At 73.4% G+C, this 115,343-nt stretch carries 89 protein-coding genes (1 of these 89 running past the window's edge); 49 read left to right on the forward strand and 40 right to left on the reverse strand.

All coding sequences use genetic code 11. From position 1 onward, the window contains the following. Positions 1 to 15: 15 nt before the first annotated feature. Both C229_RS0124895 and C229_RS31770 read left to right on the forward strand, forming a co-directional pair. Positions 16 to 1,056: a threonine aldolase family protein gene (locus tag C229_RS0124895; protein WP_018657834.1), complete on the forward strand. Its 1,041-nt coding sequence runs from the start codon at positions 16 to 18 to the stop codon at positions 1,054 to 1,056. Positions 1,057 to 1,606: 550 nt separating this feature from the next. Beyond that, entirely contained in the window at positions 1,607 to 2,473 is an 867-nt protein-coding gene (locus C229_RS31770) for an oxygenase MpaB family protein (RefSeq protein ID WP_018657835.1), read from the forward strand. Between the two features lie 714 nt (positions 2,474 to 3,187). Here C229_RS31770 and C229_RS34515 read toward each other — a convergent pair. Then, positions 3,188 to 3,991 (reverse strand): hypothetical protein, encoded by an 804-nt coding sequence (locus C229_RS34515; RefSeq protein ID WP_155885036.1) that lies wholly within the window; start codon positions 3,989 to 3,991, stop codon positions 3,188 to 3,190. A gap of 494 nt (positions 3,992 to 4,485) precedes the next feature. After that, entirely contained in the window at positions 4,486 to 5,247 is a 762-nt protein-coding gene (locus tag C229_RS0124910) for an alpha/beta hydrolase (RefSeq protein ID WP_155885045.1), read from the reverse strand. A gap of 313 nt (positions 5,248 to 5,560) precedes the next feature. Between C229_RS0124910 and C229_RS0124915 the strand changes: the two genes are divergently transcribed. From C229_RS0124915 to C229_RS0124930, 4 genes are read left to right on the forward strand one after another with little or no spacing between them, the layout of a single operon-like run. Further along, entirely contained in the window at positions 5,561 to 6,469 is a 909-nt protein-coding gene (locus tag C229_RS0124915) for an ABC transporter substrate-binding protein (protein WP_018657838.1), read from the forward strand. 2 nt (positions 6,470 to 6,471) lie between these two features. After that, entirely contained in the window at positions 6,472 to 7,530 is a 1,059-nt protein-coding gene (locus tag C229_RS0124920; protein WP_018657839.1) for a FecCD family ABC transporter permease, read from the forward strand. Next, a complete protein-coding gene (locus C229_RS0124925) occupies positions 7,527 to 8,300 on the forward strand; it encodes an ABC transporter ATP-binding protein (RefSeq protein WP_018657840.1) in 774 nt (257 codons plus the stop codon). Before C229_RS0124920 ends, C229_RS0124925 begins: the two co-directional genes overlap by 4 nt. After that, on the forward strand, positions 8,294 to 8,965 hold the full coding sequence (locus C229_RS0124930; RefSeq protein WP_018657841.1) for an adenosylcobinamide amidohydrolase: 672 nt from the start codon (positions 8,294 to 8,296) through the stop codon (positions 8,963 to 8,965). Before C229_RS0124925 ends, C229_RS0124930 begins: the two co-directional genes overlap by 7 nt. Before the next feature lie 149 nt (positions 8,966 to 9,114). Here the strand turns inward: C229_RS0124930 and C229_RS31780 are convergent, their stop codons facing one another. Together C229_RS31780 and C229_RS0124940 are read right to left on the reverse strand one after the other, a co-directional pair. Then, complete coding sequence (locus C229_RS31780; RefSeq protein ID WP_051109107.1) at positions 9,115 to 10,041, reverse strand: hypothetical protein; 927 nt, start codon at positions 10,039 to 10,041, stop codon at positions 9,115 to 9,117. 48 nt (positions 10,042 to 10,089) lie between these two features. Then, positions 10,090 to 10,674, reverse strand: coding sequence for an SACE_7040 family transcriptional regulator (locus C229_RS0124940; protein WP_026314143.1), 585 nt, complete (start codon positions 10,672 to 10,674; stop codon positions 10,090 to 10,092). 86 nt (positions 10,675 to 10,760) lie between these two features. Between C229_RS0124940 and C229_RS0124945 the strand changes: the two genes are divergently transcribed. Genes C229_RS0124945 through C229_RS36115 form a run of 6 tightly spaced genes read left to right on the forward strand, consistent with a single transcriptional unit; the run spans position 10,761 to position 16,881 of the window. After that, positions 10,761 to 12,359: a carboxyl transferase domain-containing protein gene (locus tag C229_RS0124945; protein WP_018657843.1), complete on the forward strand. Its 1,599-nt coding sequence runs from the start codon at positions 10,761 to 10,763 to the stop codon at positions 12,357 to 12,359. Positions 12,360 to 12,367: 8 nt separating this feature from the next. After that, positions 12,368 to 14,320: an acetyl/propionyl/methylcrotonyl-CoA carboxylase subunit alpha gene (locus tag C229_RS0124950; protein ID WP_018657844.1), complete on the forward strand. Its 1,953-nt coding sequence runs from the start codon at positions 12,368 to 12,370 to the stop codon at positions 14,318 to 14,320. Continuing rightward, positions 14,320 to 15,240 (forward strand): hydroxymethylglutaryl-CoA lyase, encoded by a 921-nt coding sequence (locus tag C229_RS0124955; RefSeq protein ID WP_018657845.1) that lies wholly within the window; start codon positions 14,320 to 14,322, stop codon positions 15,238 to 15,240. The genes C229_RS0124950 and C229_RS0124955 overlap by 1 nt, the downstream gene beginning before the upstream one ends. Further along, positions 15,237 to 16,388 (forward strand): acyl-CoA dehydrogenase family protein, encoded by a 1,152-nt coding sequence (locus C229_RS0124960; protein WP_018657846.1) that lies wholly within the window; start codon positions 15,237 to 15,239, stop codon positions 16,386 to 16,388. The genes C229_RS0124955 and C229_RS0124960 overlap by 4 nt, the downstream gene beginning before the upstream one ends. A 60-nt stretch (positions 16,389 to 16,448) precedes the next feature. Next, positions 16,449 to 16,580 carry a hypothetical protein gene (locus tag C229_RS35905; RefSeq protein ID WP_018657847.1) on the forward strand — a complete coding sequence of 44 codons (132 nt, stop codon included), beginning with the start codon at positions 16,449 to 16,451 and terminating at the stop codon, positions 16,578 to 16,580. Positions 16,581 to 16,596: 16 nt separating this feature from the next. Beyond that, positions 16,597 to 16,881 carry an NACHT N-terminal Helical domain 1-containing protein gene (locus tag C229_RS36115; protein ID WP_420804683.1) on the forward strand — a complete coding sequence of 95 codons (285 nt, stop codon included), beginning with the start codon at positions 16,597 to 16,599 and terminating at the stop codon, positions 16,879 to 16,881. Here C229_RS36115 and C229_RS34520 read toward each other — a convergent pair whose 3' ends face one another. After that, positions 16,882 to 17,034: a hypothetical protein gene (locus C229_RS34520; RefSeq protein ID WP_155885037.1), complete on the reverse strand. Its 153-nt coding sequence runs from the start codon at positions 17,032 to 17,034 to the stop codon at positions 16,882 to 16,884. A gap of 64 nt (positions 17,035 to 17,098) precedes the next feature. After that, the gene (locus tag C229_RS0124970) at positions 17,099 to 18,292 is read right to left on the reverse strand and encodes a phospholipase D-like domain-containing protein (protein ID WP_018657848.1); all 1,194 of its coding nucleotides are present in this window, start codon (positions 18,290 to 18,292) and stop codon (positions 17,099 to 17,101) included. A gap of 303 nt (positions 18,293 to 18,595) precedes the next feature. Here C229_RS0124970 and C229_RS31785 point away from each other — a divergent pair, with 303 nt between their 5' ends. After that, positions 18,596 to 20,170 (forward strand): DHA2 family efflux MFS transporter permease subunit, encoded by a 1,575-nt coding sequence (locus C229_RS31785; protein ID WP_018657849.1) that lies wholly within the window; start codon positions 18,596 to 18,598, stop codon positions 20,168 to 20,170. A 63-nt stretch (positions 20,171 to 20,233) separates the two neighbouring features. On the opposite strand, the gene C229_RS0124980 is transcribed toward C229_RS31785, so the two are convergent. Both C229_RS0124980 and C229_RS0124985 read right to left on the reverse strand, forming a co-directional pair. Further along, the gene (locus C229_RS0124980; protein ID WP_018657850.1) at positions 20,234 to 21,772 is read right to left on the reverse strand and encodes an AMP-binding protein; all 1,539 of its coding nucleotides are present in this window, start codon (positions 21,770 to 21,772) and stop codon (positions 20,234 to 20,236) included. A gap of 48 nt (positions 21,773 to 21,820) precedes the next feature. Then, positions 21,821 to 22,066 (reverse strand): DUF397 domain-containing protein, encoded by a 246-nt coding sequence (locus C229_RS0124985; RefSeq protein ID WP_018657851.1) that lies wholly within the window; start codon positions 22,064 to 22,066, stop codon positions 21,821 to 21,823. Positions 22,067 to 22,244: 178 nt separating this feature from the next. On the opposite strand from C229_RS0124985, the gene C229_RS0124990 reads away from it, so the two are divergent. After that, positions 22,245 to 22,844, forward strand: coding sequence for an ATP-binding protein (locus C229_RS0124990; RefSeq protein ID WP_018657853.1), 600 nt, complete (start codon positions 22,245 to 22,247; stop codon positions 22,842 to 22,844). 34 nt (positions 22,845 to 22,878) lie between these two features. Here C229_RS0124990 and C229_RS0124995 read toward each other — a convergent pair whose 3' ends face one another. The 6 genes from C229_RS0124995 to C229_RS33200 all read right to left on the reverse strand — a co-directional run bounded on the left by C229_RS0124995 (position 22,879) and on the right by C229_RS33200 (position 28,503). Continuing rightward, positions 22,879 to 24,276 carry an alpha,alpha-trehalose-phosphate synthase (UDP-forming) gene (locus C229_RS0124995; protein ID WP_018657855.1) on the reverse strand — a complete coding sequence of 466 codons (1,398 nt, stop codon included), beginning with the start codon at positions 24,274 to 24,276 and terminating at the stop codon, positions 22,879 to 22,881. A 472-nt stretch (positions 24,277 to 24,748) separates the two neighbouring features. Next, positions 24,749 to 25,279: a YbaK/EbsC family protein gene (locus C229_RS0125000; protein WP_018657857.1), complete on the reverse strand. Its 531-nt coding sequence runs from the start codon at positions 25,277 to 25,279 to the stop codon at positions 24,749 to 24,751. A gap of 29 nt (positions 25,280 to 25,308) precedes the next feature. Further along, a complete protein-coding gene (locus C229_RS0125005) occupies positions 25,309 to 25,953 on the reverse strand; it encodes a response regulator (protein ID WP_018657859.1) in 645 nt (214 codons plus the stop codon). Beyond that, positions 25,944 to 27,113, reverse strand: a complete 1,170-nt coding sequence (locus tag C229_RS0125010; RefSeq protein WP_018657860.1) for a sensor histidine kinase — start codon at positions 27,111 to 27,113, stop codon at positions 25,944 to 25,946. Before C229_RS0125010 ends, C229_RS0125005 begins: the two co-directional genes overlap by 10 nt. Next, positions 27,097 to 27,777 (reverse strand): DedA family protein, encoded by a 681-nt coding sequence (locus C229_RS31790; protein WP_051109110.1) that lies wholly within the window; start codon positions 27,775 to 27,777, stop codon positions 27,097 to 27,099. Before C229_RS31790 ends, C229_RS0125010 begins: the two co-directional genes overlap by 17 nt. A gap of 105 nt (positions 27,778 to 27,882) precedes the next feature. After that, positions 27,883 to 28,503: a hypothetical protein gene (locus tag C229_RS33200; RefSeq protein WP_018657862.1), complete on the reverse strand. Its 621-nt coding sequence runs from the start codon at positions 28,501 to 28,503 to the stop codon at positions 27,883 to 27,885. A 1,013-nt stretch (positions 28,504 to 29,516) separates the two neighbouring features. Between C229_RS33200 and C229_RS35095 the strand changes: the two genes are divergently transcribed. Continuing rightward, complete coding sequence (locus C229_RS35095; protein ID WP_018657864.1) at positions 29,517 to 29,996, forward strand: hypothetical protein; 480 nt, start codon at positions 29,517 to 29,519, stop codon at positions 29,994 to 29,996. Positions 29,997 to 30,061: 65 nt separating this feature from the next. On the opposite strand, the gene C229_RS33205 is transcribed toward C229_RS35095, so the two are convergent. The 5 genes from C229_RS33205 to lanKC form a co-directional block, all read right to left on the reverse strand. Next, on the reverse strand, positions 30,062 to 32,296 hold the full coding sequence (locus C229_RS33205; RefSeq protein WP_018657865.1) for an ATP-binding cassette domain-containing protein: 2,235 nt from the start codon (positions 32,294 to 32,296) through the stop codon (positions 30,062 to 30,064). Positions 32,297 to 32,310: 14 nt separating this feature from the next. Beyond that, positions 32,311 to 33,939, reverse strand: a complete 1,629-nt coding sequence (locus C229_RS31810; RefSeq protein ID WP_205624550.1) for an ABC transporter ATP-binding protein — start codon at positions 33,937 to 33,939, stop codon at positions 32,311 to 32,313. Positions 33,940 to 34,186: 247 nt separating this feature from the next. Further along, positions 34,187 to 34,306, reverse strand: coding sequence for a SapB/AmfS family lanthipeptide (locus C229_RS34530; protein WP_018657867.1), 120 nt, complete (start codon positions 34,304 to 34,306; stop codon positions 34,187 to 34,189). A 62-nt stretch (positions 34,307 to 34,368) separates the two neighbouring features. Beyond that, positions 34,369 to 34,494, reverse strand: coding sequence for a SapB/AmfS family lanthipeptide (locus C229_RS34535; protein WP_018657868.1), 126 nt, complete (start codon positions 34,492 to 34,494; stop codon positions 34,369 to 34,371). Between the two features lie 9 nt (positions 34,495 to 34,503). Further along, positions 34,504 to 37,056, reverse strand: coding sequence for a class III lanthionine synthetase LanKC (lanKC, locus tag C229_RS0125055; RefSeq protein ID WP_026314144.1), 2,553 nt, complete (start codon positions 37,054 to 37,056; stop codon positions 34,504 to 34,506). 274 nt (positions 37,057 to 37,330) lie between these two features. Between lanKC and C229_RS31815 the strand changes: the two genes are divergently transcribed. Both C229_RS31815 and C229_RS0125065 read left to right on the forward strand, forming a co-directional pair. Beyond that, on the forward strand, positions 37,331 to 37,864 hold the full coding sequence (locus C229_RS31815) for a MauE/DoxX family redox-associated membrane protein (RefSeq protein WP_018657870.1): 534 nt from the start codon (positions 37,331 to 37,333) through the stop codon (positions 37,862 to 37,864). A gap of 43 nt (positions 37,865 to 37,907) precedes the next feature. Next, positions 37,908 to 38,402: a hypothetical protein gene (locus C229_RS0125065; protein ID WP_018657871.1), complete on the forward strand. Its 495-nt coding sequence runs from the start codon at positions 37,908 to 37,910 to the stop codon at positions 38,400 to 38,402. On the opposite strand, the gene C229_RS0125070 is transcribed toward C229_RS0125065, so the two are convergent. Next, the gene (locus C229_RS0125070) at positions 38,377 to 39,306 is read right to left on the reverse strand and encodes an ArsR/SmtB family transcription factor (RefSeq protein ID WP_240487394.1); all 930 of its coding nucleotides are present in this window, start codon (positions 39,304 to 39,306) and stop codon (positions 38,377 to 38,379) included. The two genes, C229_RS0125065 and C229_RS0125070, sit on opposite strands and share 26 nt — an antisense overlap. Before the next feature lie 770 nt (positions 39,307 to 40,076). Here C229_RS0125070 and C229_RS35595 point away from each other — a divergent pair. Further along, entirely contained in the window at positions 40,077 to 40,220 is a 144-nt protein-coding gene (locus tag C229_RS35595; RefSeq protein WP_240487388.1) for a hypothetical protein, read from the forward strand. Between the two features lie 81 nt (positions 40,221 to 40,301). Here the strand turns inward: C229_RS35595 and C229_RS0125080 are convergent, their stop codons facing one another. Then, positions 40,302 to 41,108: an SGNH/GDSL hydrolase family protein gene (locus C229_RS0125080; RefSeq protein ID WP_018657874.1), complete on the reverse strand. Its 807-nt coding sequence runs from the start codon at positions 41,106 to 41,108 to the stop codon at positions 40,302 to 40,304. Between the two features lie 174 nt (positions 41,109 to 41,282). Between C229_RS0125080 and C229_RS0125085 the strand changes: the two genes are divergently transcribed. The 7 genes from C229_RS0125085 to C229_RS0125115 all read left to right on the forward strand — a co-directional run bounded on the left by C229_RS0125085 (position 41,283) and on the right by C229_RS0125115 (position 47,599). Continuing rightward, complete coding sequence (locus C229_RS0125085; protein ID WP_018657875.1) at positions 41,283 to 41,648, forward strand: nucleotide pyrophosphohydrolase; 366 nt, start codon at positions 41,283 to 41,285, stop codon at positions 41,646 to 41,648. Between the two features lie 366 nt (positions 41,649 to 42,014). Further along, a complete protein-coding gene (locus tag C229_RS0125090) occupies positions 42,015 to 42,929 on the forward strand; it encodes an SPFH domain-containing protein (protein ID WP_018657876.1) in 915 nt (304 codons plus the stop codon). 3 nt (positions 42,930 to 42,932) lie between these two features. Beyond that, positions 42,933 to 43,184, forward strand: a complete 252-nt coding sequence (locus C229_RS0125095) for a type II toxin-antitoxin system antitoxin (RefSeq protein ID WP_018657877.1) — start codon at positions 42,933 to 42,935, stop codon at positions 43,182 to 43,184. A 1-nt stretch (position 43,185) separates the two neighbouring features. Further along, entirely contained in the window at positions 43,186 to 43,806 is a 621-nt protein-coding gene (locus C229_RS0125100; protein WP_018657878.1) for a GOLPH3/VPS74 family protein, read from the forward strand. A 372-nt stretch (positions 43,807 to 44,178) separates the two neighbouring features. Beyond that, a complete protein-coding gene (locus C229_RS0125105) occupies positions 44,179 to 45,639 on the forward strand; it encodes a hypothetical protein (RefSeq protein ID WP_155885038.1) in 1,461 nt (486 codons plus the stop codon). Between the two features lie 657 nt (positions 45,640 to 46,296). Further along, positions 46,297 to 46,965 carry a lysophospholipid acyltransferase family protein gene (locus tag C229_RS0125110; RefSeq protein ID WP_081640030.1) on the forward strand — a complete coding sequence of 223 codons (669 nt, stop codon included), beginning with the start codon at positions 46,297 to 46,299 and terminating at the stop codon, positions 46,963 to 46,965. A gap of 52 nt (positions 46,966 to 47,017) precedes the next feature. Continuing rightward, on the forward strand, positions 47,018 to 47,599 hold the full coding sequence (locus C229_RS0125115) for a 3'-5' exonuclease (RefSeq protein WP_018657881.1): 582 nt from the start codon (positions 47,018 to 47,020) through the stop codon (positions 47,597 to 47,599). A gap of 4 nt (positions 47,600 to 47,603) precedes the next feature. Here the strand turns inward: C229_RS0125115 and C229_RS0125120 are convergent, their stop codons facing one another. Further along, positions 47,604 to 48,674 (reverse strand): mechanosensitive ion channel family protein, encoded by a 1,071-nt coding sequence (locus C229_RS0125120; RefSeq protein ID WP_018657882.1) that lies wholly within the window; start codon positions 48,672 to 48,674, stop codon positions 47,604 to 47,606. Between the two features lie 135 nt (positions 48,675 to 48,809). Between C229_RS0125120 and C229_RS0125125 the strand changes: the two genes are divergently transcribed. Then, positions 48,810 to 50,462 (forward strand): CocE/NonD family hydrolase, encoded by a 1,653-nt coding sequence (locus C229_RS0125125; protein WP_026314146.1) that lies wholly within the window; start codon positions 48,810 to 48,812, stop codon positions 50,460 to 50,462. On the opposite strand, the gene C229_RS0125130 is transcribed toward C229_RS0125125, so the two are convergent. Genes C229_RS0125130 through C229_RS0125140 form a run of 3 tightly spaced genes read right to left on the reverse strand, consistent with a single transcriptional unit; the run spans position 50,449 to position 52,786 of the window. After that, positions 50,449 to 50,898 (reverse strand): peroxiredoxin, encoded by a 450-nt coding sequence (locus C229_RS0125130; RefSeq protein WP_018657884.1) that lies wholly within the window; start codon positions 50,896 to 50,898, stop codon positions 50,449 to 50,451. The two genes, C229_RS0125125 and C229_RS0125130, sit on opposite strands and share 14 nt — an antisense overlap. A 29-nt stretch (positions 50,899 to 50,927) precedes the next feature. Next, complete coding sequence (locus C229_RS0125135; RefSeq protein ID WP_018657885.1) at positions 50,928 to 51,554, reverse strand: hypothetical protein; 627 nt, start codon at positions 51,552 to 51,554, stop codon at positions 50,928 to 50,930. Continuing rightward, positions 51,551 to 52,786 (reverse strand): serpin family protein, encoded by a 1,236-nt coding sequence (locus C229_RS0125140; RefSeq protein WP_018657886.1) that lies wholly within the window; start codon positions 52,784 to 52,786, stop codon positions 51,551 to 51,553. Before C229_RS0125140 ends, C229_RS0125135 begins: the two co-directional genes overlap by 4 nt. A 239-nt stretch (positions 52,787 to 53,025) precedes the next feature. On the opposite strand from C229_RS0125140, the gene C229_RS0125145 reads away from it, so the two are divergent. The 3 genes from C229_RS0125145 to C229_RS31820 all read left to right on the forward strand — a co-directional run bounded on the left by C229_RS0125145 (position 53,026) and on the right by C229_RS31820 (position 57,774). Further along, positions 53,026 to 54,264, forward strand: coding sequence for a glycosyltransferase (locus C229_RS0125145; protein ID WP_018657887.1), 1,239 nt, complete (start codon positions 53,026 to 53,028; stop codon positions 54,262 to 54,264). Positions 54,265 to 54,361: 97 nt separating this feature from the next. Next, complete coding sequence (locus tag C229_RS35910) at positions 54,362 to 57,256, forward strand: helix-turn-helix transcriptional regulator (protein WP_018657888.1); 2,895 nt, start codon at positions 54,362 to 54,364, stop codon at positions 57,254 to 57,256. After that, positions 57,256 to 57,774: a flavoprotein gene (locus C229_RS31820; protein WP_018657889.1), complete on the forward strand. Its 519-nt coding sequence runs from the start codon at positions 57,256 to 57,258 to the stop codon at positions 57,772 to 57,774. Before C229_RS35910 ends, C229_RS31820 begins: the two co-directional genes overlap by 1 nt. A gap of 5 nt (positions 57,775 to 57,779) precedes the next feature. On the opposite strand, the gene C229_RS0125160 is transcribed toward C229_RS31820, so the two are convergent. From C229_RS0125160 to C229_RS0125170, 3 genes are read right to left on the reverse strand one after another with little or no spacing between them, the layout of a single operon-like run. Next, positions 57,780 to 58,613 (reverse strand): aldo/keto reductase, encoded by an 834-nt coding sequence (locus C229_RS0125160; protein WP_018657890.1) that lies wholly within the window; start codon positions 58,611 to 58,613, stop codon positions 57,780 to 57,782. Next, complete coding sequence (locus C229_RS32390; RefSeq protein WP_240487389.1) at positions 58,586 to 59,476, reverse strand: ornithine cyclodeaminase family protein; 891 nt, start codon at positions 59,474 to 59,476, stop codon at positions 58,586 to 58,588. Before C229_RS32390 ends, C229_RS0125160 begins: the two co-directional genes overlap by 28 nt. A 14-nt stretch (positions 59,477 to 59,490) precedes the next feature. Beyond that, positions 59,491 to 60,486 carry an ABC transporter ATP-binding protein gene (locus tag C229_RS0125170; protein ID WP_018657891.1) on the reverse strand — a complete coding sequence of 332 codons (996 nt, stop codon included), beginning with the start codon at positions 60,484 to 60,486 and terminating at the stop codon, positions 59,491 to 59,493. A gap of 287 nt (positions 60,487 to 60,773) precedes the next feature. Between C229_RS0125170 and C229_RS0125175 the strand changes: the two genes are divergently transcribed. Next, positions 60,774 to 61,835 carry a S1 family peptidase gene (locus C229_RS0125175; protein ID WP_018657892.1) on the forward strand — a complete coding sequence of 354 codons (1,062 nt, stop codon included), beginning with the start codon at positions 60,774 to 60,776 and terminating at the stop codon, positions 61,833 to 61,835. Between the two features lie 107 nt (positions 61,836 to 61,942). Here the strand turns inward: C229_RS0125175 and C229_RS0125180 are convergent, their stop codons facing one another. Beyond that, on the reverse strand, positions 61,943 to 62,728 hold the full coding sequence (locus tag C229_RS0125180) for an MOSC domain-containing protein (RefSeq protein WP_018657893.1): 786 nt from the start codon (positions 62,726 to 62,728) through the stop codon (positions 61,943 to 61,945). Positions 62,729 to 62,957: 229 nt separating this feature from the next. Between C229_RS0125180 and C229_RS0125185 the strand changes: the two genes are divergently transcribed. Then, positions 62,958 to 63,662: a FadR/GntR family transcriptional regulator gene (locus C229_RS0125185; RefSeq protein ID WP_026314147.1), complete on the forward strand. Its 705-nt coding sequence runs from the start codon at positions 62,958 to 62,960 to the stop codon at positions 63,660 to 63,662. Beyond that, a complete protein-coding gene (locus C229_RS0125190; RefSeq protein WP_018657895.1) occupies positions 63,659 to 64,516 on the forward strand; it encodes a sterol desaturase family protein in 858 nt (285 codons plus the stop codon). Before C229_RS0125185 ends, C229_RS0125190 begins: the two co-directional genes overlap by 4 nt. A gap of 15 nt (positions 64,517 to 64,531) precedes the next feature. Here C229_RS0125190 and C229_RS0125195 read toward each other — a convergent pair whose 3' ends face one another. The 7 genes from C229_RS0125195 to C229_RS0125225 form a co-directional block, all read right to left on the reverse strand. After that, on the reverse strand, positions 64,532 to 65,272 hold the full coding sequence (locus tag C229_RS0125195) for a thioesterase II family protein (protein ID WP_018657896.1): 741 nt from the start codon (positions 65,270 to 65,272) through the stop codon (positions 64,532 to 64,534). Next, the gene (locus C229_RS0125200) at positions 65,269 to 65,907 is read right to left on the reverse strand and encodes a GNAT family N-acetyltransferase (RefSeq protein WP_018657897.1); all 639 of its coding nucleotides are present in this window, start codon (positions 65,905 to 65,907) and stop codon (positions 65,269 to 65,271) included. The genes C229_RS0125195 and C229_RS0125200 overlap by 4 nt, the downstream gene beginning before the upstream one ends. A gap of 7 nt (positions 65,908 to 65,914) precedes the next feature. Beyond that, positions 65,915 to 66,124 (reverse strand): MbtH family protein, encoded by a 210-nt coding sequence (locus C229_RS0125205; protein WP_018657898.1) that lies wholly within the window; start codon positions 66,122 to 66,124, stop codon positions 65,915 to 65,917. Between the two features lie 23 nt (positions 66,125 to 66,147). After that, positions 66,148 to 70,167, reverse strand: a complete 4,020-nt coding sequence (locus C229_RS0125210; protein ID WP_018657899.1) for a non-ribosomal peptide synthetase — start codon at positions 70,165 to 70,167, stop codon at positions 66,148 to 66,150. Next, on the reverse strand, positions 70,167 to 77,912 hold the full coding sequence (locus C229_RS0125215) for a non-ribosomal peptide synthetase (protein ID WP_026314149.1): 7,746 nt from the start codon (positions 77,910 to 77,912) through the stop codon (positions 70,167 to 70,169). The genes C229_RS0125210 and C229_RS0125215 overlap by 1 nt, the downstream gene beginning before the upstream one ends. Further along, positions 77,909 to 88,888, reverse strand: coding sequence for a non-ribosomal peptide synthetase (locus C229_RS0125220; protein ID WP_026314150.1), 10,980 nt, complete (start codon positions 88,886 to 88,888; stop codon positions 77,909 to 77,911). Before C229_RS0125220 ends, C229_RS0125215 begins: the two co-directional genes overlap by 4 nt. Before the next feature lie 467 nt (positions 88,889 to 89,355). Beyond that, positions 89,356 to 90,876: an amino acid adenylation domain-containing protein gene (locus C229_RS0125225; RefSeq protein WP_018657900.1), complete on the reverse strand. Its 1,521-nt coding sequence runs from the start codon at positions 90,874 to 90,876 to the stop codon at positions 89,356 to 89,358. Between the two features lie 295 nt (positions 90,877 to 91,171). Here C229_RS0125225 and sbnA point away from each other — a divergent pair, with 295 nt between their 5' ends. The 3 genes from sbnA to C229_RS0125240 are packed head-to-tail and all read left to right on the forward strand — an operon-like array spanning position 91,172 to position 93,489. Beyond that, positions 91,172 to 92,161, forward strand: coding sequence for a 2,3-diaminopropionate biosynthesis protein SbnA (gene sbnA, locus C229_RS31830; RefSeq protein ID WP_033424769.1), 990 nt, complete (start codon positions 91,172 to 91,174; stop codon positions 92,159 to 92,161). Between the two features lie 32 nt (positions 92,162 to 92,193). Continuing rightward, a complete protein-coding gene (sbnB, locus tag C229_RS0125235) occupies positions 92,194 to 93,219 on the forward strand; it encodes a 2,3-diaminopropionate biosynthesis protein SbnB (RefSeq protein WP_018657902.1) in 1,026 nt (341 codons plus the stop codon). A 36-nt stretch (positions 93,220 to 93,255) separates the two neighbouring features. Then, entirely contained in the window at positions 93,256 to 93,489 is a 234-nt protein-coding gene (locus C229_RS0125240) for a hypothetical protein (RefSeq protein WP_018657903.1), read from the forward strand. Between the two features lie 4 nt (positions 93,490 to 93,493). Here C229_RS0125240 and C229_RS0125245 read toward each other — a convergent pair whose 3' ends face one another. Continuing rightward, on the reverse strand, positions 93,494 to 94,078 hold the full coding sequence (locus tag C229_RS0125245) for a Uma2 family endonuclease (protein ID WP_018657904.1): 585 nt from the start codon (positions 94,076 to 94,078) through the stop codon (positions 93,494 to 93,496). 153 nt (positions 94,079 to 94,231) lie between these two features. Here C229_RS0125245 and C229_RS0125250 point away from each other — a divergent pair, with 153 nt between their 5' ends. Next, positions 94,232 to 95,221 carry an ADP-ribosylglycohydrolase family protein gene (locus C229_RS0125250; RefSeq protein WP_026314152.1) on the forward strand — a complete coding sequence of 330 codons (990 nt, stop codon included), beginning with the start codon at positions 94,232 to 94,234 and terminating at the stop codon, positions 95,219 to 95,221. Between the two features lie 27 nt (positions 95,222 to 95,248). On the opposite strand, the gene C229_RS0125255 is transcribed toward C229_RS0125250, so the two are convergent. Continuing rightward, entirely contained in the window at positions 95,249 to 95,710 is a 462-nt protein-coding gene (locus C229_RS0125255) for a TIGR03668 family PPOX class F420-dependent oxidoreductase (protein WP_018657906.1), read from the reverse strand. A 156-nt stretch (positions 95,711 to 95,866) separates the two neighbouring features. Between C229_RS0125255 and C229_RS0125260 the strand changes: the two genes are divergently transcribed. Together C229_RS0125260 and C229_RS0125265 are read left to right on the forward strand one after the other, a co-directional pair. Beyond that, complete coding sequence (locus C229_RS0125260; RefSeq protein WP_018657907.1) at positions 95,867 to 96,511, forward strand: hypothetical protein; 645 nt, start codon at positions 95,867 to 95,869, stop codon at positions 96,509 to 96,511. 146 nt (positions 96,512 to 96,657) lie between these two features. Continuing rightward, positions 96,658 to 97,575, forward strand: coding sequence for a carbohydrate kinase family protein (locus tag C229_RS0125265; RefSeq protein WP_018657908.1), 918 nt, complete (start codon positions 96,658 to 96,660; stop codon positions 97,573 to 97,575). 118 nt (positions 97,576 to 97,693) lie between these two features. On the opposite strand, the gene C229_RS0125270 is transcribed toward C229_RS0125265, so the two are convergent. Continuing rightward, the gene (locus C229_RS0125270; RefSeq protein WP_240487391.1) at positions 97,694 to 98,326 is read right to left on the reverse strand and encodes an ACT domain-containing protein; all 633 of its coding nucleotides are present in this window, start codon (positions 98,324 to 98,326) and stop codon (positions 97,694 to 97,696) included. Between the two features lie 191 nt (positions 98,327 to 98,517). Between C229_RS0125270 and grpE the strand changes: the two genes are divergently transcribed. The 8 genes from grpE (at position 98,518) to C229_RS31835 (ending at position 110,852) form a co-directional block, all read left to right on the forward strand. Then, positions 98,518 to 99,093 carry a nucleotide exchange factor GrpE gene (gene grpE, locus C229_RS0125275; RefSeq protein WP_018657910.1) on the forward strand — a complete coding sequence of 192 codons (576 nt, stop codon included), beginning with the start codon at positions 98,518 to 98,520 and terminating at the stop codon, positions 99,091 to 99,093. A gap of 8 nt (positions 99,094 to 99,101) precedes the next feature. Then, complete coding sequence (locus tag C229_RS0125280; RefSeq protein WP_018657911.1) at positions 99,102 to 100,685, forward strand: Hsp70 family protein; 1,584 nt, start codon at positions 99,102 to 99,104, stop codon at positions 100,683 to 100,685. A 149-nt stretch (positions 100,686 to 100,834) separates the two neighbouring features. Next, entirely contained in the window at positions 100,835 to 103,411 is a 2,577-nt protein-coding gene (locus tag C229_RS0125285; RefSeq protein WP_026314153.1) for a SaeA-related protein, read from the forward strand. Positions 103,412 to 103,433: 22 nt separating this feature from the next. Beyond that, positions 103,434 to 104,636 carry a TRAFAC clade GTPase domain-containing protein gene (locus tag C229_RS0125290; RefSeq protein WP_018657912.1) on the forward strand — a complete coding sequence of 401 codons (1,203 nt, stop codon included), beginning with the start codon at positions 103,434 to 103,436 and terminating at the stop codon, positions 104,634 to 104,636. Next, positions 104,636 to 107,092 (forward strand): GAP1-N2 domain-containing protein, encoded by a 2,457-nt coding sequence (locus C229_RS0125295; protein WP_018657913.1) that lies wholly within the window; start codon positions 104,636 to 104,638, stop codon positions 107,090 to 107,092. Before C229_RS0125290 ends, C229_RS0125295 begins: the two co-directional genes overlap by 1 nt. Position 107,093: 1 nt before the next feature. Next, on the forward strand, positions 107,094 to 108,803 hold the full coding sequence (locus C229_RS0125300) for a TRAFAC clade GTPase domain-containing protein (protein ID WP_018657914.1): 1,710 nt from the start codon (positions 107,094 to 107,096) through the stop codon (positions 108,801 to 108,803). A 126-nt stretch (positions 108,804 to 108,929) separates the two neighbouring features. Next, positions 108,930 to 109,538 (forward strand): malonic semialdehyde reductase, encoded by a 609-nt coding sequence (locus C229_RS0125305; RefSeq protein ID WP_018657915.1) that lies wholly within the window; start codon positions 108,930 to 108,932, stop codon positions 109,536 to 109,538. 33 nt (positions 109,539 to 109,571) lie between these two features. Further along, positions 109,572 to 110,852 carry a multidrug effflux MFS transporter gene (locus tag C229_RS31835; RefSeq protein ID WP_018657916.1) on the forward strand — a complete coding sequence of 427 codons (1,281 nt, stop codon included), beginning with the start codon at positions 109,572 to 109,574 and terminating at the stop codon, positions 110,850 to 110,852. On the opposite strand, the gene C229_RS33860 is transcribed toward C229_RS31835, so the two are convergent. Next, positions 110,749 to 111,342: a TetR/AcrR family transcriptional regulator gene (locus tag C229_RS33860; protein ID WP_240487392.1), complete on the reverse strand. Its 594-nt coding sequence runs from the start codon at positions 111,340 to 111,342 to the stop codon at positions 110,749 to 110,751. The genes C229_RS31835 and C229_RS33860 overlap by 104 nt on opposite strands. Positions 111,343 to 111,440: 98 nt before the next feature. Here C229_RS33860 and C229_RS0125325 point away from each other — a divergent pair, with 98 nt between their 5' ends. The 3 genes from C229_RS0125325 to C229_RS31845 form a co-directional block, all read left to right on the forward strand. Continuing rightward, a complete protein-coding gene (locus C229_RS0125325; protein ID WP_026314154.1) occupies positions 111,441 to 112,424 on the forward strand; it encodes a phosphotriesterase family protein in 984 nt (327 codons plus the stop codon). A 121-nt stretch (positions 112,425 to 112,545) separates the two neighbouring features. Continuing rightward, complete coding sequence (locus C229_RS31840; protein ID WP_018657920.1) at positions 112,546 to 113,679, forward strand: S1C family serine protease; 1,134 nt, start codon at positions 112,546 to 112,548, stop codon at positions 113,677 to 113,679. A 53-nt stretch (positions 113,680 to 113,732) separates the two neighbouring features. Then, positions 113,733 to 115,343, forward strand: partial view of an FdhF/YdeP family oxidoreductase gene (locus C229_RS31845; protein WP_018657921.1) — the 5' portion only. Its footprint extends 666 nt past the window's final position; only the first 1,611 of its 2,277 coding nucleotides appear in the window; the start codon lies at positions 113,733 to 113,735; its stop codon lies off the right edge, out of view.

Here is a 115,343-nt window from a genome sequence, read left to right on the forward strand (position 1 = left end):
GGACGGAGGAGTCGCGTGGGGTCGTTCTCGCCGGGGTTGAACCAGAGTTTCGCCAGCGACAATCACGCCGGGGTCCATCCGGAGGTCTTCGCGGCGCTCGCGGCGGCGAACGAAGGGGACGTCGCGGCGTACGGCGGCGACCCGTACACGGCGCGGCTGGACGAGGTCTTCGGCCGGCACTTCGGGGAGCGGGCGCGCGTGTTCCCGGTCTTCAACGGCACCGGGGCCAACGTCGTCGGCCTCCAGGCGATGGCTGACCGGTGGAGCTCGGTGGTCTGCACCGCGACGTCGCACGTCCAGGTGGACGAGTGCGGCGCCGTCGAGCGCGTCGCCGGGCTCAAGCTGGTGCCGGTGGAGACGCCGGACGGCAAGCTCACGCCCGCCCTCGCCGAACCGCACGTACTCGGCTGGGGCGACGACGTTCACCACGCGCCGCCCGGTGTCCTCACGATCACGCAGTCGACCGAACTCGGCACCGTGTACACCCCGGACGAGGTGCGCGCCCTGGCCGATTTCGCCCACGGCCACGGCATGTCCCTGCACATGGACGGCTCCCGCGTCGCGAACGCGGCGGCCTCCCTCGACCTGCCGCTGCGCGCCTTCACCACGGACGCGGGCGTCGACGTCCTGTCCTTCGGCGGCACGAAGAACGGACTGATGATGGGCGAGGCGATCGTCGTCCTGAACCCGGACGCGGTGCGCGGCCTGGACTACCTCCGCATGATGAACATGCAGCTCGCGTCCAAGATGCGCTTCGTCTCCGCTCAGCTCATCGCCCTCCTCGACGGCGACCTCTGGCTCCGCAACGCTCGCCACGCCAACTCCATGGCCCACGACCTCGCGACCGCCGTCCGCGACCTCCCGCACGTCCGCCTGACGCAACCCGTCCAGTCCAACGCCGTCTTCGCGACCCTCCCCCCGTCCCACACGACTCGCCTGTCCGAGTTCTACGCCTTCCACCCTTGGAACCCGGCCACCGGCGAAGTCCGCTGGATGTGCTCCTTCACCACCACCCCCACCGACGTCGCCCTCTTCACCAAAACCATCTCCGGCTAACCCACCCAACGCGCACGCTGCGCCCCACTGGCACGCCCACACTCAGACCCGCCGACAGCACACGGCCACCACCCCCTGACCAGCCGCAGAACCAGGCACAGAACCGACCGAGTCGCAGAACCGAGCGGCACGGAACCTGGCGGGGCAGAACCGAGCAGGCGGAACCGATCGTGCGCGAGTTCGGCGCGGACGGTGGAGCCGCCTTCGGGGCGGGGCCAGGTGCAGAGGCGGCCGCCGAGGGCGGCGACACGACCTGGGAACCGATCGTGCGCGGAGCCTGGCGGAACGGAACCGGGCGCCACGGAACCGAGCAGCGCTGAACCGGGCGGGCTGCACGGGGCGAGCGCGGCACCGTGCGACGCGGGACCGAACCGCGCGGAACCGAACCGCGCGGAACCGAACCGCGCGGAACCGAACCGCGCGGAACCGAGCGGGGTTGGGTCGGGTGGGCGCGGGTTGAGGTGGCGCGGGTGTGGTTTAGACGTGAGACGGATATTGACTCGCGTCTCAGCGCGGTTAGCCTGGTGGGTGAGGAGCATTCGGAGGTCTGATGTCCGTTCCGCTCTCTCGGCCGGTCGGGCCGGGGTCGCTGCTGTGGAAGTACGCGGGTGACGTGCGGTCGTTGCTGCCCGGGGCGGCCGCCGGGTTGATGCAGCTCATGCATCCAGGGATCGGTGCCGGAGTGTTCGAGCATTCGGATTTCTTCGAGGCCCCGTTCGATCGCATCCACCGTTCGGTGCCGCAGATCTGGGCCACGATCCTGGCCCCGGACGGTGACGCGCGGGCGCGGGAGATCCGGGACCTGCACCGGGGCATCACCGGCGCCGACGAGCGTGGACGCCGCTACCACGCCCTGAATCCAGAGACGTTCTGGTGGGCGCACGCGACGTTCACCTGGGAGATCTTCAAGGCGGCCGAGCTGTTCCACCCGGCGGTGCTCAACGCCGAGGACCGCGAGATCCTCTACGCCGAGACCGTCACGTGGTACTCGCGCTACGGCGTGAGCATGCGGCCCGTCCCGCCCGACTACGCGACGTTCCAGTCGGAGTTCTGGCGCGTCTGCGCCCACGACCTCGAACTCACGCCCGCCGCCGCTCGCGCCCTGGACATCGCCCGCTACGGCTCGGACACGGTCACCCTCCTGCCCGTCGGCGGCCGGCGCGCCGACCGCGCGAGCCGCCTCATCGCGGAACGCCCCCTGCGCCTGATCACCTTCGGCTGCCTCCCCCCGATCCTGCGCACGCGCTTCGACATCCCCTGGAGCCCCTTCGACCAGGCCCGCTTCGCCGCCCTGACCGCCGCCAACCGGCAGGGCTACCGCATGATCCCCACCGCCCTCAACCACTGGGCCCTCCGCAACACCCTCCGCTACATAGGCGCCCAAACCCGCCCCACTCGCTACACCCCCGCCGCCTAACGCTCGTCTCTGACGCAATAACGCGCACCACCACCGCCCCTGCCCTGCCTGGCCCTGCCCTGCCTGGCCCTGCCCTGCCTGGCCCTGCCCTGCCTGGCCCTGCCCGGCGCGGCCCGGCGCGGCACAGCGCGGCACAGCGCGGCACAGCGCGGCCCGGCACAGCACAGCACAGCACGGCGCGGCACGGCACGGCACGGCGCGGCGCGGCACAGCACAGCGCGGCGCGGCACAGCACAGCGCGGCGCGGCACGGCGCGGCACGGCGCGGCGCGGCACGGCACGGCGCGGCACGGCCTGGCGCGGCCCGCACGTCGATGCCACCGTCGCCATGGGCGAACGCGGCGCCGCACCCATGGCCCGCATGAGCGAGCGATCCGGCTGACGAATCCGCCCAACCGCTCTCACCTCCCACGAACCACGTTCCTGTTGGACGACCTGCGGCCACAGCCCAGCCGTGCCTGGACATCCCTGCCCTGTCCAGACACCCCGGTCCCGCCGGGCACCCCAGCCGAGCCCAGGCATCCCGGCCAGGCCCAGGCACCCGGCCGCGCCCAGGCACCGCCGCCCGCGCCCGGGCACCCCCGCCGTGTCCAGGCACCCCGGCCTTGCTCAGGCACCCCAGCCTTGCTCAGGCACCCCGGCCTTGCCTGGGCACCTCGGGCGTGTGCCTGGGTATCTCGGGCGTGTGCCCGGATCTGGCTGAGGGTGGGCCGTGTCAGTGGAAGGGGCGGCGGCGCAAGCGGTGGAGGTGAAGGGTGATGCGGGCGAGGGTGGGTTCGTCGGGTTTCCAGTCGCGGTCGAGAAGGGCGGTGAGCAGGGCCTCCAGGTAGGGCGCTGGGCGGTGGAGGACGTCCTTGGTGACGGTGATGACGGTCCATCCCTGTTCCTTTCGCAGCCAGCGGAGGCGTGCGTCGTCGTGGGCTCGGGCGGTGCGGCCGGTGTGGTGTCTCTCGCCGTCGTACTCCAGGCCGACGCGGTGGTGGTCGTAGCCGAGGTCGATCAGGTACGGGGAGCCGCGAGGGCCGGGGACGAGGCACTGGGTCGCCGGAGGCGGGAAGCCCGCGTCGATGATCTGGGTGCGCGTCCAGCTCTCGCCCGGTGACTGGGCTCCCTCGTCACCGGCGCGTAGGACGGCGCTCAGCCGCTTGTTCCGGTGGTAGCCGTCCAGTTCGCGGGCCAGCACGCGAAGATCTCCTCGGTCAACGCCCAGGCGGAGGAACTGGTCCAGGGCGGCGACCGCGTGGAGTCTGGGGAGCCAGCGGGCGCAGTCCAGTGCCGTTCTGGAGCGTGACGTGACGCGGAGTCCCGCCAGCGTCTCGACATGGCCGTCCGGCACGGGGACGGGACGGCCCTCCGTGTTCTGCCCGCAGGCGGGGTCGTCGGCGGGACATCGCATCTCACCGACGCCCGCCGGTAGCACGTCGAGCCCCCAGACCCACGCCGCCGCGCGGCCCGCGACGACGAAATCCCCCGCACACGCACCACTGAGCAGCCGAGCCCGGCCCTCGGGCGTCTCCATGCTCGAAGCCGGTGACGGAGCCCTCGGCGGAGTCGGCAGAGCGGACGCACGCACGAGGTCGGCGGAAGCCAAGCCCTCCAGGCCCGGAACCCGCGGTGGCGGCCACGATCGGATCGGGCGATCCGATGCATGCGCGACATCCGCGAGAACCTCGCCCTCCAGCGTCTCTCCGACCACACCGCAAGGTGGAGCCTGCTGCTGAGCTGAGCGAGCCGACGCACGCGTGACGTGCGCAGAAACTTCGCCGTCCGGTGTCTCTCCGACGCACCCCTGCGGCGGAGCCCCCGGCAAGGCTGGGCGCGCCGACACACGCGTGACGTTGTTCGGTGTCCCGTTCGGGCTCTTTGGTACGAGGGGACGGACGGTGCCGTCTGACGTGCGGTGCCAGGTGATCTCGTGTTCGCTCATGCCTTCGATGGTGCCGGGTGGGCGAGCGCGGCGCGAGCGGCTTCGAGGGGCTGTGGATAACTTTCTCGCCGACCCATCGACGCAGGTCAGCCGCGTGTGTGAGCGGCATCGACGGACCAACGGGCGATCCGGTCGATGAGGCCCGGGGTGGCGGCGACCTCGGCGTGGCCGAAGCCGTGCTCGACCCAGAGTTCGCGGGGTTCGGCGGCGGCGTCGTAGAGCTGGTGGGCGTGGTCGAGGGGGAAGAAGGCGTCGGCGTCGCCGTGCACGACGAGCAACGGCACCGGGGCGATGAGCCCGGCCACGGCGTGCGGTGCCTCCGGGAGCGGGTCCCAGCCGCCGGAGGCGATCCGCGTCCGGCGTGCCAGCCGGACGGCGAGACGCCCCGCCGAGCGTTCGATCGCCCAGTGCACCCGCCGCATCGGCACCGTGTCGCGGTAGTACCAGCGGGCCGGGGCGCTGACCGACACCACGGCGTCCACGCCGCCGATCAGCGCGGCGAACCGGACCGCCACCGCGCCGCCCATGGAGAAGCCGAGCACGACGACCCGCCGGTACCCGCGGCGCCGGGCGGCGGCCACCGCCGCGGCGACGTCGTGGATCTCCAGATCTCCGACCGTGGACAGGCCGCCCGACCGGCCGTGCCCGCGCAGATCCAGCGCGATGACGCCGCCGTGCCGGTGCAGCCGCCCGGCGATGCGCCGCAGCGGCGGCTGCCGCCACGAGCAGGTGAACCCGTGCGCGAGGACGAAGCAGAGGTCGTCGTCTCCGACCAGGTGCCCGGCGTCGAGACGGACGTGGTCGGACGTGAAGAGCGTGAGGGGCTCGAACTCGGTCACGATCACCATCATCGCCCACCCGCCGAAGGTCCACGGCTGCTCGAACCGAGAGGAGCAGACCACCGAAATCGGTGGTGAGACCCGCGCGCCCGCCGGGAGGCCCGCGTGGGCGGTTCGGGAATGAACGTCCTGGTAACGTGGCGAGTCGCGCGCGTCGTTGAGCGAAGTCCGGTGAGATCCCGGCACTGTCCCGCAACTGTGATGCCCCTCGGGTGAGGGGTCGAGTCAGGCCGCCTCATGGTGCGCCGACGACCATCGACCCCGTGGCAGGGCGATCCGTCTCTCCCGGGTCCGCGCCTTCCCGGAGCCTGGAGGGCTTCTCGTGAGATCCGCACGCGCGTTCGGCGCGCTCGTCCTGACCGGTGTGCTGGCGTTGACGTCGGCCTGCGGTGGTGACGACAAGGAGCAGGCGCCGTCCGGCGGCGTCGTCGTCCAGGCCGCCAACGGCGCGGTGACGATCCCGGCGACGCCGGAACGCATCGTGTCGCTGGCGCCGGTGCACACCGAGACGCTGTTCGCGCTCGGCGCCGGGAAACAGGTCGTCGCGGCGGACGAGTACTCGACGTTCCCGGCCGAGGCGCCGCGCACCAAGCTGTCGGGCTTCAAGCCGAACGCCGAGGCGATCATCGGCTACAAGCCCGACCTGGTGGTGCTGTCCGACGACATCGACGGCATCGTCAAGGCGCTGGAGAAGGTCAAGATCCCGGTCCTGGTCGAACCGGCCGCGACCAAGCTGGACGAGGCGTACGACGAGATCCTCGACCTCGGCCAGGCCACCGGCCGCACCGACCAGGCGAAGAAGCTGACCGCTGACATGAAGTCCAAGATCGAGAAGACGGTCGCGGACACGCCGAAGAAGAACCTGACCTACTTCCACGAACTGGACGACCAGCTCCACACCGTGACGTCCAAGACGTTCATCGGCCAGGTCTACGGCCTGTTCGGCCTGCGCAACATCGCCGACGACGCCGACAAGGCGGGCAGCGGCTACCCCAAGCTGTCCAAGGAGAGCCTGCTCAAGAGCGACCCCGACCTGATCTTCCTGTCCGACACCAAGTGCTGCGGGCAGAACGCGGCCAAGGTCGCGCAGCGTCCGGGCTGGAAGGACCTCAAGGCGGTCGGCGACGGGGGCGTCGTTGAGCTGGACGACGACGTCGCCTCGCGCTGGGGCCCGCGCCTGCCCGAGTTCGTGTCGGCGATCGGCGCGGCCGTCGAGAAGGCCGCGGCCTAAGCGTGCGCAAGCCCGGCACCGCGGCGGTTCCGGCACGGCTGCGGCCGCTGCCGCTGGCGGTCGCGTGCGCGGCCCTGGCGGTGAGCGTGCTGGCCGGGCTGCTGTCGGGCGCGGCGGACCTGCCGGCGGGGGGCGTGCTCAAGGCCCTGCTGGACCTGGTGCCGGGTGTGGACGTCGAGTCCGGCTTGTCGTTGATCGAGTGGAACGTCCTGGTAGAGCTGCGGCTGCCGCGCGTCCTGATGGGCGCGCTCGTGGGCGGCCTGCTCGCGCTGGCGGGTGCGGGCTACCAGGGCGTCTTCCGCAATCCGCTGGCCGATCCGTACCTGCTGGGCGCGGCGGCGGGCGCGGGCGTCGGCGCGACGCTGGTGATCGTGACGCTGCCCGCCGCGCCGGAGTTCGGCGTGCCGCTGGCGGCGTTCGTGGGCGCGCTCGGCGGCGTCCTCCTGGCGTACACGCTGGGGTCGATGGCCGGGCGCGGCAACGGGCCGGGCGCGGCGACGCTGGTGCTGGCGGGCGTCGCGGTGTCGAGCTTCCTGGCGGCCGTGCAGACGTTCCTCCAGCAGCTCAAGGTGCAGGAGCTGGAGCGGATCTACTCGTGGATTCTGGGCGGCGTCGGCGCGGCCGACTGGCGAGGACTGGCGATGATCGCGCCGTATGCGCTGGTCTCGACGCTGGTCCTGCTGGCGCACGGGCGGCTGCTGGACGTGCTGGCGGTCGGGGACGAGGAGGCGTCCGCGCTGGGCCTGTCGGCGGCGCGCGTCCGGCTGGTGGTGCTGGTGGCGGCGTCGCTGGCGACGGCGTGCGCGGTCGCGGTGAGCGGTCTGATCGGTTTCGTCGGGATCGTGGTGCCACATGTGGTGCGACGACTCGCGGGCGGTTCGTACCGGGTCGTGCTGCCGCTGTCGCTGCTGGCGGGCGCGGCGTTCCTCACGCTGGTGGACCTGCTGGCCCGGACGGTGGTGGCCCCGGGCGAACTGCCGCTCGGCGTGGTGACGGCGTTCATCGGCGCCCCGTTCTTCGTCATGGTGCTGCGGGCGACGCGCGGACAGGTGCGGACATGACGGTCAAGGTCGCCGGACTCGGCGTCGAACTCGACCGCCGCCCGATCCTCACCGGCGTCGATCTGCACGTGCCGGAGGGTTCCTGGACGGCGGTGATCGGCCCGAACGGGGCGGGCAAGTCGACGCTGCTGCGCGCCGTCCTCGGCCTGCTGGACGGCGTGGGCTCGGTGACCGTCGCGGGCCGCGACCTGCGCGCCCTCAAGGCGCGCGACCGTGCGCGTCTGGTGGCGTACGCGCCGCAGAATCCGGAGCTTCCGCCGGGCATGTCGGTCTTCGACTACACGCTGCTCGGCCGCGCACCCTACATTCCGTACCTGGGCCGCGAGAGCGTCCGCGACCGCACGATCGCGTCGGACGTCCTGGAACGTCTGCATCTGACGTCGTTCGCCGGCCGCGACCTGGCCCACCTCTCCGGCGGCGAGCGCCAGCGCGTCGTACTGGCCCGCGCGCTCGCCCAGCAGTCGCCGGTCCTGGTGCTGGACGAGCCGACGACGGCCCTGGACATCGGCCACCAACAGCAGGTCATGGAGCTGATCGACGCGCTGCGCCTGGCGGACGGCCTGACGATCGTGACCACGCTGCACGACCTGACGCTGGCCGGTCAGTACGCCGACGCGCTCGTCCTGCTGGCGCAGGGCCGCGTCGCGGCGGCGGGAACGCCCGCCGAGGTGCTGACCCGTGCGACGATCGCGCGGCATTTCGCCGCCAACGTCCGGGTCACGACGGGCGCGGGCGGCCGTCCGGTGCTGTCGCTGGAGCGCCCGTGCTGACGCAGGACGTGCTGTGGCGCGAGGAGGACGGCGCCCGCCTGCCCGCGCTGGCGTGGCGGCCGGGCCCCGGCCTGCGGATGATCTCCTCGGCGATGCTCGGCGGGGGCATCACCGCCGCGCAATGGGTGCTGAACGCCCAGGTCAGCGGCCTGTACCGGCGGATGGACCCGCTCGCGCACCTGCACGAACTCGCGGCACTGCACGATCTGCGCGGACCCGGCGTCGGGATGCTGACGGCGGCGTCGGTGGAGCGCGTCCGCCACCACGCGGACGTCGGTGCGGAGGCGAGCGCGACGGTCGGGCTGCGCGTCCCGACCTGGGCCGCCGCCCCGGCGGGAACGGCCGATCCGGAGCTGGTGCCGCTGCGGCCGGGCACGATCAACATCGTCGTCGCCGTGCCTGCCGCGCTGTCGGACGCGGCGCTGGTCAACGCGGTCATGACCGCGACGGAGGCCAAGACGCAGGCGCTCCTAGAGGCCGGTTACCCGTGCACCGGGACCGCGTCCGACGCGATCTGCGTGGCGTGCCCCGAACCGTCCGGTGCGGCGGAACCGTTCGCCGGGCCGCGCTCGGAGTGGGGTGCCCGGATCGCGCGCGCGGTGCACGGCGCGGTGCACGCGGGAGCCCTCGACTACGCGCGGCTGCTGGCGGCGGGCGGGCTCTGAGACGGGAGCGGCCGCCGTGGTCCGGAGTCACCACGACGGCCGCGATCCGCCCCTCCATGGGCCGTTCGACGCGGTTCGCTCACAGGGACGCCCGCATGCGCGCCTCGCACGGGTGTCCCGCCACCTCCTCTCCAGGTCGCGGCGGCCGGTCAGCCGGCGTGCGGGAGCCGCAGACCGTTCACCGAGTGCAGTCCGGTCGGGGGTTCCTCCTCGACATCGGGCCGGGGCCCCGGTGCCGGACGGGTCAGGGCGTCGACGCTGCGCCGGGCGCGATCGGCCTCGGCGCGGGCGGCGTCGCGTTCGGTGGTCAGCGCGGCGACGGCCGTGCGCAGGTCGTCGGCGGTGCGCAGCGCGGCGGCGGCCTCGACGCGGCGGCCCTCGGCGGTCGTGTCGCTCCGCGCGAGGCGGGCGTGCAGCGTGACGAGTTCGGCGCGGGCGTTCTCCAGGGCGGCGAGCAGATCCCCCTCGCGGGCGACGACCTGGGCGCGCTCGTCCTCGGCGGCCAGCCGCGCGGCGACGGCGTGCTCGGCGGCGTCGCGGGCGTCCCGGGCCTCGGCGCGGGAGGCGTCGCGGTCGGCGCGGGCCTGCTCGGCGTCGGCCCGGGCCCCGGCGGCGTCGTGGACGGCGGCGTCGGCGCGGCCCCGCGCGGCGGCGGCCTCCCGCCACGCGGACGCGGCCTGCCGCTGGGAGGCGTCGCGTTCGCGCTGGGCGACGGCGAGTTCGGCGTGCGCCTCGGCGCGCGTGGCGGCGATCCGCGCTTCGACTCCGGCGACGCTCAGCTCCCCGTCCAGCGAGCACGCGAGCCGTTCCGCGACCTGGTCGAGGCGTTCGACCATCTCCCACGCCCAGGCGACCTGTCCGGTGAGCCCGGGATGGTCGCGTCCGCGGTCGCGGCGTGCGCGCGCCTCGCGGGCGCACTCGGCGTCGCAGTAGCGCCACGGACGCGCCGCGTCCGGCGGTTGCGCCACCGGCCTCCCGCAGCCGCCGCACGACACGACCGTCACGGGTTCGCCGGTGACGCCGAGCGGGAGCACCGCGCCGTCGGCCCCGACCGGGGCGACCTTCACGTCCGTCATGTCCCGTAGTACGCGCCGATGCGGCGAAGCGTTCGACGCGGCGGGAGACTAGTGCGGCGCGTCGAGCGCGCCGGTGAGCGCGGCCCGCGCCATCGCGTGCAGCAGGTCGGCCATGGCGGCCCGGTCCAGCGCGGACGCGCTGTGCGGCGTGGAGTTGAGCAGGCCGAGGCACGCGTGGACGGCGGCGCGCGCCCGCGCGTCGGGAACGTCCGGGCGCAGCCGCCGCAGCACGCCGACCCATTCCTCGACGTAGGCGCGCTGGGTGCGGCGGATCTCGTGCCGTTCGGGCTCGGGCACGTTGTCCAGTTCGCGGCCGTGCACGGTGATCAGCGCGGGATTGTCCAGAGCGAAGGCGATGTGCCAGCGCAGCAGCGCGTCCAGTGCGCCCGCCGGGTCGGGGTCGGCGGCGTGCTGGGCGCCCTCGGCGCGCAGCCGGGCGCTGATGTCCAGCAGCATCTCGGCCAGAACGGCCTCCTTGCCGCGAAAGTGGCGGTAGAGGGCGGGACCGGTGAGGCCGACGGCGCGGCCGAGTTCGCCGATGGAGACGCCGTGGTATCCGTGACGGGCGAACAGCGCGGCGGCGGCGCCGAGGATCTCGGCCCGGCGCGGGCTCGCCACCGGGGGCCGCGACATCATGGCCACGAGTGTAGACGCCCCGGTTAACGACCACTAACATCGGCCATGTTAACGCTTGTTAACTGCGTCGACGAGGACGGGTGATGACGGAACCAGGCACGCGCGCCGATCCCGGCGGCGCCGCGTTCGAGGCGAACGCGGCGCACCACGAGGCGCTCGCCGCCGAACTGCGCGAACGCATCGACCGTGCGGGCCGGGGCGGCCCGGAACGCTCACGCGAACGTCACGTCGCGCGCGGCAAGCTCCTCCCCCGCGACCGCGTCGACACCCTTCTCGACCCGGGCTCGCCGTTCCTGGAACTGTCGCCGCTCGCCGCCACCGGAATGTACGGCGACGACGCCCCGGGTGCCGGTATCATCACCGGAGTCGGGCGTGTCTCCGGCCGCGAATGCGTCATCGTCGCCAATGACGCCACCGTCAAGGGCGGCACCTACTACCCCCTCACGGTGAAAAAGCATCTGCGCGCGCAGGAGGTGGCGCTGCACAACCACCTGCCGTGCCTCTACCTCGTCGATTCGGGCGGCGCGTTCCTGCCCGAGCAGGACGAGGTCTTCCCCGACCGCGAGCACTTCGGCCGCATCTTCTACAACCAGGCCACGATGTCGCGGCGCGGCATTCCGCAGATCGCGGCCGTCCTCGGTTCCTGCACGGCGGGCGGCGCGTACGTGCCCGCGATGAGCGACGAGGCCGTCATCGTCCGGAACCAGGGCACGATCTTCCTCGGCGGCCCGCCGCTGGTGAAGGCCGCCACCGGCGAGATCGTCACCGCCGAGGAGCTGGGCGGCGGCGAACTGCACGCCCGCGTCTCCGGCGTCACCGACCATCTCGCCGAGAACGACGCGCACGCCCTCGGCATCGTCCGCGACATCGTCGCCACCTTCGGGCCGCGCACGCCGCGCCCCTGGGAAACGGCGCCCGCCGAGGAACCCGCCGCCGATCCCGGTGAACTGTACGGCGTCGTCCCGGCCGATTCCCGCACCCCCTTCGACGTGCGCGAGGTCATCAGCCGCGTCGTGGACGGCAGTCGTTTCCAGGAGTTCAAGAAGGAGTACGGCGGCACGCTCGTCACGGGGTTCGCGCGCATTCACGGCCACCCGGTCGGCATCATCGCCAACAACGGCATCCTGTTCGCCGAGTCGGCCATGAAGGGCGCCCACTTCATCGAACTGTGCGACCGCCGCGGCATCCCGCTGGTGTTCCTCCAGAACATCACCGGCTTCATGGTCGGACGCGAGTACGAGGCCGGCGGCATCGCCAAGCACGGCGCCAAGATGGTGACGGCCGTGGCATGCGCCCGCGTTCCCAAGTTCACCGTCGTCATCGGCGGCTCGTTCGGCGCCGGGAACTACGCGATGTGCGGGCGCGCCTATTCACCGCGCTTCCTGTGGATGTGGCCGAACGCCCGGATCTCGGTCATGGGCGGCGAGCAGGCCGCCAGCGTCCTCGCGACCGTGCGCCGCGACCAGCTCGGCGACGCCTGGTCCGCCGCCGAGGAGGAGGCGTTCAAGACGCCCATCCGGGAACAGTACGAAGACCAGGGCAATCCCTACTACTCCACGGCACGACTGTGGGACGACGGCGTCATCGACCCGCGCGACACGCGGCGCGTGCTCGGCCTCGGCCTGTCCGCCGCCGCCAACGCACCGCTGGAGCCGGTCGGCTACGGCGTCTTCCGGATGTGAGGACGGACATGTACGGACGCGTCCTGGTCGCGAACCGCGGAGAGATCGCGGTCCGCGTGTTCCGCACGCTGCGCCGCCTCGGCGTCCGGTCGGTCGCCGTGCACACGGCCGCCGACGCGGGCGCGCTGCACGTCCGCGAGGCCGACGTCGCGGTGCTCGTCCCGTCCTACCTCGACGCGGACGCCGTGCTGAACGCCGCGCGCGACACCGGCGCCGAGGCGATCCATCCCGGTTACGGGTTCCTCGCCGAGAACTCCGCGTTCGCCCGAGCCTGCGCCGACGCGGGCGTCGCGTTCGTCGGCCCGCCCGCCGACGCCATCGACGCCATGGGCGACAAGATCCGCGCCAAACGGACGGTCGCCGCCGCAGGCGTCCCCGTCGTCCCCGGCCGGGACGAACCGGGCCTGTCGGACGAGGAACTGGCCATCGCGGCCCTGGAGGTCGGCCTGCCCGTGCTGCTCAAGCCCTCGGCGGGCGGCGGCGGCAAGGGCATGCGGCTCGTCCGCGAGGCCGCCGACCTGCCCGAGGCCATCGCGTCGGCCCGCCGCGAGGCGACCACGGCGTTCGGGGACGACACGCTGCTCGCCGAACGGTACGTCGAGAACCCCCGGCACATCGAGATCCAGGTCTTCGCCGACGCGCACGGCGACGTCGTCCACCTCGGTGAACGCGAGTGCAGTCTCCAGCGCCGCCATCAGAAGATCGTCGAGGAGGCGCCCTCGCCGCTGCTCGACGCCGCCACCCGCGCGCGGATGGGCGCCAGCGCCGTCGCCGCCGCCCGATCCGTCGGTTATGTCGGCGCCGGAACCGTCGAGTACATCGTCTCGGCCGACCGGCCCGGCGAGTACTTCTTCATGGAGATGAACACCCGTCTCCAGGTCGAACACCCCGTCACCGAGATGGCGGTCCGCCCCGGCGTCGACCTGGTCGAACTCCAGCTCCGCGTCGCCGCCGGCGAACCTCTCCCGTTCGCCCAGGAGGCCATCGGCTTCCACGGCCACGCCGTCGAGGCCCGCGTCTACGCCGAGGACCCCGCCCGCGGCTTCCTGCCCACCGGCGGACGCGTCCTCGCCCTCACCGAACCGCTCGGCCTGCACGTCCGCGTCGACTCCGGGCTCGACACCGGAACCGACGTCGGCGGCGCCTACGACCCGATGCTCGCCAAGGTCATCGCGTGGGGCGCCGACCGCGCCGAGGCGCTGCGCCGCCTCGACCGGGCCCTCGCCGGATACACGCTGCTCGGCGTCCCCACCAACGTCGCGTTCCTGCGCGCACTGCTCACGCACCCCGACGTCGTCGCCGGACGGCTCGACACCGGCCTCGTCGAACGCGCCCTGGACGACCTCACCGCCGACTCCGGCGTCCCGGCCGACGTCCACGCCGCCGCGGCGCTGCACCGCATGGCGGCCCTGGAGACCCCCGACCCCGACCCGTGGGCGATCCCCGACGGCTGGCGCCCCGGCGGGCCCGCCTGGACGCGGTGGCTCGTCGCGCCCGCCGGGGCCCCGCCCGTCGAGGTCGCCGTGCGGGGGCGCGCGCACGACGCGCTCGTCCGCGTCGGCGACGCCGAACCCGTCGCGGCTTCGCTGCGCTCCCCCGCCGTCCTCACCTACGCGGGACGGACGTCCGCGTTCGCCGCCGTCCGCGACGGCGACGTCCTGTGGCTCGGCCGCGACGGGCACACCTGGGCGCTGACCGAGCACGTCCCCTCCGACGAGCGCGGCGGCGGCGCGGCGACCGGCGACGGCGTGCTCCGCAGTCCCATGCCGGGCACCGTCCTCGCCGTCAAGGTCTCCGAGGGCGAGACCGTCGCCGAGGGACAAGCCGTCGTCGTGGTCGAGGCGATGAAGATGGAGCACACCGTCACCGCGCCCGTCGCCGGCACCGTCACGAGCCTGACCGCCCGCCCCGGCGCCCAGGTCGCGCTGGACGCGGTGCTCGCCGTCATCGAGGAGGACTGATGGCCACCACCCCGCTGCCCGGACTGCCCGACCGCGTCACGATCTACGAGGTCGGGCCCCGCGACGGACTCCAGAACGAGAAGACCGTCGTGCCCGTCGAGGTCAAGGCCGAGTTCGTCACCCGGCTCGCCGCCGCCGGGCTCGGCACCATCGAGACCACCAGCTTCGTCCACCCGAAATGGGTGCCGCAGCTCGCCGACGCCGAAGCGCTGCTCACCGCGCTCCCCCGCGAGCCCGGACGGCCCGTCCTCGTCCCCAACGAACGCGGCCTCGACCGCGCCCTCGACCTCGGCGTCACCGAGATCGCGATCTTCGGCAGCGCCACCGAGACGTTCGCGCGCCGCAACCTCAACCGCACCGTCGACGAGTCGCTGGAGATGTTCGCGCCCGTCGTCGCCCGCGCACGCGAGCACGGGATGTGGGTGCGCGCCTACGTGTCGATGGTGTGCGGCGATCCGTGGGAGGGCGCCGTCCCGGTCGAGCAGGCCGTGTCCGTCGCCACCCGCATGATGGACCTCGGCTGCGATCAGCTCAGCCTGGGCGACACTATCGGCGTCGGCACGCCCGGCCACGTCACCGCGCTCATCGACGCCCTCGCCGCCCGCATCGGCCTGGACAAGGTCGCCGTCCACTTCCACGACACCTACGGCCAGGCCCTCGCCAACACGCTCGCCGCGCTCCGCGCCGGCGTCACCACCGTCGACGCGGCGGCCGGGGGCCTAGGCGGCTGCCCCTTCGCCGGATCGGCCACCGGCAACCTCGCCACCGAAGACCTCGTGTGGATGCTCGACGGCCTCGGCATCGCCCACGGCGTCGACCTGCCCGCCCTCGCCGCCACCAGCCGCTGGATGGCCGACCGGCTCGGCCGCCCCAGCCCCTCCAAGGTCGTCCAGGCCCTCGCACAAGGAGACTCCCGATGATCGACTTCTCGCTCACCGACGAGCAGGAGGAACTGCGCCGCACCGTCGAACGCTTCGCCCGCGAGGCCGTCGCCCCGGTGATCGGTGACCTCTACGAGCGCGGCGCGTTCCCCTACGAGATCGTCGCGGGCATGGGCAAGCTCGGGCTGTTCGGGCTGCCGTTCCCGGAGGAGCACGGGGGGATGGGCGGGGACTACTTCACTCTGTGCCTCGCGCTGGAGGAACTGGCGCGGGTGGACTCGTCCGTCGCGATCACGCTGGAGGCCGGGGTCTCGCTCGGCGCGATGCCGATCTACCGGTTCGGCACGGACGAGCAGAAGGCCCGGTATCTCCCCCGCCTGGTGTCGGGTGAGCGGCTGGCGGCGTTCGGGCTGACCGAGCCCGGCGGCGGATCGGACGTTCCGGGCGGTATGCGGACGACCGCGCGCCTTGACGGCGACGAGTGGGTCATCAACGGCTCCAAGTCGTTCATCACCAACTCCGGAACCGACGTCACCGAGTTCGTCACCGTGACCGCGCTGACCGGGGAGAAGGAGATCTCCACGATCATCGTGCCGAACGGGACGCCCGGATTCACCGTGGGCAAGAAGTACTCCAAGGTCGGCTGGTCGTCGTCGGACACGCGTGAACTGTCGTTCGACGACGTCCGGGTGCCCGCCGCCAATCTCGTCGGAGAGCGTGGACGCGGCTACGCGCAGTTCCTCCAGATCCTGGACGAAGGGCGCATCGCCATCGCCGCCGTCTCCGTGGGCCTCGCCCAGGGCTGCGTGGACGAGTCGCTGCGCTACGTCCGCGAGCGCGAGGCGTTCGGCCGCGAGATCGGCCGCTATCAGGCGCTCCAGTTCAAGATCGCTGACATGGAGGTCCGCGCGCACACCGCCCGTGTCGCGTACTACGCGGCGGCGGCGAAGATGCTCGCCGGGCGGTCGTTCAAGAAGGAGGCGTCCATCGCGAAACTCGTCGCCTCCAACGCCGCGATGGACAACGCCCGCGACGCGACGCAGATCTTCGGCGGCTACGGCTTCATGAACGAGTACGCCGTCGGCCGCTTCTACCGCGACGCCAAGATCCTCGAAGTCGGTGAGGGCACGTCGGAGGTGCAGCGCATCCTGATCGCCCGCGCCCTGGGCCTTCCGCCCTCCGTCTGAGGCGAACCGCACGACGGCTCCGAGCGCCCAACGCTCGGAGCTGTCGTCGCCGGAGGCAGCGTGTCCGTCGAACTCGCCGCAATCAACACGGGCCGCGCCGTGGTGCAGACGGCGGCCGGACGCTGGATGGCCACCCGGTCAGGCCGGTCCGCGCAGGGCAAGGACCTCATCGAGCTGATCAAGACCGGCTGACCTCTCCGACGACGCTTTGTTCGTCGATGACGTCGATCCCGCGAAGCTCGCGCGTCGGCTTCATGCGCAGTTTCCGGGGCGGAGTACACAAGCCCAACTCGGTGAGATCGGCGCCCGCCTTTACGAAGTAATGTTGGCGAATGCTGTGACTGCGGGCCGCGAAACCTCTCATTCCTGCACAGCCTTACGAAGCCGACGGACATACTTCTGCGGTCAGGAATCTCCCCGAACTCGTCAACCTCGCGACCTGTCCCGCTGGCGGGCAGCGGAAGCTCAAGGTTCGTCTGGACCCGGCGCATGACTACTCGCCGCTCAGCCCGCCCCATCGGCGCTCATTCACCAGCGTCGGAGGCGCTGGCGCGGTCAGGCCACCGCAAGTACGAACACGCCGGTTGAACGGCTTGAGGATGCGGTGATCGCCCTCGGCGATCTCGTGCAGGCGCAGGTCCGGCACGGGTTGATCGTGCCCGCCGCGATGCGCGGCACGCCGACGACTTACCGGGCGTGCCGCGCGATGGTCACAGGAAGCGGCGGATCGGGGAGATCGACTGCTCGGCGGCGCGCTGGAGGACCGGACGACGCTTCCAGCGGGCCAGGTCGATGCGCTCGGCGCGCTCGACGTCGCGGTCGAAGTCGGCGTCGAGGCGCGCGGTGAGTTCGCGGTCGAGGACGGCGAGGGTGATCTCCTCATCGTGGTCGAGCGACCGTCGGTTGAAGTTGGTGGAACCGATGAGGGAGGCGATGCCGTCCATGGTGATGATCTTGGCGTGCAGCATGGTCGGCATGTACTGGCGGACCTCCACGCCGCACTCCAGCAACTGTTCGTAATGCCGCTGGCTGCCCAGGCGGCTGACGCGCTTGTCGATGTTCGGGCCCGGGACCAATACCTCCACCTTGACGCCGCGCTTCGCGCACTCGCACAGCTCGTTGAGGAAGAAGTCGTCGGGCGAGAAGTACGCCGTCGTGATGCGGATGCGTTCCTGCGCGGACGACAGGACGACGCGCAGCAGCGTCTGCATGTCCTGCCAGCCGAGGCTGGCCGAGCCGCGCACGACCTGCACGATCGCGTTACCGACCTGCTCCTGCTCGTCGAAGCGGTCGCGGTCGTCGAAGAGGTCCGAGCAGCACTCCGACCAGTTCTGCGCGAAGGCGGCGGCGATGCCGTCCACGGCGGGGCCCCGGACGCGGAAGTGCGTGTCGCGCCATTCGGACTCGTCGCGGGCGTCGCCGCTCCATTCCTCGGCGATGCCGACGCCGCCGGTGAAGGCGACGTCCTCGTCCACGATGAGGACCTTGCGGTGGCAGCGGTGGTTCTGCTTGAACGGCGACACGTAGATCGGCTTGCGGAACCACTGGATGGCGACGCCGGCCTTCTCCATGTCGTTCAGCAGGTCGCGTTCGATGAGGCGGGCGCCGAGGCCGTCCAGCAGCAGCCGGACGCGCACGCCCGCGGCGGCCCGCTCGGCGAGGGCCGCGGCGAACCGGGTCGCGATGTCGCCGCGCCAGTAGACGTAGGTCATCATGTCGATCGTGTTCTCGGCGTTCTCGATCGCGTCGAGCATCGCGGGGAAGATCTCGTCACCGTTGGTGAGCGGTTCGACCGCGTTGCCCTCAGTGGCGGCGACGCCGAGGAGGCGCTCCAGCCTGCGGCGCAGGCGGCGCGTGGCCTGTTCGGCCGTGGTGAGTTCGGACTCCACCGTCGAGGGGGACATGCATCGGCTCCAGAAGCTCGGGGGCGACCTGCGTGTACCCGGGACGTTCAAGATCAACCAACGCCCTCGTGCGCGTTCTGTCAGACCCCTCCCGTACGGTCGTGGCATGAGCTAGACGAGACGCCGATCGGGTTCGCGCTGGGCGGCGCGTTGTGACCCGCATCACCGGAATATCCCGGGTCCTGGCACGGTTAATTGGTTCGCGAAAGTGACGGCTTTTCCAGTACCTTCGCCGAACCCACCCGCGCCCGGCCCTGTGACCTGCATGCTCGCGTGCCGCGGGCCTCAACGATTGGAAGTTCCTTGACCGCTCCCCCGTCCCCCTCGGCGAAGGACGGAAGTCCGGCCGGCGCGGCCCCCGCCGGCGGACTCGACCGCGGCGTGCTCGCCGTGGCCGCCGTGGTCGTCCTCGGCGCGGTCATGTCCATCCTGGACGTGACCGTCGTGAACGTCGCCCTCAAGCACCTCACCGAGGACTTCAACACCGACCTCGCCACGATCCAGTGGGTCGCGACCGGTTATACGCTCGCGCTCGCCACGGTCATCCCGGTCACGGGCTGGGCCTGTGCCCGGTTCGGCACCAAACGGCTGTACATCATCTCGATCGTGCTGTTCGTGCTCGGCTCCGCCCTCGCGGGTCTGGCGTGGAACGCCGAGTCGCTGATCGCCTTCCGCGTGCTCCAGGGCCTCGGCGGCGGCATGATCATGCCCGCGGGCATGACGATCCTGACGCAGGCGGCGGGTCCGCAGCGCGTCGGCCAGGTGATGAGCATCGTCGGCATCCCGATGCTGCTCGGCCCCATCGCGGGCCCGATCCTCGGCGGCTGGCTCGTCGACGACGTGTCCTGGCGCTGGATCTTCTACATCAACGTGCCGATCGGCGCGGTCGCGCTCGTCATGTCGGTCCTCATCCTGAAGAAGGACACCGGCCACGCGGGCGAGAAGCTCGACGTCCTCGGCCTGGCGCTGCTGTCCCCCGGTCTGGCCGCGCTCATCTACGGTCTCGCGACCGGCGCCGAGAAGAACGACTTCACCCGCGCCGACGTGCTCGCCTGCACCATCGGCGGTCTGGCCCTGGTGCTCCTGTTCGCCGTGCGGGCGCTCAGCAAGCGCAACGAGAACCCGCTGATCGACCTGCGGCTGTTCAAGCGGCGGGCGGTGGCGGCGGCGTCCGGCACGATGGTGCTGTTCGCGTGCGCGTTCTTCGGCGCGATGCTGATCCTGCCGCTGTACTACCAGTCGGTGCGCGGCGCGTCCGCGTTCTCGGCGGGCCTGCTGCTCGCCCCGCAGGGCTTCGGCGCGATGGTGACGATGCCGATCGGCGGCAAGCTCACCGACCGGCTCGGCCCCGGCAAGGTCGTCCTGGCGGGTCTGGCCGTCATCTGCCTCGGTGTGGCGGGCTTCGCCGCCCAGATCACCCCGGACGCCTCGTACTGGACGCTCGGCGTCGCGCTGTTCGTCATGGGCATGGGCATGGGCCTCACCATGATGCCGACGATGTCGGCCGCGATGCAGACGCTCCAGCACGACGAGGTGCCCCGCGCGAGCACGGCGCTGAACATCATCCAGCAGGTCGCCGCGTCCGTCGGCACCGCGTTCATCGCGGTCCTGCTGACCACGCAGCTCCGCGACCGCGGTCTGGACAGCGGTGGCGGCATGGCCGCGGAGGGCCCGGCAGAGGGCGTCCAGCAGGTGCCCCCGCACATCATGGAGCAGGTGTTCGCCAAGATGGCCGACGCCTTCCAGACCACCTACTGGTGGTCGCTGGCGCTGCTGGCGTTCGCGTTCATCCCGGCGCTGCTGCTGCCGCGCCGCCGTCCGGAGACCCCTCCGGTGGACGCGTCGCAGCCCGATCTGACCAAGGTGCCGATGCACTGACGTCCGCGTGGAACACGACGCCCCGTCTCCCGGAACGTTCCGGGAGACGGGGCGTCACGCGTTTCAGGCGCGGGCGGCGTCCCAGTACTCGTCCTTCAGCAGCCGCTTGAGCAGCTTCCCGGTGGGATGCCGGGGCAGCTCGTCGCGGAAGTCCACGGCGCGCGGGCACTTGAAGTGCGCGAGCCGGTCGCGGCAGTAGGCGATCAGCTCGGCGGCGAGTTCCGGCCCGGCGTCAGCCGGGTCGACGGGCTGGACGACCGCCTGCACGGCCTCGCCCATCTCCGGGTCGGGGACGCCGAACACGGCGGCGTCCGCGACCTTGGGGTGGACCGCGAGGACGTTCTCGGCCTCCTGCGGGTAGATGTTCACACCGCCACTGATGATCATGTAGGAGCGGCGGTCGGTGAGGTAGAGGAAGCCTTCGTCGTCCACGTGGCCGATGTCTCCGAGCGTCGTCCAGCCCCGGCCGAGCGGGTCACGGGCGGCCTCGGTCTTGGCGTCGTCGTCGTGGTACTCGAAGTCGAGGCCGTTGCCGAAGTACAGCGTGCCGGACTCGCCGGCGGGCAGTTCGCGGCCCTCCTCGTCGCAGACGTGCACCTCACCGAGCAGCGGGCGGCCGACCGTGCCCTTGTGCGCGAGCCAGTCCTGCGGGCTGGCGTACACGAAGCAGTTGCCCTCGGTGCCCGCGTAGTACTCGTGGATCACCGGGCCCCACCAGTCGAGCATCCGTTCCTTGACCGGGACGGGGCAGGGCGCCGCGGCGTGCACGGCGTACCTGAGCGTCGACAGGTCGTGGCGGGCGCGGACGTCCTCGGGCAGTTTGAGCATCCGGATGAACATCGTCGGCACCCACTGGCTGTGCGTGACGCCGTACCGCTCGATGGCCGCGAGCGCCTCCTGCGGCTCGAAGCGCTCCATGACGACGACGGTCGCGCCGAAGCGCTGGAACGTCAGGCAGTAGCGCAGCGGCGCGGCGTGGTAGAGCGGCGCGGGTGAGAGGTAGACGGCGTCGTCGCCCGGCGCGAACAGCAGCGAGATGAGCTGGAAGAGCGGGCCGGGCGTGCCCATGGGCGTGAGCGGAATGACTGGTTTGACGCCCTTAGGGCGGCCGGTCGTGCCGGAGGAGTACAGCATGTCCACGCCCTCGCGCTCGTCGTCGAGCGGGAGGGCGGGCTGCGCCGCGACCTTCTCCTCGTAGGAGCCGTAGCCGGGCGCCGTGCCGTCGAGCATGAGCCGCAGGTCCACCTGCGGCGTCCGCTCGGCGACGGCGGCGGCCGTGTCGCGCAGCGCGGCGCTGGTGATGAAGGCGCGCGCCCCGCAGTTGCCGACGATGTAGGCCAGCTCGTCGGCGCCCAGCCGCGAGCTGATCGGCGTGTAGTAGAGCCCCGACCGCTGGGCCGCCCACGCCACGGCGAGGAACAGCGGATGGTTCTCCAGCATGAAGGCGATGTGGTCGCCCGGACGCAGCCCCTCGGCGTGCAGCAGGCGGGCGAGGCGGTTGGACTCGTCGTTCAGTTCGCGGTAGGTGATGACCCGCCCTGAGCCCGCCATGATGACGGCGGGCTTGTCGGGCGTCTGCTCAGCGATCTGCCCCAGGTGCATGCCCCCGGACGCTACCGGCCGGAACCCCTGATTGGAATGGCGTTCGGTTCATCCGGCGGAGCCGACGAGCATGTGGTCGAAGTCGCCGTCCTTGGCTCCCCCCACGAACGCCTCCACCTCGGCGCGCGTGTAGACGAGGACCGGCCCGTCCGGATACCGCGAGTTGCGCACCGCGATGTCCCCGTCCGGCAGCTCGGCCATCTCGACGCAGTTGCCGGACGGATTGCTCCGCCGGCTCTTCTGCCACACCAGCTCGTTCGGTGCGGTGGACGCCCGTTCCTGGCCGTTCATCATGCCCCCTTCAGGCGTGTCCGCCTCCCTGCCGGGAGGCTGCGATCTCGCCCCGTCCCCCAAGGATGGTACGAGATGCACGTGCATTCGTTCATGCAGACGGTCTTGCATCTGCACGGCTTGGGGAGCAAGATAGCGAACGCCCGCCCCCGACCCACCCGCTCGCCTTGGGGTTCTGACAATGATCGTTGACCAGGCACACGCCGTCGCCCTTCCCGTCGCCGATGTGCCCCGGCGGCGCCACCGGCCCGACGCCGACCACGTCGAGGCCGCCCCGCGGCCCGCCGCACCGGCCGCCCCCGCGTGGACGGAACCGGTCGCCGCGTCCGGTCTGCGCGGTTTCTGGCCCACCCCGCACGACGGGACGCCCGACACCGCGCGGCTCGTCCTGGCGGGCGACGCCGCCGCTCCGGGCGCCGCACGCGCCTTCACGACCGCGACGCTCGCCGGCTGGGGCCTGGAGGCCACCCGCGACGACACCGTCATGGCCGTCTCGGAGCTGGTCACCAACGCCGTCCAGCACGGGCTGCGCGACCTCGCCCCGGGCACCGCCGGACGGCTTCAGCTCGTCCTGCTGCGCCACGCCCGGCGGCTCGTCACCGTCGTCACCGATCCCTCGGCCGCGAACCCCAAGCCGAACCGCACCGGCGGCGACTTCCCAGAGGGCGGCCGGGGCCTGCTCGTCGTCGGCGCCGTCAGCGAGGCGTGGGGCTGGGCGCCGCTGGGCAGCGGCGGCAAGGCGGTCTGGGCGGCGTTCGGCCTCCCGCCCGCCACGGACTGACGTCCGGGCGGGCGGTCCGCGGCGGCGGGATTCCTCAGACGGCGGGCGCCCCGGCCGGCTGCTCCAGGCTCGCGAGGAAGTCGGCGGCCCAGCGGTCGACGTCGTGCTCGATGACGCGCTTGCGCATCACGCGCATCCGCCGTGCCTGCTCGGCGGGCTCGGCGCGGACCGCGGCGAGCAGCGTCTCCTTCAACCCGTCGATGTCGTACGGGTTCACCAGATAAGCCCCGCGCCGCAGTTCTTCGGCGGCCCCGGCGAACTCGCTCAGGACGAGGGTGCCGCGCAGGTCCTCGCGGCAGGCGACGTACTCCTTGGCGACGAGGTTCATACCGTCCCGCAGCGGCGTGACGACCATGACGTCGGCCGCGAGGTAGAGGGCGGCCAGCTCCTCGCGGTCATAGGACGTGTGCAGGTAGTGGATCACCGGCGATCCCAGCTCGGCGTGCTGGCCGTTGATCCGCCCGACCTGCTGCTCGATCTGCTCACGCAGGATCTGGTACTGCTCGACGCGCTCGCGGCTCGGCGTCGCGATCTGCGCCAGCACCGCCTCCCCCGGCTTCAGCTCGCCGTCGGCGAACAGCTCGCCGAAAGCCTGGAGACGCTGGGTGATGCCCTTGGTGTAGTCGAGGCGGTCGACGCCGAGCAGGACGGTGCCGCCGCCGAGGTCGGCGCGGATCTCGTCGGCCCGCCACCGCACCTCCGGGCGTGCGATCAGCTCGCGCAGCTCGCCCACGTCCACCGAGATCGGGAACGCGCGGGCGCGGACGACGCGGTCCTCCCAGTGCACGTCCTGCTTGACCGACTTGGCGTCCAGCAGCCGCTTGCAGAGCCGGACGAAGTTCGCCGCCGCGCCCGGAAGCTGGAAACCGACGAGGTCGGCGCCGAGCAGCCCTTCGAGGATCTGACGGCGCCACGGCATCTGCCAGAACAGTTCCAGCGGCGGGAACGGGATGTGCAGGAAGAACCCGATGCGCAGGTCGGGGCGGAGCCGGCGCAGCATCGCCGGGACGAGCTGGAGCTGGTAGTCCTGCACCCAGACGATCGCGCCCTCGGCGGCCACGTCGGCGGCCGCCGTCGCGAAGCGCTCGTTGACGCGCACGTACGCGTCCCACATCGCCCGGTCGTAGACGGGCGGGGCGATGACGTCGTGGTACAGCGGCCAGAGCGTCGCGTTGGAGAAGCCCTCGTAGTACAGCTCGACCTCCTCGGCCGACTGCCGCACCGGGCACAGGTGCATGCCGTCCTCGACGAACGGGTCCAGCATCTCGTCCGGCGCGCCGGACCATCCCACCCATGTGCCTTGACGGCTGCGCATGACCGGCGCGATGGCGCTGACCAGTCCGCCGGGGCTGCGTCGCCATCCACCGCGGTCCCGATCCCGGTCGACCGGAAGCCGGTTGGCCACGACCACGAACTCACTCTCGCGCGACACCCACGACCCGCCTCTCCCAGGCACCCCTGGAGATCATCATGCTCAGAAACGAAGATCTGGAGCTTGCGGTCATTCTGCCCTGATTGCACGACATCAAAGGTCAGACCGGGGATGGTCTGCGGACCGGCCCCCTCGCCGTGGATCGCTCCGATCACCGTCGGTGACGTACGGACACGGCAGGAATGTGTGATTCCGCCGCCCCAAAACGCTGACCTGCACGAACGTTGATCATGGTGACGATGGGCGGCGATTCCGACGCGGATGGGGACCGAAGATCGCGACCACGTGTTCCCCGTCACGGCCGCGGCAACCGGCCCGGAACGGTGACTCTGCGCAGCCATGGCCGCCAGGGGACACTCGCCCGGCGGACGGCCGAGCCGCGAAGGCGGGCCGACCAGCGGACATTCTCCGGCCGACCCGGCGATCGCTCCGTGCGCGTCGGGGATGAGGTGTGAGATACGTCACTGTCACGTCAGCCGGTGGGCGGGCGCGTCAGCGCGAGCACCTCCGCGCCCGGCAGAGCGGCCAGCGCCGCGCCAGGGACGAGCAGCTTCGAGCCGCGCACACCGCCGCCGACGACCGCCTCGGGCAGAGCGGCGACGGCCTCGTCCACCAGGACGGGCCAGTCCGCCGGCAGGCCCACCGGAGTGATGCCGCCGTACTCCATCCCGGTGCGGCCGGTGGCCTCGTCCATCGGGGCGAACGAGACCTTGCGGGCACCGAGGCGGCGGCGGATCGCGCCGTTGACGTCGGCGCGGTCGGTCGCCAGGACCATGCAGGCCGCGAACGTCGTCTCACCGCCCCGCTTGGCGGCGACGACCACGCAGTTCGCGCTGACCTCCAGCGGGACGTCATAGCGGGCGCAGAACTCCGCCGTGTCCGCGAGGTCCGGGTCGATCTCCGCGACCCGGGCGCCGGTGATCCGCCCGATCACCGCGGCGACCGGCGCGGCGAGCAGGTCCGTCCGCTCGCGCGCGGGCTGCCACGTGAGGCTGCCGACCATGAGGTTCCCCTTTGTGTTCCGGTCCGGTCCTAAGAACCGAGATAGCGCAGGACGGCGAGCACGCGGCGGCTGTAGCCGCCGGAGCGGGACAGGTCCAGCTTGTCGAAGATCGCGTTGGTGTGCTTCTCGACCGCGCTCTGCGAGATGTAGAGCTGCTCGGCGATCGAGGCGTTCGTCCGGCCCTGCGCCATCTGATCCAGAACGTCGCGTTCGCGGGCCGTGAGGCGCGCCAGCGGATCGGTGTGCGAGCTGGCCGCCAGCAGGCGGCGCACCACCTCCGGATCGAACGCCGCGCCGCCCGCCCCGACCCGGTCCAGGGCGTCCAGGAACTCGTCCACCTGGGCGACGCGGTCCTTGAGCAGGTAGCCGACGCCCGCCGCGTCCGCCGTGATCAGCTCGGTCGCGTAGCGGCGTTCGACGTACTGCGACAGCACCAGCACCCCGACGTCCGGCCACCGGCCGCGCACCTCCAGGGCCGCGCGCAGTCCCTCGTCGGTGTGGGTCGGCGGCATCCGGACGTCCACCACCACCACGTCGGGCGTGTCGCGGGCGACGGCCGCCGTGAGCGCGTCACCGTCACCGACCGCCGCCAGGACCTCGTGGCCCTCCTCCGCGAGCAGCCGGACCAAGCCCTCGCGCAGCAGCGTCGAATCCTCCGCCAGGATCACCCGCACGGCAACTCCGCCGTGACCACCGTCGGGCCGCCGCGCGGGCTCGTCACCGCGAACGTCCCGTCCAGCGCGGCCACGCGGCGGGCCAGGCCCGCCAGCCCGCCGCCGGACGCGTCGGCGCCGCCGCGCCCGTCGTCCTCCACCCGCACCCCGACCCTCCGTCCGTTCCCCGCGACGCGCACCCGTACGGCGGCGGCTCCGGCGTGTTTCGCAGCGTTCGTCACCGCCTCGCACACGACGAAGTACGCCGCCGTCTCCACCGCGTGCGGTGGACGGGCGGGCACCGCGTACTCGATCAGCACCGGCAGCACCGACCGCTCCGCGACCGTCTCCAGCGCGCTGTGCAGGCCCTCGCCGTCCAGCGCCGCCGGGTACACCCGCCACGACACCTCGCGCAGTTCCGCCAGCGCCCGCTGGGACTCCTCGTGCGCCTGGACCAGCAGGTCCCGGGCACGTTCCACGTCGCCCGACCGTCGTGCCCGGCCGATCAGCATGCCGAGCGCCACCAGGCGCTGCTGGACGCCGTCGTGCAGGTCGCGTTCGATGCGGCGGCGTTCGTCGTCGATGGCCTCCACGACGGCGGCCCGGCTCGTGGCCAGTTCGGCGATGCGCCGCTCGTACTCCGCCAGCGGGCTCGGCCCCAGCCGCGCCCGCGCCGTCCGCCGCTCCAGCGCGACGACGCCGACGAGTCCCTGCACGGCGATGTAGAGCAGGATCGCGCCGAACAACGCCGTGTAGGCGACGATCCAGGCGTCGGGCGGGATGTCGTCGAGATGCTCGCCGGTGACCCACCAGCCGACGGCCAGCCGCACGCCCCCGGTGGCGCCGAAGGCGATGAGCGCGAGGATCGTCCCGCCGAGCAGGCCCACGGGGACGCGCTGCGCGAGGTAGGCGAGCGCCTGCCTGGGGCCGTACTCGGCCGCGTCGGCGTAGCCGAGGAGGACGCGCAACCGGCGTCGTTCCAGCCGCGTCACCGCCAGCACGGGCCCGGCCACCGGGGCGGGCAGCGGAGCGCGCCCCCGGGATCGGACGGCCGCGACGCCGAGCAGCGGCGCGGCCAGCGCCACGAGGACGAGTTCCAGGACGGCGCTCACCGCGCCGAGGACGAGCCCGGCGACCGCACGGGCCGCCGCGCCGACCGGGCGGTCAGCCGATCGGCTCACGATCGTGGCCCTCCGGGCCGGCGGCGGCGCGCCCCCGGCGGGCCTTGCGGACGCGGAGCACGACGAAGACCAGGAAGGCCACCACGACGACCGCGAGGACGATCTTGGAGTAGATGCCGACGTACTCCTCGACCTTGTGCCACTGGTCGCCGAGGCCGTAGCCGGCGAGCACGAAGATCGTGTTCCAGATGAGGCTGCCGGTCGTCGTGTACAGCAGGAACTTGGCCTGCGGCATGCGCTCGACACCGGCCGGGACCGAGATGAGGCTGCGGAAGATCGGGATCATGCGGCCGAAGAACACGGCCTTGCCGCCGTGCTTGGCGAACCACGCCTCGGTCTTGTCCAGGTCGGACAGCTTGATGAGCGGCATCTTGTCGACCAGCGCGCGGATGCGGTCGCGGCCGATGAGGGCGCCGATCCAGTACAGCACGAACGCGCCGGCGACGGCGCCGAAGGTCGTCCAGAACAGTGCCGCGTAGAGGTTCATGTCGCCGCGCGCGGCGGTGAAGCCCGCCAGCGGGAGGATGATCTCGCTGGGCAGCGGGGGGAAGATGTTCTCCAGGGCGATGGCCAGGCCCGCACCGGGCGCACCGAGTTTCTCCATGAGGTCGGTCGCCCAGCCGGCGATTCCGCCCACCTGTTCGCCGTTCGCCAATGTGATCATGATGATAAGAGTACGAATCCCGAGCAACTCAGACCAATAGCAACGGCCGTAACCCTACCCTGCGGAAAACCGCACCCGGGGATCTTTGGCCGATCCCGCCGCCGGTCACGTCGCCGTGGCCGGTCCCCGGCGGGAGGGGCGGCGGCTCTGCGGCAGCCGGTCCACGAACCGGCCCAGCCGCTCGGCGGTGCCCTGGAGCGGGGTGATCGTGGCGTTGAGCGTCTCGATGGCGACCTGCATCTGCGCGACGCCGTCGGCGAGCGGGCGCAGCCCGTGCACCGTCTCGGCCAGCGGACCCACGGTGGCGCCCAGATCTTCCAGGACGGGCACGACCCGCGCCAGCTCCCGTAGTTCGGTGATGCTCTCGGCCAGGTCCGCGAGCGCCGGAGCCACCGCGGCGAGCCGTTCGAGGTCGGCGGCGACGCCCGGCAGCGGCTCGGCCACGTCGGCGAGACGGCCGAGGTCGGCGGTCGCCCCGCCGAGCCGGTCCAGGGACTCAGCGGCCCCGGCGAGCCGGTCGAGTGAAGCGGCCGCCCCGGCGAGGGGTTCCAGGCTGCCGGCCGCGCCCGCCAGCGAGTCGATGCTCTCGGCGGCCTCGGCCAGCCGCTCCAGCGCCACCGCGAGCCGCGGCAACGCCGCCACCGCCCCGCCGACGGCGCCCGCCACCGCGACCGTGCCGCGCACCCCCTGCCCGACCAGCCGGAACGGGGACGGAAAGAGCCCCATCGCACGCCTCCTCGATTGATCGTCCCTCGATTGTGCAGCGACGACCGCCCCCTGACCAGGCACCCCCACCGCCCAACACGCACCACCACCCAGCACGCGAAAAGCAGAGCCATTCCCCACGCCCTACATCGTGGAGGCCGAGCTGCGCCTGACCGGCGGCGTCTACGGCCGCGCCGCCGCCGGTGGCGGCCCGCCTTCGCACCGCCCCCACCCCCGCCGTGACACCTGAGCACCCCATCGCCCCATCGCCACCACATGACGAGCATCGGGAACCGCCCCGCACCTGCGGCTGCGGCTGCGGCTGCGGCTGCGGCTGCGGCTGCGGCTGCGTAGCCAACACGCCTAACCGGATTCGGCCCAGACCCGCCTACGCACCTTCGGCTTAGCCCACCGGTCAACCGGCTCAGCCCCCCGGTCAACGCGTCCAGCCGAGTTCGGCCCAGACCCGCCCACGCATTTTCGGCCCAGCTCACAGGTCAACGCGTCTCGCCGGATTCGGCCCGGACCCGCCCCGCGCACCCAGGACCCAGCCCACCTCCAACGCGTTCCACCGACTTCGGCCCGGAGCCGCCCGCGCGCCCAGCACACCGATCGACGCGTCTCGCCGAGTTCGCTCGAAGCTGCCCGCGCACCCACGACCCAGCCCACCTCCGCCGCGTCCCGCCGACTTCGGCCCGGAGCCGCCCGCGCGCCCAGCACACCGTTCAACGCGTCTCGCCGAGTTCGGCTCGAAGCTGCCCGCGCACCCACGACCCAGCCAGCCGACCAGTCAACGGTACGGCCAGGTTCGGCCCGGAGCCGCCCAAGTGCCTGCGGCCCAGTCGGTGTCGTGCCGCGCGGCCATCGCGGCGTTGGCGAGCCGTCCGCGCCCCGGCTCAGTCAGGCGGCGCCGAACTTTGTCAGCTGATCGACTTTTCGCCACGGCGGCTTTCTTGTAGCGTGCCCACCGTTTTCTCCCGTCGAATTCATGATCCGCTCTTCCCCCTTTGAAAGATCATGAAAGGACTTCCACGATGGCCACGCTGATCGGCCTGGCCGCGCTCGCGCTGCTGTGCCTGCTGATGTCGCGCGCCGTTCCGCGCCGACGGCCGGCCCCGGTGCGCGCCGAGTCGCTGACGGCATCGCTGGCCGCGCCCGAGGAGGAGTACCTGGCGTGGCTCGCCGACCACCACTGGCCGGCCGACGAGTACCTCGACCTGGAACGCGAGTGGCGCGCCCTGGAGCGCGCGCCCGTGAGCGACCTCCCCCGCTGCCCGCACTGCGACCTGCACGACGAGGCCGTCTGGCCGTGCCCCGACTGCGGTCGTCTCCTGCACCCCTCGTGCGGCCACGGGGTGCGCCACCGTCCCGTCGTCGACCCGTACTGGACGCTCGGCGCGAACACCGAGCCGGTCACCGGCGAGTGGCTCTGCACCGGCTGCGCGACGGTCGTCGGCCTCGACGTCGCCGACCCCGCCGACCCGGACCGCGAGGACGACGACCACCGGCACTGACCGAGCGTCAAGGCCCGGCGAACCCAGTGACCCCGTGAGTCTCGGACGTCACACCCGTGACACCGTCACCCCACCGTCGACTTCCCGGAGGGTGCCTCCGGCACCGTCCACCGCCCGAACAGATCCGCATACAAAGCGGATTCGCGCAAGAGCCCGTCATGCTCCCCGACGACCGCCCTTCCCCCGTCCAGCACCAAGATCCGGTCGGCTCGCCGCGCGGACGTCAGCCGATGCGCCACGACGATGAGCGTGCCGGGCCGTCGCCGGAATGCCTCCTCGGCCCGCGCCTCCGCCCCGGCGTCCAGATGACAGGTGGCCTCGTCCAGAATCACCACCCGCGCCGTCGACAGCCACACCCGCGCCAACGCGATGAGCTGCATCTCCCCCGGCGTCAACCCGCACCGTGGCCCGATCCGTCCCGCGAATCCCCCGACCCGCCCGACCAGCTCCCCCAGCCCCAGCACCTCGACCACGGCGTCCAGTTCCGCGTCCGCCACGCCGTCGCCCGCCCCTCGACCGTCCAGGCCGTCTCCCGGCCAGGCGCAGATACCGAGGTCACCACGCGTGCCAGATGCGGTGGCGGTATCACCGACGCCGCCGGACCACGACCGAGGGTCTGGGAGTTCTCCGTCCTCTCCGCGTGATGAAGCGGGCCGCCGAAGATAGACGAGGTTCTCCCGGAGCGTCCCGGTGAAGATGTACGCCTCCTGCGGAATGAGAGCCACCGTGGCGTACCGCCAAGTCGGCTCCACCTCCTCCAACGGCACCCCACCGAGGAAGACCCCTCCCCGCTGCGGACGGACCAACCCAGCGAGCACGCTCGCCAGCGTCGACTTCCCAACCCCGCTCAACCCCACGACTGCAAGATGAAACCCCTCATCCACCCCGAACGTCACGTCCCGCAAGACCGGCTCAGCCCCGTATCCGAACGTCACCCCCTCAACACCAACCCGAAAACCACCCAACTCCCCCGCGTCCAAGCCCCGCCCCAGCCCCGCCTTGCCTCCCGTGCCCTGCCCTCCCCCCATTCCATGCCCCGCGACATCTCCCGCCCTCTGCCCTCCCCCACCTCCCATTCCGTGCCTCGCGGCATCGCCCGCTCTCTGCCCTCCCCCAACCCCCATTCCGTGCCCCGCGGTGTCTCCTGCTTCCTGCTCTGCGTTACCTCCCATGCTCACGGCATGTCTCTCGGTCGCCGTCGATCCGCTCAACGTCGGCAACCCTCCACTGCCCGGTGTCGACTCCACATCTGGTCGGTGAGCGTGGGCGTCGCTTGTTCGGTGTGCGTGGACGGCGCTGCGGCGGCGCTTCGGCGGGACGGCGGAGGTCGTGTCCGGCCGGTCCGGTGGTGGCTGTGGCGGGGTGGTCGTGGTCGTCTCCAGGCGGTGCAGGGTGACCGCGAGTTGGACGCCCGCGCCGCCGGTCGTCTGGACCGCCGCTCGGAGGGCGGGTTGCAGGTTGGCGGTGACGTACGTCAGGGTGCCGAGGATTTCGCCGGTGCTGAGATGGCCACCGGCCACCAGCCAGGGTGCCGCGACGAGCACGGTGACCAGGGCGAGATGGCCGCCCGCGAGGCCGAGCGCGAGACGCAGCGCGTGGGCGCGCGCTAGTGCCCGTTCGGCCCGTGCCTGGCGGTGCAGGTCGGTGCGGGAGGCCGCCATGGCCTGCGGTTCGGCGCCGCAGGCGACGACGTCTCGGACGGCTCCGAGCAGGCGGCCGACGGTGCCCGCGACCCGTTCCTCGGCCAGCAGGCTTTCGCGGTGCCGCTCCACGAGCATGGGCAGCAGCCGCACGAGCAGCACCGCCACGAGCAGGACCGGCGGCACGACGAGCAACGCGACGATCGGCGCGAGGAAGGCGAGGCCGATCAACGCAGCGGCGACGGTGAAGGCGACCTGCTGAAGACCGAGCAACAGCCCGCCCGCGGTGTCTCGGACGACCTCCGTGTGCTCCGACATCCGGGTGATGACGGTCAGGTCGGGGTTCCGCCCGCCGCCCGCCGCCCGCCGGAGCGTCCCGGTGACGACGCGCCGCACCAGCCGGTCGCGCAGCGGCTCGACGACGCGGCCCAGCGCGGGCGGGATGCGCCGGGCGCCGACCGCTCCGACGACCATGGCCAAACCGAGACCGCCCAGCCAGGCGAGCCCCACGTCGCCGCGTCCGTCGAGGAAGCCCCGGTCCACGGCGAGCGCGACCAGGCGGCCCGACACCAGCGCGGGCAGCACCGCGACCGCGGACCACAGCAGGACCGGCGCGATCGCCCGCCGCTCGCGCAGTGCCTCGCGCAGCAGCCCGCCCACCGTCGCCCCGGCCCTCACGGCGCCGCCGCCGGGCTGAAGAGCGCCCGATAGGCCGGGTCGGCCCAGAGTTCGTCGTGCGGGCCGTGCGCGCGGACGCGCCCGGTGTCGAGCCACACGACCGTGTCGGCGCGGGCCGCCGTCGACGCACGGTGCGCCACCATGAGCCGTGTCCCGGTGGCGCCGGCCGTCAGGGCCTGACTCACCTGGGCCTCGGTCACCGTGTCCAGGCTGGAGGTCGCGTCGTCGAGGACGAGCAGTCGCGCGTCACGCACGAACGCGCGGGCGAGCCCGAGACGCTGCCGCTCGCCGCCGGACAGGGGCGCCTCGTCAAGCGGGGTCGCGTATCCGTGCGGAAGCAGACGGACGAAACCGTCCGCGCCCGCGATGACCGCGGCTCGTTCCACTGCGGACCGCGAGGCGTCGGACCCGTAGGAGACGGCCCCCGTAATGTCGGCGCCGAGCAGGTGCGGTCGTTCGAAGGCGTAGGCGACGGCGCGACGCAGCTCGCCGGGTGAGATCGCGTCGATCGGCACGCCGTCCAGGTGCACGTGGCCCCGGTCCGGGGCGAGCAGACCTCCGGCGACGGCGGCGAGCGTGGTCTTGCCCGCGCCCGAACGGCCGACGAGCGCCGCCGAGGACCCCGCCGGGACTGTGAGGTCGACGGCGGTCAGCAGCGGTCCGCCGTCGCCTTCGACGGTCACGCCTCGGAGCCGCAGTTCGCCGGGGCCGGGAGGGAGCGGGCGGACGCCCGGCGCGGTGACGGGGTGGTCGAGGATGGCGCCGATCCTCCGGGCACCGGCACGCAACCGGGCGAGGCGCAGCAACAGGGACGTCTGGCCCAGCACGCCGAGCGCCATCGGCGCGTATCCGGCGACGGCGAGCATCTGTCCCGGGGTGAGCCGTCCGGCGAGTACGCCCTGGCCCGCCACCGCGAGCGCCGCGAGCCCGGTGAGCGGGAGCAGGAGCGTTCCGTGCCCCTGAATACGCCCGTAGGCACGCCACAGGTCACGGCCCGACGCGGACAGTTCAGGCAGCGGGGCGAGGATGCGGTCAGCCTCGCGCCGCCAGGTACCGGAGGCGCGGATGGTGCGGACACCCGCGAGCGCGTCGAGCATCCGCGCGGAGATCTCGCCCTGAATCTCCTGGTACCGGGTGGCCAGGTCGGACGCGCGCCGGACGAAGACCCGCATCAGCACCAGTCCGAGCGGCACGGCGAGGACGACCGTCGCGGCAAGGCGCCAGTCGATGAGGGCGAGCGCAACGAATCCCCCGATCGAGACGGCGAGATTGGAGGCCCCTCCGACGAGTACCGGCATCGCCGCCGCGACCTGCGGTGCACCGCTCACCACACGGCTGGTGAGATCACCGGCCGAGAAGGCCCGCTCGCCCGGCAGCCCTAGCGCGAGCACATGTCCGATCAGCAGATCGCGGATTCGCAGCGTCGCTGCGGAGGTACAGGCGACCTCTCCCACTTTGACCAGGGACGCTCCCGCCAGTGAGCCGATCAGCACGACCCCGAGCCAGATTCCCGCCGCCCACGCGCTCCCGCCTTCCCGCAACACTGCGTCGGCCGCCCCGGCGAGCACCGCGGGCAACAACAACGCACACACCGAATTGACCAACGTCGCCCCGACCAGCACCACCGCCCCCCAGCCCAGCGACCTCCCCCACACGCCCCGAAGAACCGCCCGCCGTCCCCCCGCGTCCCTCACAATCCGCACGCCCCATCCACCTCCCTCAATGCCTCCACACCTCACAGGAACGCCACCTCACAGGAACGCCACCTCACAGGAACGCCACCTCACAGGAACGCCACCTCGGCCGGCAGCCTGGGGGCTGCCGGCCTTCCGTTCGCCGTGAGGGCGCCTCTCACGGCGAACGGAATGGTGGTCAGCAGCAGTTGAAGAGGCTGCCGTTGCTACAGCACTCCCACCAGCTCGCGACGCTGTTGGGTTCGGCGCCGGGAGCACGGTCGATCGTCATGGACTGGAGGTCGAGGATCTGTGCCATGTCGGTTGTCCACCTCCTTCCGGTGTCGCGTCGGGTCGTGCGCGTTCGGGTGCGGCCGCCGGTCAGCAGCCACAGGTGAAGGGCACCCAGCTGCCCTGGGAGCAGCACTCCCAGACGCTGCCGTTGCTGTCGGCGGCCGAGCTCGCGCGCTCGACCTCCAGGCTCTGCAGTTCGAGGATCGAGGCCATGGTCTGTTCTCACCTCCTCTGGAGGGTCGTGCGGTCCCCTGCCCCAGGGGCGAGGAAGGGGAGTTCTCGGGGCCGCCCGCCGAGGGCGGCTGCCAGGGTGAGGAGCACGCCGGCCGAGCCGGTGGCGAGATCGGTGGACAGCCGCAGCAACTGGTCGCCGATGAAGGCGACGGGCCGCTCGTACGCTTCGGCTCCCGGGCCCGCGTACGGCACCGCGTGCCAGCCGAAGTGGCGCAGGTGCCTGCGGACGATCTCGTCACCGGGGGCGAATCCCGTGTGCAGGAGGTACGACAGGATGCCCGCGCGCCCGTTGAACAGCCCGGCCTGCACGTAGTAGTGCGACCAGGCCGCACGGCGGATGCCCTCCTGCGCCTCGGTGAACGCGTCGTCATCGCGGTGCCGCAGGTACTCGTGCAGCACCGTCCCGATGCCCGCGCTGCCGGTCGCGAGATAGGGCAGGACGCGCCAGCCCTCGTCGACCTGGAGCGTGCTGTCCTTCTGGGTCCACTTGCAGGCTTCGAGCTCGCGCCGCAGGGCGCGTTCGGCCTCGTCCAGGAGGTCACGCTCGCCGGTGTGCTCGTAGAGCCGGAGGAAGAACAGCGCGGGCCCGCTGAAGCCGTGCATGAGCCCGGCGCGGTAACGGCCCTCCTCTGGTCGGCGCAGCCGTTCGATGAGGTGTTCGGCGGTCCGCTCGGCGGCGGTGGTGTCGCCGAAGTGCAGCTGCCCGAGCCCGATGCCGGCGAGCCCGCGGAACAGCGTGTGATCGGTCGTGGCGGTGTCGGCCGGGGCGCGGTCGAGTAACTCGCGGGCCTCGGCGCTGTGACCCAGACGATCGAGCACGTAGGCGATCCCGGCGGCGCCGTCGTAGAAGCCCGGTGGGGGACGTTCGACGCGCCCGACGGCGTCGAGCAGCCAGCGCTCGTGCTCCTCGGTGCGTTCCGCACCGGCTTCGTCGAGTGCCCACAGCACTCCGGCCGCGCCGTAGGCGAAGCCGAGGCCGCCGGTCGGTCCGGAGAACTGCTCGATGTCACCGGGAAAGAGCCGGTCGGTGCGGCTCGGTGCGGCAGTGGCGTGGATCGCCGCGGCGATCGAACTGCGCAGCCGTTCCCAGCCCGGAGGTTCCGGCGTGGGCCAGAGTGTCGGTGCACCGGTCGCGGGTTCGTGACCGAGGTCGGCCCTGACCCTGGCGGCGTAGTCGGCCGGGACGGGGAACTGCTCGGTGACGAACCCGATGAACTGGTCGATCTTGGAGTCGTCCCAGCGGAGCGCGGCCGTCAGCGACACGAACACCGCGAGCCGGATGCAGCCGAGCGCGTACCGGTCGATGGCGGCCCCGGTGAGATGGGACGGCGCCTGGTAGCCGGGCGCGCCGAGCGCCGGGTGGACGGCGCCGTCGAGGTCGGCGACCAGTTCGAAGTCGACGAAGGCGATGGAGTCGTCCTCCCGGACGATGATGTTGCCCGGATGCAGATCACCGAAGATCATGCCGCGTGCGTGCAGACCGTCGAGGGCGCGCTCCACCCGGTCGACGACCGCGAGAGCCCAGGCCGTGTAGTCGGTGATCTCCTGCTCGGTGGCGCCGTAGTGCAGCATCGGGTTCCGCCGCACCATGTGGTGCGACAGCGTCTCGCCCTCGACGTACTCGCGGACGAGGAAGTGGTGCTCCCAGCAGACGCGGTATTCGACGAGATCGGGAATCGCGTCGAGGTCGGCCATGCGCTCCAGGAAGTCCGCCTCTCGGCGCAGCCGGATGACGGCGTCCTCCCCGGCCCGGTCGAGGCCGGCGAGGGGGCGCGCCTCCTTGAGCAGGACGGGCGTTCCCGTGCGGGTGTCGGTCGCGCGGTAGAGGCCGCCCCCGTTGGAGAAGTGCAGCGCCTTCTCGACCGTGTAGGGGAAGTCGTCAAAAACGTTCTGGTCGCGGGCGGTGAGGGCGGGCGTGAGGAAATCCGGCACGGTGACCCATGCGGGCACGCGGAAGACCGGTTCCCGGTCGTCGGGGACCAGACGTCCGTCCGGAGTCTCGATCGCGGGGACCATCTCGCCGCCGTCGGCGCGGCAGAGCCGCTCGCGGAAGCCGCCGTAGCGCACGTAGAGCGGTCCGGACTCCCAGCGCAGGTCGCTGAGAATGTACGGACCTCGCTGTCCTTCGAGCATGCCGCCGAGTTCTGCCAGCGTTTTCTCGAGAACGCGATCGTCGGGCGGATAGATCGTGATGAACTTGCCACTGCCCCCGCGTTCCGCGTATTTGCTGTTGCGGGCGAGAAGAACACGCCTGCTCCGCAGGAACTTGAACGGCAGTTCCCGGTCGACGCAGTATTCGGCGACGATGCCGAGGATGTGCTCGGCGTTGTCGAGGCCGGCGGATACGTGGATCTTCCACCCCTGATCGGCCAGCGTCACCTCGGGGCGTCCCTGCATCATCCAGACGCCGCGCGGTATCCTCATCCAGCCGCGAGGGACCGGCAGGTCAACGGCATATCCGTCGATGCCGGACGGTTCGGCCGACGGTGAGTCATAGAAGACCGGGTCGGCCATGCCGTAGGCGTGATATCGCAGATCCATCGCAACCTCGATCCGAGCACGTGGCGGTTTCGCCTCCGCCATCCTGCGCCACCCGCCCACACATCGCCACATTCTTCGGCACGCACCGAAGCGTACTCTCCCTTTGTTCGGCCAGCACCGAAACGACCAGCCCACATAGGCGCTTGTCCTGCATCAAGGAACCATTCGACGGGAAACGCGGTATCGTCGCAGGCGACGCGGGTACGAGAAGCACCCGCGCTGTTCCGTCCGGCGAGATTCGCCCATGAATGGCACGGTAAGCAGGTGATGCTCCATGACGATCTTCCTGAGTGCGGCGGGGACGTTCCTGGTCGTCCTCGTCCTCGCGGCCGGCGCCGCCGGACATGTCCGCTCACCCGGTGTCCTCGGCGCCGCCCTGCGGACCCACGGCGCCCTTCCGTCCTTCCTCGTACGCCCGTTGGCCGTGGCCGTGCCCGCTGCCGAGGCGGCTATCACCGGTGTCGCACTCTGCGCGTTCGCCGCCGGGAGCGGCGGCGTGCTCCGTGCGGCTCTGGTCGCCGCCGCCGTGCTGACCGGTGGTTACGCGATCTACACCGGCTACATCGCACGAACCCGGGAGAACGTGCCGTGCGGCTGCTCGTCGGCGAGCGGGACGTTGACCGGCTGGGTCGCGCTGCGCGCGGGCGTGCTCGCGGCGATTGCCGCGGGGGCAGCGCTCGGCGCAGACGCGGCGGTTCGCGCCACCGGAAGCGAAACGGTCGTGACCGCACTGGCGGGCGCCGTGTTCGCGGCCCTGCTGTGGGAGGCGCCCGCGCTGGCCGACCGGCCGGCGCGGGCCGTCGGCTGACCCTCGGAGTTACCGGCGACGATTCTCGAAGGGACTGATCATCATGGACTTCGCCACGTCAGCGGATCTAGCTCTGTGGGCCGCCCTGCTGCTGACGGCCGTGGCCATCGTCCGCGTACACCGGAGGACGAATGCGGTCGCGGCGCGGCTTCCCGAACTCGGGCTTCCCGTCGGCGCCAAGGCACCGGGGCTCGACCGGCTCGACGTCGCGCCGGACGGACCGACGCTGCTCCTCTTCCTCAGCTCGGGGTGCGGGGGGTGCCCCGCCGTGCTGGAGGAAGCGCTGGCCTTGGCGGCCGGCGGCCGGGCGGTTCCGATGCGCCTGGTGTTCTCGGGCGATCCGCTACCGATGAACGGCGCGGCCGGGCTCATTCCGATCCGGACGGGTGAGCGTGCGCTGCTGGACGACTACCGTGTGCCCGGCACGCCCTTCGCCGTCCTGGTCGAGGCCGGACGGGTCCGCCGCGCGGAGCCCGTCCGGTCGATGCGGGTGCTCGGCGACCTGGCGGGGGTCACCCCGCCTCCCGGCGCCGCGTGAGTTCGGACCCCAGCGGCGTGATCGTGTGCACCGCGTGACGCCCTGCCCGGCCCGTGGTGATCAGCCCGGCGTTGCGCAGCACCTTGACGTGCTCGCTCGCGGTCGAGGGCGCGACGTCCAGGCGGCGGGCGAGCTCGGTCGTCGTGATTCCACCGACGGCGACGGCGAGCACGGCCGCCCGGGTGGGACCGAGCAACGCCGACAGCGACCCCGTGAAGGCCGTCTCCGTCTCGTGCAACGGCGCCGTGAACGCCATGGAGACGGGAAAGAAGAGAACCGGAGGTTCCTCGGGATCTTCAACGACGACCGTGCGGCGCCCGCAGAACACGGACGGGGCGAGAACCAGCCCACGCCCATCGAGCCGGATCTCACGATCCATCTCGTAATTGATCTCGTAGACTCCCGAGTTCCAGTTTGAGGGAGTCACGAGTGTGGACAGCAGATGTTCAAGCCCGCCCTCGGCCACGCCGCGCAGCCGGTGCGCCTTTTCGGCGTCGATACGTGCCTGGATGCGCTCCCAATAGGGCGCGATGGCCACGGAATGATAGTCACGCAGAGCCCTGCCGAGTTCGATCCGGGCGGCCGGTTCACCGGCGGCCAGGGCGAGCATCTCTGCGGGGGTGCGCTTTCCGGCGCCGAGCACCGTGATGTCGCGATGCAGACGATCACGCGGTGTTCCCTGCACCGCCTCGACGCTCGACCGCCAGTGGCAGGCGCCTTTGCGGGGGATCAGGAAGGAGACGAGGTCACCGCGGGCGGGACACAGGGTCAGCAGGATACGGGCGGTTTCGGGAAACCGCGTGCGTACCTTGATCCGCCAGTCGCCGAGCGTTCCCGCCTGGGAACGCGAGCGGAGGGCCCGCAGGCTCAGTGCGGCCTCCCACAGCGGATGCGCTTCCGACATCCGCACGCGTGCGAGATCATTTCCGGTAAAACGAATGCGTAACATGGATGTTGCCCCCGAACGAACAGAACGACGCGCTTACCGTCCCCCTCGACGCACGCGCGGTGGTCGCGCGCGTCCATTGAATCGGACATCCCCGCGACGTCTTCCCCAAGACGCCGGCGGACGCGGAACATTGATCATCAGCCTACACCTCCACCGATCCCGCGTTTACCACTGGATCAGTAGGACATTGTCGGCACACCCGGCATGTCTAGACGCGTCACCCGCCCGCGGTCAAGACCCCCGGCGTGACCAATGCCATGACCTCGCACGGATCATCGCCCATTTCCACCACTTCGCGCACGGCCGACGTCGCACTTCTCCCGAGAACCGTCGACCCCGAATCTTTCTCGCAATTTCACCTCCATCACACCGCGTGTCCGAACGACACCGGCGGACGGGGGTGCCACCGTGACGGTCAGGGCGTCAGCAACGCGTCACTCACCCACCGTGACCTCGCTCAACTCCCAACAAAGTCCACGGAATCACTCCGTCTCCCACGCGGCATGTCGCGCCACATCCGACAGTTCGTCCTAGTAGCGTTCAAGCGCTTTGCTCCTTACGCCCCGATCACGCACAGTGATCACGGACGCCCGGACACGAACGCGGAAGGACGACGCGGTGTGATCACGGCCCTCGCTCTCGTCTCTCTCATCGGCCTGCTCGCGCTGTGCCTCCGGCGCACCAGGCCGCCAGCGGAACCTGCCGCCACCGAATATCCCGAATCCATGACGGCCGAACTCGAGCCAGGCGACGAGGAGTTCCTCGCCTGGCTCGCCGATCAGCTCTGGCCGGAGGACGAGTATCTGGACTTCGATACAGCGGGTGCCGACCACGACGACGAGGAGGAGTCCGGCGGCATGTTCTGCTAATTCCGGCAAGACGGCACACCGTACGCAAACGAACCGGGCCGGCCCGTGGGGACCGGCCCGGTAGGCGGATGCCGCGCGGGCTCAGCCGACGGTCGAGCGTGTCAGCGCCGAGCGGAAGGCGGGCAGATAGCCCTGCGCGTGCCCCTTGGCCGTGGGGTGGTAGGAGTCCCCGATCGGCACGGTCACCGCGTTGAGGTAGCCCTGCCCCGAGCACAGCTCCTTGCCCGCGAACTCGTCACGGACGTCGGAGAACGTGAATCCGGCCCGTCCGGCGGCCTTGTCGACCACGTCGTTGAGCACGTCGGCGGCCTGGTTGAGGACCGTCCGCTTGGTGTTGTTCAGGCCCACGCATCCGCTGACGATCGTGTAGAGGCGCGGATAGCCGAGCACGACGACCCGCGCGGACGGAGCCTTGCCGCGGATCTCGGTGTACAGGCCGTCGAGCCTGCCGGGCAGCGTGGAGGTCATTGTCGTCCGGGCCGCGGCGACCGCACTCTGGCAGTCGGCCGTCGAGCGGAGCACGCACGTCTCCATGACCTTCGCGAATCCGGCGTCGTTACCGCCGACGGTGATGCTGACCAGGTCGGTACCGGCGGCGAGCGAGCCGAGCTGTCCGCTGCGGACGGTGGCCGTGGTCGCGCCGGAGCAGGCGGCGAACCGGAACGAGGAGGTCGCGTTGGCCGCGACCCACAGCCGCGGGTAGGCGTTGGCACTGCGCTTGCACGTGCCGCTCGCGGGATCGTAGGCACCGGCGCCGGTGCCCGAGGAGTAGGAGTCGCCGAGCGCGACATAGTCGGGCCCGGCCGCGAAGGCGGGGGTGAACGGCAGAGAGGCGGCGCAGAACGCCACGATTCCGAGGATGGCCGAGGACTGGCGGGGACGTCGCATCAGCACTCCGTGAGGCAGACCGAACGGGTGCTCTGTTTATAACTCCGCTCGGCGCGCAGCGCCCGCCTCAATGTTTCCCGGCGATTTGTTACTTCTCACCGTTGAAATGCCACAAATCGACGCAACGTGATCATGGGTCGGCCCGCGCCGGGTGAGCGCGCGTACGCTGGCGCGATGCGAGAACTGGAAGAGCTGGCCGAACGCCTCCGTGCGTTCGCCCGCACGCGGGACTGGGAGCAGTTCCACACCCCGAAGAACCTGGCCATGGCCCTCTCGGGCGAGGTCGGCGAACTCGTCGCCGAGTTCCAGTGGCTGACGCCCCACCAGGCCGCGACCGTCATGGACGATCCCGCGTCCGCCGGCCGCGTCCGCGCCGAGATCGCCGATGTCTTCCTGTATTTGATCCGCCTCGCCGACGTCCTCGGCATCGACCTGACGCAGGCCGCGCAGGTCAAGCTCGATGAGAACGCGCTGCGCTACGACGCCGGAACCTATCGCGGCTCGACCCGGAAGGCCCCGCCCCTCCAGGACCCTCACTGATCAGCGGTCCGAGACCGCCGATTCGGAGCCGCGCAGGAGTTTCCGGACGGTCCCAGGCGGGAGTGCCGCCGCGGGACGGCTGGGACGAGTCACGACACTTGATCGAGGACAGAACGAGACGGGCGCCGCTCAGCATGAGCGGCGCCCGTCTCGTCATGTTGGCGGCGGTGCGGGGAGCCATCCCCCCGGTGGTCCCCGCACCGCGCGCGCCTTTTGAGGGGCGCATCAGGTAGAACGCGCCGGATGCGCCGGATGTTCCTGGCCGGTCCACCGCGTTCCCGGCCGCCCGCGTCGGGGGCAGGTGGAGTCGCGACTTGGAAAAGTGATATCACTTTGCTATTCTCGTGCCATGGCGGAGGAGGAGAGATGACGAAGAACGCAGTGGCGAACGTGGAGATGCCGCGTCCGCAGGTGGAGGAGCGTCAGGCCAAGGACATCGGCGGCTGGGGCATGCTCGGTGTCTCGATCGTGCTGGTCCTGGCGGGCGCCGGTGTGCTGGCCGGGGGTGTCGCCGCGGGCGGCGCGGGGATCGTAGTGGGGATCGTCGTCGGCATAGTGCTGTTTCTCGCGGGGCTCGTCCTGGCGGCGGGGCTGACGCCGGTCGCGCCGGGCGAGGCCCGTGTCCTCCAGCTTCTGGGGCGGTACACCGGCACGGTTCGCACGGACGGGCTGCGGTGGGTGAACCCGATCACGCAGCGGCAGCGCATCTCGACGCGAATCCGCAACCACGAGACCGGTCAGTCCAAGGTCAACGACCTGGACGGCAATCCGATCGAGATCTCCGCGGTCGTGGTGTGGCAGGTGCGCGACACCGCGCGGGCGGTGTTCGAGGTCGACGACTTCGTTGAGTTCGTCGCCTTCCAGACCGAGGCGGCCGTCCGGCACATCGCCGGGAGCTTCCCCTACGACTCCGCCGAGCGGACGTCGCTGCGGGACAACGCCGACGAGATCACCGCGCAGCTCTCCGACGAGCTGTCGCAGCGCGTCGAGTCGGCCGGGGTACGGATCATCGAGTCGCGGATCACGCGGTTGGCGTACGCGCCGGAGATCGCGCAGGCGATGCTGCGGCGGCAGCAGGCCGGCGCGGTCGTCGCAGCCCGCAAGCAGATCGTGGACGGGGCCGTCGGCATGGTGCAGCTCGCCCTGGACCGGCTCGACCAGGAGCACGTCGTCGATCTGGACGAGGAGCGGCGGGCCACGATGGTCAGCAACCTGCTCGTCGTCCTCTGCGCCGACCGGGACGCCCAGCCGGTCGTGAACACCGGGTCGCTGTACCAGTAGCCCGTGCCGAACGAACGCAAGAAGATGCTGCTGCGGCTCGACCCGGCGGTGCACGACGCGCTCGCCCGTTGGGCGGCGGACGAGCTGCGCAGCACCAACTCCCAGGTCGAATACCTGCTGCGCCGGGCGCTGATCGACGCGGGCCGGATGCCGGGCTCCGCCGGACGGATGCGGCGCCCGGGGCGGCCGGCCAAGAACGAGGAACCACCCGACCCGTCCGTACAGGACGGGGAAGACGACGGGGAAGTGGCGTGACATGGTGAACGTTCCCGACTCGCTGCCGGCGCGCATGTACCTGCTGGCCCATGATCCGCGCCGTCAGCGCATGACGGCGGGTAGTCGGCTGGGCTACGTGCTGCGGGCCGCCGCGCTGACCGAGCTCTTCCTGGACGGTCGGCTGTTGGACGAGCGCAAGAGGGCGGTGCCCGGAACTCCGGGCAACGACCCCTACGGCCTGCTCGCCCAGATCGCGTCGTCGCGTCCGCGGACGTGGCAGCACTGGGTCCGCAAGGACAGCCGTGCGATGAAGCGCCGGGTCCAGAGCGAACTGGTCGACGCCGGTCTCATCCGCGTCCAGGAGCACCGCGTGCTCGGCGTCTTCCCGGCGACGCGGGTCACCGTGCGCGACCCGCGCGTCGTGAAGTCGCTGTGGCGCGGTGCGTCGTCGGCACTGTGGGGGCAGCCGGTGGCCCATGTCAACAGCCTCGACGCGGCGGTAGTCGCGTTGGCGGCGGCTGGCGAGATCACCACGTTCCTGCCCCGGTCCGAACGCCGTCGGCACAAGCGCCGCATCGCCGACCTGTCCGCTCGCTCCGGTCCCGCGCCGAAGGCCGTGCGCAAGGTGATCGAGGCGAACACCGCGGCAGCGGCGGCCTGAGCCACGCCAGACACTCCCGGTAGGTGCACCGGGCGGCCGCAGCACGGGGCCGCATCTTCGCACCGGAGATCACCGTTCCCGACAGGGGCATCGGGCGGGCGCAGCACAGGGCACGCAGTCTCGGCGGAGATCACCGTTCCCGGCGGGGGCATCGGGCGGGCGCAGCGCGGGGTCACATCTTCGCGGCGGAGATCACCGTTTCCGGCAAGTGCGTCGGGCGGCCGCAGCTCGGGCTCATGTGGTCTCGGCGGAGATCATGGCATTCGGTGTGTCTGATCGGCGTGGGCGGTCTGGGTGAGAGTCGGCTCGGTGGTGAAGGGGTGGGTGGACAATTCGGGTGCGGTGGGGCGGGTGGCTCTCTACGGTGGCGGGGTGTTCGAGCACCGTGGGAACGAGACCGAGTCCCTTTACGACCATGTGCGGGCGCATCTGCCGGCGGCCGGGGCCGGGCTGCGGGACGGCGGTGCGAGACTTCCGGACGAGGAGCACGGGGCCCTCTGGGCAGCGGGCGCCAGGGACGGGGTGCTCACGCACCATTGGGCGGGGCAGGCCGACGCGGACGAGGTGGACCGGGTCGTGCGGGCCGTGCTCAGCGGTGACGCCGCGACGGTCGAGGCGGCGCTGGAAAGCGTACGGGTCGTCGTGGTGGTGGAAGACCTGCTGCGGCGCGTCGCGACCGAGGCCACCGACCACCGGGCCGTGTACGAGCTGGCGCACCGGCTGGCGACCCGGTCCGCGCGGCGCGAGCCCGTCAAGGCGGGGCTGGCGCTGCTCGGACTGTTCAAGGCGGCACCTCACCGGGACGTCCTGACGACGCTGGCGAGGCACGACGAGTTCACGCTGTTCGCCGTCGTCGCGCTGCTCAACGGCGCCGACGACCCCGAACGCGAACTGTGGGACGTGGCGCGGAACGTGACCGGCTGGGGCCGTGTACACACCGTCGAGCGGCTGGCGGACGCGAGCAACCCCGAGGTGCGCGCGTGGATGCTGCGCGAGGGGTTCCGCAACGACGTCCTGGACCAGTACCTGGCCGGCGTCGCCGCGACGACCGGCGACCTGGCCGGAGCCCTCGCCGCGGAACGACCGGACGACCGCCTACTCGACGCGGCGGGTGATCTCCTGGTCGCGCTCGCGGATACCTCCGGCCCGATGCGTGGCATGCCGGACTATCCGGACGGCGAACGTGCCACCGCCCGCTATCTCGATCATGTCGCTACCCGGCCCGGCAATCTGCGGCACTTCGTGGCCGTCTGGTCGATCCGCACCTACGCCGAGGAGGCGTGGCCCGCGCTCGCCGCCCGCGCCACCGCGTTCCTCGAACGTCCGGACTGGCGGGATCTGGCCGTCGAGGGGTACTTCACGGCGGATCGAGAGGAGTTCCTGATCGTGGACCGCGCGTGCAGCCTGATGGGAATTCCGACCCACGCCGCCCATCTGCGCTGGCTGGCCACCCGGCCGCTGGACGCCCATCACTGGCGCGGCGCACTGCACGGCGCGGATGACGACACCGCCGCCGAAGCGGTCCGGCTCGCCGAGCGGACGCTGCCCCTCGATCGGCTCGCGACCGGCCCCTCCGGTCAGGCCGAGCCGTCGGACGCCCTGCACGCGCTCGCCACGGTCGTCGAGAACCTTCCCGACGGCCCGGTCGGCTGGCCACTGGTCGCTGCGGCACTGGCCAGTCCGCTGCCGCGCGCCCGGAACCTGGCCGTCCGCACGCTGGACGACTGGGGCGCGGACGCATGGCCCGCTGACGCGCGAACCGCGCTCGCCACCGCCGCAGCACGCGAACCGGACGACGAACTGCGCGCCCGGATGACGTCACAACTCGGCTGAGCTACCGCCGCGCCACATCAGCCGAGCCCCGGCCAGAGCTACCCGAACCCGACAGCAAACCGTGCCCTTGAAGAGTTCCCGCTGAGCCGAGTTCCCCACGCCGACCCACCGACCGTGCCGGGGCCACCCGCGCGCGAACCGACGACGCACCACATGATCCAGCGTCCCTACCCGGTCGACCGCCGCTGCGGCCTACCGGCTTTGCCCTGCTCGCCGCGTCGGCCCATCGAGCGCGCCCGGGGCGCCCGGCGCGCGAACTGGCGACGTGCCGCGGGATGCAGTGCTCTGCTTGGACGGCCGCCGTTGCGGCTTATCGGCTGTGTTCTCTTCGTCGTGACGGCCCATCGGCCGCGTTCGAGCACCCTCGTTCGAGCCGCGCGCGTTCGGGGCGCGCGCGTTCGGGGCGCGCGCGTTCGGACCGGTGGTGCGCTGTGGGAGCTGGTGCTCTGGTTGGTTGGTCGGCTGTGGCCTGGGGGTGGGGGCGTTCAGGTGGCGGCGGTCGTCCGGGGCGCGGGGTCGTGCGGGGTGGGGCGAGTGGGCGTGCGGTCTCTTGGTAAGGCGCTCAGGGCAAGGGTTGGGGTCTTCAAATTGTTCGGGTGGTCCTTTGACGGTTGCGTGTAGGCGTGCGTGCGGTGCGGCGCTCTTACGCTCGGTCGCATGGCTTCGGACCGTGTGATCTATCCGCTGATGAAGTACGTCGTGCTCGGTCCGGCGCTCCGGGTGCTGTTGCGGCCCCGGGTGCGCGGTGTCGAGAACGTTCCGGTGGAGGGGGCGGTCATTCTCGCCGCCAATCACCTCGCCGTGGTCGATTCGTTCGTGCTGCCGCTGATGGTGCGGCGCAAGGTGTTCTTCCTCGGCAAGCACGAGTACTTCACCTGTCCGGGCCGCCGGGGCCGGGCGATGGCGGCGTTCTTCCGGGGCGTCGGGGCGATCTCCGTCGACCGGTCCGGCGGCGGGGCCGCGACGGCCGCGCTGGACGCCGGCGCGGGCGTGCTGGAGGCGGGCGGAGTGTTCGCGCTGCACCCGGAGGGCACCCGCTCCCCCGACGGGCGGCTGTACCGGGGCCACACGGGCGTCGCGCGGCTGGCGCTGCGAACCGGCGCGCCCGTCGTCCCGGTGGCGCTGACGGGCACCGACCGCGTCCAGCCCGCCGGGCGCACGCTCCCCCGCCCGGGACGCGTCGACGTCCGCTTCGGTCGGCCCATCGACGTCTCCGGCCGGTCCGCCGACGACGTACGGGCGATCACCGACGAGATCGTGGCCGCGATCCAGGAGCTGTCCGGCCAGGAGTACGTGGACGCCTACGCACCCCGGCGCAGCGGATGAAGGCCCCGAAAACCACTGGCGGCAATGCTCCTCCCCTTCGTAGCGTTCGGCCATGGACGAGGACGAACGGCTGATCAACGTCGTGGACATCGAGGCGACGTGCTGGCGCGGTCCGACGCCCCAGGGCCAGACCGGCGAGATCATCGAGATCGGGCTGTGCGTCGTGGACGTGGTGGCGCGGGAGCGCGTCGCGCGGCACCGGGTCCTCGTGCGCCCGGAGCGGTCCGAGGTCAGCGCGTTCTGTACCGAGCTGACCGGGTTGACGGCCGAGGAGGTCGCCACCGGCGTCGGCTTCCGCGAGGCGTGCGCGCTGCTGGAACGCGAGCACCGGGCGGGAGCGCGGGTCTGGGCGAGCTGGGGCGACTACGACCGGCTCCAGTTCACCCGCCAGTGCGCGGCGTCCGGCGTGCCCTACCCGTTCGGCGCGCGGCACGTGAACGTCAAGGCCGCGCACGCCGCCGCGCACGCACTGCCGCGTCGGCTCGGCATGGCGGCGGCGCTCCGGCACGACGGGCTGCCGCTGGAGGGACGGCATCACAGCGGTGTCGACGACGCCTGGAACATCGCGCGCCTCGCCCTCGGCGTGATCGGCCGCGACGCGTGGCCGCTCCCGGTCGCCCGGCCCGGCGGCTGAGCCGTCAGCCCCGGCTCTGTCGCGGGATGCCGGGGAGGTCCGGAACGGCGTCGTCCGCGGCGGCCAGGCGCAGGACGGGGAACGGGGTGGCGATGCCCTCGTCGCGGAAGCGGCGGTGCAGCCGCTTCACGAACTCGTGCTTGATGCGGAACTGGTCGCCGAACTCGCCGGTGCGCAGGATGACGCTGAACTTGATCGCCGAGTCGCCGAAGGTGTGGAACCGGACGAGGACGTCGGCGTCCTCGACGCCGCCCTCGACCTCGCTCATCACGGCGCTGCCGACCTCGACCACGATCGCCTCGACGGCGTCCAGGTCCGCGTCGTAGGGCACCTGCGCCTGGAGGACGAGGCCCATGTCCTGGGCGGGCCGGTGGTAGTTCGTCAGGATCGTGTCGGAGAAGCGCTGGTTGGGGATGACCTCGACGTTGTCGGACAGGGTCCGGATCGAGGTGTTGCGCCAGTTGATGTCGACGACGTACCCCTCCTGGCCGCTGCTGAGCCGGATGTAGTCGCCGGGCTCGATCGTCTTGGACGCCAGCACGTGCACGCCCGCGAACAGGTTGGCGAGCGTGTCCTGGAGGGCCAGCGCGACGGCCAGACCGCCGACGCCGAGCGCGCCGAGCAACGGCGTGATCGAGACGCCGAGGCTTTGCAGCATGATCAGGATGCCGATGCCGAGCACGATGACGCGCGTGATGTTCGCGAAGATCGTCACGTTCGCGGCCGAGCCCTGCCGCGCGGTCGCGATCGACGTGACGCCGCCCGCGATGAGCCGCGCCAGCGCCAGCGTCACGACGAACACGGTGATGGCCGTGAGGATCTTGCCGATGTAGTCGAGCGTCTTGGCGTCGGGGGCGAGGACCTCGGCGGCGAGCCAGAGGCCGCCGAGCACCGACAGCGGCAGCGCCAGGTCGTGCAGCAGCTTGGCGAACAGGTCGTCCCACGCCCAGCGGGTGTCACCGGCGCGCTTGGTGAGCCGCCCGGACGCGAACCGCAGGACGATCGCGATGGCGACGGCGACCGCGAACAGGATCGCGGCGGTGATCACCCGGCTCCAGTCGACCGAGTCAGGCATGGGGGTCAGCGCTCCTCTCAGCGTTGCGAGCCCGCCTGCCGAGCGCGGGCCGCCGAACCCCAAGATCGTAGTGACCCGGCCGGGGCGCCGGGGCCGGGTGCGGGAATCGGCCGGCCCCCGATTACGATCGGGAGAATGGTGGGTGCGGGATTGCTGCGCCGGTTGGGGGTCACGGCGCTCGGGCTGCCGAACGGCCCCCACCGCGTCACGGTCGAACGCGATCTGCGCGTCCCGGTCGACGACGGCGTGACGCTGCTCGCCGACCGCTACGTGCCGGACGGCGTCGAGCGTCCGCCGACCGTGCTGGTCCGCTCCCCCTACGGGCGGCGCGGCCCGTTCGGGCTGATGTGCGGGCAGACGTTCGCCTCCCACGGCTTCCAGGCCGTCGTGCAGAGCGTGCGGGGCGGGTTCGGCTCGGGCGGCGAGTTCGAGGCGCTCGACGAACGCGACGACGGGCTCGCCACGATCGCGTGGCTGGAGCGGCAACCGTGGTTCGGCGGGACGTTCGCGATGCACGGCCCCAGCTACCTCGGGTACGTGCAGTGGGCCGTGGCCGCCGACGCCGGGCCGTCGCTGAGGGCGCTGTCCATGCAGGTCACCGCGTCGCAGTTCCGCGAGGCGATCAACGTCGGCGGGACGTTCGCGCTGGAGTCGACCCTGATCTGGGTGGATCTCACCGCCCGCATGAAGCATCCGCTGTCGGGGCTGACGACGGGCGTCCTGTCGCCCCGGCGGGCGCGGCGGGCGACCCTGTCGGGACGTCCCATCGCCGAACTGGACGCGCTGGCCACCGGGGCGCCGCAGCGGTTCTTCCAGGACCTGCTGGAGCACGGCCCCGACAGCCCCTTCTGGGACCGCCGCGACTTCAGCGCGGGCGTCTCGCGGGTGTCGGCGCCGGTGAACATGACCGGCGGCTGGTACGACATCTTCCTGCCGTGGCAGATGCAGGACTACGCGGCGCTGCGCGCGGCCGGGCACCGCCCGTATCTGACGATCGGCCCGTGGTTCCACGCCGACCAGAAGATGATGCGCGGCTCGATCGAGGAGGCGCTGCGCTGGTTCCGCGCGCACCTGCTGGACGATCCGTCGGAACTGCGCGAGATGCCCGTCCGGCTGTTCGTGACGGGGGCGCGGGAGTGGCGCGAGTTCCCCGAGTGGCCGGTGCCCGGCATGACGGAGGAGCGGTGGCGGCTCCAGCCGGACGGCGGTCTGGGCACCGGTACGCCGCCGGTGTCGGAGCCCACCCGGTACCGCTACGACCCGGCGCACCCGACGCCGTTCCTCGGCGGGCCGACGCTCCTGGGCGGCAGCCGTCCCGTCACCGACCAGCGGCGGCTGGAACGCCGCCGCGACGTGCTGACCTTCACCTCCGCGCCGCTGGCCGAGGACGTCGAGATCATCGGCCCGGTCGCGGCGGAGATCTTCCTGCGGTCGAACCGCGAGCACACCGACGTCGTGGTGCGGTTGTGCGACGTCGCGCCGGACGGCACGTCGCTGAACCTGTGCGAGGGCATGCGGCGGCTGGTGCCGGGCACGCCGGAACCCGACGCGGACGGTGTGCGCCGCGTCGAGGTGGAGCTGTGGCCGGCGGGCCACCGCTTCGCCGCGGGGCACCGCGTCCGCGTGCAGGTGTGCAGCGGCGCGTATCCCCGCGTCGCGCGCAATCCGGGCACGGGTGAGCCGCTGGGGACCGCCTCGGAGCTGCTGACGGCCGATCAGGAGATCTTCCACACGGCGGACCGTCCGTCGGCGATCGTGCTCCCCCGCGTCGGGATCAGCGGCGTTTGAGGGCCGCCAGGGCGCGGTCGGCGTGGACGTTCATTCTCACCTCGCTCTTGATGATCTCCAGGACGCGGCGGTCGGTGCCGATGACGAACGTCTGGCGCCGGGTGGGGAGCAGGGCGAGGCCCCGCTTGACGCCGAAGCGTTCGCGGACGACGCCCTCCGGGTCGGACAGGAGCGGGTAGCCGAGGGAGTGCTTGTCGGCGAACTCCTTCTGCTTCGCGACGTCGTCGGCGCTGATGCCGACGGCCTGGCCGCCCGCGTCGGCGAGTTCGCGCGCCAGGTCGCGGAAGTGGCACGCCTCGGCCGTGCAGCCGGGCGTCATGGCCGCCGGATAGAAGAACAGCACGACCGGGCCCGCCTCCAGCAGGCCGGTCAGGCTGCGCGAGGTCCCCGTCTCGTCGGGGAGCTCGAAATCGTCGATCTGGTCACCGATCCTCATGCGCCCGACCGTAGCGCGGCCCCCCGGTCTCAGGCGGGCTGGGGACGTCCCGCGAGCAGCGCCCGCACCGCCGAGACGGTCCAGGTACCGGACGCGCCGGGACGTCCGCGCAGGTAGGACGCGGCCCGGACCGGCGACCAGCCGTGCGCCTCGCGCAGCCCGTTGCCGAGCATGCGCAGGTAGGCGGGGGCCGGGGCGTTGAGCGCGGCGCCGTCGATGCCGTGCGGCGCCGTGAACGTCAGCACCGGGTGGCCCTCGTGCTCACCGACGCGCAGGATCGTCTCGTAGCGGCCGGGGCCGACGCGCTGGCGTCCGGTGGCGAACACCTCGGTGAGGTCGACGTCGTCGCTCACCGGGCGGTGCATCTCCTGCGCGATCACGTCGCTGAACTGGCCGAGCGTCAGCAGATAGGCGCGGGCGGCGGCACGGCCGGGCAGCGCCGGGTCGTAGAACGCGACGCCGCCGCCCCACGTCGCCGACGTGGCGCCGAAGTAGATCCCGCCGGGCAGCGTGACCGCGCGGTCGGCGGCGGCCGGGCGCGGATCGCGGCAGCCGGTGTAGTGCACGGCGGCGCCGGACGGGCGCCCGCCCGCCAGATAGCAGGCGAAACGCTCGCGGTACAGGTTGCTTCCGTAGGCGGCGTACCAGAGCCTCATGCGTGCCCGGGGTCGGCGACGCGGGCCAGGAACAGCGGTTCCCCGGTGCGCTGCTCGCGCACGAGCAGCAGGTGGGGCCGGTCGAACGCGACGCTCGGGCCGGCGGAGACGGCCGTCACACCGGCGGCGGTTCCCGCGGCGGCTTCGGTTCCCTTCTCGTCCACTCGCATCATCGCTGCATGATGCACGAACTGGAGGCGATCCGCATGCGCGGAGATGCCCGTGAGATCCGCGCGGTCGGAGAACGCGATGCCCATGCCGAGGCCGGTGAGCACGTTTCCCGCGTTGAGACGGGACTTGAGGTCCACCTTGGGCAGGCGCAGTGCGACGTGTGTCTCTTTCCGCGCGGCGTCGAGCCGATCCAGGGTCTCGGTGGTGAGGTCCGGGCATCCTCCCGCGCGGGCGTCGGGCAGGAGCGCGGTCAGGCTGAGCCGTCCGCCCTCGTACGGGAGGGCGACGGCCGTCCACCCGGCGGCCCGCGCCAATCCGGCCCGGACGTCGGCGCTCATCATCGGCACGGACGTGCGGGCCCCGGCGGCGGTGGTGAAGGGCGATGGCGCCGTCCGGTCGGGGTCGAAGCGCCGCTTCCACTGGGCCTTGAGATAGACGGCGTCGGTCAGGACGAACCCGGTGTCCCGGGTGACCGCGCCCGCGGGGATCAGGTCGCGGATGCGGCCGGACGTCGTCTGCTCGACGTGGCGGTTGATCAGGCGGCGGGCGCCCTCGGGGTCGGCGCCGAACGGGGCGGTGCGCACGCCGGCGTCGTAGGCCGTCGTCACGCGGTCCAGATAGGACGGTTCCAGTGCCGCGACCGACGGCGTCCAGACCTGGTCCGTCACGCGCCATGTCACGCCCTCGGTGTTCAGGCCGCGCATCGCCCGTTGCCGCGCGTGCAGCGCGGGCACCGGATCGCCGGGCGGCAGGCGTAGCGCGCGGGTCATCGCGAGCGCGGTCTCGCCGCGCGCGCCCAGCGCCACCATGCCGACCCCGGCCGCGAGGCTGCTCGGCGAGAGCACGAGGTTTCGCCGGGGCTCCGCACGGCACCAGCGGTCCAGCACCGCCAGGCCGAACGCGGTGTCGGCGCGGGCGGCGACGCGGGGGTCGGCCGCCGTGACCGCGATCACTTTTCCCCGCTTCTCCGGGACCGGTGGCGGCGCGGGCTCCGACCCGCACGCCGACGCGGCGATCAGCACGAAGGAGCAGGTCAGAGCGGCCGCGGTGACGGAACCCATAACCGGTTCGACGCGCCGTTGACCGTAACGGTTCCGAGACTTTCCCCGGACAGGGTTTGCGAAAAGCGGCGGGTGGTTAATACTCATGTCGAGCAGTTCGCTCGATCGCGGCGGGAAAGCAAACCCCCACCGCACCGCTCCTCCCCAGGGGGCGTTCGAGCACAGCCCAACTGCTCGTTGTTCGGTGCCTAAGACGCAGGTACCTCCGGATTACCCCTGCCTTGTCCCGGAGGACTGTCATGCGTCGCACCCACACCATCGCGCTCGTCACCGCCGCCGACCTTTCCGATGGCACCTCCCACGCGACCGCCGTCCGTGAGCTGGCCCGCTCCCTGGCCCGCCCGATCGACGACGGCGGCCTCGGCCACCGCGTCACCGTCTACGCCCGCCGCCAGGACGAGAACGCCAAGCTCCGCTCCCGCATCGCCGCCGGCGCCGCCCTCCAGCTCCTGGACGCCGGGCCCGCCGCCAAGCTGAGCGACGACGAGATCCTCGCGCACATCGGCGAGTTCGCCGACGCCCTGCGCCGCCGCTGGAGCCGCGCCGCCCGCCCGGACGTCGTCCACGCCCACGGCTGGATCGCCGGGCTCGCCGCCTGCGCCGTCGCCCGCGAGATGGACATCCCGTTCGTGCTCAGCTACCACGGCCTCGCCGCCGGTGAGCGCGGCGCCGGACGCACCGTGCACCCGGCCCGGATGCGGGTCGAGACGGCCGTCGGCCGCGACGCCGACATCGTGCTGGCCGCGCACACCTCCGAGGCCGAGGCGCTCGCCCGGATGGGCGTGCCGCGCCCGCTGACCCGCGTCCTGCCGACCGGCATCGACGACACCCTGTTCACCCCCGCCGGTCCGGCGATGCCGCGCGGCGACCGCGACCGCATGGTCGTCGTCACCCGCGACCTCGCCGACGGCGGCGTCGAGTCCGCGATCCGCGCGCTGGCCCACGTGCCCGGCGCGGAGCTGACCATCGCGGGCGGCCCGGCCCGCGAGGAGCTGGAGAGCGACCCGGTCGTGCACCGGCTGACGGTGCTCGCCAAGGAGCTGCACGTCGCCGACCGCGTCGTCTTCCTCGGCGACGTGCCGCGCAAGTCGCTGCCCAAGCTGCTGCGCACCGCGCGGCTGGCGCTGAGCCTGGCGCCGACGCTGCCCGCGCCGTCGATCGCGATCGAGGCCATGGCCTGCGGCGTCCCGGTGGTCACGACCCCGGCGGGCGCCAACGCCGACAGCGTCCTGGACGGCATCACCGGACTGCACGTCCCGGCGGGCCGTCCGGCGGGGGTGGGCCGCATGCTGCGCCGCCTGCTCGCCGAGGACACCACCCTGAACGGCTGGTCGATCGCGGCCGTGGACCGCGCGCACTCGCGGTTCGCCTGGAACCGCATCGCCGCCGAGACCGCCCGCGCGTACGAGCGTCTGCTGCCCACGCCCGAGCCGGTGGAGGAGCCGGCCGACGACCTGGCCGCCGCGCTCGCGAGCTGACCCGCCCGGTCCCCGGACGCGACGAGGCCCCTGCCCGGTGACGGGCCGGGGCCTCGTCGCGTCCGGGACAGCGCCCGGAACAGGTGATACTGACCGGGTGAGCGCACAGAGGCTGATCGGGCGGGAGACCGAGTTCGGGCTGCTGAGCGACGTGCTCGGCCGCGCGGCCGGCGGTGCGGCCGGGATCGTGCTCGTCGGCGGGGACGCCGGCGTCGGCAAGTCCCACCTGGTGGGGGCGCTGGCACGGGCCGCGGCCGAGAGCGGCGCGACCGTGCTCGTCGGGCAGTGCGCCGAGCTGGGCGAGAGCATGCCCTACCTGCCGCTCGCCGACGCCCTCTGGACGGCGTCCCGCACGCTGCCGCACGTCCGCGACGCGATCGAGGCGCGGCCGGTGCTGCGACGGCTGCTGCCCGACGGCGAGGCCGCCGACCCCGGGAACGCGGGCGACCTGGCCCGCCAGCAGCTCCTCGGCGCCGCCCTCGGACTGCTCGGCGCGCTCGACGGCGAGGGGCCCGTGCTGCTGGTGCTGGAGGACCTGCACTGGGCGGACCGCTCCACCCGGCACCTGCTGACGTTCCTCAGCCGCGTCCTGGACCGCGAGCGCGTCTGCCTCGTCGGCACCTACCGCACCGACGACCTGCACCGGCGGCATCCGCTGCGCCCGGTCGTGGCCGAGCTGCTGCGGCTGCCGAACGTCACGTCGGTGGAGTTGCGGCCGTTCGGAGCCGACGAGACGGCGGCGTACCTGGCGTCCCTGTCGGACGGCGAGCCCGCCGACCCGGCCGTGGCGGCGTCCGTGCACGCCCGTTCGGAGGGCAACGCCTTCTACGCCGGTGAGCTGTTCTCGGCCGCGCGGCACGGCGACGCGCTCCCCGCCGCGCTGGCCGACCTGCTGCTGGCCCGGATGGAGCGGCTGCCCGAGGAGGCGCAGCGGGTCGTGCGGGTGGCGGCCGTCGCGGGCGTGCGGGTGGACGACGAGCTGGTCCGGCGGGCGTCCGGGCTGGACGAGGCCGCCGCGGGCGCGGCGCTGCGCGAGATCGTCTCGCAGCGGCTGCTCGTGCCCGACGGCACGGCCGGCTACCGGTTCCGGCACGCGCTGCTGCGCGAGGCCGTCATCGCCGACCTGCTGCCGGGTGAGCAGGTGCGGCTGCACGCGGCGTTCGCGGCGCTGCTGCGCGACGACGAGCGGCCCCGTTCGCGCGCGCTGCTCGCTCACCACTCGCTGGCCTCGCACGATCTGCCCACGGCGTTCGCCGCGTCGGTGGCGGCGGGCCGCGAGGCCGAGCGGATGGGCGCGCCGGACGAGGCGCACGACCACTACGACCGGGCGCTGTCGCTCTGGGACGCGGTGCCGGACCACGGCGACGCCGACCGGGTGGCGCTGCACCTGGCGGCGGGGCGGGCCGCCGTCCGGGCGGGCGAGACCGTCCGCGCCGTGTCCCGGCTGCGGCGGGTGCTGCGCGAGCTGCCGCCGGGCGACGCACGGCTCGCGGCGACCGTCCGCGAGCAGCTCGCCTACTACCTCGACGACCTGGACCATCACCGGGACTCGCTCGCGATGACCACCGAGGCGCTGGAGCTGCTGCCGCCCGGCACGACGCGGGAGCGGGCGCGCGTGCTCGCCACCCGGCTGCGGACCTCCCTCGCGGTGGACGGTACGGACCTGGCCGCGCTGGCCGAGGAGGCCATCGCGACGGCGCGCGCGTCCGGCGCGGTGGAGGCGGAGGCGAGCGCGCTGGTGTCGCTGGGGCTGATCCGCGAGTCGGCGACCGACGCCGATGACGCCGAGGACCTGTTCGGCCGCGCGGACGAGCTGGCGCGCGGCGCGGGCGACGTGCAGGCCGCGACGCGGGCGGCGTTCCACCGGGCGCGGGCCCGTTTCGACCGGGGCGACCTGGCGGGCGCGTCCGCGCTCGCCGACGACACGCTCGGCTACCTGCGCGACAACGGGCTGCTCTGGGCGGGTTACGGGGTCTCGCTGCGGTGCCTGCGGCTGCTGATCCGCTACACGTCGGGAGACTGGGCGGCGGCGGGAGCGATCGCGGACGGGTTCGCGGTGCGGGTGGCGCGTCCGTTCGAGGGGCAGTTGTCGGCGTACGCGCTGTTCCTCGACGTCGCGCGGGGGTCGTCGGCCGTCGCGGAGCGGACCCGCTGGCTGGAGCCGCTGTGGCCGGAGGACGGTTTCCTCGCCTATGTCTCGCGCGGGCTGCTGGCCGAGCACGAACTGTGGAACGGGCGCCCCGACGCGGCGCTGGAGCACATCGCGGCGACGATGAAGCTGCTCGGCGCCGGTGAACCCGGCATGATCCGGCTCGCGGCGACCGGCCTGTGGGCGCAGGCCGAGCGTGCGGCGGCGGCGCGGGAGGCGGGGGACGCGGCGGCGCTCGCGGACGTCCTGGCGGAGGCCGACGCGCTCGCCGCGGCGGCGCGCACGGCGGCGGCCACCACGATGTGGGGGCAGTCGCGGCAGTGGCTCGGGTGGGAGGGGCAGGCGTTCCTCGCGCGGGCCGAGGCCGAGCACGCGCGGGCGCACGGGACGGACGGGCCGGAGGTGTGGCGGCGTCCGGTCGAGGCGTTCAGGTACGGCGGTGAGGCTTTCGTGTACGAGGTGGCCCGGTCGCGGTGGCGGCTCGCCGAGGCGCTGGCGGCGGCCGGTGAGCGCGCGGAGGCCGGCCGGGTGTGGCGGGAGGCGCTGGACGACGCCGAACGCCTCGGCGCCGCTCCCCTGGTGACGGCCCTGCGCGACCTCGGGACGCGGGCGCGGCTCGGCGGCTCCGGCGCCGCGAGCGGCGACGGCCTCGGCGGCCTGACGGCGCGCGAGCGCGAGGTGCTGAAGCTGGTGGCCGACGGGCGCTCCAACAAGGAGATCGCCGGGGCCCTGTTCATCTCCCCGAAGACCGCGAGCGTCCACGTCTCCAACATCCTCGCCAAACTCGGCGTCACCAGCCGCACCGCGGCGGCGGCGCTGGCCCATCGACAGGGAGATGCGTAGTGCCGGTGCTCTATGCGGTGGCGTGCGGGGCGACGCCCGCCGCCGAGGTGGCGGGGTTCGTGCGGACGGTACGTGAGGACGGGTGGACCGTCTGTGCGATCTTGACGCCGTCGGCGGTGAGGTTCGCGGATGTCGCGGAGCTGGAGGAGGCGACCGGGTTCCCCGTGCGGAGTGCCTACAAGCGCCCCGACGAACCGGACGTCCTGCCTCCCGCGGACGCGTTCGTCGTGGCGCCCGCGACGTTCAACACCGTCAACAAGTTCGCGTGCGGGATCAGTGACACGCTGGCGGCCGGGCTGCTCAACGAGGGGCTCGGGCTGGGCCGTCCGATCGTCGTCGCTCCGTGGCCGAACGCACCGCTCGCCCGGCATCCGGCCTTCCGGCGCAGCCTCGCCGACCTGCGGTCCTGGGGCGTCCACGTCGTCTACGACCCCGACCGCCTTCCCGGCGCCCCGGGATCGGCACCGGCGCACCTCGACTGGACGGCCGTCCGGGCCGCCCTGCCCGTGCCCGGCTAGGCCGGTCAGCCGGTGACGTTGAAGGTGTCGGGGTCGGGGCCGACGCGGTGGTCGCGGTTGCGTGCCGAGATGGCGGACATGTCGTCGGCGCTCAGGCCGAAGTCGAAGAGGGCGAAGTTCTCCTCCATGCGCGACCGCGACGACGACTTGGGGAAGACCACGTCGCCGCGCTGGATGTGCCATCGCAGGGTGACCTGCGCCGGAGTGCGGTCGAGGCGCTCGGCGATCCGGGTGATCACCGGGTCCTGGAGGACGGCGCCCTGCGCGATGGGCGACCACGCCTCGGTGACGATGCCGTGCTCGGCGTCGTAGGCGCGGACCGTGTCCTGGGTGAGGTAGGGGTGGGCCTCGATCTGGTTGACGGCCGGGACGGTCTCGGCCGACTCCAGGATGCGCCGCAGGTGGGCGGGCTGGAAGTTGGAGACGCCGATCGCGCGGGAGCGGCCCGAACCGTAGACCTCCTCCAGGGCGCGCCACGTCTGGACGAAGTCGCCCACCTCCGGCATCGGCCAGTGGATGAGGAAGAGGTCGAGACGGTCGGTGCCGAGGTCGGCGAGCGTCCGGTCGAACGCCTTGAGCGCGTCGTCGTAGGCGTGGAAGGAGTTGTTCAGCTTGCTGGTCACGAAGACCTCGTCGCGGTCGAGGCCGGACCGGGCGATTGCCTCGCCGACGCCGCGCTCGTTGCCGTACATCTGCGCGGTGTCGATGTGGCGGTAGCCGACGTCGAGGGCCGTGGCGACCGCGTCCGCCGTGTCGTCCGGGTCGATCTGGAACGTGCCGAAGCCGAGCTGGGGGATCTCGACACCGTTGTTCAACGTGACCACGGGGACGTTCGCCATGGGTTCCTCCCGTTCGCTGAGGTCAAACGACTCGTGGAGCCCCTACCCGTCTTATCTGCGGCAAACGGCCATGGATCAGGCGAGAAAGGTGAACGTCGGGGCGTCGGCACCGGCGCGGCCGTGCGCGAGCCACGCGAGCGCGAGGTCCTGCCAGGGCAGCCCGACGGGCGCGTACACGGTCGCCCCGGCGCGAGTTCCGACTTGCCCGGCTCGTCGGCGCCCAGCGCGGTGACATGCGTGCCCGGCGCCACGGCGTCCAGCAGCGGGGTGCGCGCCCACGTGGCCGTGACCACGATGTCCGCGCGGCCGGCGGCGGCCCGCGGATCGGGCGCGGTCACCGCCGGGACGTTCAGCGCGACGCCGTGCCGGTCGGCGAACGTCTCGGCCCGCCCGGCGTCCAGGTCGCAGACCGTCAGCGCCGTGACCGTCCGCAGCGCCGCGAGGCCGCGCAGCACCAGGTCCGCCTGCGCGCCCGCCCCGATCACCGCGACGCGGCCCGCTTCGGGCGGTGCCAGCGCGTGCGTGCCGAGCGCGGCGGCGAGACCGGTGCGCCAGGCCGTCACGGTCGCCGAATCCAGCAGCGCCAGCAGTTCGCCCGTCGCGAGGTCGTGCAGGCACACGACGCCGCGCAGCGCCGGACGCGCGTCCGGGAACTTGGCGTTGACCTTGACGGTGTAGGCGGGCACGCCCGGCAGCAGGCCCGGGATCAGCGCGGTGGCCGTGCCCGGGCCGGGCAACGGCGCGATGATCCGGCGCGCGTCGGTTCCGGCGGGCGCGGCGACGAAGCCCGCGCGCAGGGCGTCCAGGCACGCGGGGACGTCCAGGAGGGCGGTCAGCGCCGACCGGTTCAGCAGGATCGTCATACCGTCATCATCGGTCACTTCGGGCGCTGCCGGGCCTCCACGAGACGGTCCCAGTCGGTGCGCCAGTCGCGGCCCTCGTCGTCGATGAACGAACCGGGCGGCGCCTCCACGCGGTGGGCGCGCAGCCACTCCCCCGGCCGGCGCATCGCGGGACGCGGACGGCCGTCGCTCGGCATGAGCTGCGGCTGGATCGGCGCCGGGCGCACGCCCGGGTCGGTGCCCTCCTCGGCGATCTGCGCCTGGTCCTTCTCCTCGGCCATGCCGATCGGGCCCTTGCGGCGGGCGTTGAAGAACTGGTTCACGGCCGGGTGGGTGCTCGACAGCACCATCTCGCGCGGGCCGAACATCACCAGGCCGCGCCGGAACAGCAGCCCGAGGTTGTCGGGCAGGACGCGGGCCGTGCCGATGTCGTGCGTGACGATGAGGAACGTCGCCCCCAGCTCGGCGTTGAGGTCGACGAAGAGCTGGTTCAGGTAGGCGGTGCGGACGGGGTCGAGGCCGGAGTCGGGCTCGTCGGCCAGGATGATCTCCGGGTCGAGGACGAGCGCGCGGGCCAGGCCGGCGCGCTTCTTCATGCCGCCCGAGATCTCGCCGGGCAGCTTCTCCTCCGCGCCGGACAGGCCGACCATCTCCATCTTCTCCAGCACGATGGAGCGGATCTGCGACTCGGACCTGCGCGTGTGCTCGCGCAGCGGGAACGCGATGTTGTCGTACAGGTTCATCGAGCCGAACAGGGCGCCGTCCTGGAACAGCACGCCGAACCTGCGGCGCATCTCGTAGAGCTGCTTCTCGTGCAGGCGCGGGACGTCGCCCTGGTCACCGACGTAGACGTGGCCGCGATCGGGGCGGAGCAGGCCGACGAGGTTCTTGAGGAAGACCGACTTGCCGGTTCCGGACGGGCCGAGCAGCGCGGAGATCTCCCCGGCGGGGATCGTGAACGTCACGTCCTCCCAGATGACCTGGCGGCCGAAGGACTTGCGCAGGCCCTCCACCCGGATCTCGATGCCCATGGCGACTCCCTGGGCGGGCCCCGGCGGCGAGGGGTCCGCGCCCGGTGTCCGGCCCCCGCCGCTTTCGACGCTACGTCCAACACCGGACGGGAAAAAGGCCCAATTCGTCCCTTTTACCCAAACGGGTCACTCTGCCCCGTGACCGGCGGCGCATCGCGCACCCATCGTGCCAACATCCCCGGCCCGGTTGGGCACAATCTCGGCTTCCCCGGCACCGGGGCGGGCTTGAAACCATGGCGTCACCTCCGGCGCGTCCCCCACGCGCCCAATCCCCCACTGGAGGCGTCGTGAAGTACCGTTCCGCCCGCCTGCGCGGGCCCGCCGCGATCGTCGCGGCGACCGGCCTGGCCCTCACGGCCCTGGCCGCGACACCCGGCGCGGCCTCGGCCGCGTCCCCCGCCGCACCCGCCGACCCGGCGCGGGTCGCGGCGGCGCTCACCGCCCAGCTCGGCGCGCGCAGCGCCGGGACCTACCTCGACGGGGGCGCGCTCGTCGTCACCGTCACCGACTCCGGCGCCGCAGCGGCCGTCCGCGCGGCGGGCGCGCGGCCCCGCACCGTCGCGCGCGGCGGCGACGACCTGAAGAAGGCCGAGGCGGCGCTGAAGCGGCGGGCGTCGGTGCCCGGCAGCGCCTGGGCCGTCGACCCCGCCGCGAACAAGGTGGTCGTCACGCTCGACGCCACCGTCACCGGCGCCCGGCTCGCCCAGGTGCGCAAGACCGCCGCCGCGCTCGGCGACGCCGTCCACGTCCGCCAGACCAAGGGCACGTACCGGACGTACACGGCGGGCGGCGAGGCCATCTACGCCGGGACGGGCCGCTGCTCGCTCGGCTTCAACGTCGAGAAGGGCGGCGAGTACTACTTCCTCACGGCCGGGCACTGCACGGACGGACGCGGCGCCTGGTACGCGGACGCGGCCAATTCCAGCAAGCTCGGCGACACCGCCGGGAGCGACTTCCCCGGCACCGACTACGGCCTCGTGAAGTACTCCTCCGCCCCGGCGGACACGCGCGGCGTGGTGAGCCTGTACGGCGGCACGCAGGACATCACCGGCGCGGGCTCGGCCACGGTCGGCCAGTCCGTGACCCGCAGCGGCAGCACCACCCAGGTGCACACGGGCACGGTGACGGCGCTGAACAAGACCGTCAACTACGACGACGGCGCCACCGTGAGCGGCCTCATCGAGACGACCGTCTGCGCCGAGCCCGGCGACAGCGGCGGCCCGCTCTTCACCGGCCCGACGGCCCTCGGACTGACCTCCGGAGGCAGCGGCGACTGCACCCTCGGTGGAACGACGTTCTTCCAGCCGGTCGGCCCCGCACTGTCGGCGTACGGCGTGACGCTGTACTGACCCGCTGACGGGTTCCCGGCCGTCCGCCGCTCCCAGGGGCACCCGGGAACCCGCCAGCGCGACCGCGGTTCGTCGCCCGCCGTCGTGTCCGGACGTAGATCCGCTTCCTAGCGGAACCGCACGTCGTCGCCTGCGCGGATCGTGCCCGGGTGGACGACCGTGGCGTACGCGCCCGCGCACGGCTGGGGCGTCATGCCGTCCATGGGGGCGACGCGGTTCTGCTTCGCGGGGACGCGCAGGGCGTCGGTGTCGCGGGGCAGGTCGCCGTGCTCCAGAGTGGGGACGGCGCAGCGCGGGGTCTGGGCGATCACTCGGAGGACGACGTCGCCGATCTCCAGCTCACGGTCGGCCCATGACGCCTCGGGGTGGCCCTCCCCTGGCACGTCGATGACCAGGTTCGGGCGGTACCGGAGGGGATCGACGCTTCCTGCCTGCGTCGCCGCGCCGATCGTCGCGAGTGTCGCCGTCGTGATCAGGTGCACCGGCGCGAAGTCGACGAACGCGTTCGGCGGAAGGTGCGTGTCCTCGGTGGCCACCCGCGCCTCGATGCCCTCCGCCAGTACCTGGTCGGGGACGGCACGGTCGAGCACCGCGCCGTCCGGTGGCGTCGAGGCGAGGGTGACCCGGCGTCCGAGGGCTTCGGAGAGGTGATCGTCCAGGTCGTCGTCCACGAACGTGCCGTCCGGCAGGACGATGCCGTCCCCGGCGGGCCGCATGCGCAGCAGGTCCCGCCACAGCCGGGGATTCTTCGCGCTGGCGACCCGCCCGGTCTCCAGGTCGACGAGCGCCCGCGCGCGGTCGCCGCCCACCCCGGCCGGGGTCACCTCGGCGGCGTCGAGGGATTCGCCCAGCATGGACTTCACCGGATACCGCCACGTCGCCGCAATCTTCATGTCGTCACCCTACGACTCCGCGTGTCACGAATCGTCGTCCTCGTCGCCGAGGATCTGGAGGGCGCCCAGGTAGGTCAGTGGGGGGACGCGGCGCATGGGTGGCCTCCTGTCAGGGGCGCGTGGCGAGGCGTCCAGCGTAGGGCGGCATGCACCGCTTTGGACCTCGATGGTTAGACATCAGGTGGTCCAACCAGTTGATAAGTGGGCACCTATCGGTCATGCTGGGTGCATGCCGGAGATGACCGCCGTGCGGCGGAGTGTGGTGTCCGATGGGGTGTTCGCGCAGCTCATTCACCGGATTCTGGTCGGGGAGTTCGCGCCGGGCGACGCGCTGCCCGCCGAGCGGGAGCTGACCGAGGTGTTCGAGGTCAACCGGCACGCCGTGCGGGAGGCGATCAAGCGGTTGCAGCAGGCCGGGGTGGTGCGGGTCGCGCAGGGCGGGAAGACGCAGGTGCTCGACTGGCGGCGGCACGCGGGGCTGGAGCTGCTGCTGGAGCTGGCGCGGACGGGGGCGATCGACAAGGTCGCGGTGCTGCGGGACATCGTCGTGATGCGGCGGACGATCGGCGCCGACGCCGCGCGGCGCTGCGCCCGGCTCGCCGACGACGCGGCGCTCGAACGCGTCGCCGTCGCGGCACGGAGCTACCCGCCGGGCGGCGCCGGCCCCGACGAGCTGCACGCCGCCGACGTCGCGTTCTGGGACGCGGTCGTCGACGGCTCGGGCAACCTGGCCTACCGGCTCGCGCTCAACACCCTCGTGGACGGCGTGAACCGCGTCGGCGCCGCCGCCATCGCCGGGCTCTCGGCCGAGCACGCCGACCGCGCCAAGCACGACCTGCTCGCCGCGCGCCTCGCCGCCCGCGACGAGGAGGGCTCCTACCGGGCCGCGTGGGACGTGCTCGGCACCGTCGTGGAAGCGCTGGAGGCGCTGTGAACCAGATCCCCGACCCCGTCCTGTACGCGATCCCGGTGTTCCTGCTGTGCATCGCGCTGGAGGTCGCGTCGTTCCGGTACCTGCCGGACGACGACGAGCGCGGCTACGAGACCCGCGACGCGGTGACGAGCGTGTCGATGGGGCTCGGCAGCGTGTTCGTCGGCGTCGTCTACAAGCTGTTGCTGGTGGCGGTGCTGTCGGTGGCGTACGTGCTGTCGCCGTTCGAGCTGTCGCCGTCGAACGCGTGGACGTGGGTGCTGCTGTTCGTCGCCGACGACCTGGCGTTCTACTGGTACCACCGGTCGCACCACGAGGTGCGGGTGCTGTGGGCGAGCCACGTGGTGCACCACTCCAGCCGGTTCTACAACTTCACGACGGCGCTGCGGCAGCCGTGGACGCCGATCACGGGGCTTCCGTTCTGGGTGCCGCTGGCCCTGCTGGGCGTTCCGCCGTGGATGATCCTGTTCCAGCAGTCGGTGAGCCTGGTGTACCAGTTCTTCCTGCACACCGAGCGGATCGGGACGCTGCCGCGCCCGGTCGAGTGGGTGTTCAACACGCCGTCGCACCACCGGGTGCACCACGCGTCCAACACCCGCTACCTCGACCGCAACTACGGCGGCGTCCTCATCGTCTGGGACCGGCTGTTCGGCACGTTCGAGCCGGAGGGCGAACGCGTCGTCTACGGGCTGACGAGGAACATCGACACCTACAACCCGGTGCGCGTCGCTTTTCACGAGTTCGCCGCGCTCGGCCGCGACGTGCGGCACGCGCGCACCTGGCGGCACCGGGCCGCGCACGTGGTGCGCGGCCCCGGCTGGGCGCCGGTCCGGGACGGGGCGGGTCCGGGCCGGTGAGCCGAGATCCGCGGATCAGGCCGGGACGTCCAGGGTCCGCTGGATCTCGGCGAGGACGCCCGACTGCCGGGGCACGAGGAAGAAGTGGTCGCCCTCGAAGACGCGCAGCGCGAACGGCCCCTCGGTGACCTCGGCCCAGGCCGCGACCTGGTCGGGACCGGCGTGCGTGTCGGCGGTCCCGGCGAACGCCGTGACCGGGACCGCCAGCCGGTGCCCGGGGCGGTGCTCGTACTCCTCGATGAGCCGGAAGTCGTTACGGACGTAGGGCAGCACGAGTTCGCGCAGTTCGGGGTCGCGGAGCGCGTCGGCGTCGGTGCCGCCCAGTTCGGCCATGGCGGCCACGACGCCGTCGTCGTCGCGCTGCCAGATGGGGACGTCCTCCCGGTCGCCGCGTGCGTGCGGCGGCCGGGTGCCGGACGCGAACAGGTGCAGCGGCCGGTGCCCGCGCTCCTCCAGCAGCCGCGTGACCTCGTAGGCCAGGACGGCGCCCATGCTGTGCCCGAACAGCGCGGCCGGACGGTCCATCAGCGGCGCCATCGCCCCGGCGATGAGCCGGGCGAGCTGGCCCGCGTCGGAGACGAGCGCGTCGCCCATGCGGTCGGCGCGGCCGGGGTACTGGACGGCCTGCACCTCGACGGCCGGGCTGATCTCCTTCACCCACGGCCGGTAGGCGACGGCGGAGCCGCCCGCGTGCGGGAGGCAGAACAGCCGCAGGGCCGCCCACGGGCGGGGCTCGGGGCAGCGGAACCAGGTCACGACATCAACTCCTGCGCGGCGGCGCGGCGGGTGGTGCGGGGGTCGTCGGGCAGCGGCCAGGGGGCGACGCGGGGATCGGGGACGGACTTGGGCCCGGTCGTCTCACCGGCGAGCGTGAAGCCGCGCCGCCGGTAGTTCGCGAGGGCGCCCGGGTGATCCAGCGTACTCGTGCGCAGCCAGACGCGGCGGGCCGGTCCGGTGCCCTCGGCCCAGGTGTCGCCGCGCTGCCAGGCGCGCCGGACGCACTGCTCGACGAGGTGCCCGCCGTTGCCCTGCCCGACGAACGCGGGGGTGAGCCCGACCAGGTGGATCTCGGTGTGGCCGCCGGGCTGCGCCTCGATCTCGAAGAACCCGGCGAGGGTGCCTTCGGCGAGGGCGAGCCACACGCCGAGTTCGGGCCGTTCGACCCAGGCGCGCCAGTCGTCGTACGTCCAGGAGAACCGGTCGGTCCAGCAGACGCGGGCGCCGACGGCGGCGTACAGCGCGCGGCCGACGTCCGGCGACGGCACGCGCGACAGGGTGAACGTCATCGGGACGCGCGGTCCCGGCGCCGGGCGCAGCTCGCCCGGATCGTGCATCTCCATCGTCCATTCGGTGACGGCCGGGATCACCTGCGCCGCGGCGCCCCCGCGCACCGGCCGGTCAACCACCCATGGCCTCGATCAGGCTCTTGGGGCGCATGTCGGTCCAGTTCTCGTTGATGTGGTCGACGCACGCCTGCCGGGTGTCCTCGGCCTTGGCGACGGTCCAGCCCGCGGGGACGTCGGCGAACGACGGCCACAGGGAGTGCTGGCCCTCGTCATTGACGAGCACGACGTAGGTGGCGTCGGCGTCCTCGAAGGGGTTGCTCATCGGGGGTTTCCTTTCCGGGTGGTTCAGCCGTGCAGCTCGGTGAGCGCGGCGGCCAGGACGGTGCCCATCGCGGCGACGGGGCCGGGTTCCATGAGGGCGTGGTGCTCGGCGTCGACCGGGTGGTCCTCGATCGTGCCGTCCACGAGCCGGCCCCAGTTGGCGGCGGCCGTGGGGGCGTCGGCCCGGCGGCCCTGAAGGGCGGTGAAGAACAGGACGTCGCCGGTGTAGCGGCCGGGGACGTACTCCTCGGCCTGCCGGATGCCGTTGGCGTAGTTGGTGTAGACGCGGCGCAGGGCGTCGGCGTCGAGGGTGGCGAGGGCGTCGCCGCGTTCGGCGAGGGCGGCCATGATGCGGGGGACGTCGGGCTCGCCGTCGGCGTCGACCATGGACGCGTCGATGCCGAGGCCGCCGAGCAGTTCGGGCAGCACCTCGCGGCGTTCGGAGTCCAGGTCGAGCCCGTTGTAGGAGTCGATCATGGCGAGCAGGGCGACCTTCTCCCCCGCCGCCTGGAGCAGCAGCGCCAGCTCGTAGGCGATGAGGCCGCCGAGCGACCATCCGGCCAGGTGGTAGGGGCCGTGCGGCTGCACCTCGCGGATGAGCGGGAGGTAGTCGGCGGCCATCTCGGCGACGGAGCCGGGCAGTTCGTCCTGGGTGAACGCGCGGGCCTGGAGGCCGTAGACGGGCTGGTCGGGGCCGAGGTGGCGCTGGAAGGGGAAGTAGCCCCAGGCCAGGCCGCCCGCCGGGTGGACGAAGAACAGCGGCGGCCGGGTGCCCTCGGTGCGGATGGGCAGCAGGACGTCGAAGCCGAGCCCGTCGGCGCCGGGCTCGTCGAGCCGGGCGAGCGCCTCGACGGTCTGGTGGGTGAACACGTCGCGGGGGGTCAGTTCGATCCCGGCCTGCTTGGCGCGGGTGACGAGCTTGAGCGCGGTGACGCTGTCGCCGCCCAGCTCGAAGAACGAGACGTCGGCGCCGACGCGGTCCAGGCCGAGCGCGTCCGCGACGGCGCGGCACAGCGCCTCCTCGCGCTCGGTGCGCGGGTCGCGTCCGGCGGCGAGGGCGGCGAAGTCGGGGGCGGGCAGGGCGCGCCGGTCGAGCTTGCCGGTGGGGCCGGTCGGCAGCGTGTCCAGTTCGACGAACGCGGCGGGGACCATGTACTCGGGGAGCCGGGCGGCGGCGTGGGCGCGCAGCTCGGCGGTGAGGGCGGGTCCGGCGGGCACGCCGGGGGCGGGGACGACGTAGGCGACGAGCCGCTTGACGCCGCCGTCCGCGTGCACGAGGACGGCGGCGTGGGCGAGCCCGGGGTGCGCGGCGAGGGCGGTCTCGACCTCGCCCAGCTCGATGCGGAAGCCGCGGATCTTGACCTGGAAGTCGACGCGGTCGACGTATTCGAGGGTGCCGTCCGGGCGCCACCGGAGCAGGTCGCCGGTGCGGTACATGCGCGAGCCGGGCGGGCCGAACGGGTTCGCGACGAACCGTTCGGCGGTGAGGTCGGGGCGGTGCAGGTAGCCGCGCCCGAGCCCGGCCCCGGCGACGTACGCCTCTCCGGTCACACCGGGCGGAACGGGACGCAGTGCCGCGTCGAGCACGTACACCTGCATGTCGGTGATGGGGCGGCCGAGGACGGGGGTCTGCTCGGCGGGGTCGTCCAGCGGGGCCCGCATGTCCACGATCGTGGTGTACGTGGTGGCCTCGGTGGGTCCGTACACGTTGCCGAGCGCGGTGTCCGGGCAGGCCGCCAGGACCTTGCGCATGGCGCCGGGCGCGCCCGCCTCGCCGCCGGTCAGCACCTCGCGCAGGCCCGCGAACGCCTCGGGGCGCTCCTCGGCGACGAGGTTGAACAGCGTCGTGGTGATGAACAGGCCGGTGACGTCCTCGGCGGCGACGAGCCGTTCGAGCGCGGCGGCGTCCAGCCGTCCGGGCGGCGCGACGACGGCGGTGCCGCCCGCCAGGAGCGGCACCCACAGCTCGTAGGTGGAGGCGTCGAAGGCGTGCGGGGAGTGGACGAGGACGCGGTCGTGCGCGCCGGTCCGCATCCACGGTTCGCGGGCCAGGTCCACGCAGTCGCGGTGCCGGAGCATGGAGCCCTTGGGCAGGCCGGTGGAGCCGGAGGTGAACAGCACGTAGGCGAGCTGGTCGGGGTGCGCGGGGATGTCCGGGTCCGTGGCGGGGTGGGCCGCGAGTTCCGGGTCGTCGTCGACCACGACGATCTGGGCGGAGATGGCGAGCTTCTCCAGGCGCGGGGCGGTTCCGGCGTCGGTGAGCAGGACGGGGGCGTCCACCATGCCGACGGCCCATTCGACCCGGTCGTCCGGGTAGCTGTGGTGGATGGGCGCGTAGGCGCCGCCCGCCTTGAGGATCGCGACGGTCGCGACGATGACGTCGGCGGAGCGCTCGACGAGCATCGCGACGCGGGTCTCGCGATCGACGCCGAGCGCGCGCAGCCGATGCGCGAGCCGGTTGGCGCGGGCGTCCAGCTCGGCGTAGGTGATGTCCTCGCCCGGCTCCCCGGCCACCCGGACGGCGACGGCGTCGGGCTGCGACGCGGCCAGCGCCCGCAGACGGCCGGTCACGGTCTCGTGACCGCCGATCCCGTCGCTCACCGGCTCAGCCTCGGAAGGACGACCGGCCGGGCCGTCGTGCCCGGCCTCATGTACCCCGGCCGAGGCCGGGTGTCCGGCGCGGCGGACGCCCTGCCAGGCGGTGAGGAGTGTCGTGCGTTCGTCGGAGGACAGGACGTCGACGCGGCCGAGCGGCAGGTCGGGTTCGTGGGCGATGGTCTCCAGGACGCGGACGAGGCGGTCCATGACGCGTCCGGCGGCGGGCTCGTCGTAGAGGTCGGCGCGGTGGTCGAGGCGCAGCGCCAGCCGTTCGCCGGGGACGGTCGCGAGGGCGAGGGGGTAGTGCGAGGCGTCGTAGCCGCCGACCGGGTGCAGGGTCAGGCCGCCGAGGTCGGTGCCCGCCGCGTCGGGGTCGAAGGGGTAGTTCTCCAGCACGGTCATCGTGTCGAAGAGGGTGCCCGCGTCGGTGAGGCGCTGGATGTCGGTGAGGGCGAGGTGGTGGTGGGCGAGCAGGTCGGTCTGCTCGCGCTGGAGGCGCGTGAGGGCCTGCGCGACGGTGTCGGCGGGGTGCAGCCGGACGCGGATCGGCAGCGTGTTGATGAACAGGCCGATCATCTGCTCGACGCCGGGCAGGTCGGCGGGACGGCCGGAGACGGCGGCGCCGAAGACGACGTCGGAGCGGCCGGTGAGGTGGCCGAGCACGGCGCCCCAGGCGAGCTGGAGCAGGGTGGAGAGGGTGGCGCCGTGCGCGCGGGCGCGGGCGGTGAGGGCGGCGGTGAGCGCGGTGTCCAGTTCGCGGCGGACGCGGCCGGGTTCGGCGTCCCCGTCCGGCTCGGGGGCGCCCGGGGCGACGAGGGTGGGTTCGTCCACACCCGCGAGCGCGGTGCGCCAGGCGGTCTCGGCGGCGGGGCGGTCCTGCCGGGCGAGCCAGGCGAGGTAGTTCTTGTACGGGGTGACGCGGGGCATGCCGGTGTCGTCGCCGCCCGTCAGGTACAGCGCGAACAGCTCGGTCTGGAGGACGGGCGTCGACCACCCGTCCAGCAGGATGTGGTGGTTGGTGAAGACCATCCGGTGCCGGTCGGGCGCGAACCGGATCAGCGTGAACCGCAGCAGCGGCGGGCGGCGCAGGTCGAAGCCGCGGGCGCGCTCGCGGTCGGCGATGTCGTCGGCGGAGCGTTCGGCGTCGGGGTGGCCGGACAGGTCGACGTCCTCCCACGGCAGCTTCACGTCGCGGTGCACGATCTGGACGGGCGTGCCGTCCTTGCGCTGACGGAACCCGGTGCGCAGGTTGGCGTGCCGGGCGAGCAGCGTCGCGGCGGCGGCCCGGAGCGCGTCGACGTCGAGGGCGCCGTGCAGCTCGAACACGATCTGCGCGGTGTAGACGTCGGCGTCGTCGTCGTAGAGCGCGTGGAAGAACAGGCCCTGCTGGAGCGGGGACAGCGGCCAGATGTCCTGGAGCTGCGACTGCTTCTTCGGTTCGGACATCAGTCCAGCTCCCAATCTCCGTCGAGTTCGGCGGCCAGCTCGTCGATCTCGTCCTGGTCGACGTCGACCAGGGCCAGGTCGGACGGGGTGAACCCGCCGACCGGGCCGTCGGCGGCCCCCTCGGTGACGTGCGTGACGAGCCCGCGCAGGGCGGCGGTCCAGCGGCCGGCGAGATCGGCGATCTCGGCTTCGGTGAACAGGTTCCCGGCGAACGTCCAGGTGGCGGACAGTTCGGGCCCGGTGGGCAGGTCGCGGGTGTGGGCGTTGACCTCGATCGCGTGGACGAGCGCGAGCGCGTCGTCCTGGCCCCCGGCGAGCGCGTCGGACGGGGCGGGCGACCAGTCGGCGTGCTCGGCGGAGGCGGTGCGGCCCAGGTAGTTGAACGCGAGCTGCGGGGTGCGGCCCGCCAGGGCGGCGCCGTCCGGGTGCAGGTACCGCAGGAGGCCGTAGCCGATGCCGTTGTCGGGCAGTTCGCGCAGTTGCTCCTTGACGCGCTTGAGAGCGGTGCCGACGGCCGGTCCGCCGGATTCGACCTCGTCCCAGGCGGTCTCTCCCGCGTCGACCCGGACCGGGAAGATCGAGGTGAACCATCCCGCCGTGCGCGACAGGTCCACGCCCGGCACGATCTCCTCGCGGCCGTGGCCCTCCAGGTCGAGCAGGACGGCGGTCTCCGCGCCGGCGCCCCGGTCGCGGCGCCAGGCGGCGACGGCGAGCGCGAGCGCGGTGAGCAGGACGTCGTTGACGCGGCCGTGGAACGCGGCGGGCACGTCGGTGAGCAGCGGGCCGGTGACGTCGGCGGGCAGCTCGACCGTTCGGTGGCGCGCGGTGCCGAACGTGTCGGCGGCGGGGTCGAGGTCGCGGGTGGCCAGGCGCGGGTCGGGCGTCGCCTGGACGTCGGTCCACAGCGCCAGCTCGGCGGCGCGGGCGGGGTCGGTGGCCTCGGCGGTGAGCCGCTGCGCCCAGCGCCGGAACGACGTCGGGACGGGCTCGGGTTCCTGGCCCGCCCAGGCGGCGACGAGGTCGGGCAGCAGGATGCGCCAGGAGACGCCGTCCACGACGAGGTGGTGCAGCGTCAGCAGCAGGCGGCCCGAGGCGTCCGGCCCGGCGTCGAACCAGACGAGCCGCGCCATGATCCCGGCGGCGGGGTCGAGGCCGTCGCGGGCCTCGCGGGAGGCGCGGGCGAGGGCGGCGTCCAGGTCGGTGTCCCCCGCGACGTCCACGCGGCGGACGAGCGGCGCGGCGTCGACCGTGCCGGGCTCGGGGATCTCGAAGCGGTCGCCGTCCACGCGCAGGCGCAGCACGTCGTGGTGGTCCAGCAGCGTCTGGAGCGCGGCGGCGAGCCGGTCCGCGCCGAGGCCGGGCGGCACCTGGAGCAGCATCCGCTGGCTGTAGGAGGCGGTCGGGCCGGACAGTTCGGTGAACCAGCGCAGGATCGGGGTCGGCGGGACGGGCCCGACGCCCGCGCCGGGCGGCTCGGCCTCGGCGCCCTCGGCGACCGGGCGGGCGACGGCGGCCAGTTCCTCGACGGTCTGGTGCTGGAAGACGTCGCGGGGCGTGATGGCCAGGCCGGACTGGCGGGCGCGGGAGACGAGCTGGATGGCGATGATCGAGTCGCCGCCCAGGTCGAAGAACCCGTCGTCGATGCCGACCCGCTCCAGGCCGAGCACTTCGGCGTAGAGGGCGGTCAGCGTCTCCTCCTCGGCGGTGCGCGGGGCGCGGGACGAGGCGGCGGCGGCGAAGTCGGGCGCGGGCAGCGCCCGGCGGTCGAGCTTGCCGTTGGCGGTCAGCGGCAGGGCGTCCAGCGGGACGACCGTGGCGGGGACCATATGGTCCGCGAGGTCCCGGTTGGCGAACCGGCGGAGTTCCTGGACGTCGAGCGCGGCGCCGTCGGCGGGGACGGCGTAGGCGATGAGCCGGTCGTCGCGGACGATGACGGCCACGTCGGTGACGGCGGCGTGCCGAGCGAGGACGGCTTCGATCTCGCCCAGTTCGATGCGGAACCCGCGAAGCTGAACCTGCTGGTCGGAACGGCCCAGATACTCCAGACGGCCGTCCTTGAGCCAGCGGCCGAGGTCGCCGGTCCGGTACATGCGGGTTCCGGGCTTGCCGTGCGGGTCCGCGACGAATCGCTCCGCCGACAGGTCGGGGCGGTTGAGATAGCCACGGGCCAGGCCCGCGCCCGCGACGTACAGCTCACCGACGACACCGGCCGGAACCGGCTGCAACCTGGCGTCGAGCACGTACACCTTCAGATCGGGAATGCCGCCACCGATCACGCTGCCGGGGGCCGTCGCCGCATAAGCGCGGTCGAGCGCGACGTACGAGACGTGCACGGTCGTCTCGGTGATGCCGTACATGTTGACGAGGGTCGGGGCGTCGTCGGCGTGCCGGGCGTACCAGTCGTCCAGACGGCCCAGCTCCAGGGCTTCGCCGCCGAACACCACGTACCGCAGCGCCAGATCCAGGTCCGGATTCTCCCGGTCGGCGGCCATGAGCTGGTAGAACGCCGACGGCGTCTGGTTCAGCACGGTCACGCGCTCGGCGGCCAGCAGGCGCAGGAAGTCCTCGGGTGAGCGCGATGTCAGGTACGGCACCACGACCAGGCGGCCGCCGTACAGCAGGGAGCCCCACAGCTCCCACACCGAGAAGTCGAACGCGAACGAGTGGAACAGCGTCCACACGTCGTCGGGGCCGAAGGAGAACCACGGCTCGGTGGAGCGCAGCAGCCGGATCACGTTGGCGTGCGGGACGACGACGCCCTTGGGACGCCCCGTCGAACCCGAGGTGTAGATGACGTACGCCGGGTGCGCCGGGTCCAGCGCGACGTCCGGCGCCGACGACGGGTAGGCGGTCTCCTCCCAGTCGTCCAGCAGCACGCGCGGGACGCCGGGGGGCAGCACGTCGGCCGACTCGGCGACGGTGACGGCGAGCGCGGGCGCGGAGTCGGCCAGCATGTACGCGACGCGGTCGGCCGGATAGTCCGGATCGACCGGGACGTACGCGGCGCCCGACTTGAGCACCGCGAGGACGGCGACGACGAGTTCGGCCGAGCGCGGCAGCGCCAGCGCGACGAACCGCTCGGGCCCGGCGCCGCGCTCGACGAGCAGGTGCGCGAGCCGGTTGGCGCGCGCCTCGACCTGCGCGTAGGTGAGGCAGGCGCCCTCGAACGTGACGGCGGGCGCGTCCGGCGTCGCGGCGGCGCGCGCGGCGAACGCGGCCGGGATCGTGTCCGCGGTCAGCACCGGCGTGACCGACGACGGCACGCCCTTGCCGCCCGGCCAGGTGCGCAGCAGCGTGCGGCGTTCGGCGCGGTCGAGCAGGTCGGCGGTGCCGATGGGGGCGTCGGGGGCGTCCAGGAGTTCGGTGACGAGCCGGACGAACCGGTCGGCGAGGGTCTGCGCGGTGTCGGCGTCGAACAGGTCAAGGGCGTATTCGAGCCCGGCGTCGATGCCGCCTTCGGCGCGTTCCTCCAGGTAGAGGGAGAGGTCGTACTTGGCGGTGCCGAGCGGGAGGTTCTCGGGGCCGCCGGTGAGGCCGTCGAGTTCGAGCGTGGCCTCGGGGTTGTTCTGGAACGACAGCGCGACCTGGAACAGCGGGTGCCGGGCCATCGACCGGGCCGGGTTCAGCACCTCGACCAGGCGCTCGAACGGAAGGTCCTGGTGGGCGTAGGCGGCCAGGTCGGCGTCCTTGACGCGGGCGACCAGGTCGCGGAACGACGGGTCGCCGGAGGTGTCGGTGCGGAGCACGAGCATGTTGACGAACATGCCGACGAGGTCGTCCAGCGCCTCGTCGGTGCGGCCCGCGATCGGGGAGCCGATCGGGATGTCGGTTCCGGCGCCCAGGCGGGTGAGCAGGGCCGCGTAGGCGGCCTGCACGACCATGAACAGGCTCGCGCCGGTCTCCCGGGCGAGCGTGCGCAGCCGGGCGTGCGCGGCGGCGTCCAGCTCGAACCGGACGGTGCCGCCCCGGTACGAGGCGGTGGCCGGGCGGGGCCGGTCGGCGGGCAGCGGCAGTTCCTCGGGCAGCCCGGCCAGGGCCTCGGTCCAGTGGGCGAGCTGACGGGAGACGAGGCTGTCCGGGTCGTCCTCGGAGCCGAACAGCTCGCGCTGCCAGAGCGTGTAGTCGGCGTACTGCACGGGCAGCGGCGCCCAGCTCGGCGCCTCCCCGGCCGCGCGGGCGGCGTAGGCCAGGATGACGTCGCGCGCGAGCGGCGCCATCGACCAGCCGTCGCCCGCGATGTGGTGCAGGACGAGCAGCACGACGTGCTCGTCCGGCGCGAGCCGCAGCAGCCGCGCGCGCAGCGGCGGCTCCACCGACAGGTCGAAGCCCTGCCCGACCACGGCGGCGAGCGCCATCGGCAGCCGGGCCTCGTCGGTCTCGGTGACGGTGAGCCGGGGTCGCGCGGCGGCGGCGTCCAGGACGAGCTGCCGGGCGGTGCCGGAGGTGTCGGGGAAGATCGTGCGGAGCGGTTCGTGCCGGGCGACGACGTCACCGATGGCGGCGTCGAGCGCGGCGGCGTCCAGGGTGCCGCGCAGCCGCAGCGCGACGGGCATGTTGAACGTCGCGGACGGCCCCTCGAACCGGTTGAGGAACCAGAGCCGCTGCTGCGCGTACGACAGCGGGACGGCGGCGGGCCGCTCGCGCGGCTCCAGCGCGGGCCGGGCGGTGCCGGCGGCGTCCGCGAGGCGGACGGCCAGTCCCGCGACGGTCGGCGCCTCGAACAGCGCCCGGACGGGCAGTTCGGCTCCGAACGCGGAACGGACCCTGCTGACCAGGCGGGTCGCGGTGAGCGAGTCGCCGCCGAGGTCGAAGAACGAGTCGTCCACGCCGACGGACGGGACGCCGAGCACGTCGGCGAACAGCCCGGCCAGGATCTCCTCCTGCGGCGAGCGCGGCGCGCGGCCGGGCGTCGCGGCGGCGTCGCCGGGCGCGGGCAGCGCGGCGCGGTCGATCTTGCCGTTGACGGTCAGCGGCAGCGCGTCGAGGACGGTGAGCGCCGGGACCATGTACTCGGGCAGGTGCGCGGCGGCGTGGCGGCGCAGCGCGGCGGGGTCGGCCGAGGCGGGGGCGGCGTAGCCGTACAGCCGGTCGTCGCGGACGACCACGGCCGCCTGCGTGACGCCGGGGAACGCGGCCAGGACGTTCTCGATCTCGCCCGGCTCGATCCGGTAGCCGCGGATCTTGACCTGGTCGTCGGCGCGGCCGAGGTACTCGGCCAGCCGGGCACCGTCCGGTCCCTCGACCCAGCGGGCCAGGTCGCCGGTGCGGTACATGCGGGAGCCGGGCGGGCCGTAGGGGTCCGCGACGAACCGTTCGGCGGTCAGGCCGGGGCGGCCGTGGTAGCCGCGCGCGACCTGTCCCCCGGCGAGGTACAGCTCGCCGGGGACGCCCACCGGGACGGGCTGGAGCGCGGCGTCGAGCAGGTAGGCGCGGGCGCCGGGGTGCGGGGCGCCGATCGTGGGGCGTTCGGCGGCGTCGAGCCGGGCGTTGAGGACGTCGACGGTGGCCTCGGTCGGCCCGTAGAAGTTCCGGGTCGTCACGCCCGGCAGCGCGCGCAGCTCCGCCCAGAGCGCGGCGCCGATCGCCTCGCCGCCCAGCAGGAGCTGCGACGGCACGTGGCGGCCGTCCCCGGTGAGCAGTCCCGACTCGCGCAGCGACTGGAAGTGCGACGGCGTGGTGTTCACGAGGTCGACGCGCTCGGCGCCGACGTAGGCGGTGAACGCCTCGACGTCGCGGCGTGTGGCGTCGTCCAGGAGGTGCAGTTCGTGGCCGTGGAACATCCACAGCAGGCCCATCCAGGACGTGTCGAACGAGAACGACGCCAGGTGCGCGAACCGCAGCCGCCGCCCCGCCTCGGCGGCGACCGGGTCGAAGAGGTCGGCGCGGTGCGCGGCGTGGTAGGCGAGCAGGTTCGCGTGCGAGACGGCGACGCCCTTGGGGCGGCCGGTGGAGCCGGAGGTGTAGAGGACGTAGGCGGCGTTGCCGGGCGCGGCGGGACGGACCGGCTCGACGGGGCCGTCGGTCAGGTCGAGCGTGTCGAGCGCCAGGCGGCCGGGGGCGTCCGGGACGCGGTCGCCGAGCGTCAGCGTGAGGATCGGCGCGGCGTCGTCGAGCATGTAGGCGATGCGGTCGGCGGGATGACCGGGGTCGACCGGGACGTACGCGGCGCCCGCCTTGTGCGCGGCGAGGATCGCGACGACGATCTCCGGGACGCGCGGCAGCACGAGCGCGACGCGGTCCTCGGCTCCGGCGCCGCGCACGATCAGCTCGCGGGCGAGCCGCGCGGCGCGGGCGTCCAGCTCGGCGTAGGTGAGGCGTTCGGTACCGGCGACGAGCGCGACGTCGCCGGGCGTGGCGGCGACCCGCTCGGCCCAGAGGTCCGCGACGGTGCCGGGGAGCGCCGCCGTGCCGGTGGCGTTCCACGCCTCCTGCGCGGCGATCTCGTCCGGCCCGGCGAGCGCGAGCGCGCCGATGGACCGGTCCGGGTCGGCCGCGACGGCCTCCAGGACGCGCCGTACGCGGGCCAGCAGCGCCTCGGCGGTGGCGGTGTCGTAGACGTCGGGCCGGTAGTGCAGCCGGAGCCGGAGTTCGGTGCCGGGCGCGGCGACGAACGACAGCGGGAAGTGCGTGGCGTCGTAGGCGTCGGCGCCGGTGATCCGCACCCCGTTCAGCGACCCCTCCATGGAGCCGGGGTCGAACGGGTAGTTCTCCAGCACGGTCATCGTGTCGAACAGCGCGCCCCGGTGCCCGGCCGCGCGCTGGATCTCGGTGAGGCCGAGGTGGTGGTGCGCGAGCAGGTCGGTCTGCTCGTCCTGGAGGCGTTCCAGCAGGGCGCCCAGCGGTTCGTCCGGGCGGAACCGGACGCGGACCGGGAGCGTGTTGATGAACAGGCCGATCATCTGCTCGACGCCAGGCAGTTCGGGCGGGCGGCCGGAGACGGTCGCGCCGAACACGACGTCGTCGCGGCCGAGGACGCGGCCGAGCACGACGCCCCAGGCGGCCTGGAGCAGCGTGGACAGCGTCGCGTTGTGGCGGCGGGCGACGCGGGTGAGCTTCTTGGCGAACCGCTCGTCCAGCGCGGCGGTGACCCGGCGCGGCGGGACGGGCGCCCGGTCGGCGGCCTCGGGCGCGACCAGGCTCGGTTCGGTGACGCCGTCGAGCGCGTGCGCCCACGCCTTCGCGGCGGCGTCGCGGTCCTGCCCGGCGAGCCAGGCCAGGTAGTTCTTGTACGGGGTGACGCGCGGCAGACCGGTGTCGTGGCCGCCCTGCACGTACAGCAGGAACAGCTCGGTCGCCAGGACGGGCGTCGACCAGCCGTCCAGCAGGATGTGGTGGTTGGTGAAGATCAGCCGGTGCCGTTCGGCGCCGAGCCGCACCAGCGTGAACCGCAGCAGCGGCGGCTCGGTCACCGGGAACGGCCGCAGCCGCTCGCGGGCGACGATCGCGTCCGCCTCGGCGGCGTCGGCGGCGTCGATCTCCTCCCACGGCAGCTCGACGGCGCGCGGGATCACCTGGACGGGCTTGGACAGGTTCTCGTGCCAGAACGCGGCGCGCAGGTTGCCGTGCCGCCGCAGCAGGGTGTCGGCGGCGGTGCGCAGCGCGGCGGCGTCGAGCGGCCCGTCCAGGTCCAGGACGAGCTGGGCGGTGTAGACGTCGGCGCCGTCCTCGTCGAACACCGCGTGGAAGAAGAAGCCCTGCTGCAACGGGGACAGCGGCAGGATGTCCTCAAGGTCCCCCCGGTTCACTGCTGCTTCCTCCACGCGTCCTGAAGACTGTCGATCTCGTTCTGGTCCAGCTCGACGAGCAGGTCCGAGGGGGTGAATCCGCCGGCCGGGGCGGCGCCGCCGGCGGCGGACGCCGCGACGTGCGCGACGAGGCCGCGCAGCGCGGCGAACCAGCCGTCGGCCAGCTCGCGGACCGCGTCGGCGGTCAGCAGGCCGTCCGGCCACGTCCAGGTGACGGCCAGCTCGGGGCCGCCGGGCAGGTCGCGGGTGAGCGCGTTGACCTCCAGGACGTGCGCCAGCGGCATGCGCGGGTCGTCCCCGGCGGGCGGTTGCTCGGCGGCGACGCTCCAGTCCGCTCCGGCGTCGCCCTGCGCGACGCGGCCCAGGTAGTTGAACGCGAGCTGCGCGGGCGGCAGCTCGGCCAGCTCCTCGGCGGCGTCCTCGTCCAGGTGGCGCAGCAGGCCGTAGCCGATGCCGTTGCGGGGCACGGCGCGCAACTGCTCCTTGACCCGCTTCACGGCGGCGCCCGCGACGGGGCCGCCCGCGACGACGTCGGACCAGTCGGCGGGCCCGGCGTCGAGCCGGACCGGGAACAGCGAGGTGAACCAGCCCGCCGTGCGCGACAGGTCCACGCCGGGCACCGCGTCGTCCTCGCGGCCGTGGCCTTCGAGGTCGAGCAGCACTTCGGTGCCGCGCCCGCCCCGGTGCCGCCGCCACTGCGCGACGGCGAGGGCGAGGCCGGTGAGCAGGACGTCGTTGACGCGGCCGTGGAACGCGGCGGGCACGTCGGTGAGCAGCGGGCCGGTGACGTCGGCGGGCAGCTCGACGGTGAGGGACGCGGCGCGGGCGGCGATGTCGACGCGCGGGTCCAGCGCGCGGTCGGCGAGCCGCTGCGGCGGGCCGTCCACGATGTCGAGCCAGGTGTCCAGCTCGTCGGCGTCGGCGGCCGTGGTGAGCTTCTGCGCCCAGCGGCGGAACGACGTCGGGACGGGCTCCAGCTCCATCCCGGCCCAGGCGGCCACCAGGTCGGGGAGCAGGACGCGCCAGGAGACGCCGTCCACGACGAGGTGGTGCAGGACGACGAGCAGCCGCCCCTGCGCGTCCCCGGCGTCGAGCCACACGAGCTGCGCGGTGACGCCCGCGACGGGGTCGATGCGGTCGCGGGCGGCGGCGGCCTGCTCGGCGACGGTCGCGGCGAGCTTGTCGGCGTCCAGCCCGGCGACGTCCACGCGGCCGACGAGCGGCGCGGCGGCCACGTCCCCGGCGGGGCGGACGACGGGCTGCCACGCGTCGCCGTCCACGTCGAGGCGGAGCCGGAGCATGTCGTGGTGGTCCAGCAGCGTCTGGAACGCGGCGGTGAGCGCGTCGAGCCCGGCGGCGGGCGGGGTGACGAGCGCGGTCGCCTGGGTGAAGCCCGCGATGAGCCCGGCGTCGCCGCCCACGCGGTCGCGCAGCCACGCCACGATCGGCGTGACCGGCACCGGCCCGACGCCCGCGCCGGGCGGCTCGGCCTCGACGGTCTCGCCCTCACCGACGGGACGGGCGACGGCGGCGAGCCCTTCCACGGTCTGGTGCTGGAAGACGTCGCGGGGGGCGATGGCCAGGCCGGACTGGCGGGCGCGGGAGACGAGCTGGATCGCGATGATCGAGTCGCCGCCCAGGTCGAAGAACCCGTCGTCCACGCCGACCCGCTCCAGGCCGAGGACCTCGGTGAACAGCGCGGCGATGACCTCCTCCTGCGGGGTGCCGGGGGCGCGGGAGGAGACGGCGGCGGCGAAGTCGGGCGCGGGGAGCGCCCGGCGGTCGAGCTTGCCGTTGACGGTCAGCGGCAGGGCGTCCAGCGGGACGACGGTCGCGGGGACCATGTGCTCGGGCAGGTCCTGCCCGGCGAACTTGCGCAGTTCGACCGGGTCGGTTCCGGTGCCGACGACATAGGCGACCAGGCGCTCGTCGCGGACGACGACGGCCACGTCCGTCACGCCGTCGTGCCGGGCGAGGACGGCCTCGATCTCTCCGAGTTCGATGCGGAAGCCGCGAAGCTGGACCTGCTGGTCGGAACGGCCCAGATACTCCAGACGGCCGTCGCTCAGCCAGCGGCCCAGGTCGCCCGTCCGGTACATGCGGGTTCCGGGCCCGCCGTGCGGGTCCGCGACGAAACGCTCCGCCGACAGGTCGGGACGGTTGAGGTAACCCCGCGCCAGACCGGGACCGGCGACGTACAGCTCACCGACGACCCCCGCCGGAACCGGCTGCAACCGGGCGTCCAGCACGTACACCTTCAGATCGGGGATACCGACACCGATCACGCTGCCGGGGGCCGTCGCCGCATAGGCCCGGTCGAGCTTCACATACGAGACGTGCACCGTCGTCTCGGTGATGCCGTACATATTGACCAGAGTCGGGGCGTCGTCGGCATGCCGGGCGTACCAGTCATCGAGGCGGCCCAGCTCCAGCGCCTCGCCGCCGAACACCACGTACCGCAAAGCCAGGTCCAGGCCCGGGTTGTCCCGGTCGGCGGCCATGAGCTGGTAGAACGCCGACGGCGTCTGGTTCAGCACCGTCACGCGCTCATCCGCCAGAAGACGCAGGAAGTCCTCCGGCGAGCGCGATGTCAGATACGGGACGACGACGAGACGGCCGCCGTGCAGCAGCGAGCCCCACAGCTCCCAGACGGTGAAGTCGAACGCGTAGGAGTGGAACAGCGTCCACACGTCGTCCGGCCCGAAGGAGAACCACGGCTGCGTCGCCGACAGCAGCCGCGCCACGTTGCGGTGCGGGACGACGACGCCCTTGGGACGGCCCGTCGAACCCGACGTGTAGATCACGTACGCGGGGTGGCCGGGCCGCAGCGGCGCGGTGCGGTCGGCGTCGGTGAGGTCGTCGGCGGCGAACCCGGACAGGTCGGCGGCGTCGAGCAGGACGAGCGGCAGCCCCTCGGGCAGCGCGGCGTCCGCGCCGGACGCGGTGATCGCGACGACGGGCGCGGAGTCGGCCAGCATGTGCGCGACGCGGTCGGCCGGGTAGTCGGGGTCGACCGGGACGTAGGCGGCGCCCGCCTTGAGGACGGCGAGGATCGCGACGACGAGGTCCGCCGAGCGGGGCAGCGCGATGGCGGCGAACCGCTCGGGACCGACGCCGCGTCCGGCCAGGTGCCGGGCGAGCCGGTTGGCGGCGGCGTTCAGCTCCCCGTAGGTGAGGGTGCGTCCCTCGAAGGTGACGGCCGGGGCGTCGGGCGCAGCGGCGGCCCGCGCCTCGAACAGCGCGGGGATCGTGACGTCGGCGGCGGCGTCGAGCGTGCCCCCGGCCCAGTCGCCGAGCAGCGTGTCCCGCTCCCCCGCCGCCAGAATCTCCGGAACGGCGATGGGCGCGTCCGGGTCCGCGAGGAGCCCGGTCAGCAGCCGCTCGAAGCGGACCACGAGGCTCTGCGCGGTGGCGGGGTCGTAGCGGTCGAGCGCGTACTCCAGCTCGCCCTCCAGCGCGCCGGGCGTCTCGGTGAGGACCATGAGCAGGTCGAACCGGGCGACGCCCGCGTGCAGCGGCTCGGGCCGGGCACTGAACCCGGGCAGGTCGAGCCGGACGTCCGGGTTGTTCTGGAACGTCAGGCCGACCTGGAACAGCGGGTGGCGGCCCAGGTGGCGCGGCGGGTTCAGCACCTCGACCAGGCGCTCGAACGGGACGTCCTGGTGGGCGTAGGCGGCCAGGCCGGTGTCGCGGGCGCGGGCGACCAGCTCGCGGAACGTCGGGTTCCCGGACGTGTCGGTGCGGAACACCAGCATGTTGACGAAGTTGCCGACCAGGTCGTCCAGCGCCTCGTCGGTGCGGCCCGCGATCGGGGAGCCGATCGGCACGTCGGTGCCCGCGCCGAGCCGCGTCAGCAGCGCCGCGAACGCGGCCTGCGCGACCATGAACGGGCTGGCGCCGGTCTCGCGCGCGAGCGCGAGCAGCGCGGCGCGGGTGTCGGCGGGCAGCGTGAAGCGGGCGGTGCCGCCCCGGTGGGACGCCTCGGCCGGGCGCGGCCGGTCGGCGGGCAGCTCCAGTTCCTCGGGCAGCCCGGCCAGGGCGTCGCGCCAGTAGGCGATCTGGCGGGATGCGAGGCTGCCGGGGTCGTCCTCGGAGCCGAGCAGGTCACGCTGCCAGAGCGTGTAGTCGGCGTACTGCACGGGCAGCGGCGCCCAGCCCGGCGCCTCCCCGGCCGCGCGGGCGGCGTACGCGGTGATGAGGTCGGTGGCCAGCGGCGCCATCGACCAGCCGTCGCCCGCGACGTGGTGCAGGAGCAGCAGGATGACGTGTTCGCCGGTGCCGAGCGTGAACAGGTGCGCGCGCAGCGGCGGTTCGGCGGTGATGTCGAACGCGTGCGCGGCGGCCATGCCGAGGCGGGCGGGCAGTTCGGCCTCGGTGGAGGCGGCCGTCTCCAGCTCGGGCGTGGCCGCGCGCGGGTCCAGCACGACCTGGCGGGCGACGCCGCCGGTGTCGGGCAGGATCGTGCGCAGCGCCTCGTGCCGGGCGACGACGTCGCCGAGCGCGGCGCGCAGCGCGCCGGTGTCCAGTTCCCCTTGGACGCGCAGCGCGACGGGGATGTTGTACGTCGCGGACGGCCCCTCGAACCGGTTGAGGAACCAGAGCCGCTGCTGCGCGTACGACGGCGGCACCTGCGCGGGCCGCTCCCCCGCCGTCAGCGCGGGCCGGGCGCCGCCGGGCGCCGTGTCGCGGACGAGCGCGGCCAGCGCCGCGACGGTCGGCGCCTCGAAGATCGCCCGGACGGGCAGCTCGACGCCGAGCGCGCGGCGCACCCGCGCCACGATCCGCATCGCGACGAGCGAGTTGCCGCCCAGCTCGAAGAAGTCGTCGTCGACGCCGACCCGGTCGACGTCCAAGAGTTCGGCGAAGACGGCGGCGATCGCCTTCTCCCGCTCGTCGCGGGGGGCGGTGTAGTCGGTGAGTGTGACGGTCAGCGCCGGTTTGGGCAGCGCCTTGGTGTCCACCTTGCCGTTCGGCGTGAGCGGCAGTTCGGGCAGCACGACGACCGCCGACGGCACCATCGCGTCCGGCAGGTTGGCGCGGACGTGCGCGCGGATGGCGTCGGGGTCGGGCTCGGCGCCGGGCGCGGCGACGACGTACGCGACGAGCCGCTTGACGGTCCGCTGCGCGGGCTCGGGCGCGGCCAGGGCGGCGAACCGGGACCGCAGCAGGGCGGCGTCCTCGCCGGTGAGGTCGAGGTCGGCGACGGGCCGGTCGGCGCCGCCGGCGAGGCTCTCCAGCAGGCCGAGGAGCTGCGCGACGAGCGCGTCGGCGGTCGCGCGGTCGAACACGTCGGGCCGGAAGCCGAGCCGCAGTTGCAGCCGCTCGCCGGGGACGGCGTCGAGCGTCAGCGGGTAGTGGGTGGCGTCGAGCAGGTCGGCGCCGGTGAGGCGGGCGCCGCCGAACTCGGCGCCGAGCAGCGAGGCGTCCAAGGGGTAGTTCTCGAACACCGTCATGGTGTCGAACAGCGCGGCGACGCCCGCGATGCGGTGCAGGTCGCCGAGGCCGTGGTGGTGGTGCGCGAACAGGTCGGCCTGCTCGGCCTGGAGCCGGGTGAGCAGACCGGCGGCGGTCTCGTCGTCGCGGAGCCGGACGCGGACGGGCAGCGTGTTGATGAACAGGCCGACCATCTGCTCGACGCCGGGCAGTTCGGGCGGGCGGCCGGAGACGGTCGCGCCGAACACGACGTCGTCGCGGCCCAGCACGCGGGCGAGCAGCAGCCCCCACGTGGCCTGCACGAGCGTGTTGACGGTGACGCCGTGCGCGCGTGCGGTGGCGGCCAGGCCGTCGGACAACGCGCCCGGCAGCACCGTGCGGATCTTCTCCGGCAGGCCGGGGGCGCGGTCGGCGGCGCCGGGGGCGACGAGCGTGCCGCGCGTGACGCCGTCGAGCGCGCGGGTCCAGGCGGCCTCGGCGGCGCCCGCGTCGCGGCGGGAGAGCCAGGCCAGGTGCTCCTTGTAGGCGGGGGCGCGCGGCGGTTCCTGCCCGCCGTAGAGGGCGAGCAGTTCCCCGGCCAGCGACGGCATCGACCAGCCGTCCAGCACGATGTGGTGGAACGTCAGCAGCAGCCGGTACCGGTCGTCACCGAACCTGACCAGGACGAACCGCAGGAAAGGCGGCAGGGCGAGGTCGAACCGGCGCGTCCGCTCGGACCGCATGAGATCGGTCAGCGCGCCTTCGTCCCGCCCGGACAGGTCCCCTTCACGCCAGAGGCCCGCGAGCCCGGCGGTCAGGTCGTTCAGCACGAGCTGGACGGGATCGCCCCCGGCCGTCTGGGTGAACGCGGTGCGCAGCGCGGCGTGCCGGGACGGCAGCCGCTCGGCGGCGGCGCGCAGCGCGGCCACGTCCAGGGTTCCGGCGAAGTCCAGCACGAGCTGGCCGGTATAGACGTCGGTGGCCTCGGCGTCCAGCAGCGCGTGGAAGTACAGGCCCTGCTGGAGCGGGGCGAGCGGCCAGACGTCGGCCAGCGCGGGATGGTCGCGCTCCAGCTCGGTGACCTCGTCCTGGCCGAGCGCGACGAGCGGGAAGTCCGAGGGGCTGTGGCCGTGCTCGTCGCCCGCCGCCAGATCGCGCAGCGCGGCGAACCAGGCGTCGGCCAGCGCGCGGACGTCGGCCTCGGCGAGGATCTGCCCCGCCCACGTCCAGGTGGCGACGAGGCGGGGGCCGTCCGGGCCGTCCTGCGCGTGGGCGTCCACGGCGAGGGTGTGGCCGAGGGGCAGCGCGTCGTCGGCGCCGCCGCCGAGCGCGCCGGGTTCGGCGGCGACGCTCCAGTCGCCGTCGCCGGACTCGACGCGGCCGAGGTAGTTGACGACGACCTGCGGCGCGGGCCGCGCGGCCAGCTCGGCGGCGGTGTCCTCGTTCAGGTGGCGCAGGAGGCCGAAGCCGAGGCCCTGGTCGGGCAGGCTCCGCAGCGTCTCCTTGACCGCGCGGACGCTCGTCCCGTCGAGCCGCACCGGGAACTTGCTCGTGAACCATCCGGCGGTGCGGGTGAGGTCCGCGCCGGACAGGACGTCCTCGCGGCCGTGGCCCTCCAGGTCGAGCAGCACCGGCGCGCCGGGCGTGCCGCGCCAGGCGGCGAACGCGCGGGCGAAGCCGGTGAGCAGAACGTCGTTGACGCGGCCGTGCACGGCGGCGGGCACCGACGTCAGCAGCGCGCCGGTGGTGGAGGCGTCCAGTTCGACGGTGAGGCGGGCGGCGGTGGCGTGCGTGTCGCGGGCCGGGTCGAGCGGGCGGTCGCCGAGCGGCGGGTCGTCCCCGGTGAGCACGTCCCGCCACAGGTCCAGCTCGCCGGCCCGCTTCCGGGCCTCCGCGGCGAGCCCGCGCGCGAACGCCCGGTAGGACGTGCCGACCGGGTCCGGGGTCGTCCCGGCCCAGGCGCCGACGAGGTCGGGCAGCACGATCCGCCACGAGACGCCGTCCACGACGAAGTGGTGCAGCACGAGCAGCAGGCGGCCGGGCGCGTCGCCCGCGTCCAGCCAGACGAGCTGCGCGTTCACCCCGGCGGCGGGGTCGAGGCGGTCGCGGGCGGCGGCGAGTTCGGCGGCGGCCAGCGCGGTCAGCGCCGCGTCGTCCAGCCCGGCGGCGCCGGCGCGGCGGACGCACGCGGCGGCGTCCACGGACCCGGCGGCCGGGACGTGGAAGGTGCCGTCGGGACGGGCGACGAGCCGGAGCGCGTCGTGGTGGTCCAGGACGGTCGCCAGCGCGGCGGCGAGCCGGTCGGTGCCGAGCCCTGCGGGGGTGCGCAGCAGGACGCTCTGGCTGAAACCGCCCTCGGGGCCGCCCAGTTCGCGGAACCACCGCACGATCGGCGTCGCGGGCACCTCGCCCAGCGGCTCGTCGGCCTCCGGCGCGGCCGCGTCCTCGACGGGCCGGGCGACGGCGGCCAGCTCGTCCACGGTCGGGCGGGCGAACACGTCGCGCGGCGACAGCGCGAGCCCGGCGCGGCGGGCGCGCGACACCAGCCGCATCGCGATGATCGAGTCGCCGCCGAGGTCGAAGAAGCCGTCGTCCACGCCGACCCGGTCCAGGCCGAGGATCTCGGCGAACAGCCCGCACAGGATCTCCTCCTGCGGCGTGCGCGGGGCCCGGTAGGGGGTGTCCTCGGCGGCGGCGTAGTCGGGCGCGGGCAGCGCGCGGGTGTCGAGCTTGCCGTTGGCGGTGAGCGGCAGCGTCTCCACCGGGACGATCGCGGCGGGGACCATGTAGTCGGGCAGCCGCCCGGCGAGCAGCGTCCGCAGCTCGCGCGGGTCGGGCGCGCCGACGACGTAGGCGACGAGCCGCTTGACGCCGGGGGCGTCCTCGCGCGCGACGACGGCCGCCAGCTCGACGTCCGGGTGCGCGGCGAGCGCGCTCTCGATCTCGCCCGGCTCGATGCGGAAGCCGCGCACCTTGAGCTGCTGGTCGGCGCGGCCCTGGTACTCCAGCTCGCCGTCCAGGTTCCAGCGGACGACGTCGCCCGTGCGGTACATGACCTCGCCCGGCGCGCCGAACGGGCAGGCGACGAACGCGGCGGCGGTCAGCGCGGGCCGGGACAGGTAGCCGCGCGCGACGCCCGCTCCGGCGAGGTACAGCTCTCCGGTCACACCGGGAGGGACGGGGCGCAGCGCCTCGTCCAGCACGTAGGCCCGCATGTCGTCCAGCGGGGTACCGAGCGGGACGGCCGTCGCGTCCGGCGCGATCCGGCCGCGCACGGACCGTCCCACCGCGTACGTCGTCGTCTCGGTCGGGCCGTAGACGTGCTGGAGGTCCACGCCGGGACAGGCGTCCAGCACCCGCCGCATCGCCGTCGGCGAGCCCGCCTCACCGCCGGTCTGCACGACGCGCACCGGCGCGAACGCCTCCGGGTGCTCGGCGGCGACGAGGTTGAACAGCGACGTCGTGATGAACAGGTGCGTGACGCCGCCGCGCGCGATGACGTCGGTGAGCCCGGCGGTGTCCAGCGCGCCGGGCGCGGCCAGGACGATCGTCGCGCCGCCCAGCAGCGGCGCCCACAGCTCCAGCGTGGACGCGTCGAACGCGTGCGTGGAGTGCAACAGGTGCCGGTCGCCGGGCCGCAGCGCGATCCGGCCGTCGGTGGCGAAGTCGGTGACGTCGCGGTGCCGGACGCCGACCGCCTTCGGCGTGCCCGTCGAGCCGGAGGTGAAGATGCCGTAGGCGAGCGCGTCCGGGTGCGGGACGGTGCCGGGGTCGGTGTCCGGCTCGGTCGCGGGCCAGTCGGCGTCGTCCACGACGAGCACGCTGATGCCCGCCTGCTCGGCGTCGGCCAGCCACGGCCGCTCGGCGAGCGTCGCCCGGTCGCACAGCAGCAGCTTCACGCCGGTGTCGCGCATCAGCCACGCCACGCGGTCGGCGGGATAGGTGTGGTGGACCGGGACGTAGTGGGCGCCGGTCTTGAGGATCGCCAGCGACGCCGTCACCAGGTCCGGCGAGCGGTCCAGCAGCGTCGCGACGGGGATCTCCGGGCCCGCGCCGAGCTTGGCGAGGCGGTGCGCGAGCCGGTTGGCGCGGGCGTCCAGCTCCGCGTAGGTGAGCACCGTGCGGCCCGCCGTCGCGACGGCGGGCGCGCCGGGCGCCGCGGCGACGCGGGCGGCGAACGCCTCCACGATCGTCGCGCCGCGCGGACGGTCGGTCGCGGTGGCGTTCCAGTCGTCCAGGACGGCCGCGCGCTCGGCGTCGTCCAGCAGCGGCAGGTCGCTGACGCGGGACGCCGGGTCGGCGTCGGCCATCGCCCGCAGGAACCGGACGTGCCGGGCGTGGTGCGCGGCGATCTCGTCGGCGGTGTAGAGGGCGGGGTGGCCGTCCATGTCGACGCGGGTGCCGCGCCCGTCCAGGCCGTCGTGGATGTTGAACGCGATGTCCTCGGTGAGGCCGAGGGCCAGCGCGTGCGCGCGGGCCGGGGTGCCCGCGAAGTCGGCCGTGTAGTCGAACGGCATGATGTTGACGATCGCGCTGTACAGGCGGCGCTGCTCGCGCAGCAGCCGCAGGTCGCGCAGCAGGTCCTCGCGGCGGTACCGCTGGTGGCGCAGTGCGCGGGCGGTCGCGCGGGAGACCGTGCGGGTCAGCTCGTCCAGCGTCATCGCGGGGTCGACCCGCACCCGCAGCGGGACGATGTTGGACAGCATCGTCGGCGTCTGCCGGGCCAGCTCGGTCGTGCGGCCGGTGACGGCCAGGCCGAGCACGATGTCGTCGTCGCCGGTCACGCGGGCCAGGTAGGCGGCCGTCGCGGCGATGGCCAGGCCGGGCGTCGCGGTGCGCAGGCGGCGGGCGGACGCGGCCAGCCCGGCGCTCTCGTCCGGCCCGAGCGTCGTGCTGCTGCGCAGGAAGTCCATCGTGGGCGGCGCGGTGCGCGACGTCAGCCCGCTGATCTCCGGGAGGTCGGCGAACCGCTCGGTCCAGTACGCGCGGTCCTTGGCGAAGCGCTCGGACGCGCGGTACTCGGCGTCCTCGGCGAGCAGGGCGCGGTAGTCGCCGCGCTCGGCGGGCTCGTAGACGCCGCCGGTCGCGAGCGTCGTGTACAGCTCGGCCATGCGGGCGTTGACGAGCGTCCCGGCGAACCCGTCCACGCTGATGTGGTGCGCGCGCAGGTACCAGAGGTGGTGGTCGGCGGCCAGGCGCAGCACGCGCAGGTGGTAGAGCCGTTCACCGAACAGGTCCATCGGCGCCGCCATGTCGGCGCGCATCCATTCCCGTGCCGCCGCCATCGGGTCGGCGGCGGCGGAGAAGTCGGTGACCGGAATGGGGACGGTCCGGTCGGTCGCGATCGACTGGAATGGTTCGCCGTCCCGCTCGACGATCCGCATCTGCATGCCGGGGAACTCGTGGCCGGCCGCGCGGGCGATCTCGTCGAAGAGATGGGGGTCGAGCGGTCCCTCGATCTCGATGTACTGCGCGATGCAGATCGGCACCTCGGGATTGAGCTGCTGCGCGTACCAGACACTCTGCTGAGCGGCCGAAAGAGGAACGTACTCGGAGGACGACATCAAGCGGTACTTTCCCGGTCGGAGGGTGTGCATTTGCGTCCGGAAACGCCGCCCGCGTTCGGCGGCCAGGACGGGAGTGAAGCGTGCCGAAAGAACGAAAGGACTTTCCCCGTCCCCTTTCCCCGAGTCCCCTCCTGGATCGCGTCCGCGGGTCGCGATCCCGGTCGGTGCACGGCCGCCGGCGCGCCGGGCGTCCGCCGCATTCGTCGCCCGGCGCGGAGCCGTCCGCCGCCACGTCTCTACTCAGGAGTAGCGGAGCCACAGTTAACCAGCCTGTCACATGCCTCGCAATCCCCCCGAATGTAGAACTTGCGCCTGCATATTGCTCACGGGAGTGACAAAAGTTGCAGGCAGGTGAGTACGTTCGGACCCCCGGGACGCGCGTCATGTGACAACGCACGGGAGCCGTCCCCGGTCAGCGCGGTCACGCTCGGTGATCATGTTCGCGGGCGCGCGCGTCGGGCGTGTTACCGGCCGCCCGCCGGGAACTCGTGCACCACCACGGCCGCCGCGCCGACGTCCGGATGCCGCTGGAGCACGGCCTCGATCTCGCCCAGCTCCAGCCGCACCCCGTTGATCTTCACCTGGCGGTCCACGCGGCCCAGGTACTGCAACGTCGGACGCGCGTCGCCGCCCGCACCCGGCCGCAGCAACTGCACCGCGTCGCCCGTCCGGTACAGGCGGCCGGTCGGGGTGCCGGCGAACGGGTCGCGGTAGAACGCGTCCCGGGTGCGCTCGTGGTTGCCCAGGTAGCCCCGGCCCACGCAGACGCCGCCGACGAACAGCTCCCCGGTCTCCTCCAGGTCGCAGGCGTGCCAGGCGCCGTCGTCGTCCTCGCGCAGCACGTAGAGCTGCGCGTTCACGATGGGGACGCCGATCGGGAGCCGCAGCAGCGACAGGTCCCCGAGCGTGACGGTGTGGTGGGTGACGTCGTCGGAGCACTCGGTCGGGCCGTAGGCGTTGAGCAGCCGCGCGTGCGGCATCGTCGTCAGCCAGCGGCGGGACAGCTCGGCGGGCAGCTCCTCGCCGGTGGCGATCATCCAGCGCAGGGCGCCCAGCGAGCCCGGCGCGGCGTCGGCCAGGTCGTCCAGCAGGTGCCGGACCATCGTCGGGACCAGCTCCACGATCGTGATGCCGTGGTCGTCCACCAGCCGCGCGAACGCCACCGGGTCGTGCCCGACGTCGTCACCGACGATCTCCACCCGGCCGCCGAGCACCAGCGGGCAGAGCATCTGCCAGACCGAGATGTCGAAGCCGAGCGGCGCCGTCTGCGCGAGCACGTCCGCGCCGGTCATGTCCAGATCCACGATCTTCGCGTAGAGGTGGTTGATCATGCCCTGGTGCTCGACGACCGCGCCCTTCGGCTTGCCCGTCGAACCCGACGTGAACAGCACGTAGCGGGGCTGGTCCAGCGACTCCAGCCGGGCGTGCCCCGCCCACGGCGCGCAGTCGGCCGCCAGGTCGGCGCGGACGATCGGGACGCCCGCCTCGGCGGCGCCCGCCACCAGCGCGGACGCCGGTTCGCCCGCGTCCACGGTGAGCAGCAGCGCCGCGCCCGCCTGCGCCAGCACGTCGCGGACGCGCGCGGCGGGCCACGTCTCGTCGGCCGGGACGTAGAGGGCGCCGAGCAGTTCCAGCGCCAGGAACGCCGCCACGACCACGGCGGACCGCTCCCCGCCGACGCCCACGACGTCGCCGGGCCGCACGCCCTGCGCCTCGAACAGCGTGGCGAGCTTGCGGGCCTCGACGGCCAGGTCGGCGTAGCTGAGCGTGCGGCGCGCGTCCACCACGGCGACCGGGTCGCCGGCGGCGGCGAAGCGTTCCACGCGGGTGATCACGGCGTCGGCCAGGTCGATCTCGCGCTCGGCCGTCATGCCGTGCCGCGCGGCCAGCTCCCGGGCCCGGGCCGCCTCACCCGGAGCGACCGTCAGCGCGGGCAGCGCGGATCGGTCCAGCAGCCGTTCCGCGACGCGTCCGCCAGCATTCATCTTGACTCTCCGTGAGGTCGACCTTCTCCACCGTCATCACCGAATGAGCAGTGTATGACCGGCTGGGATAGCTTATGTCCAGCCGAGACCGCAGGCTTGCCGAATCAACCTCTTTGCCACCTACTGACGGGTAAGTAGGGGGTTGCGACAGGTCAGGGCCGCAGGTACGGTGATGCTTCGCCTCGTCCGTCCCGGAATCAGCGGCGAACTCGGGGAAGATGGGGGAAGTCCAGAAAATAAATGGAACTCCACTTCCACCACATCCCTCCATTGTTCAGCGTTCAAGGGTGGCAGCGTGCCCATCATCACCTCGCCGCAGGAATTCAATGTCGATGACCTTTATGTGGACTTGCGTCCGCTTCTCGACGTCCCCCTCTTCCTCAAATGCGAGGGCTTCAACTTCGCCGGCTCGGTGAAGCTCAAGGCGGCGGCGGCCATGGTCGCCGCGGCCGAACGCGACGGCGTCCTCACGCCGTCCTCGACGATCGTGGAGTCGTCGTCGGGCAACCTCGGCATCGCGCTCAGCATCATCGCCGCCTCCAAGGGCTACCGGTTCGTCTGCGTCACCGACCCGCGCTGCAACCCCGCGTCCAAGCGGCTCATGCGCGCGCTCGGCGCCGAGGTCCGCGTCATCTCCCACCAGGACGGCAACGGCGGGTTCCTGGAGAGCCGCATCCGGTACGTCGAGGAACTGTGCGCCGCCGGCGACGACCACGTCTGGCTCAACCAGTACGCCAACCGCAACAACTGGCTCGCGCACTACACCGGCACCGCCCCGGCCATCGACCGGCAGTTCCCCGACCTGGAGATCCTCTTCGTCGGCGCGGGCACCACCGGGACGCTGATGGGCTGCGCCCGCTACTTCCGCGAGCACTGCAGGCCCGTCACGATCGTCGCGATCGACGCCGTCGGCTCGGTGACGTTCGGCGGCATCCCCGAACGCCGCATGGTCCCCGGCCTGGGCACCAGCACCCGGCCCGCGCTCGTCGACGAGTCGCTGGTGGACGACGTCGTGCACGTCCCCGAGACCGACACGATCCGGACCGTGCACGCGCTGTCGTCGCGCGGGTTCCTGTTCGGCGGCTCGACCGGCACCGTCGTCTCCGGCGCCGCCCGCTGGCTGGCCGCCAAGTACCCCGGCGAGCAGCCCGTCGCCGTCGCCATCGCCCCCGACCTCGGTGAACGCTATCTCGACTCGATCTACGAGGAGAGCTGGCTGCGGGAGAACTTCGGCGACCTCACGCCGGAACTGCGGCTCCCCGGCGCCGATATCCTCGGCGTCTGATCAACACCACCCGTTCTCTGGAGAAACCGGATATGACGCAGTCCCCCTCCTTCGCCGTGATCTCGGGTGCCCAGGTGCACGAGGCCGTCACCGGGCGCGAGGCCCAGGTCACCGACATGATCGAGGCGGCGTACCGGCTGCACGGCGAAGGCGCGACCGTCAACCCCGACTCCTACTTCCTGCGGTTCCCCGACGAGCCCGCCAACCGGATCATCGCGCTGCCCGCGTCCGTGCAGGGCGACGTGGACGTGCACGGCATCAAGTGGATCTCCAGCTTCCCCGGGAACGTCGCCAACGGCATCCCCCGGGCGTCGGCCGTCCTGATCCTCAACGACACCGCGACCGGCTACCCGTTCGCGTGCCTGGAGTCGTCGATCATCAGCGCGGCGCGGACCGCCGCGTCCGCCGCGCTGGCCGCCGCCCGCCTCGCCGACGCGCGCGGCGAGCGGCCCCGCCGCGTCGGGTTCTTCGGCGTCGGGCTGATCGCCCGCTACCTCCACACCTACCTGGCGGGCAACGGGTTCGACTTCGACGAACTGCACGTGCACGACCTGTCGCGCGAGCACGCCGAGGGGTTCCGGGGCTACCTGGAGCGCACCGAGAAGGGCACGGTCACGATCCACGACACGGCCGAGGGCCTGGTCCGCTCGTCGGACCTCATCGTCTTCGCGACCGTCGCGGGCGAGCCGCACGTGACCGACCCGGCCTGGTTCGCGCACAACCCGCTCGTGCTGCACGTGTCGCTGCGCGACCTGTCGCCGGAGATCATCCTGGCGTCGTACAACATCGTCGACGACGTCGAGCACTGCATGAAGGCGAACACCTCACCGCACCTGGCCGAGCAGCGGGTCGGGCACCGCGACTTCGTCGCCGGGACGCTGTACGACGTGCTCGTCGGGACGACGGTGCCGCCCGCCGACCGTCCGGTGGTGTTCTCGCCGTTCGGGCTGGGCGTCCTGGACCTGGCGGTGGCCCGCTACGTGTACGACCGGGTGACCGAGTCGGGCGACCTGACGGAGATCCCGGGCTTCTTCCACGAGATGAAGCGGTACGGCTGACGCTTAGAGTGACGTCGTCGCGGGCAGGCGTCCTGCATGACGGATGAACGCGGCGACGTCCCGTCCCTGTCGGACGTCCAGCTCCAGGTCTACGAAGCGGTCGCCACCATCGACGCGTCGGGCGGCGCCGCCGACATCGAGACCCTCACCCACCGGCTCGCCCTCCCCGAAGAAGACCTCTGGGCCGCCCTGAGCCATCTGGTCGACGCCGACCACGTCCACTCCACCCCCGACGGCTACGTTCTCGGCCCCCACGACCGGTCCGCCTGACGCGTCAGTCGAACTCGGACGTGTCCAGCGCGAACCCGAAGGGGTCGGGCAGGTCCATCTGCTTGCCGAAGGGCTCCCTAGCAATGCGCGTGTAGTCGCCCCCCTCCGGGGAGGAGAACAGAACGGTGAAGCGCTCGTCCCTGTCCACCAGGAGGTAGAGCGGGATCGCCCCCGCCGCGTACGCGCGGCGCTTCTTGTCACGGTCGTGCTGGGCGTGGGAGGACGTGACCTCCACGACCAGTTCCACGCCGCGCGACGGCATCCACGCTTCCGCGCCGAGGAACAGGCGCAGTTGCCGGGGGGCGAAGACTCCGTCGGGGATCACGCGGTAGGGCTTGCCGTCCGCACCGCGCAGGCTGAGGCCCTTGTTCCCGGAACCGTCCATCTCGGCACTCGAATGCCGGTAGATCTGCCGGAAGATGGTGGACAGGTAGTCCTCATGATCGCCCAAGGGGGGTGGGGACACGACGATCTCTCCATCGATCAGCTCGGCCCGGAAGCCTTCCGGGGTGTCCAGCGCGAGGAAGCCATCGAGGAGGACGTCCTGCTCCTCATGCGTGTGCGGTTGCCCATGAGCCATGACGGTCATGCCCTGCTCCTCTCCTCGTCGCGACGAGCCTAGACGCAGAGCGCCACCTTCCGTGTGCGAATCGTGAGATCGAGTGAGATCGTCACCAGCCTACGCCGCAGCGTGACCGCCCGCCAGGAGCGGGCCGGTCCGGATGGTTGGCATACTGCGTCCATGCGGGCAAGCGGTTCCATGTTCGGGCTGGCGTACGGCGACGCGCTCGGGGCTCCGACCGAGTTCCTGCCGGTCGCGGAGATCACGAGCCGGTTCGGGGCACTCGGCCCGGACGGGCCGTCGGGGACGCCGTGGCGCGTCACCGACGACACGCAGATGGGTCTGGCGGTCGCCGAGGGGCTGGTCGAGGTGGTCGGCGACGTCTCGCCCGAGCGGCTGGCGCCGGTGTGGACGCGGCGGTTCGTGCAGTGGGCGCACAGCCCCGACAACGACCGCGCGCCGGGCATGACGTGCCTGCGCGCGTGCGGCGGCCTGGCCGAGGGCGTCCCGTGGGTGGAGGCGACGCAGGCCGGGTCGAAGGGCTGCGGCGCGAACATGCGCGTGACGCCGGTCGGCCTGGTGCCCGGACTGCCGGACGACGTCCGCGCGGGCGCGGCACAGCTCCAGGCCGCGCTGACCCACGGCCACCCGACGGGCCTGGCCGCGAGCGAGCTGACGGCCTTCGCGGTGTGGTGGCTGGCGGACGGCCTGGCCCCGTCAGCGCTGCCCGCCGCGCTCCGCGACCACGCCCGGGCGCAGCGCACGACGTACCACGGCGACTGGCTCGGCGCGCTCTGGCAGCGGCCCGGCACTTCCTCCCCGGAGGAGTTCATCGCGCGCGGGTGGGACGAGTGCCTGACGGCCCTGGACCGTCTCGACGCCGCCCTGCGCTCCCCCGACCGCGACGCCGACCCGTGCCTGGCCACCGGCGAGGGCTGGATCGCCGAGGAGGCCCTGGCGACGTCCCTCCTGTGCTTCCTCCTCTTCCCGGACGACCCGGTCGCCGCCCTCCGCCGCGGCGCCGTCACCTCCGGCGACTCCGACTCGATCGCCTGCCTGGCGGGCGCCTACGCCGGCGCCCACCACGGCATGCCCGCCTGGCCCGCCCACTGGCGCACCACCATCGAATACGCCGACCGCCTCACCCACGTCTCCACCACCTGGGACTGAACCGACCGTGAATGTCGGTGCCGGACGCTAGCTTCCCGGCACGGACTCCGACGCGCCCGAGGGGGTGTTCGGGGTGGCCGTCCAGCCTGTCCAGGAGTCGATGGTGATGGCGATGACGGGGCCTTCGGGTGGGTGGGCGCGGTACTGGGGGTAGCGGGCGGTCAGTAAGGCGGTGGGTTCCGTGCGGGACGCGGGGTCGGTGAGGACGCGGGCGTGGCCGTCCACGCGGACCCACCAGAGGCGGGTCCAGTCGTCGTCGTAGTGGTCGGCCAGGAGGGTGACGCGGGGGTCGGCGCGGACGTTGGCCAGACGGCGCAGGTCGCGGGTGGACTTCGGCTTGTGGTCCACGGCCGTGTAGAGCGTGCCGCGATGGACGGCGAACGTCACCGGGACGAGATGGGGACGCCCGTCCTCCCCGACGGTCGCCAGGCGCACGACCGGCACGGACGCCAGCAGCTCCCGCGCCTCCGATGCCGCGATCTTGGGCATACCGCCATGATTCCCGCCACCGCGACGTGCCACGCACGGACCCGTTAGCCGGTTTCGATGATCTTGTAAAGCGACCCTGCGCGCGTAAGTGCTCCATTTCTGGAGCGATCCCGCTGATCTAGCGTCGTGCCGTCGCTGATCATGGAAGGACCTCCCATGCCTCGTCTCACCGGCCGTCTGCTCGCCGCCGCCGCCGTCCCGGCGCTCGCTCTCTCCCTCGCCGCCCCCGCCCAGGCCGCCACCCTCACCTGGACCATCACCAACCCCGACGCGACCAAGGACCTCCTCGCCTGGTCCGGTCCGAACGTCCTGAAGAACAAGGCGGGGAAGACGGTCTTCACCTGCGACAAGACGGCCATCCTCGCCAAGCCCGGCGCCTCCCGCACGCTCGCGCCGGGCGCCGCCTACCAGGCCGCCGTCCACGGCGGAAGCTTCTCGGCGGGCTGCAAGGCGCCCGACGGGGTCGCCTGGGGTTCGGGGACGCTCAGCGGCAACTACCACCTCTGGCTCCGGGCCACGGCCTATGACGCGGCGGCCGACGCCGCCGACTTCACGTGGACCGGCCAGACCGGCCAGGTCCTCGTCTACGGCAAGCCCGGATGCACGTTCTTCCTCGGGGACGTGAAGTTCCGCTACAGCAACGTCGCCTCCACCTTCACCTCCACGACCGGCAAGGTCACGTTCGCCTCCAACTCGCCCGCCACCAACTGCGCCGGGCTGCTGACCCACGGCGAGACAGTCACCTTCACCGGCACCTACACGGCCAACCTCGCCTACAAGTTCCGCGCCGCCACGAGCTGACGCGCACGGACCGGGCGCCCGGCGGGAACCGCCGGGCGTCCGCCCGTCCGAGGGCGGACCGGTTTCCGCGCCATTTGAAGGTCCCTCATGTTCATGATCTCCGAGCGCGTACGCTGAGCGGATTCGCGACCGTTGGGGAGAGTGGCATGACCGTCGTCACGCTGGGCGCGCACATCGTGGACGTCCTGGCCCGTCCGGTGGACGCGCTGCCCGCCGGGCACGACACCGTCGTCGTCGAGCAGGTGCGGCTGGCGGCGGCCGGGTCGGCGGCGGGGACCGCCGTGGCGCTGGCGCGGCTGGGCAACGACGTGGTGTCGGTCGGCGCGATCGGCGACGACGACCTCGGCGACCTGCTCACCCGCATGATGTCCCGCGAGGGCGTGGACGTGAGCGGCCTGGTGCGCCGCACCGCCGACCAGACCAGCGCGTCCATCCTGCCGATCCGCTCGGACGGCGGACGCCCCGTCCTGCACGCCCCCGGCGCGAACCGCACGCTGACGTCCGGCGCGGTCGACCCGGGCCTGCTCGTCGCCGCCGACGCCGTGCACGTCGGCGGTCCCGACGTGGTGGAGGGCCTGTCCGATCCGGCGTTCTTCCACACACTGGACACGGCGCGGGCCTCCGGCACGATCGTCACGATGGACGTGCTGTCGGAGGCGCCGGACCTGCTGGAGGCGGCGTCGGCGTTCCTCCCGCACGTGGACTACTTCCTGCCGAACGAGCAGCAGGCGCTGGCGATGACGGGCGCGTCCGACCCGGTCACCGCCGCCCGGCGGCTGCGCGACCGGGGCCCCCGGGCCGTCGTCGTGACGCTCGGCGAGCACGGCAGCCTGCTCGTCGGCCCCGACGGCGTCGACCGCCTGCCCGCACACAAGGTGGACGTCGTGGACACCACCGGCTGCGGCGACGCCTACTGCGCGGGCTTCATCACCGGGCTGCTGCACGGCCTGGCCGTCCGCGACGCCGCCCAGTGGGGCACCGCCGCCGCGGCGCTCGTCGCCGCCGACCTCGGCTCGGGCACCGGCCTGGCGACGCTGGGCGCCCTCAAGGCCCTGCTGCCCTGACCCCCGGCACGGTGGAACCCCCGGGTGCGACCGCGCCGCCGCACCCGAGGGTTCCGTCAATCTAGACGCGGGCCGCGCGGCGTTGGTTTCCGCGCGGTGAACATTTCCGGCGCCGGTCTCACCCGCCCGCTTCGGCGTGGCGGAGCGCGTCCGCCGCGAAGACGGCCTCGGCCGCGCCGACGAGCTGTTCCAGCCGCCCGATCTCGGTGCGGTGGAACGGCGGGGCGCCGGCGCGGGCGACGAGCAGCGCGTACCCGTCCGGCATCGGGACGAGCGCGTACTGCGTGCCGTCCCCGGCGGTGATCGCGCGGGCGCGGACGGGTTCGAGGTCGGGCAGGTCCAGGCTCCGGTCGGCGCCGAGGCTGAGGTGGATGACGCGCGTGCCGTCCGGGACGGTCTCGACGAGCGCGGCCCAGTCGGCGCTGACCAGCGCGGGCACCGCGTCGGCGAGCGTGATCGGGCCGCGTCCGGGGTCGGCGGCGAGCTGGCCGACCAGCTCGACGTCGGGGAACGCGCCGGGCGGCTCGGCGGTCGGCCAGATGCCGACGATCTCGACGCCGGCGACGGCGGCGAGCCCGTCGCAGAGCCGGTCGATGCCCGCTCCGGCGGGCCACTGGACGGTGAAGTCGTCCAGTGCCCGTCCGCTGTCGCGCTCCAGCACGGCCATCTGCACCACGTCCGCCCCGGCGGCTCCGAGGACCTTCGCGACCTGTCCCAGCGAACCGGGCCGGTCCGGGAGCCGTACGCGCACGCGCAGCAACATCGTCACCTCCAGTCACCGCGTCGGCGACGCGGCGTTGCGACCACCCTCGGCCACCTGCGTTTCCGTCGTGTTACCGAACCATGACACCGGCGCGAAACCGCGTTCGCGCAACGCGCGACTTTGCGCGTCCTTGCCGGTTCTCTACCCCTGCGCGGCCCTGGGCGTTAGGGTTACTGCACGTGTCGAGCGAGCCGGAACCCCCTGTCAGCGCGGACCCGGGCGACGCGCCCGTGCCCGGGACGGCGTCGGCGCAGGTCGTCGCGGCACTCGCCGCGCTCGGCGCCCGCCTCGACCGCGAGCATGAGCGGGCCGCGCACCGGGAGGCCGTCATCGACCGGCTGCACGAGGAGAACCAGCGGCTGCGCCGCGGCGAGCTGGAATCCGCGCTCGCGCCGCTGCGCGCGGCCCTGTACCGGTTGCACGACCACGCCCGCCGCGAGGCCCGCCGCTTCGCCGAGCCCGACCCGCCGGACGCCGGGTACGCCGCCCCGCTGCTCGCCGCGCTCGCCGACGACGTCGCCGACGCGCTGGCCCGGTCGGGCGTGGAGCGGTTCACGGTGGCGGCGGGCGCCCCCTACGACGTGACGCGCCACCGTCCGGTGGCCGTGGAGACCGTGACGGACCCGGAGCTGGCGGAGACCGTCCGGGGTGTCTTGTCCGATGGTTTTGAGCAGAACGGCCGGATCGTCCGCAAAGCGGAGGTCCGCGTCGGTAAGCTCCCCGCTCCGGTCGCCGACCGCGGGACCGACAGGTGAAGAGGGATATGGCTGTCTACGGGATCGACCTGGGAACCACCTACTCCTGCATCGCCGCCATCGACGACGTCGGGCGTCCCGCGGTGCTGCGGAACCTGGAGGGGACGGACACCACGCCGTCCGTCGTGTACTTCGAGAGCGGCGACAACGTCGTGGTCGGCGCGACCGCCAAGGACACCGCCGTCCTGGAGCCCGACAACGTGGTCAGCCTCATCAAGCGCGACATGGGCCGGGACATCAGCCGCACCATCCACGGGATCGACTTCAAGCCCGAGGAGCTGTCGGCGTTCATCCTGCTCAAGCTCGCGACCGACGCCCGCACCAGCGCGGGCGAGGAGGCGCGCGACGTCGTCATCACCGTGCCCGCCTACTTCGGCGCCGCCGAGCGCGACGCCACGCACAAGGCGGGCCGCATCGCGGGCCTGAACGTCATCGACATCGTGTCCGAGCCGATCGCGGCGGCGATCACCTACGGCGTGCTGAACCCCGACGCCGACCGCACGATCCTCGTCTACGACCTCGGCGGCGGCACGTTCGACACCACCGTCATCGCGCTGCGCGGCGGGCACATCGAGGTCGTGTGCACCGACGGCGACCACGAGCTGGGCGGCGCCGACTGGGACGCCCGGCTCGTCGAGTACCTCGCCGAGCGGTTCCTGGCCGAGCACCCCGAGGCGGCCGACCCGCTGGACGACAAGCAGACCGAGCAGCAGCTCCGCCGCGACGCCGAGGACGCCAAGAAGGCGCTGACGACCCGCACGACGCACACCGTCCGCGTCATGCACGACGGACGCGTCGCGGCGGTGGAGGTGACGCGGGAGAAGCTGGAGGACCTCACCCGCGACCTGCTCGACCGCACGATCGAGATCACCGGCCGGACGCTGGCCACCGCCGCCGAGAAGGGCGTGCACGACTACGACGACCTGGTGCTGGTCGGCGGCTCCACCAAGATGCCGGTGGTGACGTCGCGGCTGGAGATCGAGCTGGGGCTGCGTCCCCGCCTCCAGGACCCGGACCTCGCCGTGGCCAAGGGCGCCGCGCTGTACGCGTTCGAGGAGACCTACCGGCGGCTGGTGCGCGAGGGCGACACCGAGGCCGCGTCGCAGATGGCGAACCGGGCGGGCCTGTCGGCCGAGCAGCAGCGGCACATCGCGGGGCGCCGCATCCGGACGGTCGCCTCGCACGCGTTCGGCATCGTCGTGGTCGACCGGGACACCGGCGCGGAGAGCGTCGCGCACCTGGTGCACGCCAACGACGAGCTGCCCGCCGCGCGCAGCGAGGACTTCTTCACCGTCTACGACGACCAGGACTCCGCCGACGTCCGCGTCATGGAGCAGGCGGGCAGCGTCGAGTCGCCCGAGCTGATCGACAACTCCGAGATCGCCTCCGGCGACATCCGCATCCCGCAGGGCAAGCAGGCGGGCTGGCCGATCGAGGTCACGTTCGCGCTCGACTCCTCGGGCCTGCTCAACGTCACCGCCGTCGAGAAGGAGACCGCCGCCCGCCTCGACCTCAAGATCGACGTCGGCGGCATGACGGAGGCCGAGGTCGAGCGCTCCCGCACGGCCCTCTCCCGCGTCCAGGTGAGCTGACGCCCGATGCCTCCCGCCCGCTGCGCGAACCACTGTTCGGGGCCGCGTGGCGGCTGGACCGAGGAGCGCGGGTCGCGAAGCGGCGCGCGCGACGAGGGAAGCCGCCACGTTACTGAGGCCACGGACCCGCCTCGCCGGAGGCGAGGCCGTTGAACGCCGACGACGAGTACCGGCGGGACGTGCTGGAGCCCGCGCGGGCGGCGGGCGACCAGCCGCCCGGCGACCTGCGGGTGCGGTACCGGCTGGCCGAGCCGCTGGACGCGGCGGCGGTGACGGCGGCCGTCAAGGAGGTGCGGCAGGTCTGGCGGCGGGCGCGCGGGCAGCTCAAGTACCGGCGGCTCGTGGACCGGCTGGAGGCCGAGCACCGGGAGCTGGCCGGGGTGTTCACCGCCGCCGAGCGCGGCGACCTGCGGCCGCTCGCCGAGCGGCTGCGCGGCGGGCGGGAGCGCGACGAGCGGCGGCGCGGGCAGGCGCGGGCGCGGCTGGTGGACGCCGCCGGGCTGCTCAGGGCCGTCACCCCCGGCGAGATCGACGGCATCGCGCGGGCCGCCGGGATCGCCGCCGCCGAGCTGACCGACCTCGCCCGGCAGGACCGCATCGAGATCCGCGCCCCCGACCGGCTGCCCGGCGCGGCCCCCTACGCGGCCTATCCGAAGGTGCGCGAGTCGCTCGACGTCCTCGGCAAGCGGCACCTGGCCGACTTCGTGTTCGGCGACCGGCTCACCGGCCCGCTGCGCGTCCTGGACGACGTCACCGCCCCCGGCGTGACGCTCGGCGCCGACGCCGTCGAGGCCACCGCCGCCGAGTGGGCGCGGCGCAGCCGCGACACCAGCACCACGCACGCCGCGACGGTCCTGGCGTGCCTGCGCTCGGACGCGCCGCTCCCCGACCTCCTCCGGTACGACGTCGTGGACCGCGTCCGGGAGCGGGCGCGGCAGCGCGCGTCCGAGCGGGGGCTGCTGCGGTTCGTCCAGGAGGAACTGCGGATCGACCAGCACGACGCGTACCGGCTCGTGTTCGCGGTGCTGCGCGAGTCGGCGCCCGGCGGCGGCTCGGCCGGGCGGCTGCGCGCCCTGCTGGACGCGGGCGACGTGCACGCCGCCGCCGAACTCGCCGCCGCCGCGTGGGACGCCGAGGAACCGCCCGAGGACGTCGCGGTGCTCGCCGCCGAGGCCCGGCAGCGCGTGACGACGGCCCGCGCGCTGCGCGACGAGGCCGCCCGCGAGAGCGACCCCGACCGCGCGTGGCGGCTGCTGGCCGACGCGCTGCGGCTCGTCCGCGACCTGCCCGGCGCCGCCGAGCACCAGCGGCGGCTGGCGCCCGCGCCGGTCCCGGCGCTGCGCGCCGACGCCGACAGCGGCCCCGGCGGGGTGACGCTCACGTGGGAGCCGTCGCCGTCCACGGCCGGGGAGATCACGTACGCGGTCGTGCGGCGGCAGGGCCGCCCGCCCCGCGGACCGGCCGACGGGAAGGTGCTGCCGGGCGGCCATGACGACCGGCCGCCGATCAACGTGCCGCTGTTCTACGCCGTCGTCGCGCAGCGCGGCGACGCGGCCGCTCCCCCGGCCGTCGCCGGGCCGGTCGTGGTCCGGCCCGAGCCGCGCGACGTGACGCTGACCGCCGGGGACGGCACGGTCGCGGGGCGCTGGCGGATACCGCGCGAGGCCGCCCGGGTGCTGGTCGAACGCGACGGGGTGCCGATTCCGGCGACCCGGGACTGGTTCCGCGACGCCGTCCCGAACGAGACGACCCGGCACTACCGCATCGCCGCCGTCTACCTCGGCGAGGACGGCGGCGAGACCGTCACCCGGGGCGTCACGGTCTCCGCGACGCCGACCGCGCCGCCGCAGCCCGTCTACGAGATCGACGCGGCCGCCGACCCGGCCGACCCGGGGCTGCTGCGCGTCCGGTTCGCGCCGCCGCAGCACGGCACCGTCGAGTTCGTGCTGACCGAGAGCCCGCCGCCGTGGCCGCGCAGCGCGCAGGTGCCCGCCGAGGAGGTGTGGCGGGAGGCGCGGCGGCTGCCGTCCCGGCCGTCGCCCGGCGGCGTCGCGGTGCGGCCGGGCGGCGGCGGCTGGGTCGTCGCGGTGAGCGTCGCGGGCGCGACGGCCGCGATCGGCGCCCACCACCGGTACGTGAACCTGCCGCCGCCCCGCCGGCTGGTCGCCGACCGGCGCGGCGGCCAGGTGCATCTGGGGTTCGACTGGCCGGACGGGGTGCCGGAGGTCGTCGTCGGCTACCGGATCGGCGCCGGGCGGGCCGTCGAGCGCAGCGTCACCCGCGCCTACTACGACACCCAGGGCGGGCTGCGGCTCGCCGTGCCGCCCGAGGAGCCGGTGGAGGTGACGGTCGCGGCGGCGGGCGCGTCGGGCGGCGCGCGGGTCCTCGGCCCGGCGGCGGCGACGCGGATTCCGTCCCGGACCGTCGTCGCCTACGACCTGGAGCGCGGCGGCCCGCCGTGGAACCGGACGCTGACGATCCACCTCACCGCCGCGCGGCCCGTCACGCTGGCGCGGCTGGCGCTGGTGCTGCGCACCGGCAAGGTGCAGCCGTACTCGGCCGGGGACGGCGAGACCGTCGGCGCCTGGCACGACGTGGCCGCGCCCGGGGCGGTGACGCTGCCGCTGCCCAAGGCGACGGGGCCGTACTGGCTGCGTTGCTTCGCCGAAGATGATGTCATCGAACTCGGCGATCCCCCCGTCCGCAGTCTCCGGTCCGGCCGGTAGCGGCGCCGGTCTAGGAGGAAGCGTGCCCCTCGCGCCGTCCCGGCGGTCGATCACCTGCCCGTACTGCTTCGCGGCGCTGTCCCCGCGCCGCGTGCCGTTCCGCTGCCGTGGGCAGGCGGGGCGCCGTCCCGGCTGCGCGCCGGTGCTGGACGAGCGTCTGGCCGCCTACACGGGCTCGTCGGCGGGGGCGTCGCTGCCGCCGGTGTTCGCGGCGCCGGGCCGGGGCGGCCGGGCGGACTGCCCCGGCTGCGGGCAGGCGACGGGCAGCCGCGTCTGTCCCGAGTGCCACAATCCGCTGCCCGCCGGGTACTGCGACGCGCCGGGCCGGATCGTCGCGCTCGTCGGCGCGAAGAACGCGGGCAAGAGCACCTACATCGCCGTGCTGCTGCACGAGCTGATGAACCGCGTCGGGACCGAGCTGGACGCCTCGCTGGTCGCCTGCGACGACCGGACGATCGAACGCTACAAGCGCGACTTCGCGCGCCCGCTGCTGGAGGAGAAGCGGCTGCTGCCGACGACGGCCAGCGCCGTCACCTCGCCGCGCGAGCCGCTCGTCTACCTGCTGACCCGCACGCGCCGCACCCGGTTCGCGCGGGAGAGCACGGCGTCGCTGGCGCTGGTGCTGTTCGACACCGCCGGGGAGGACCTGCGCAGCCGCGAGGTGCGCGACCTGCACCTGCGGTACCTGGAGGCGGCCGACGCGATCGTGTTCCTGGTCGATCCGCTGGAGCTGCCGGGCGCGCAGGCGTCGGTGGCGGTGCTGGCGGGCGACCGGCCCGGGTCCGACCCCGACAGCGAGCCGATCAACGTGATCGCGCGGGTGACCGAGGCGCTGCGGTCGCGGCACGACGTCAAGCCGGGCGACCGCCTGGACGTGCCGGTCGCGGTCGCGCTCACCAAGATCGACGTGCTGGCGCCGGAGCTGGCGCGGCAGTCGGCGCTGCACCGGCCGCGTCCGGGCGCGGGCGTCCTCGACCTGGACGACCGCGACGCCGTGCACGAGCAGGTGCGGTCGCTGCTGCACACCTGGCAGGCCGGGCAGCTCGACACCTACCTCGGGCAGCAGTACGCCGACTACGGCCTGTTCGGGCTGTCGGCGCTGGGCGGCGTCCCGCAGGACGGGCGGGTCGGGGCGGGCGGCGTCCGGCCGTACCGCGCCGAGGACCCGCTGCTGTGGCTGCTGCACCGGTTCGGGATGCTCGACGGCGTCCGCCGGGGGACGTGATGGCCTGGCAACTGCACTACACGTCGGCGCGGCAGGGCCCGACCGGCCGGGCGGGCTTCCAGTTCACGGCCGAGACGCCGGGGCTGCCGGAGGGGTTGCGGGCGGCGGTGGCGCCGTTCCTGGCGTACCGGCCGCCGCCGGAGGCGCCGCTGTCGCCCGGCCCGGACGAGCTGGCGGCGTTCCCGGTGGCGCTGCTGTACGACCGGGTCGCGGGCCGGGTGCTGCTGCTGCGGTCGCGGTACCTCGGGCAGGACTACTCGGGGCGGTACGGGAACTTCTTCGCGCACGCGGTGGTCGCGGAGCGCGACGAGCTGGAGGGGCTGCGCCCGGCCGAGCTGTGGGACGCGCCGGTGTGGGCGCCGGAACCGGCCGGGGTGCCCGACCTGCCGGAGCTGGCCGAGCTGACGCCCGGGACGGCGCTCGCGCCGGACGTCCTGGCCGACTGGCTCGCCGCGCAGGACCATCCGGACGTGCTGCCCACGCTGCTGGACTCGGTCGTCGCGGTGCTGGACCGGGGCCACGGCCGCATCGTCCTGGTGGACGCCGACAGCGCCGCGCTCGCCCGCTGGATCGCCGTCGTCGCCTACTCCCTGCCGCCCGCGACCGCCGCGCACCTGACGTTCCTCACCTACACCGCCGACCCGGACGGCTCCACGCAGCGTCTCGTCGGCACCACCCCGGGCGTCTGGAGCGCGGCGCAGTACCTCGGCGACGCCGTCTACGTACCGGCGCGGGGCCTGCCGCCGGGCGGCCCGCCGAGCCGCTACGCCCGCGCCGCCGCCGACTGCTGGCGCACCTCGGACTTCGCGACGCTCGACACCCTCGCCGAACTCGCCGCGCTCGCCGCCCCGGCCGACGACGCCCCGCCCGGCGCGGACGCCCTCGCCCGCGCGGCGGCCCTGCTGGCGCTGTGCCGGGGCGAGTCCGGGGTGTCGCCGGAGGAGGAGCGCGCGGCGGCGTCCCTGCTGCGCGGCGACGGCACGCTCCCCGAGTGGGTGTGGCGCGACCTGGTCCCCGGCGTCCCGTCGATGGGCCTGGACCTGGCCGTCGCCGTCCACGACCAGGCCCGCGCCGCGGGCGCCGCCGACGTCGCGGGGCAGTGCGCGCTGCGCGCCGCCGTCGTCGCCCTCGCCGAACCCGCGCTCCGTCCCCGTCTCCCCCGCCGTGTCCTTCCGGACGCCCTGCTCCTCGACCTGACGACGGCGGCCCGCGACGCCCTCGCCCGTGCCCGCACGCTGACCGACATCGCGGAGATCACGGGCATCGCCGCGTCGTCCGGCGCCCCGCCCCGACCCGCCGACGTCACCGACGCCGCCCGCGCCCTCACTCGCTCCGGCCACGCAGTGGACGAGCACGCCCGCGCGGACCCGGCGGCCGATCGAGCCGGCGCGCCGGACTCGACCCGCCCGGGGGCACGGGACGACCACAGCGGCGCAGCCGGGCACGGGGGCCTGCGCTTGGCGGAGGCCGTCGAGCGGTGTCCCGGGGAACTGCGCGACGCCCTGGTGGACGGGGTCGTCGCGGGGCTGGAGGCGACCGACGACGGCACCCGCGCGGCGGCGCTCGACGCGCGGGCCGCCGCGCTGCTGCACGCGGTGCTGCGGGAGCGGCCCGCGCGGTTCGACGCCGCGCCCGGCACGGCGGTGGCCGTGCTGGCGGCCGTGGCGGGGCGGCGGCCGGATCGCCGGGTCGCGCTGACCGGCGAACTGCTCCGGGTGCGCGTGAGCGCCGAGGAGCTGGCGCCCGTCCTGGAGCGGGTGTGGGCGGCCGAGCCGACCCCGGCCGAGTGCCTGGACCTGCTCACCGGGCCGCCGGGCCATCCGGTGCTCGCGGCGCTGCCCTCGCGGGCGTTCGCCGCCGCGCTCGACCTGACCTCGCCGGACGTCCTGCGCCTCGCGGCCCGCGTGCTGGCCGTGCGGCCGGACGGCCCCGCCGCCCGCGACGCCCACGCCGTCCGCGCCTGCGCCACCGCCGCGACCGCCGACGACCCCGGCACCGCCGCACAGGCCCTCACCACTCTGACGAACCCCGCCCACGACGGCTCTGAGCGGTTCCCCGGCACTGAGGCCGATGGTGCCGACCGGGGTCGCGGCTCGGGCGCCGGGGCGGGTGTGGTCGCCGCCGCCTTCGGGGTCGTCGCGGAGCGGGCGGAGCGGCGGACGCCCGGCTACCGGGCGGCGCTGCTCGCGGCGCTCCCGGCGGACGCCCGGGACCGGCTCGCCGCCGCCTGGATGCGGCGGCTCGCGGGCCGGGGGAACGCCGAGCGGCGCGGGGAACTGGTCGAGGTCGTGCTGCGGCTGCGGGCCTCCGGCGGACGCGCGCCCGGCCTGGAGGACTGGGCACGGGACACCGCCGCCGGGTGGCTCCGCGGGCGGCGCTTGGACGCGCGCTTCGCCGGAGACCCGGCGCTGCGGGCCGCGCTGCGGGCGCTCGTCGCCGAGGGACGGGGGCGCTGACGTGCATCCGCTGCTGATCCTGCTGCTGTTCGTGATCTGGCTCGCCGCGATGTGGATCGGGTTCGTGTTCGTGTTCCCGGTGCTGTTCCCCGTCGCGCTCGTCGTCGCCGGGTTCGCCGCGCTCGGACTCGCCTACCTGTACGCCTACCGGGCGCTGACCCCGGCGACGCGCACGGGCATGTCGCCGGTGCCCGCGCCCGACCTGGCCTACCGGCACTACCTGCTCGGCCAGGTCTGGCGGGACGGCTGGGCCATCGCGCGCGCCGCCGGGCCGCGCGTGTGGACGCTCGCCCGCGACGTCGTGCTGCGGCTGACGCGGACGCTGCTCGGCGGCCTGTGGGGCCTGTTCCTGTTCCCCGTCTGGTTCGCGCTCGTCGCGGGCGTCGCGCTGGCCGCCGTCCCCGCCGCCGCGCTCGGCGTCGCGCTGACCGCGCTGTACGGGCTCGTCGCGGCGGCCGGGCTGGCCGTGTGGCTGGTGTGCGCGGCGGTGCTGGCCGTCGTGGAGCGCGTCTTCACCGTCTCCAACCGGATCTTGCAGACCTGCCCGCATCCGTTCTGCTACGAGCGGATCGGGCTGCCGGTGTACGCGTGCCCCGGCTGCGGCGCCCGGCACGCCCGGCTCGTCCCCGGCCCGGCGGGCGCGTTCCGGCACGTGTGCCGGTGCGGGACGCGGCTGCCGACGACCGTCCTGCTCGGCCGCTTCCGCCTCGCCGCCTACTGCCCGCACTGCGACGGACGGCTCCCGCCCCGCATCGGCCGCGTCCGCGTCGAGCCGCTGCCGTTCGTCGGCGGACCGGCCGCCGGGAAGACGACGTTCATGATGCTCGGCATCCGCGCCCTGCACGCCCGCGCCCGCGCGCAGCGCGGCACCCTCGCGTTCGTGGAGGCGCGGCACGCGCAGGCGTACGCGGCGGCCGTCCGCGCGTTCCGCAGCGGCGGCCGGGCCGCCAAGACCGGCCCCGAGCTGCCGCTGGCGACGATGCTGGACGTCGAGCTGCCCGGCCGCGCCCGCCGCATCCTGTACCTGTTCGACCCGGCGGGCGAGCACTTCAGCGGCGCCACCGAGGTGGAGTCGCTGCGCTACCTCGACCACGGCGAGACGCTGCTGTTCGTCGTGGACCCGTTCGCGCTGCCGCACGTGGCGCGTTCGCTCAGCGACGCCGAACGGGACCTGCTCGCGGACGCGGCGGCGTCCGGCGAGGACCCGGCCGACACGCTCCAGCGGGTGCTGAACGAGCTGCGGTCGCGGCCCGACCGGGGCCGGCAGAAGCGGGTCGCGGTCGTCGTCACCAAGACCGACCTGCTGGTGGCGACCGAGATCGGCCGCGATCTCACCGGCGACGCCGACCTGCGCGGCTGGCTCGGCTCGGTCGGCCTCGGCAACACCGTCCGCGCCCTGGACCAGCTCGCCGCCGAGGTCCGCTACTTCGGCTCGGGCCTGGCCACGCCGCCGGGCGAGGTCGCCGACCTGCTCGGCTGGGTCTGCGGGCTGTCGGCGCACCAGCAGCCGTCGTCGCCGCCCGACCCGGGCGAGGAGATCCCCGGCACGGCGCCGCTGCGCACGCCGTGGCCCGTGCGCGGCCGGGACGCGGCGCTCGTCCCGGCGGGCTACCAGGTCGGGCGCTGGACGGTCCTGGTCGGCGTCTCGGTGCTGACGGCCGCCGCCGCGACCGTCTCGGCGTTCGCGGTCTCCGCCCGGCTCCCGTTCTGACGGCGGCGTTTTCGGACGCCCGGCCGAGTGGTTCGGGGTGTGACGGAACCCACTGTCTGACGTGGCAGATAACTCGGTGTGCGCCGGTTGTACCGCGGTGAACCGTCCCCGCACCGAGAGGCCGAGATGACCGTCACGACCACCGCCGACGTGCTCGCCCTGGACGCCGCCGCGCAGGACCTGCTGTTCCGCGAGGCCCGCACCGCCAACGCCTTCACCGACGAGCCCGTCACCGACGACCAGCTCGCCGCGATCTACGACCTGGTGAAGTGGGCGCCGTCGGCGATGAACTCGCAGCCGCTGCGCATCGTCGCCGTGCGGTCCCCCGAGGCCCGGGAACGGCTCGTCGCCCAGATGAGCGAGGGCAACCGGCGCAAGACGGCCGGCGCGCCGCTCACGCTGATCGCGGTCGCGGACGAGGACTTCCACGAGCACCTGCCCCGCACGTTCCCGCACAGCGCGGGCGCCCGGGAGCGGATGGCGGCCAACCCCGGCCGCCCGGCGATGGCCCGGTTCAACGCGAGCATCCAGCTCGGCTACCTCATCCTCGGCATCCGCGCCGCCGGGCTCGCCGCCGGGCCGATGGCGGGCTACGACGCCGAGGGCGTCAAGCGCGAGTTCCTCGCCCCGAACGAGCAGGTCGTCGCCGTCGTGAACGTCGGCCGCCCCGGTCCGGACGCCTGGTTCGACCGGCTCCCCCGGCTGGAGTACGACGAGGCCGTCCGCGAGATCTGATCGCCGCCCGCACCACCCCGGCAGGAGCCGTACATGCCCGCCCTCTCCCCCCGGCGCCGCGTCGCGCTGATCGTCGTCCTCGGCGCGCTGACGGCGACGGCGCCGCTCGCGCTGGACATGTACCTGCCCGCGCTGCCGCACATGGCGGGCGACCTGTCCACCACCGCGCTCCGGGTCCAGCTCACGCTGACCGCGTGCGTGGCGGGGCTCGCGCTCGGGCAGGTCGTCGCGGGCCCGCTGAGCGACCGGTGGGGACGCCGCCGCCCGCTGCTCGCGGGCCTCGCCGCCTACGCGCTCGCCTCGCTGCTGTGCGCGTTCGCGCCGACCGTCGAGGTGCTCGTCGGGCTGCGGTTCGTGCAGGGCGCCGCCGGGGCGGCCGGGATCGTCATCGCGCGCGCCGTCGTCCGCGACCTGTACTCCGGGACGGACGCCGCCCGGTTCTTCGGCACGCTCATGCTCGTCAACGGGCTCGCGCCGATCCTCGCGCCCGTCGTCGGCGGGCAGCTCCTGCGGTTCGCGCCCTGGCCGGGCGTGTTCGCCGTGCTGGCCGGGCTCGGGCTGCTGCTGCTCGTCGCGTCGCTGTTCGGGCTGCCCGAGACGCTGCCGCCGGGCGAGCGCGCCACCGGCGGCGTCACCGCGACCCTGCGCACCTTCGCCGGACTGTGCGCCGACCGCGCGTTCGCCGGGTACACGCTCGCGCTCGCGCTGTCGTTCGCCGCGATGTTCACCTACATCTCCGGCAGCCCGTTCGTCCTCCAGGAGATTTACGGGCTGTCACCGCAGGCGTTCAGCGCCGCGTTCGCCGTGAACGCCGTCGGCATCGTGGCCGCCGGGCAGCTCAGCCGGGCGCTGGCGGGCCGGGTGCGGCTCGGGCCGCTGCTCGGGACGGGTCTCGGCGTCGTCGCGGCGGGCGCCGCCGGGCTCGTCGCGGCCGTCCTGGCCGGGGCCGGGGCGACCTGGGTGCTGGCCGCGCTGTTCCTCGTCGTGGCCGGGCAGGGGCTCATCCTGCCGAACGCGACCGCGCTCGCCCTCGCCGACCGCCCGCCGCACGTCGCGGGCAGCGCCTCGGCGCTCATGGGCCTCGCGCAGTTCGCCATCGGCGGCGCCGCCGCGCCGCTGGCGGGTCTGGGCGGGGCGGGCACCGCGCTGCCGATGGCGGTGACGATCGCCGCCGCGACCGGGGCCGCCGCCGTCGCGGCGGGCGTCGCCGTCAGCGCGGGGTCAGTGCGGCCAGGACGAAACCGGCGACCTCGCCGGCCAGCTCCGCCGCCGGTTTCGGACCGTCGGCCCGGTACCACGACGTCATCTGATTGACCATGGCCAGCGCGACGATCGTGACCGTCTCGGCCGGGGTGCCGTCCGCGAACGCGCCGTCGCGCTGGCCCGCCTCGACCAGCGCGCGGAACGTCACGTGGTAGCGGCGGCGGTCGGCGCGGACGGCGTGCATCCGGGCGTCGTCGAGCCGGTGCATCTCGCGGCCGAACACCTTGGCCTCGTCGATGTGCTCGGCGGTGCTGAGGATCAGCCCGGTCAGCACCGCGCGGACGCTCTCGCGCGGCGGCAGCCCGGCGGCGACGACCCGGTCGAGGTCGGCGAGCTGGCGGGTGATCAGCCGGTGGTAGATCTCGTAGAGCAGCGCGTCCTTGGAGTCGAAATAGTGGTAGAGCGCACCCTTGGTGACGTGGGCGTCGGTGCAGATCGACTGGACGGACGCGCCGTCGAAGCCGCGCGCGGCGAACTGCCGCACGGCGGCGTCCAGGATGCGCCGCCGCACCGGCGGCACGCCGGTCTCCGTCGCGGACACGCGTTCTCCTCCCGGATGCGTTGACGCGGGACTCCCGCCCGTCTACTTTGCCACATACCGACCGGTCGGTACGGAAGCGCGGCAGCAGGAGGCAGGGCATGGCCACAGTGGAGACCGTCCGGGGCGCCGTCGCGCTCGACGCGCTCGGACGCACGCTCATGCACGAGCACGTCTTCATCCTCGACACCGAGCACGTGCAGAACCAGGGCGCGGGCGCCTGGTGGGACGAGGAGGCCCGCGTCACCGACGCCGTCGCCAAGCTCCGGGAGCTGGCCGGACGCGGCGTCACCACGATCGCGGACCCGACCGTGTGGGGGCTCGGCCGGTACCTGCCGCGCGTGCAGCGGATCAACGAGCAGGTCCCCGAGCTGAACATCATCGTCGCCACCGGTGTCTACACCTACAACGACCTGCCGTTCCAGTTCCACCACCGCGGCCCCGGCACGCTGCTCGGCGGCCCCGACCCGATGGTGGACGACTTCGTCCGCGACCTCACCGAGGGCATCGCCGGGACGGGCGTGCGGGCGGCGTTCCTCAAGTGCGCCGTCGACGCGCCCGGCCTGACGCCGGGCGTGGAGCGCGTCCTGCGGGCCGTGGCCGGGGCGCACCGGGTGACGGGAGCGCCCGTCACCGTCCACACCGACAGCGCCGGGTCGCAGACGGGCCGGGTCGTGCTGGAGGTGCTGACGGCCGAGGGCGTCGACCTGTCCAAGGTCGTCGTCGCGCACGCCGGGGACAGCAACGACCTGGACTACCTGATGGAGCTGGCCGACTCCGGGGTGATCCTCGGTATGGACCGGTTCGGGCTGGACGTCATCAACCCGACGAACGAGCGGGTCGCGACCGTCGCGGCGCTGTGTGAGCGCGGTTACGCCGATCGGATGGTGCTGAGCCACGACACGTCCTGCTACATCGACTGGTTCGGGCCCGATCCCGAGCTGCTGCGGAGCCTGGCGCCGAACTGGATCTACACCCACATCAGCGACGACGTGCTGCCGGCGCTGGCCGCCGCGGGTGTCACCACGGGCCAGATCGAGCAGATGCTCACCACCAACCCCGCCCGTTATTTCGCCACCGGCTGAGTCACCAGGGTTCGCCTCTTTCCCTGGGGGGATACCGGATCATCCACGCACCATGGATCATTCTCCCTATGGGCGGTCCCCACCGGGGGGACGGACCCCCGCGACCCGAGGAGGCACGCCGGTGTACGAGAGCCCCGGGCGGCAGGGTTCGACGGGCGGCGTGACGATCCTGGTCCTCGCGGTGCTGCTCACGGCGGCGGCCGTCCTGCTGGGGCGTCCGCTGCTCGCGCAGTACTCCGGCGACGGCGGCGAGGCCGCCGCCCCGGCCCCGGCGCCCACCAGCACGCGCGCCGGGCAGAAGCCGAGCGGCCGCAAGCCCGGCGTCGTCAACATCGAGACCGAGCAGGGACTGCGGAGCCTGCGGTCGGCGGGCACCGGCATCGTGCTGTCCGCGAGCGGGCTCGTGCTGACCAACAACCACGTCATCTCGGGCGCGACGTCCATCACCGGGACCGTCACCGACACCAGCCGCACCTACACCGCGCAGGTCCTCGGCTACGACCACGGCGGCGACCTGGCGCTGCTGAAGCTCGACGGCGCCGTTGATCTCAAGCCCGCCAAGTTCGGTGACTCGGGCCAGGTGTTCGTCGGCGACCCGGTGACGGCCGTGGGGAACGCGGGCGGCAAGGGCGGCACGCCGTCCGTCGTGACGGGCGCGGTGACGGCGCTGGAACAGACGATCACCGCGCGGAACCAGACCGACGGCGGCTCCGAGCGGCTGACCGGGCTGATCGAGACGTCGGCGCCGATCCGGCCGGGCGACTCGGGCGGTCCGCTGCTCAACACCGACGGCGAGGTCGTCGGCATCAACACCGCCGCGTCGGCCGGGCCCGAGCCCGAGCCGGACGCGCAGTCGGCGGGCGCGCCGACGCCCACGGCGACGACCGAGCACCGGGGCTACGCGATCCCGGCGGCGCGGGCACTGGAGGTGGCCCGGCAGATCCAGCGGCGCGAGCCGTCGGCGACGGTCCACATCGGCCGCACCGCGCTGCTGGGCGTCCAGGTGCGCAGCAACGGGACGGCGTTCGGCGCGCTGGTCGACACGGTCGTACCGGACACCCCGGCGGCCGACGCGGGGCTGCGGACCGGCATGGTCATCGTGGCGCTCGGCGGCCAGCCCGTGGACACCCCGGGGCGTCTGACCGCGCTGATGCTCAACCAGCACCCGGGCGACGTCGTCCGGCTGGAGTGGACGACGCGGGACGGCCGCCGCCACGCCGCCGACGTGCGGCTGGTCGAGGGCCCGCCGCAGTAGCCGGGCGTTCGTGCGACAGTGGCGGGGCAGCCCCTTGCAGTGAGGAACCGCCGATGTCGCACGACGAGGACGCCCGCCTGAACGTCACCGAGCCCAAGCGGTGGGCCGCCGGGATGCCCGGCGTGACGGCCGCGCTCCGCGAGGCCACCGGCCAGATGGGGGTGCGGCGGACGGCGCTGACGCTGGCGCGCGTCAACCAGAAGGACGGGTTCGACTGCCCCGGATGCGCGTGGCCGGAAGGGACCGACCGGCACCGGGCCGAGTTCTGCGAGAACGGCGCCAAGGCCGTCGCGGAGGAGGCGACGACGCGGCGGATCACGCGGGAGTTCTTCGCGTCCCACGCGCTGGACGAACTGGCGGTGCGGTCCGACCACTGGCTCGGCCGCCAGGGGCGGCTCACCGAGCCGATGGTGCGGCGGCCCGGCGCGTCGCATTACACGCCGATCTCCTGGGAGGACGCGTTCGCGCTCGTCGGCGCGGAACTCAACGCGCTCTCCTCGCCGGACGAGGCCGTCTTCTACACCTCGGGCCGGACGAGCAATGAGGCGGCGTTCGCCTACCAGTTGTTCGCGCGGGCGTTCGGGACGAACAACCTGCCGGACTGCTCGAACATGTGCCACGAGTCGTCCGGGTCGGCGCTCACCGAGACGCTCGGCGTCGGAAAGGGCTCGGTGACGCTGGAGGATCTGCACCGGGCCGATCTCGTCTTCGTCGTCGGGCAGAATCCCGGGACCAATCATCCCCGGATGCTCTCGGCGCTGGAGAAGGCGAAGAAGGCCGGAGCGCGGATCGTCGCGGTGAATCCGCTGCCCGAAGCCGGACTGCTGCGCTTCAAGAACCCCCAGCGGCCGTCCGGGCTCGTCGGCCGCGGCACCGAACTCGCCGACCGTTTCCTGCAAATCCGGCTCAACGGCGACCTGGCGCTCTTCCAAGCCCTCAACCGGCTGCTCCTCGAAAGTGACGCGCTCGATCATTCCTTCCTCGAAACGCACACGCACGGCTTCGAGGGGTTCGCCGCGCACGCGCGCACGGTGCCCTGGGACGACGTGCTGGAGGCGACGGGCCTCACCCGCGCCGAGATCGAGGCGACGCACCGGGACGTCGTCGCGTCCGAGCGGATCGTCGTCTGCTGGGCCATGGGCCTGACGCAGCACCGCAACTCCGTCGCGACGATCCGCGAGGTCGTGAACTTCCTGCTGCTGCGCGGCAACGTGGGGCGCCCGGGGGCGGGCGTCTGCCCGGTGCGCGGGCACTCCAACGTCCAGGGCGACCGCACCATGGGCATCAACGAGAAGCCCCCGGCGGCGTTCCTCGACGCGCTCGGCGCCGAGTTCGGCTTCGACCCGCCCCGCGCGCACGGCCTGGACACCGTCGAGGCGATCCGCGCGATGCGCGACGGCCGCGCCTCGGTGTTCGTCGCGATGGGCGGCAACTTCGTCCGCGCCACCCCCGACTCGGCGGTGACCGAGGCCGCGCTGCGCTCGTGCCGGCTGACCGTCCAGATCTCCACCAAGCTGAACCGCTCGCACGCGGTCGCCGGGGAGACGGCGCTGATCCTGCCGACGCTCGGACGCACGGAACGCGACGTCCAGGCGTCCGGGCCGCAGTTCGTGTCCGTCGAGGACTCGATGAGCCTCGTGCACGCCTCCCGGGGGCGGCTGGAG

Source organism: Actinomadura flavalba DSM 45200, assembly GCF_000374305.1.
In the GTDB taxonomy this organism is placed as follows: Bacteria; Actinomycetota; Actinomycetes; order Streptosporangiales; family Streptosporangiaceae; genus Spirillospora; species Spirillospora flavalba.

What these genes read in the sequence shown, in the direction of transcription:
- C229_RS0125240 (WP_018657903.1), top strand. Translation starts at nt 93,256, where the DNA reads ATGACGGATGAACGCGGCGACGTCCCGTCCCTGTCGGACGTCCAGCTC.
- C229_RS0125280 (WP_018657911.1), top strand. Translation starts at nt 99,102, where the DNA reads ATGGCTGTCTACGGGATCGACCTGGGAACCACCTACTCCTGCATCGCC.
- C229_RS31835 (WP_018657916.1), top strand. Translation starts at nt 109,572, where the DNA reads ATGCCCGCCCTCTCCCCCCGGCGCCGCGTCGCGCTGATCGTCGTCCTC.
- C229_RS32390 (WP_240487389.1), bottom strand. Translation starts at nt 59,476, where the DNA reads ATGACGATCCTGCTGAACCGGTCGGCGCTGACCGCCCTCCTGGACGTC.
- C229_RS0125250 (WP_026314152.1), top strand. Translation starts at nt 94,232, where the DNA reads ATGCGGGCAAGCGGTTCCATGTTCGGGCTGGCGTACGGCGACGCGCTC.
- C229_RS0125180 (WP_018657893.1), bottom strand. Translation starts at nt 62,728, where the DNA reads ATGAAGATTGCGGCGACGTGGCGGTATCCGGTGAAGTCCATGCTGGGC.
- C229_RS0124980 (WP_018657850.1), bottom strand. Translation starts at nt 21,772, where the DNA reads ATGCACCTGGGGCAGATCGCTGAGCAGACGCCCGACAAGCCCGCCGTC.
- C229_RS34535 (WP_018657868.1), bottom strand. Translation starts at nt 34,494, where the DNA reads ATGGCCTCGATCCTCGAACTGCAGAGCCTGGAGGTCGAGCGCGCGAGC.
- C229_RS0125305 (WP_018657915.1), top strand. Translation starts at nt 108,930, where the DNA reads ATGACCGTCACGACCACCGCCGACGTGCTCGCCCTGGACGCCGCCGCG.
- C229_RS31780 (WP_051109107.1), bottom strand. Translation starts at nt 10,041, where the DNA reads ATGACGGACGTGAAGGTCGCCCCGGTCGGGGCCGACGGCGCGGTGCTC.
- C229_RS0124985 (WP_018657851.1), bottom strand. Translation starts at nt 22,066, where the DNA reads ATGATGAACGGCCAGGAACGGGCGTCCACCGCACCGAACGAGCTGGTG.
- C229_RS0125295 (WP_018657913.1), top strand. Translation starts at nt 104,636, where the DNA reads ATGGCCTGGCAACTGCACTACACGTCGGCGCGGCAGGGCCCGACCGGC.
- C229_RS0125210 (WP_018657899.1), bottom strand. Translation starts at nt 70,167, where the DNA reads ATGTCCGAACCGAAGAAGCAGTCGCAGCTCCAGGACATCTGGCCGCTG.
- C229_RS0124990 (WP_018657853.1), top strand. Translation starts at nt 22,245, where the DNA reads ATGATCGTTGACCAGGCACACGCCGTCGCCCTTCCCGTCGCCGATGTG.
- C229_RS0125135 (WP_018657885.1), bottom strand. Translation starts at nt 51,554, where the DNA reads ATGAGGCTCTGGTACGCCGCCTACGGAAGCAACCTGTACCGCGAGCGT.
- C229_RS0125065 (WP_018657871.1), top strand. Translation starts at nt 37,908, where the DNA reads ATGGACTTCGCCACGTCAGCGGATCTAGCTCTGTGGGCCGCCCTGCTG.
- C229_RS0125185 (WP_026314147.1), top strand. Translation starts at nt 62,958, where the DNA reads ATGCCGGAGATGACCGCCGTGCGGCGGAGTGTGGTGTCCGATGGGGTG.
- C229_RS0125080 (WP_018657874.1), bottom strand. Translation starts at nt 41,108, where the DNA reads ATGCGACGTCCCCGCCAGTCCTCGGCCATCCTCGGAATCGTGGCGTTC.
- C229_RS0125325 (WP_026314154.1), top strand. Translation starts at nt 111,441, where the DNA reads ATGGCCACAGTGGAGACCGTCCGGGGCGCCGTCGCGCTCGACGCGCTC.
- C229_RS0125265 (WP_018657908.1), top strand. Translation starts at nt 96,658, where the DNA reads ATGACCGTCGTCACGCTGGGCGCGCACATCGTGGACGTCCTGGCCCGT.
- C229_RS0125245 (WP_018657904.1), bottom strand. Translation starts at nt 94,078, where the DNA reads ATGACCGTCATGGCTCATGGGCAACCGCACACGCATGAGGAGCAGGAC.
- C229_RS0124940 (WP_026314143.1), bottom strand. Translation starts at nt 10,674, where the DNA reads ATGTCGCGGCCCCCGGTGGCGAGCCCGCGCCGGGCCGAGATCCTCGGC.
- sbnB (WP_018657902.1), top strand. Translation starts at nt 92,194, where the DNA reads ATGACGCAGTCCCCCTCCTTCGCCGTGATCTCGGGTGCCCAGGTGCAC.
- C229_RS0125225 (WP_018657900.1), bottom strand. Translation starts at nt 90,876, where the DNA reads ATGAATGCTGGCGGACGCGTCGCGGAACGGCTGCTGGACCGATCCGCG.
- C229_RS0124950 (WP_018657844.1), top strand. Translation starts at nt 12,368, where the DNA reads ATGTACGGACGCGTCCTGGTCGCGAACCGCGGAGAGATCGCGGTCCGC.
- C229_RS34530 (WP_018657867.1), bottom strand. Translation starts at nt 34,306, where the DNA reads ATGGCACAGATCCTCGACCTCCAGTCCATGACGATCGACCGTGCTCCC.
- C229_RS0125220 (WP_026314150.1), bottom strand. Translation starts at nt 88,888, where the DNA reads ATGTCGTCCTCCGAGTACGTTCCTCTTTCGGCCGCTCAGCAGAGTGTC.
- C229_RS0125085 (WP_018657875.1), top strand. Translation starts at nt 41,283, where the DNA reads ATGCGAGAACTGGAAGAGCTGGCCGAACGCCTCCGTGCGTTCGCCCGC.
- C229_RS0124970 (WP_018657848.1), bottom strand. Translation starts at nt 18,292, where the DNA reads ATGTCCCCCTCGACGGTGGAGTCCGAACTCACCACGGCCGAACAGGCC.
- C229_RS0124955 (WP_018657845.1), top strand. Translation starts at nt 14,320, where the DNA reads ATGGCCACCACCCCGCTGCCCGGACTGCCCGACCGCGTCACGATCTAC.
- C229_RS0125140 (WP_018657886.1), bottom strand. Translation starts at nt 52,786, where the DNA reads ATGGGTTCCGTCACCGCGGCCGCTCTGACCTGCTCCTTCGTGCTGATC.
- C229_RS0125070 (WP_240487394.1), bottom strand. Translation starts at nt 39,306, where the DNA reads ATGTCGGAAGCGCATCCGCTGTGGGAGGCCGCACTGAGCCTGCGGGCC.
- C229_RS0124960 (WP_018657846.1), top strand. Translation starts at nt 15,237, where the DNA reads ATGATCGACTTCTCGCTCACCGACGAGCAGGAGGAACTGCGCCGCACC.
- C229_RS0125255 (WP_018657906.1), bottom strand. Translation starts at nt 95,710, where the DNA reads ATGCCCAAGATCGCGGCATCGGAGGCGCGGGAGCTGCTGGCGTCCGTG.
- C229_RS0125090 (WP_018657876.1), top strand. Translation starts at nt 42,015, where the DNA reads ATGACGAAGAACGCAGTGGCGAACGTGGAGATGCCGCGTCCGCAGGTG.
- C229_RS35595 (WP_240487388.1), top strand. Translation starts at nt 40,077, where the DNA reads ATGACGGCCGAACTCGAGCCAGGCGACGAGGAGTTCCTCGCCTGGCTC.
- C229_RS0124945 (WP_018657843.1), top strand. Translation starts at nt 10,761, where the DNA reads ATGACGGAACCAGGCACGCGCGCCGATCCCGGCGGCGCCGCGTTCGAG.
- C229_RS0125160 (WP_018657890.1), bottom strand. Translation starts at nt 58,613, where the DNA reads ATGGCGAACGTCCCCGTGGTCACGTTGAACAACGGTGTCGAGATCCCC.
- lanKC (WP_026314144.1), bottom strand. Translation starts at nt 37,056, where the DNA reads ATGGATCTGCGATATCACGCCTACGGCATGGCCGACCCGGTCTTCTAT.
- C229_RS33200 (WP_018657862.1), bottom strand. Translation starts at nt 28,503, where the DNA reads ATGGGGCTCTTTCCGTCCCCGTTCCGGCTGGTCGGGCAGGGGGTGCGC.
- C229_RS0125115 (WP_018657881.1), top strand. Translation starts at nt 47,018, where the DNA reads ATGGACGAGGACGAACGGCTGATCAACGTCGTGGACATCGAGGCGACG.
- C229_RS0125130 (WP_018657884.1), bottom strand. Translation starts at nt 50,898, where the DNA reads ATGAGGATCGGTGACCAGATCGACGATTTCGAGCTCCCCGACGAGACG.
- C229_RS0125170 (WP_018657891.1), bottom strand. Translation starts at nt 60,486, where the DNA reads ATGGGCATCGAGATCCGGGTGGAGGGCCTGCGCAAGTCCTTCGGCCGC.
- C229_RS0125260 (WP_018657907.1), top strand. Translation starts at nt 95,867, where the DNA reads ATGCCTCGTCTCACCGGCCGTCTGCTCGCCGCCGCCGCCGTCCCGGCG.
- C229_RS31770 (WP_018657835.1), top strand. Translation starts at nt 1,607, where the DNA reads ATGTCCGTTCCGCTCTCTCGGCCGGTCGGGCCGGGGTCGCTGCTGTGG.
- C229_RS0125110 (WP_081640030.1), top strand. Translation starts at nt 46,297, where the DNA reads ATGGCTTCGGACCGTGTGATCTATCCGCTGATGAAGTACGTCGTGCTC.
- C229_RS0125145 (WP_018657887.1), top strand. Translation starts at nt 53,026, where the DNA reads ATGCGTCGCACCCACACCATCGCGCTCGTCACCGCCGCCGACCTTTCC.
- C229_RS0125125 (WP_026314146.1), top strand. Translation starts at nt 48,810, where the DNA reads ATGGTGGGTGCGGGATTGCTGCGCCGGTTGGGGGTCACGGCGCTCGGG.
- C229_RS31790 (WP_051109110.1), bottom strand. Translation starts at nt 27,777, where the DNA reads ATGATCACATTGGCGAACGGCGAACAGGTGGGCGGAATCGCCGGCTGG.
- C229_RS0124925 (WP_018657840.1), top strand. Translation starts at nt 7,527, where the DNA reads ATGACGGTCAAGGTCGCCGGACTCGGCGTCGAACTCGACCGCCGCCCG.
- C229_RS0125120 (WP_018657882.1), bottom strand. Translation starts at nt 48,674, where the DNA reads ATGCCTGACTCGGTCGACTGGAGCCGGGTGATCACCGCCGCGATCCTG.
- C229_RS31815 (WP_018657870.1), top strand. Translation starts at nt 37,331, where the DNA reads ATGACGATCTTCCTGAGTGCGGCGGGGACGTTCCTGGTCGTCCTCGTC.
- C229_RS35095 (WP_018657864.1), top strand. Translation starts at nt 29,517, where the DNA reads ATGGCCACGCTGATCGGCCTGGCCGCGCTCGCGCTGCTGTGCCTGCTG.
- C229_RS34515 (WP_155885036.1), bottom strand. Translation starts at nt 3,991, where the DNA reads ATGGAGACGCCCGAGGGCCGGGCTCGGCTGCTCAGTGGTGCGTGTGCG.
- C229_RS0125000 (WP_018657857.1), bottom strand. Translation starts at nt 25,279, where the DNA reads ATGGTCGGCAGCCTCACGTGGCAGCCCGCGCGCGAGCGGACGGACCTG.
- C229_RS0125205 (WP_018657898.1), bottom strand. Translation starts at nt 66,124, where the DNA reads ATGAGCAACCCCTTCGAGGACGCCGACGCCACCTACGTCGTGCTCGTC.
- C229_RS0125100 (WP_018657878.1), top strand. Translation starts at nt 43,186, where the DNA reads ATGGTGAACGTTCCCGACTCGCTGCCGGCGCGCATGTACCTGCTGGCC.
- C229_RS0124910 (WP_155885045.1), bottom strand. Translation starts at nt 5,247, where the DNA reads ATGGTGATCGTGACCGAGTTCGAGCCCCTCACGCTCTTCACGTCCGAC.